The sequence below is a fragment of the Streptomyces sp. NPDC055140 genome, from assembly GCF_053607285.1.
Genome location: NZ_JBSGTG010000014.1, coordinates 163,240 through 254,228, shown reverse-complemented (window position 1 = coordinate 254,228; position 90,989 = coordinate 163,240). Strand labels below are relative to the sequence as shown.

General features: G+C 70.6%; 70 protein-coding genes (1 of these 70 running past the window's edge). 25 read left to right on the top strand and 45 right to left on the bottom strand.

What is annotated here, in order from left to right; genetic code table 11:
• Positions 1-61: 61 nt before the first annotated feature.
• Entirely contained in the window at positions 62-1,429 is a 1,368-nt protein-coding gene (locus ACWFR4_RS26150) for an FAD-dependent oxidoreductase (protein ID WP_453654798.1), read from the top strand.
• A 19-nt stretch (positions 1,430-1,448) separates the two neighbouring features.
• On the opposite strand, the gene ACWFR4_RS26145 is transcribed toward ACWFR4_RS26150, so the two are convergent.
• Entirely contained in the window at positions 1,449-1,802 is a 354-nt protein-coding gene (locus ACWFR4_RS26145; RefSeq protein ID WP_453469667.1) for a hypothetical protein, read from the bottom strand.
• 129 nt (positions 1,803-1,931) lie between these two features.
• On the bottom strand, positions 1,932-2,999 hold the full coding sequence (gene hemE, locus ACWFR4_RS26140) for a uroporphyrinogen decarboxylase (RefSeq protein ID WP_453654796.1): 1,068 nt from the start codon (positions 2,997-2,999) through the stop codon (positions 1,932-1,934).
• Between the two features lie 111 nt (positions 3,000-3,110).
• On the opposite strand from hemE, the gene ACWFR4_RS26135 reads away from it, so the two are divergent.
• The 6 genes from ACWFR4_RS26135 (at position 3,111) to ACWFR4_RS26110 (ending at position 10,457) form a co-directional block, all read left to right on the top strand.
• Positions 3,111-3,788 (top strand): DUF3000 domain-containing protein, encoded by a 678-nt coding sequence (locus ACWFR4_RS26135; protein ID WP_453654794.1) that lies wholly within the window; start codon positions 3,111-3,113, stop codon positions 3,786-3,788.
• 337 nt (positions 3,789-4,125) lie between these two features.
• Entirely contained in the window at positions 4,126-4,788 is a 663-nt protein-coding gene (locus ACWFR4_RS26130) for a response regulator transcription factor (protein ID WP_100591261.1), read from the top strand.
• Positions 4,789-4,872: 84 nt separating this feature from the next.
• A complete protein-coding gene (locus ACWFR4_RS26125; RefSeq protein ID WP_453461720.1) occupies positions 4,873-6,156 on the top strand; it encodes an HRDC domain-containing protein in 1,284 nt (427 codons plus the stop codon).
• A gap of 100 nt (positions 6,157-6,256) precedes the next feature.
• Positions 6,257-6,967: a ferritin-like domain-containing protein gene (locus tag ACWFR4_RS26120; protein ID WP_453654792.1), complete on the top strand. Its 711-nt coding sequence runs from the start codon at positions 6,257-6,259 to the stop codon at positions 6,965-6,967.
• Between the two features lie 134 nt (positions 6,968-7,101).
• Entirely contained in the window at positions 7,102-8,328 is a 1,227-nt protein-coding gene (locus ACWFR4_RS26115; RefSeq protein ID WP_266558788.1) for a thiolase family protein, read from the top strand.
• Positions 8,325-10,457 carry a 3-hydroxyacyl-CoA dehydrogenase NAD-binding domain-containing protein gene (locus ACWFR4_RS26110; protein WP_453654790.1) on the top strand — a complete coding sequence of 711 codons (2,133 nt, stop codon included), beginning with the start codon at positions 8,325-8,327 and terminating at the stop codon, positions 10,455-10,457. The genes ACWFR4_RS26115 and ACWFR4_RS26110 overlap by 4 nt, the downstream gene beginning before the upstream one ends.
• 68 nt (positions 10,458-10,525) lie before the next feature.
• On the opposite strand, the gene ACWFR4_RS26105 is transcribed toward ACWFR4_RS26110, so the two are convergent.
• The 5 genes from ACWFR4_RS26105 to ACWFR4_RS26085 all read right to left on the bottom strand — a co-directional run bounded on the left by ACWFR4_RS26105 (position 10,526) and on the right by ACWFR4_RS26085 (position 17,354).
• Positions 10,526-11,596 carry an NlpC/P60 family protein gene (locus tag ACWFR4_RS26105; RefSeq protein ID WP_453654788.1) on the bottom strand — a complete coding sequence of 357 codons (1,071 nt, stop codon included), beginning with the start codon at positions 11,594-11,596 and terminating at the stop codon, positions 10,526-10,528.
• Between the two features lie 22 nt (positions 11,597-11,618).
• Positions 11,619-12,101: a poly-gamma-glutamate biosynthesis protein PgsC/CapC gene (locus ACWFR4_RS26100; RefSeq protein ID WP_100591255.1), complete on the bottom strand. Its 483-nt coding sequence runs from the start codon at positions 12,099-12,101 to the stop codon at positions 11,619-11,621.
• Positions 12,098-13,666, bottom strand: coding sequence for a poly-gamma-glutamate synthase PgsB (pgsB, locus tag ACWFR4_RS26095; protein ID WP_453654786.1), 1,569 nt, complete (start codon positions 13,664-13,666; stop codon positions 12,098-12,100). Before pgsB ends, ACWFR4_RS26100 begins: the two co-directional genes overlap by 4 nt.
• A gap of 7 nt (positions 13,667-13,673) precedes the next feature.
• Positions 13,674-15,905 carry a HAMP domain-containing protein gene (locus tag ACWFR4_RS26090; RefSeq protein ID WP_453654806.1) on the bottom strand — a complete coding sequence of 744 codons (2,232 nt, stop codon included), beginning with the start codon at positions 15,903-15,905 and terminating at the stop codon, positions 13,674-13,676.
• Positions 15,906-16,154: 249 nt separating this feature from the next.
• The gene (locus ACWFR4_RS26085; protein ID WP_453654784.1) at positions 16,155-17,354 is read right to left on the bottom strand and encodes a CapA family protein; all 1,200 of its coding nucleotides are present in this window, start codon (positions 17,352-17,354) and stop codon (positions 16,155-16,157) included.
• A 20-nt stretch (positions 17,355-17,374) separates the two neighbouring features.
• Here ACWFR4_RS26085 and ACWFR4_RS26080 point away from each other — a divergent pair, with 20 nt between their 5' ends.
• Both ACWFR4_RS26080 and ACWFR4_RS26075 read left to right on the top strand, forming a co-directional pair.
• Entirely contained in the window at positions 17,375-18,349 is a 975-nt protein-coding gene (locus ACWFR4_RS26080; protein ID WP_453654782.1) for a hypothetical protein, read from the top strand.
• Positions 18,346-18,696, top strand: coding sequence for an NYN domain-containing protein (locus ACWFR4_RS26075; protein WP_453654780.1), 351 nt, complete (start codon positions 18,346-18,348; stop codon positions 18,694-18,696). Before ACWFR4_RS26080 ends, ACWFR4_RS26075 begins: the two co-directional genes overlap by 4 nt.
• Before the next feature lie 22 nt (positions 18,697-18,718).
• Here the strand turns inward: ACWFR4_RS26075 and ACWFR4_RS26070 are convergent, their stop codons facing one another.
• The 5 genes from ACWFR4_RS26070 to ACWFR4_RS26050 all read right to left on the bottom strand — a co-directional run bounded on the left by ACWFR4_RS26070 (position 18,719) and on the right by ACWFR4_RS26050 (position 28,968).
• Positions 18,719-21,466, bottom strand: coding sequence for a bifunctional glycosyltransferase/CDP-glycerol:glycerophosphate glycerophosphotransferase (locus ACWFR4_RS26070; RefSeq protein WP_453654778.1), 2,748 nt, complete (start codon positions 21,464-21,466; stop codon positions 18,719-18,721).
• Positions 21,467-21,516: 50 nt separating this feature from the next.
• Complete coding sequence (locus tag ACWFR4_RS26065) at positions 21,517-22,992, bottom strand: glycosyltransferase family 2 protein (protein ID WP_453654776.1); 1,476 nt, start codon at positions 22,990-22,992, stop codon at positions 21,517-21,519.
• A 21-nt stretch (positions 22,993-23,013) separates the two neighbouring features.
• Entirely contained in the window at positions 23,014-25,755 is a 2,742-nt protein-coding gene (locus ACWFR4_RS26060) for a bifunctional glycosyltransferase/CDP-glycerol:glycerophosphate glycerophosphotransferase (RefSeq protein WP_453654774.1), read from the bottom strand.
• A gap of 46 nt (positions 25,756-25,801) precedes the next feature.
• Positions 25,802-27,655 (bottom strand): stealth family protein, encoded by a 1,854-nt coding sequence (locus ACWFR4_RS26055; RefSeq protein ID WP_453654772.1) that lies wholly within the window; start codon positions 27,653-27,655, stop codon positions 25,802-25,804.
• 182 nt (positions 27,656-27,837) lie between these two features.
• Complete coding sequence (locus ACWFR4_RS26050; RefSeq protein ID WP_453654770.1) at positions 27,838-28,968, bottom strand: hypothetical protein; 1,131 nt, start codon at positions 28,966-28,968, stop codon at positions 27,838-27,840.
• A 331-nt stretch (positions 28,969-29,299) separates the two neighbouring features.
• Here ACWFR4_RS26050 and ACWFR4_RS26045 point away from each other — a divergent pair, with 331 nt between their 5' ends.
• Positions 29,300-30,388, top strand: coding sequence for an LCP family protein (locus ACWFR4_RS26045; protein ID WP_453461753.1), 1,089 nt, complete (start codon positions 29,300-29,302; stop codon positions 30,386-30,388).
• Positions 30,389-30,422: 34 nt separating this feature from the next.
• Here the strand turns inward: ACWFR4_RS26045 and ACWFR4_RS26040 are convergent, their stop codons facing one another.
• The 9 genes from ACWFR4_RS26040 to ngcE all read right to left on the bottom strand — a co-directional run bounded on the left by ACWFR4_RS26040 (position 30,423) and on the right by ngcE (position 42,606).
• A complete protein-coding gene (locus ACWFR4_RS26040) occupies positions 30,423-31,916 on the bottom strand; it encodes an amino acid permease (protein ID WP_453654768.1) in 1,494 nt (497 codons plus the stop codon).
• 147 nt (positions 31,917-32,063) lie between these two features.
• Positions 32,064-33,989, bottom strand: coding sequence for a 1-deoxy-D-xylulose-5-phosphate synthase (dxs, locus tag ACWFR4_RS26035; RefSeq protein WP_453461757.1), 1,926 nt, complete (start codon positions 33,987-33,989; stop codon positions 32,064-32,066).
• A 224-nt stretch (positions 33,990-34,213) separates the two neighbouring features.
• Positions 34,214-35,500: a sugar ABC transporter permease gene (locus ACWFR4_RS26030; protein ID WP_453461759.1), complete on the bottom strand. Its 1,287-nt coding sequence runs from the start codon at positions 35,498-35,500 to the stop codon at positions 34,214-34,216.
• The gene (locus ACWFR4_RS26025; protein ID WP_453461762.1) at positions 35,497-36,288 is read right to left on the bottom strand and encodes an ATP-binding cassette domain-containing protein; all 792 of its coding nucleotides are present in this window, start codon (positions 36,286-36,288) and stop codon (positions 35,497-35,499) included. Before ACWFR4_RS26025 ends, ACWFR4_RS26030 begins: the two co-directional genes overlap by 4 nt.
• A gap of 234 nt (positions 36,289-36,522) precedes the next feature.
• Positions 36,523-37,635, bottom strand: a complete 1,113-nt coding sequence (locus tag ACWFR4_RS26020) for a sugar ABC transporter substrate-binding protein (protein ID WP_453461770.1) — start codon at positions 37,633-37,635, stop codon at positions 36,523-36,525.
• 133 nt (positions 37,636-37,768) lie between these two features.
• Positions 37,769-38,968 carry an ROK family transcriptional regulator gene (locus ACWFR4_RS26015; RefSeq protein WP_453654766.1) on the bottom strand — a complete coding sequence of 400 codons (1,200 nt, stop codon included), beginning with the start codon at positions 38,966-38,968 and terminating at the stop codon, positions 37,769-37,771.
• 251 nt (positions 38,969-39,219) lie between these two features.
• Complete coding sequence (locus tag ACWFR4_RS26010; RefSeq protein ID WP_453468281.1) at positions 39,220-40,128, bottom strand: carbohydrate ABC transporter permease; 909 nt, start codon at positions 40,126-40,128, stop codon at positions 39,220-39,222.
• A complete protein-coding gene (locus ACWFR4_RS26005; RefSeq protein WP_227297901.1) occupies positions 40,125-41,186 on the bottom strand; it encodes a carbohydrate ABC transporter permease in 1,062 nt (353 codons plus the stop codon). The genes ACWFR4_RS26010 and ACWFR4_RS26005 overlap by 4 nt, the downstream gene beginning before the upstream one ends.
• Positions 41,187-41,193: 7 nt before the next feature.
• Positions 41,194-42,606 carry an N-acetylglucosamine/diacetylchitobiose ABC transporter substrate-binding protein gene (gene ngcE, locus ACWFR4_RS26000; protein ID WP_453468282.1) on the bottom strand — a complete coding sequence of 471 codons (1,413 nt, stop codon included), beginning with the start codon at positions 42,604-42,606 and terminating at the stop codon, positions 41,194-41,196.
• Between the two features lie 873 nt (positions 42,607-43,479).
• Between ngcE and ACWFR4_RS25995 the strand changes: the two genes are divergently transcribed.
• From ACWFR4_RS25995 to infA, 3 genes are all read left to right on the top strand, one after another.
• Positions 43,480-47,292, top strand: coding sequence for a GH92 family glycosyl hydrolase (locus ACWFR4_RS25995; protein WP_453654764.1), 3,813 nt, complete (start codon positions 43,480-43,482; stop codon positions 47,290-47,292).
• Between the two features lie 236 nt (positions 47,293-47,528).
• The gene (locus tag ACWFR4_RS25990; RefSeq protein ID WP_453468284.1) at positions 47,529-48,293 is read left to right on the top strand and encodes a GNAT family N-acetyltransferase; all 765 of its coding nucleotides are present in this window, start codon (positions 47,529-47,531) and stop codon (positions 48,291-48,293) included.
• Positions 48,293-48,517, top strand: coding sequence for a translation initiation factor IF-1 (gene infA, locus ACWFR4_RS25985; RefSeq protein WP_453468285.1), 225 nt, complete (start codon positions 48,293-48,295; stop codon positions 48,515-48,517). Before ACWFR4_RS25990 ends, infA begins: the two co-directional genes overlap by 1 nt.
• Before the next feature lie 73 nt (positions 48,518-48,590).
• Here infA and ACWFR4_RS25980 read toward each other — a convergent pair whose 3' ends face one another.
• Both ACWFR4_RS25980 and acnA read right to left on the bottom strand, forming a co-directional pair.
• Positions 48,591-49,238 carry a dihydrofolate reductase family protein gene (locus ACWFR4_RS25980; RefSeq protein WP_453654762.1) on the bottom strand — a complete coding sequence of 216 codons (648 nt, stop codon included), beginning with the start codon at positions 49,236-49,238 and terminating at the stop codon, positions 48,591-48,593.
• Positions 49,239-49,380: 142 nt separating this feature from the next.
• Positions 49,381-52,107, bottom strand: a complete 2,727-nt coding sequence (acnA, locus tag ACWFR4_RS25975; RefSeq protein WP_453468637.1) for an aconitate hydratase AcnA — start codon at positions 52,105-52,107, stop codon at positions 49,381-49,383.
• Positions 52,108-52,440: 333 nt separating this feature from the next.
• Here acnA and ACWFR4_RS25970 point away from each other — a divergent pair, with 333 nt between their 5' ends.
• Positions 52,441-53,970, top strand: coding sequence for a helix-turn-helix domain-containing protein (locus ACWFR4_RS25970; RefSeq protein WP_453468636.1), 1,530 nt, complete (start codon positions 52,441-52,443; stop codon positions 53,968-53,970).
• Between the two features lie 15 nt (positions 53,971-53,985).
• Here the strand turns inward: ACWFR4_RS25970 and ACWFR4_RS25965 are convergent, their stop codons facing one another.
• Positions 53,986-54,918: a 2-hydroxyacid dehydrogenase gene (locus ACWFR4_RS25965; RefSeq protein WP_453468635.1), complete on the bottom strand. Its 933-nt coding sequence runs from the start codon at positions 54,916-54,918 to the stop codon at positions 53,986-53,988.
• 130 nt (positions 54,919-55,048) lie between these two features.
• Between ACWFR4_RS25965 and ACWFR4_RS25960 the strand changes: the two genes are divergently transcribed.
• From ACWFR4_RS25960 to ACWFR4_RS25950, 3 genes are all read left to right on the top strand, one after another.
• Entirely contained in the window at positions 55,049-56,377 is a 1,329-nt protein-coding gene (locus tag ACWFR4_RS25960; RefSeq protein WP_453654760.1) for an MFS transporter, read from the top strand.
• Positions 56,378-56,431: 54 nt separating this feature from the next.
• Positions 56,432-57,193 (top strand): IclR family transcriptional regulator, encoded by a 762-nt coding sequence (locus ACWFR4_RS25955; protein ID WP_453654758.1) that lies wholly within the window; start codon positions 56,432-56,434, stop codon positions 57,191-57,193.
• A 108-nt stretch (positions 57,194-57,301) separates the two neighbouring features.
• Positions 57,302-58,342 (top strand): NAD(P)-dependent alcohol dehydrogenase, encoded by a 1,041-nt coding sequence (locus ACWFR4_RS25950; protein ID WP_453654804.1) that lies wholly within the window; start codon positions 57,302-57,304, stop codon positions 58,340-58,342.
• Between the two features lie 81 nt (positions 58,343-58,423).
• On the opposite strand, the gene ACWFR4_RS25945 is transcribed toward ACWFR4_RS25950, so the two are convergent.
• Positions 58,424-58,828 carry a RidA family protein gene (locus tag ACWFR4_RS25945; RefSeq protein ID WP_266558861.1) on the bottom strand — a complete coding sequence of 135 codons (405 nt, stop codon included), beginning with the start codon at positions 58,826-58,828 and terminating at the stop codon, positions 58,424-58,426.
• A complete protein-coding gene (locus tag ACWFR4_RS25940) occupies positions 58,825-59,955 on the bottom strand; it encodes an acyl-CoA dehydrogenase family protein (RefSeq protein ID WP_453458954.1) in 1,131 nt (376 codons plus the stop codon). Before ACWFR4_RS25940 ends, ACWFR4_RS25945 begins: the two co-directional genes overlap by 4 nt.
• 143 nt (positions 59,956-60,098) lie before the next feature.
• Here ACWFR4_RS25940 and ACWFR4_RS25935 point away from each other — a divergent pair, with 143 nt between their 5' ends.
• Positions 60,099-61,724, top strand: coding sequence for an AMP-binding protein (locus tag ACWFR4_RS25935; protein ID WP_453654756.1), 1,626 nt, complete (start codon positions 60,099-60,101; stop codon positions 61,722-61,724).
• A gap of 4 nt (positions 61,725-61,728) precedes the next feature.
• A complete protein-coding gene (locus tag ACWFR4_RS25930) occupies positions 61,729-62,550 on the top strand; it encodes a PaaX family transcriptional regulator (RefSeq protein WP_453654754.1) in 822 nt (273 codons plus the stop codon).
• Here the strand turns inward: ACWFR4_RS25930 and ACWFR4_RS25925 are convergent.
• Positions 62,534-64,810 (bottom strand): bifunctional salicylyl-CoA 5-hydroxylase/oxidoreductase, encoded by a 2,277-nt coding sequence (locus ACWFR4_RS25925; protein WP_453654752.1) that lies wholly within the window; start codon positions 64,808-64,810, stop codon positions 62,534-62,536. The two genes, ACWFR4_RS25930 and ACWFR4_RS25925, sit on opposite strands and share 17 nt — an antisense overlap.
• A 2-nt stretch (positions 64,811-64,812) precedes the next feature.
• Positions 64,813-65,640, bottom strand: coding sequence for an enoyl-CoA hydratase family protein (locus tag ACWFR4_RS25920; protein WP_453458941.1), 828 nt, complete (start codon positions 65,638-65,640; stop codon positions 64,813-64,815).
• A gap of 226 nt (positions 65,641-65,866) precedes the next feature.
• On the opposite strand from ACWFR4_RS25920, the gene ACWFR4_RS25915 reads away from it, so the two are divergent.
• The gene (locus ACWFR4_RS25915; protein WP_116508785.1) at positions 65,867-66,391 is read left to right on the top strand and encodes an ATP-binding protein; all 525 of its coding nucleotides are present in this window, start codon (positions 65,867-65,869) and stop codon (positions 66,389-66,391) included.
• 27 nt (positions 66,392-66,418) lie between these two features.
• Here ACWFR4_RS25915 and argF read toward each other — a convergent pair whose 3' ends face one another.
• The 4 genes from argF to ACWFR4_RS25895 all read right to left on the bottom strand — a co-directional run bounded on the left by argF (position 66,419) and on the right by ACWFR4_RS25895 (position 72,881).
• Positions 66,419-67,426 carry an ornithine carbamoyltransferase gene (gene argF / locus ACWFR4_RS25910; protein WP_453458939.1) on the bottom strand — a complete coding sequence of 336 codons (1,008 nt, stop codon included), beginning with the start codon at positions 67,424-67,426 and terminating at the stop codon, positions 66,419-66,421.
• Positions 67,427-67,530: 104 nt separating this feature from the next.
• On the bottom strand, positions 67,531-68,754 hold the full coding sequence (locus ACWFR4_RS25905; RefSeq protein WP_405477726.1) for an arginine deiminase: 1,224 nt from the start codon (positions 68,752-68,754) through the stop codon (positions 67,531-67,533).
• Positions 68,755-68,829: 75 nt separating this feature from the next.
• Positions 68,830-71,400 carry a polynucleotide kinase-phosphatase gene (locus ACWFR4_RS25900; protein WP_453654750.1) on the bottom strand — a complete coding sequence of 857 codons (2,571 nt, stop codon included), beginning with the start codon at positions 71,398-71,400 and terminating at the stop codon, positions 68,830-68,832.
• Entirely contained in the window at positions 71,397-72,881 is a 1,485-nt protein-coding gene (locus ACWFR4_RS25895; RefSeq protein WP_453458933.1) for a 3' terminal RNA ribose 2'-O-methyltransferase Hen1, read from the bottom strand. Before ACWFR4_RS25895 ends, ACWFR4_RS25900 begins: the two co-directional genes overlap by 4 nt.
• A 103-nt stretch (positions 72,882-72,984) precedes the next feature.
• Here ACWFR4_RS25895 and ACWFR4_RS25890 point away from each other — a divergent pair, with 103 nt between their 5' ends.
• Both ACWFR4_RS25890 and ACWFR4_RS25885 read left to right on the top strand, forming a co-directional pair.
• Positions 72,985-73,908: an LLM class F420-dependent oxidoreductase gene (locus tag ACWFR4_RS25890; RefSeq protein ID WP_453458931.1), complete on the top strand. Its 924-nt coding sequence runs from the start codon at positions 72,985-72,987 to the stop codon at positions 73,906-73,908.
• A 265-nt stretch (positions 73,909-74,173) separates the two neighbouring features.
• Positions 74,174-74,371: a hypothetical protein gene (locus ACWFR4_RS25885; RefSeq protein WP_453654748.1), complete on the top strand. Its 198-nt coding sequence runs from the start codon at positions 74,174-74,176 to the stop codon at positions 74,369-74,371.
• 85 nt (positions 74,372-74,456) lie between these two features.
• Here ACWFR4_RS25885 and ACWFR4_RS25880 read toward each other — a convergent pair whose 3' ends face one another.
• The 8 genes from ACWFR4_RS25880 to ACWFR4_RS25845 all read right to left on the bottom strand — a co-directional run bounded on the left by ACWFR4_RS25880 (position 74,457) and on the right by ACWFR4_RS25845 (position 81,248).
• Positions 74,457-74,930, bottom strand: coding sequence for a DUF6099 family protein (locus ACWFR4_RS25880; RefSeq protein WP_453458926.1), 474 nt, complete (start codon positions 74,928-74,930; stop codon positions 74,457-74,459).
• Between the two features lie 162 nt (positions 74,931-75,092).
• Positions 75,093-75,425, bottom strand: coding sequence for a nucleotide pyrophosphohydrolase (locus tag ACWFR4_RS25875; protein WP_453458924.1), 333 nt, complete (start codon positions 75,423-75,425; stop codon positions 75,093-75,095).
• Positions 75,422-76,576, bottom strand: a complete 1,155-nt coding sequence (locus ACWFR4_RS25870; RefSeq protein WP_453458921.1) for an AAA family ATPase — start codon at positions 76,574-76,576, stop codon at positions 75,422-75,424. Before ACWFR4_RS25870 ends, ACWFR4_RS25875 begins: the two co-directional genes overlap by 4 nt.
• Before the next feature lie 173 nt (positions 76,577-76,749).
• Entirely contained in the window at positions 76,750-77,136 is a 387-nt protein-coding gene (locus tag ACWFR4_RS25865) for a cell division protein SepF (protein ID WP_405477739.1), read from the bottom strand.
• A 138-nt stretch (positions 77,137-77,274) separates the two neighbouring features.
• Positions 77,275-78,612: an FtsX-like permease family protein gene (locus tag ACWFR4_RS25860; protein WP_453458918.1), complete on the bottom strand. Its 1,338-nt coding sequence runs from the start codon at positions 78,610-78,612 to the stop codon at positions 77,275-77,277.
• 3 nt (positions 78,613-78,615) lie between these two features.
• Positions 78,616-79,416, bottom strand: coding sequence for an ABC transporter ATP-binding protein (locus tag ACWFR4_RS25855; RefSeq protein ID WP_453654746.1), 801 nt, complete (start codon positions 79,414-79,416; stop codon positions 78,616-78,618).
• Between the two features lie 151 nt (positions 79,417-79,567).
• Positions 79,568-79,963 carry a TOBE domain-containing protein gene (locus ACWFR4_RS25850; protein WP_405477745.1) on the bottom strand — a complete coding sequence of 132 codons (396 nt, stop codon included), beginning with the start codon at positions 79,961-79,963 and terminating at the stop codon, positions 79,568-79,570.
• A gap of 73 nt (positions 79,964-80,036) precedes the next feature.
• Complete coding sequence (locus ACWFR4_RS25845) at positions 80,037-81,248, bottom strand: FAD-dependent monooxygenase (protein ID WP_453458912.1); 1,212 nt, start codon at positions 81,246-81,248, stop codon at positions 80,037-80,039.
• 288 nt (positions 81,249-81,536) lie between these two features.
• Between ACWFR4_RS25845 and ACWFR4_RS25840 the strand changes: the two genes are divergently transcribed.
• From ACWFR4_RS25840 to ACWFR4_RS25830, 3 genes are all read left to right on the top strand, one after another.
• The gene (locus ACWFR4_RS25840; protein ID WP_453654744.1) at positions 81,537-82,523 is read left to right on the top strand and encodes an ABC transporter ATP-binding protein; all 987 of its coding nucleotides are present in this window, start codon (positions 81,537-81,539) and stop codon (positions 82,521-82,523) included.
• Positions 82,520-83,332 (top strand): ABC transporter permease, encoded by an 813-nt coding sequence (locus ACWFR4_RS25835; RefSeq protein ID WP_266935552.1) that lies wholly within the window; start codon positions 82,520-82,522, stop codon positions 83,330-83,332. The genes ACWFR4_RS25840 and ACWFR4_RS25835 overlap by 4 nt, the downstream gene beginning before the upstream one ends.
• A 96-nt stretch (positions 83,333-83,428) precedes the next feature.
• Positions 83,429-83,956 (top strand): YceI family protein, encoded by a 528-nt coding sequence (locus ACWFR4_RS25830; RefSeq protein WP_453654742.1) that lies wholly within the window; start codon positions 83,429-83,431, stop codon positions 83,954-83,956.
• A 71-nt stretch (positions 83,957-84,027) separates the two neighbouring features.
• Here the strand turns inward: ACWFR4_RS25830 and ACWFR4_RS25825 are convergent, their stop codons facing one another.
• The 5 genes in view from ACWFR4_RS25825 to ACWFR4_RS25805 are tightly spaced (at most 32 nt apart) and all read right to left on the bottom strand, a layout consistent with a single transcriptional unit that may run on beyond the window.
• Entirely contained in the window at positions 84,028-84,918 is an 891-nt protein-coding gene (locus ACWFR4_RS25825) for a thiopeptide-type bacteriocin biosynthesis protein (protein ID WP_453654740.1), read from the bottom strand.
• A gap of 32 nt (positions 84,919-84,950) precedes the next feature.
• Positions 84,951-86,453 carry a nitroreductase family protein gene (locus ACWFR4_RS25820; RefSeq protein WP_453654738.1) on the bottom strand — a complete coding sequence of 501 codons (1,503 nt, stop codon included), beginning with the start codon at positions 86,451-86,453 and terminating at the stop codon, positions 84,951-84,953.
• Entirely contained in the window at positions 86,450-88,378 is a 1,929-nt protein-coding gene (locus ACWFR4_RS25815; protein WP_453654736.1) for a TOMM precursor leader peptide-binding protein, read from the bottom strand. Before ACWFR4_RS25815 ends, ACWFR4_RS25820 begins: the two co-directional genes overlap by 4 nt.
• Positions 88,368-90,026 (bottom strand): hypothetical protein, encoded by a 1,659-nt coding sequence (locus ACWFR4_RS25810; RefSeq protein WP_453458899.1) that lies wholly within the window; start codon positions 90,024-90,026, stop codon positions 88,368-88,370. Before ACWFR4_RS25810 ends, ACWFR4_RS25815 begins: the two co-directional genes overlap by 11 nt.
• On the bottom strand, positions 90,023-90,989 hold the 3' portion of the coding sequence (locus ACWFR4_RS25805) for a lantibiotic dehydratase (RefSeq protein ID WP_453458897.1). 1,595 nt of this gene lie beyond the right edge of the window; the window shows 967 of its 2,562 coding nt (coding positions 1,596-2,562); its start codon lies off the right edge, out of view; its stop codon occupies positions 90,023-90,025. Before ACWFR4_RS25805 ends, ACWFR4_RS25810 begins: the two co-directional genes overlap by 4 nt.

The window sequence follows — 90,989 nt, the reverse complement described above, 5'->3', positions numbered from 1 at the left end:
TTTGGTGTGGTGGTGGTTGGGGGGGGGGGGGGTGTTTTTTGGGGGGGCCACGCCCCAACCTGTGGGGGGTGGGGGTGAGGGGGGGGGGGCGGGGGGGGGCTGGCCCCCGGCGCCCCAGGCCCGCAGGATGCGCGGCCCCGACGAGCTGGAGATCGTGGCCTTCGAGCGGGGGCACTTCTCCTCGTACTCGGCGTGCGGCATCCCCTACTGGGTCGGCGGCGAGGTGGCCGGGCCCGACGAGCTGGTCGCGCGCACGCCCGAGGAGCACCGGGAGCGGTCCATCGACCTGCGCATGCGCACGGAGGTGACAGAACTCGACGTCGTGGGCGGGCGGGTGAGGTCACGCGCGCTCGACACGGGGACGGAGGCCTGGACCTCGTACGACAAACTCGTGATCGCTACGGGTGCCCGGCCGGTGCGGCCGCGGATTCCCGGGATCGACGCGCCGGGCGTGCACGGCGTGCAGACCCTCGACGACGGCCAGGCGCTGCTCGACTCGCTCGCCGCGACACAGGGGCGGCGGGCCGTCGTCGTCGGCGCGGGCTACATCGGCGTCGAGATGGCGGAGGCGCTGATCCGCCGCGGATACGAGGTCACGGTCGTCAACCGCGGGCCGGAGCCGATGTCGACGCTCGACCCGGACATGGGCCGCCTGGTGCACGAGTCGATGACCGGCTTGGGCATCACCATGGTCGACGACGCCGAGGTCACCAAGATCCTCACGGGCGACGACGGGCGGGCACGGGCGGTCGCGACGACGTCCGACGAGTATCCGGCGGACGTCGTCGTCCTCGGCATCGGCGTCCGCCCGGAGACCTCGCTGGCGCGCGCCGCGGGGCTCCCCCTGGGCGAGCACGGCGGGCTCCGCACCGACCTCGCCATGCGGGTGCGCGGCCACGAGAACATCTGGGCGGGCGGCGACTGCGTGGAGGTCCTGGACCTGGTCTCGGGACGCGAGCGCCACATCGCGCTCGGCACGCACGCCAACAAGCACGGGCAGGTCATCGGCACGAACGCGGGCGGCGGTTACGCGACGTTCCCGGGCGTCGTCGGGACAGCCGTGAGCAAGGTGTGCGACCTGGAGATCGCGCGCACCGGCCTGCGCGAGAAGGACGCACGGCGGGCCGGCCTGCAGTTCGTGTCCGCCACGATCGAGTCGACGAGCCGTGCGGGCTACTACCCGGGCGCGGCCCCGATGACGGTGAAGATGATCGCCGAGCGCCGCACGGGCCGCCTGCTCGGTGTGCAGATCGTCGGCCGCGAGGGCGCCGCGAAGCGGGTCGACATCGCGGCGGTCGCGCTGACCGCGGGCATGACGGTGGACCAGATGACGGCCCTCGACCTCGGCTACGCACCGCCGTTCTCACCGGTGTGGGACCCGGTCCTGGTGGCGGCCCGCAAGTCGAGCGCGGCGGTGCGCAGGGGCTAGGGGATCCGCCGGACACCCCCTAGGGCGTGTCCGGGCCCGAGGTGGGCGGCATCGGGGTGGACGTGCCGTTGATCTGCTCTATGGCCTGGCGCGCCTGGTCGCCGGGGGTGCGGGGCGTGGCCGCGCTCAGGGCGGAAGCGGCCGTGGGCTGCGGGGGTTTGGCGTGGGCCGCGGGCAGGCGGGTGCGCAGGCGGTGGCTGACGGCCTCGTCGAGCGTGACCGGGCGGTGCGTGCGGGCGGCGATACGGCCCGCCTCCTGACCGAGCGCGGCCAGGTCCTCCCAGGTGAGGCGCAGCACGACGGCGAGCTGGGCCTCACCGTCCGGCAGGGCGGTGAGGGGAGGGACGGGGGCACCCGGCTGATGGTCGGTCATGGGCTGGTCTCCTCGCTTGGGGCGGCGGGACACTGCTCGGCATGACGTACGCGCGGCGGGCGGCTTTCGTTCAGCGGGCGCTGTTCGTCCAGCGGGGTGGGGGCGGGCACGCGCCCGCCCTCACCACCCCTAGCGGGCGGTCTGCGTGTGGACGTACTCGACGAGACGCGTCAGGGAGTCCGGGTCGGTGGTGGGCAGCACGCCGTGACCGAGGTTGAAGACGTGGCCCTCCAGGTCGGCCGCCGCGTCGAGCACCTCGCGGGCCTTGGCCTCCACCGCGTCCGGCGTGGAGAAGAGGACCGCCGGGTCGAGGTTGCCCTGGAGCGCCTTGCCGGGGCCGACGCGGCGGGCGGCCTCGTCGAGCGGGACGCGCCAGTCGACGCCGACCACGTCGGCGCCGGCCTCGCCCATGAGACCGAGGAGCTCACCGGTGCCGACGCCGAAGTGGATGCGCGGCACGCCGTACTCCTCGACGGCCTTGAACACCTTGGACGACGCGGGCATCACGGAGCGCCGGTAGTCGGCGGGGGCGAGCGCGCCGACCCACGAGTCGAAGAGCTGGACGGCGGAGGCGCCGGCCTCGATCTGGACCTTGAGGAACGCAGAGGTGATCTCGGCGAGGCGGTCGAGCAGGTCGGCCCACAGCTGCGGGTCGCCGTACATGAGCGCCTTGGTGTGCTCGTGGTTCTTGGACGGGCCGCCCTCCACGAGGTAGCTCGCGAGGGTGAAAGGCGCGCCGGCGAAACCGATGAGCGGGGTGGAGCCGAGCTCGGCCGTCAGGAGGCCGATCGCCTCGGTGACGTACCAGACGTCCTCGGGCGTGAGGTCGCGCAGCCGCGCGAGGTCGGCGCGCGAGCGGAACGGCTGCTCGACGACGGGACCGACGCCCGGCTTGATGTCGAGGTCGATGCCGATGGCCTTGAGCGGTACGACGATGTCGCTGAAGTAGACGGCCGCGTCGACGTGGTGGCGGCGCACGGGCTGCATCGTGATCTCGGCGGCGAGCTCGGGCATCATGCAGGACTCGAGCATCGGAATGCCCTCGCGCACCTTGAGGTACTCGGGCAGCGAGCGACCGGCCTGCCGCATGAACCACACCGGGGTGTGCGGCACCGGCTCACGCCGGCACGCCTTGAGGAAGGCGGATTCGTACGTCGCTGTCGGCTGCTGGCCCGTGGGGCGGAGGTTGGCGCTCACGTCGGAAAGTCTCGCACGGGTGCGTACCCCGCCTGGCGCCGGGACATCGAGGTGAGGGGTGCCGGGTGTCTCTCCCTGCGCGAAGGCCGCGTTCCCCTTAATCTTCCCCGCATGGCTGCGGCTGAGGGACGACTGTCGGACGGCGCTGAGGGAATGAGTGAATCGGAGCGGGAGGGGCGTAAGACGAAGGATCCGGTGGACTCGGCTCCGCCGCCGTTCCGGGCGGCGGTCGAGGCCTTGCGGGGGGCGCGGCTGCGTCCGGAGATCGAGGTGGACCCGACCAAGCCGCCGCAGCGCCTCGCGCCTTACGCGTACGCGCTGGAGGCCGCGGTGGTGGACGGCGACGACGACCTCGCGGACGGCCGCCTCGTTCTGCTGCACGACCCGGCGGGGCACGACGCGTGGCACGGGACGTTCCGCCTGGTGACGCTGGTGCGGGCGGAGCTGGAGCCTGAGATGGCGGCGGACCCGCTGCTCCCCGAGGTCTGCTGGTCGTGGCTCACGGGCGCGCTCCAGGCGCGGGGCCTCGCGTACGGGGAGGCGAGCGGCACGGTGACGCGGGCGAGTTCGCACTACTTCGGCGGGCTCGGTGAGCGTGCGCCGGCGTCGCAGATCGAGATCCGCGCCTCGTGGACGCCGCGTGAAGGGCTCGGCGGGGTGCCGGACACGGCCTCTCACCTGGTGGCCTGGTGCGATCTGCTCAGCCAGATCGCGGGCCTGCCGCCTGCCGGTCCCGGGGACGCGTCCGTGGTGACGCTGCCTCAGCGCCGGGGCCCGCAGAAGTCCTGAACAGCGACGCGAGAGCCATGAACGGCGACGCGGAAGTCCTGGCGGGCGACGAGGAACAGCCATCGGCAGGCGATTTTCGGCCTTCCGCCGCCGGTGACGAGGGGCAGCGACAGCACCGATCGGGACCGGACCTCGAAGAGTTCCGGTCCCGATGTGATTCGTTTCGATCTTCGGATGATCGATCGCGTGTCCGAATTGCACGAATTGTTACTCACTAAATCGTGATCTTTCTCTAAAGGCGAGCGGGTTTATTGCCGAAGAGGTCTGTGACCTTGAAAGCACGGTTCGCCCCGGCTTCATCCCCGAGCCGGTCCCGTCCCGCACCCCAGGAGGCCTGGTGTCCGTTCTCCTCGAGCAGCCCGCAAGCCTGGTCGCCTACCGCCCGAACAAGCCGACCGCCATGGTGGTCGTGGCCGACCCCCGCGTCCGTTCCACCGTCACCCGCCACCTGTGGGCGCTCGGTGTACGTGACGTCATCGAGGCCTCGTCCGTCGCGGAGGCTCGTCCCCGCATCGGCAACCCCCGCGACATCTGCGTCGCCGACGTCCACCTTCCCGACGGCTCCGGCCTGACCCTTCTGTCCGAAACCCGTGCCGCGGGCTGGCCCAACGGGCTCGCCCTCTCCGCAGCCGACGACATCGGTGCCGTACGCAACGCCCTCGCGGGCGGCGTCAAGGGCTACGTCGTCACCGGCACCCGTACCAACGTCGGGCTGCCCTCCCGCCCCGGCGCCGCCCCCATCGGGTCCGCCGCGGCCCGTATGCACCGCCGCCCCCCGGGTGCTCCGAGCCACCCGGGCGGCTACCGCGAACTGTCAGGCCGTGAGGTCGAGGTGCTCCGGCTCGTCGCCGAGGGCCAGTCGAACAAGGCCATCGGAGTCTCGATGGGCCTGTCCGCACTGACCGTCAAGAGCCACCTCGCCCGCATCGCGCGCAAGCTCGGCACGGGAGACCGCGCCGGAATGGTGGCCGTGGCCCTGCGCACCGGAATCATCCACTGACCCTGACTGGTTTACGTACCTTCATCGCCCGTCGACGGAACGTTCCGTCGACGGGCGCTGTACATACACAGATACCCTTGACAGGTGACCGACGCCCAAGAGACCGCAGCAGACAGTTCACTGCGAACCACCGGGGGCGCACCTCCGGACGACGGCGGCTCTGTTGCGGAGGTGCCGATCCCCCTGCTCGAGCCGCGCGAGGGCATCCCGCCGGTGATCGCCGACGAGGCCTCCCTGGCCGAGGTGGTCGCGGCCTTCGCCGCGGGCACCGGGCCCGTGGCCGTCGACGCCGAGCGCGCCTCCGGCTACCGCTACGGGCAGCGCGCCTACCTGGTGCAGCTGCGCCGCGAGGGCGCGGGCTCCGCGCTCATCGACCCCGTCGCGTGTCCCGACCTGTCCGCCCTCGGCGACGCGATCGCCGACGCCGAGTGGGTGCTGCACGCCGCGACGCAGGACCTGCCGTGTCTTCGCGAGATAGGTATGGTCCCCAGCCGCCTCTTCGACACCGAGCTCGCCGGGCGCCTAGCCGGTTTCCCGCGCGTGGGGCTCGGCGCGATGGTGGAGAACGTCCTCGGCTACGTACTGGAGAAGGGCCACTCCGCCGTCGACTGGTCGACGCGGCCCCTGCCCGACCCGTGGCTGCGCTACGCCGCGCTGGACGTGGAGCTCCTCGTGGACCTGAGGGACGCGCTGGAGAAGGAGCTCGACCGGCAGGGCAAGCTCGACTGGGCGCACCAGGAGTTCGACGCCATCGCCTCGGCGCCGCCCGCGCCGCCCCGCAAGGACCCGTGGCGGCGCACGTCCGGGATGCACAAGGTGCGGCGCCGCCGGCAGATGGCCGTCGTCCGGGAGCTGTGGACCGCGCGGGACCGGATCGCGCAGCGGCGTGACGTGTCGCCGGGCAAGGTGCTCGGGGACGGCGCGATCGTCGAGGCGGCGCTCTCACTTCCCGCGAATGTGCACGCGCTGGCCGCTCTGCCCGGTTTCGGGCACCGTACGGGCCGGCGTCAGCTGGAGCAGTGGCAGGCGGCCGTGGACCGGGCGAAGGAGCTGCCCGACGCGGAGCTGCCGCAGCCCGGGGCCCCGCTCGCCGGGCCTCCTCCCCCGCGGGCCTGGGCCGACAAGGACCCGGTCGCAGCAGCGCGGCTCTCCGCCGCGCGGGCCGCGGTGTCGGCGCTGGCCGAGACGCTGAACATGCCGCAGGAGAACCTGATCACGCCGGACACGGTCCGCCGGGTGTGCTGGGAGCCCCCGGGCGACCGCTCCGAGGCGGCCGTGGCCGAGGCGCTGCGCGGGTACGGGGCGCGGCCCTGGCAGATCGAGCAGGTCACGCCGCTGCTCGCCGAGGCCCTGAAGCAGACCGCCTGACCCGCGGGGCGCCGCGCGGCGCCCCGCGTTCGTAGCGGTTTCGTACCGGTGGCCCCTCCTCGCTCGTCGCGGCGGGGAGGGCCTGCCTACGGTCACTCCCATGATCACCAGGGGGTACGAGGCATGGGTGCGGGACTTCGAGGACGAGCGGGAGCGCCGGGCCGCGACACCGGAGCCCGCCTGGGAGCGGGGCGCGCGGGTGCATCCCGCGGTGTGGCGGAGCGTGCGGCGCTTCCAGGTCGGCGAGAGCGGTGACGGGGCGAACCTGATCGCCAAGGCCGACCGGGCGGGCGACGTCCCGTACGCGCGCGCCGTGCGGCTCTTCGTGGCCGAGGAGCAGAACCACGCCCGGCAGCTCGGGCTGCTGCTCGGCGCCGGCGGGGTGCCGCCGCTCACCTCGCACTGGAGCGACACCGTCTTCGTCCGGCTGCGCCGGCTTCTCGGGCTGCGGCTCGAACTCCTGGTCCTGATGGTCGCCGAGGTCGTGGCGCTGCGTTACTACCGCGCGCTGCGCGACGGCACCGACGACGCGCTCACGACGCGGGTGGCCGGGGCGATCCTCGCCGACGAGGAGCGGCATGTGCCGTTCCACTGCGAGCGGCTGCGCGAGGCCTTCGCGCGGATGCCACGCCCGGTGGGGTGCCTGGTGCTCCTGGGGTGGCGGGCGCTGCTCATCGCCGCGGTACTCGTCGTCGCCTGCGACCACGGCCCGGCGCTGCGCGGGTTCGGGGTGGGACGGGTGCGGTTCGTCCGTGACGTGGTGGCTTCGGCGGGGCCCGTGGTGCGCTCGATCCTCGATCGCGCGGTGTGACCTTCACCGCTCCGGCCGGGGGGACTACACGTCTTGGTTACCCGCAAGTAGCATGACGGTATTCGCAGCGCGCTTCCCGCATCCCGGGTGCGTGCCGCGCGGCAGTGCCATCCCGCATCTGGAGGAGAGCCATCGTGCCTCGTACCGTCAGGGACGTCGTCTTCGTCGACGGCGTCCGCACCCCGTTCGGCAAGGCGGGCCCGAAGGGCATCTACCACGAGACCCGCGCCGACGATCTCGTCGTGAAGGCCATCCGGGAGCTGCTGCGCCGCAACCCGGCCCTCGACCCGGCGAAGATCGACGAGGTCGCCATCGCCGCGACCACGCAGATCGGCGACCAGGGCCTGACCCTCGGCCGCACCGCCGGCATCCTCGCGGGCCTCCCGCAGTCCGTGCCCGGCTACTCCATCGACCGCATGTGCGCCGGCGCGCTGACCGCCGTCACCGCCACCGCGGGCTCCATCGCCTTCGGCGCGTACGACGCCGTCATCGCCGGCGGTGTCGAGCACATGGGCCGCCACCCGATGGGCGAGGGCGTCGACCCGAACCCGCGCTTCGTGTCGGAGAAGCTCGTCGACGAGTCCGCCCTGTTCATGGGCATGACCGCCGAGAACCTGCACGACCGCTACCCGCAGATCACCAAGCAGCGCGCCGACGAGTACGCCGTGCGCTCGCAGGAGAAGGCGGCGAAGGCGTACGCGAACGGGAAGATCCAGCAGGACCTGGTCCCGATCTCCGTGCGCAACACCAACCCGGACGTCGGCGAGACCGGCTGGGGCCTGGTCACCGCCGACGAGCCGATGCGCCCGGGCACCACGCTGGAGAACCTGTCCGGCCTCAAGACGCCGTTCCGCGTGCACGGCCGCGTCACCGCGGGCAACGCCGCCGGTCTGAACGACGGTGCGACCGCGTCGATCATCGCGTCCGAGGACTTCGCCCGCGAGAACAACCTCCCGGTGAAGATGCGCCTCGTCTCCTACGCCTTCGTGGGCGTCGAGCCCGAGGTCATGGGCTACGGCCCGATCCCGGCGACGGAGAAGGCGCTCGCCAAGGCCGGTCTGTCGATCGAGGACATCAACCTCTTCGAGATCAACGAGGCCTTCGCCGTCCAGGTCCTCGCCTTCCTGGACCACTACGGCATCGCCGACGACGACGCGCGCGTCAACCAGTACGGCGGCGCCATCGCGTTCGGTCACCCGCTGGCCTCCTCCGGCGTGCGCCTGATGACGCAGCTTGCCCGCCAGTTCGAGGAGCAGCCCGAGGTCCGCTACGGCCTGACGACGATGTGCGTCGGCTTCGGCATGGGCGCCACGGTCATCTGGGAGAACCCGCACCACAAGGACGCCGGAGGCGACAAGTGAGTACCACCACCCCTGAGCTCCTGAAGGGCGCCGCCGAGCTGTTCCCGGACGAGGTCGTCACGTCGGCGAACGTACGCCACCTCGACCTGCCGTTCGGCGCGGGCCGGTTCGCGCTGATCACGCTCGACAACGGCTTCGACCACACCAAGCCGACCACCTTCGGCCCGGCCTCGCTCGCGAACCTGAACGCCGCGATCGACCAGGTCGAGAAGGAGGCGGCCGACGGCACGATCGTCGGCGCCGGCATCACCGGCAAGCCGTTCATCTTCGCCGTCGGCGCCGACCTCAAGGGCGTCGAGCTCCTCAAGAAGCACGACGACGCGCTGGCCATCGGCAAGGGCGGCCACGAGGTCTTCAAGCGCCTCTCGGGCCTCGCCGTGCCGACCTTCGCGTACTACAACGGCGCGGCCATGGGCGGCGGTGTCGAGGTCGGTCTGCACTGCACCTACCGCACCGTCTCCAAGGCGCTGCCCGCGTTCTCGCTCCCCGAGGTCTTCCTCGGTCTGGTCCCGGGCTGGGGCGGCTGCGCGCTGCTCCCGAACCTGATCGGCGCCGACAAGGCCGTCTCGGTCATCATCGAGAACTCGCTCAACCAGAACCGCCAGCTCAAGGGCAAGCAGGTCTTCGAACTCGGCATCGCCGACGCGATCTTCGAGGGCGCCGACTTCCTGGAGCAGTCGCTGATCTGGACGGCGAACGTCCTCAAGGGCGACGTGGCCGTCGAGCGCGCCGAGGTCGACCGCGGCGACGCGTGGGACGAGGCCGTCGCGCGCGGCAAGTTCATCGCCGACAGCAAGGTGCACGGCGCCGCCCCGGCCGCGTACCGCGCGCTGGAGATCATTGCCGCCGCCAAGGACGGGAACCTTCAGGCCGGGTTCGACGCCGAGGACAAGGCGCTCGCCGACCTGATCATGGGTGGCGAACTGCGCGCGGGTATCTACTCGTTCAACCTCGTCCAGAAGCGCGGCAAGCGCCCGGCGGGTGCGCCGGACAAGTCGCTCGCACGTCCGGTCACCAAGGTCGGCGTCGTGGGTGCGGGCCTGATGGCCTCGCAGCTCGCGCTGCTCTTCCTGCGCCGCCTCGAGGTGCCGGTCGTCCTGACCGACATCGACCAGGAGCGCGTCGACAAGGGTGTGGGCTACGTCCACGCCGAGATCGAGAAGCTGCTCGGCAAGGGCCGTATCAACCAGGACAAGGCCAACCGCCTCAAGGCGCTGGTGAGCGGCGTCCTGGACAAGGCCGAGGGCTTCTCCGACGCGGACTTCATCATCGAGGCCGTCTTCGAGGAGATCGGCGTCAAGCAGCAGGTGTTCGCGGAGGTCGAGGCGGTCGCCCCGGCGCACGCGATCCTCGCCACCAACACCTCGTCCCTCTCGGTCACCGAGATGGCGTCGAAGCTGAAGCACCCCGAGCGGGTCGTCGGCTTCCACTTCTTCAACCCGGTCGCGATCCTCCCGCTCCTGGAGATCGTCCGCGGCGAGCAGACCGACGACGCCTCGCTGGCCACGGCCTTCGGTGTCGCCAAGAAGCTGAAGAAGACCCCTGTTCTGGTGAAGGACGCTCCGGCGTTCGTCGTGAACCGCATCCTCACCCGCTTCATGGGCGAGATCCAGAACGTCATCGACGAGGGCACCCCGGTCGAGGTCGCCGAGAAGGCCGTCGAGCCGCTCGGCCTGCCGATGTCCCCGCTGGTGCTCCTGGAGCTGGTCGGTCCCGCGATCGGTCTGCACGTCTCGGAGACCCTGAACCGCGCCTTCCCGGAGCGCTTCACGGTGTCCCCGAACCTCGCGGCGGTCGTCAAGGCGGGCAAGCGTGGCTTCTACGTGTACGACTCCGGGAAGCCGGAGCTCGACCCCGAGGTGGCCGCGCTCCTCAAGCAGGGCGATGTCGTCCTGACGGAGGAGCAGGTCCGCGACCGCGTCCTGGACGCGGTGGCGCAGGAGATCGGCCTCATGCTCGACGAGGGTGTCGTCGCCGAGGCCCAGGACATCGACCTGTGCCTGATCACCGGCGCCGGCTGGCCCTTCCACCTGGGCGGCATCACGCCGTACCTGGACCGTGAGGGCGTCAGCGAGCGGGTGACCGGCAAGCGGTTCCTGGACGCGGGCGTGGCCAGCGTTCCGGCGTAACTCCCCCCGCACGAACGGTGCCCGGCACACCAACTGGTGTGCCGGGCACCGGCGTATCGAGCGGCCGGTCAGAGCCGCTTCGCGCTGCGCAGGGTGCTCGCGTAGTAGCCGTTGCCGTCGAGGCGGGACGTGCCGCCCTTGTCGCCGATGGTGGGGCCGTTGACCTCTTCGCGGCTCGACACGAAGATCATGTGGCCGTCGGTGTCGTGGCCCATGTACATGCCGACGTGGTCGAGGCGCTGGCCCGTGCGGGCGTCGAGCTTGAAGAAGACGAGGTCGCCGGGCTGCAGCACGTCGATGGACTTGGGCCGGTCGGCCGCGCCGACTCCCTTGAGGGGGATGATGTCGGTCCCGACGTCCGAGCGCGCGATGCCGTTGGCGGTGCGCGGCAGGCCGTCGCCGGACTTGTCCGACGACATCAGGGGGTAGCGGGCCCGGTAGCCCCACACCAGGCGCTGGAAGCCCGAGCAGTCCACGGACCGGGCGCGGCGGGCCTCGGGCTGCTGCGTGACACCGTCACGGAACGTGTACGGGATGCGCAAGTAGTCGTAGAAGTCCGAGAGTTCGTCGCGCAGGTCGTTGCCCTCGCTGCCGTTCGGGTTGATCGGACCGAAGTTGGCGTCACCGGCGTACGCGATGCCCTCGTCGTCCTTCTTGACGGGGGCGCCCTCCAGGTACTGGAAGGCGAACGCGAAGACGTCGTCCTCCTCGCTGCCGTAGAACTCCTTGAACCAGTCCTTGAACCACTTCTCGCGCTCGGCGCCCTTGCGCCAGGGTTCGGGCATCAGGCGCACCCAGTCCTCGGTGACTACCCGGGACTTGGTGTTGGCGGGCTCGGTGAAGGTGCGGCTCGGGCCCTTGAGCGTGGCGGTGCGGGCGCCGTCGGTGAAGGTCGCGAGGACCTGGCCGCCCTCGCCGCGCAGGACCGAGCGCTCGGGGTTCTTCAGGCGCTCCCAGGTCTGCTTGCCACTCTTGTGGCCCGTGCTCGACTCCAGGAGCGGGGTGTCGGTGACGGCCTGGACCGCGGGGGCCTTGGCCTGTTCGTCCTTGCGCAGTTCCACCGTCAGATAAGCGCTGCCGCCGAGCAGCGCGAGGATGACCGCGGTGTGCAGGACGGGGTGCTTCTTCTTGGCACTCATGAGGTCGGCTCCGGTGGCTGGTTCAGGCGGACGGCATGACGCCGAGGAGGATTCCGGCGGTGAGGACGACATAGGCCATCAGCGTCACCGAGCCGGTGGCGAGGATCGTGGGGCCCTTGGGCTGGCGGACCAGCTGGTACGCGATGAGGCCGGGGACGATGAAGCCCAGCGTCTGGTTCGCGTACATCAGCGGGAACTCGAGGGAGAGCACGATCATCACGGTGGCCTGGAGCGTCACTCCGAGCAGCACGACGGCGGCGAACAGGCGCTTGCCGTAGAGGATCACGTAGCGCTGCATCAGGAGCGTGCCCACATAGGTGAGGACGGTGACGCCGACGACCATGGCCGCGCGCTGGAGGTCTTCGACGAGCGTCAGCGCGATCCAGCCCGGGGTGATCATTCCGCCCGGCGAGAGGTTCGTCGTGAGATAGCAGACCAGGGAGAACAGCAGCCCGATCGCGATGCCGATCGCGGCGATCTCGGGGGTGAGGACGGTGGGGATCAACGGGGTTCTCCTGGGCTGCTGTGCCACTGCTGCGGGTCGTCGGCGGGGGGTGCGGGCGGGACGCGGGGCTCGAACAGGCCGCGGGGGCGCCCCTGTTCGGCCGGCTGAGCGGGATACACGGGCTGGGCCTGGATCACCGTGGGCCAGACCTCGCGGGGCTGCGGCTCGTCGTACTCGGGATGGGGCCGGTCCGCGTCGCGCTGCACGGGGATGTGCGGCTGGGGCGCGTACCGCGTCTCGTACGCCTGCGGGTACTGCTGGTACGGGTCGATGCGGGGCGCGTAGAGCTGCATCGTCTCCACGGGCTCGTGGGGGGCCTGTACCGCGTGCGCCGGGGCCGCGGTCCCGTAGGCGTCGGCGGTGCCGGCGGCGGTGTCCTCGGACTCGTCCGCGGGGAGTTCGGCGAGGTGCTCCAGTAGGTGCTCGCCCTGGCCGTGGATGTTGCCGATGGCGACGAGCGAGGAGTCGGAGCCGAGGCTGCCGAGCAGCTTCCCCATGAACTCCTCGGCCTCGCGCCGGTCGCCGCCGAGGTCCACGGCCCGGTCGCGGTAGGCGGCGGGGATCGCGTCGATGGCGGACTTGGCCGGGTGTCCGATGACGAAGACCTGGTCCGGGTCGAGCTCGGGGATGATCTCGCCCATCTGGCCGTTGCGTTCGACGCGGTCCGGGCGGCAGTTGATGACGACGTTCAGCGGGCGGTGGACGGCACCGAGGTCGAGGAGCTGGTTGATGTTCATCAGCGTCGACTCGGGGTCGTTGGCCGCGAAGACGTTCGCGAAGCGGAGCTTCTTGTTGTCGTGCGTGAGATAGCGCTCGACGGAGAGGACTCCGGGGTCCGGCGGGGCGTCGTACATGCCCTGGAGCGCGGTGTCCCGGTCGACGCCCACCAGCTCGGCGACGGTCAGCGCGATCGCCACGTTCTCCTTGAAGGTGAACCAGCTGAACCCGCGCAGCTCCTCGTCGCTGACCGTCTCGGGGTCGGCGTAGATCAGCTTGCAGTCCCTGGCGTCCGCCTCCTCCTGGAGGATGTGGAAGCGCTCCTGCTCGGCGGTCACGCAGATGCCTCCCTCCGGCATGGACCGGCACAGCGAGCGCGCCACGTCGTCGAGGGTGGGGCCCATCTCGGCGAGGTGGTCCTCACGGACGTTGCACAGGACACCGATGGTGGAGCGGATCAGCTTGGACTGGTTGATCTCCTGGAGCGCCGGCATGACGGCCATGCACTCGATGACGAGCGCGTCCGGGTTGTAGGCGGCGGCGCGGCGCACGATGCCGATCTGCTCGACGACGTTGGCGATACCGAACTTGCGGTAGACCGGTTCCTCGGTGGCGTCGGGGTGGATGAAGCGGGCCGCCGTGCCGGTCGTCTTGGCGACCGTGGTCAGGTCGCCGCCGCGCAGGGCGCCCGCGCACAGGCGCGTGATGGACGACTTGCCGCGAATGCCGTTGACCAGGACGCGGGTCGGTATGTGTTCGAGGTTGGCGAAGTGCCGCCGCTGTTCGACGATTCCGGCGATCAGCAGGACGGATCCGCACACCACGAGCACGGTGTAGAGGAAGAGCACGGTGGTTCTAGTTCCTTCCGGCTCCGGCGGGCGTGCGGGCACCGCCGTCGCGTTTGCGCTGCTGGCTCTGGACCTGCTGCCTGATCAGCTCCAGGCTGCGGGCGACGGCGCCGACCTCGTCGTGGTGGCGGGGGAACAGGACGGTCTTGCGGTCACCGTCCGCGAGCGACTCGGCCTGGCGGGCCAGGTCGCGCAGGGGCCGTACGACGACGATGTGCAGCCAGCCGAGGCAGGCGGCCGCCGCGGTGATGCCGAGAAGCCCGGCCAGGACCGTGCGGTTCTGGAGGCTGTACTCGGGGATGGCGAGGCTGGAGGCGGGCTGCCAGCTGACGACGGTCCAGCCGAGGGACTTGGCGGCGCCGCCACCGGCGAAGGGGGCGGCCGCGGCGAGCTGGACGCCGTCGGAGTCCCGGTACAGGACGCCGCTGGGCTTGGCCGCGAGGCCCACCTGCTGGTTGGTGGCGTCGACGAGTTCGTCGACCCGTCCCGAGGGCAGCCGCTGGAACTCGCGGTAGCCGGAGTTGCCGCCGATCACTCTGCGGTCCGCGTCGACGACGCGGACCGTGCCGAGGCCGGGGCGCTTGAGCAGCGAGTTGAGGAAGTCGAGGCGGAACTCGCCGACCACGGCGGTGCCCGCGCGGCCCGGGATCTCCGCTGTGCCGATGATCACCGGCTTCTTGCCGGAGTCGTCCAGGACGCGGATGGGCTCGGTGGAGGGGCCCTTGCCCGCGGGGTTGTGCCGGTCGCCGCCGGCCTTGGCGACGATCTTTCCGTCAGGTCCGAGGACGTACAGCGACTCGTAGCGCGGGTGCTCCGCCATGGTCCGTTCCAGGACCTCGGTGATCTGCGCGGGTCCGGTCCGGTCGCCGACCAGGGAGCCGACGGCCGCGAGGTCGGCGTGGCCCTCGTTCAGGGCCCTGCGGACGCGGTCGGCGAGGGTGTCGGTGCGCTCGCGCTGGTCGCTGACCAGCTGCTCGGGCACGGCGACGTCGTTGCCCGGCCGGTTGAAGAGCAGCACGAGCGGCGCGCACCACACGAGCAGGAGTACGCCGCTGACGGCCAGCAGGGTCCGGGCGCCGAGCCGGGCCCGGCGGCGCGGCACCTCGGTGGGATCCCCGACGAGCTGTCGCCGCAGGCGCTCGAGAGCGGTGCCGACCCTGGCACCCTCGCCGAACCGCGGGACGGAGACGGGGCGGTGCAGATCGCCGCGGGTGAGCCGGCGGCTCTCCAGGAACAGCCGGATCAGGGGGCGCTGCACCGTGCCGAGCAGCAGCGCGACCGTCAGGCCGCCGATGATCAGCAGGGCGCCCGCGGCCAAGAGACCGAAGGCGAGGCCCGCGGCGTGCGCGGGGTCCTCGGTGACGTGCACCAGCGTGACGACGGTGAGGCCGAGGCCGCTGGCGGTGGTGGGCTCGCCCGGCTCGGGTCCGGCGAGCGAGGCGTAACCGGCGACGGCCCGGTCGCCCTGGACGGTGTCGCCGAGGAGACTGCCGCTGACGCCCAGGTAGCCGCCGGAGCCGGGCTCCTTGGCCTTGATCGGGTTCTGGGCCGCCTTCTCGGCAGCCGCCCCGGCGAAGTCGTCGAGCTGCTTACGGGCCGCGGCCGACGCCTCCTTGACCGAGTCGGAAAGGATCTGCTCGGGCGCCAGGATGCCGTCACTGCTGAGGACCTCGCCGGCCGAGTCGACCACAGCGATGGCCCGGAACTTGCCGAGGCTGACACCGGGGAACTTCAGGCTGCTGGTCGTGACGAGGAGTTCCTGCGGGTGGCCCTTCCAGGAGAGCAGGGCCAGCGTCAGCAGGCGCGTCTCGCCGTTGTCGAGGCGGATGAGCCGGGGCTGCAGGCCCCCCTCGTCCGACAGTTTGGCGCGGTCGATCGCGACGACCGGGACGTTCTCGCCGCGGGCCGCGAGCAGCTTGCCCGACTTGATCTCGATGACGGACGAGCCGCGCCACTTCTGGTAGACGTTGCCGACCTTGTCGAGGACAGTGTCGGCGCTGACCGGCTGACCGGAGCTGAAGAGGTTCGCGGTGCGGTTGAGGTCCGTGATGCTCTCGTCGAGCGAGGCACGCAGGGCGACGGCGCCGTCCTCGGCGAAGTGCCGCTGCGACTGGAGCACCGCCTTGGGCACCCCCGCGTCGTCGGCGCGTCCCATGGTCAGCGCGGTGATCCCGGCCAGGGTGAGGAGCAGCGCCGAGAGCAGCGCGATGGGCGGGCGAATGCCGCCGAGCAGGGACATGTCGGCCCGTTTACGGACCTTGTGCCGTCGCTTCGCCTTCGAAGCGGCCAACGGGGGCTCCTCTCCTGCAGTCGTGCGGTGTGCCGGGACCGGGGCGCGGGGGCGCGCGCCCGTGAAACACCTGCCGGTCCGTACACACAGGCACAGAGGGCACGCATGTGCGATCCGGATGCGTTCGACCGGAGGCAGGGGTGAATGGTTGTACGGAAATGGTCAAAGGTGACGCAGAACACGGTTTGGTGCCGTGCGCTACGGAAGCGGCTCCAGGGGTTCCAGACCGTCCTCGCCCGCGCCACGGTTGAGGAGCGTGCCCTGGGTGCGCTCGAAGGCCAGGCGGTAGCGGGCCCGCTGCTGGGCACTCAGCCCCTTGCCGTCGCGCAGCGCGGCCGCGGCGTCCACGAGCCGGTGCTCCTTGACGGACCCCTCGGGCACGGCCCCGGTCGCGTCCGGGTCCGGCGGGATCTCGATGAACGTCGGCACGTACTTGGCCCGGACGTCCCACTCGCCGCCGCGCTTGGTGAACTCGAACCAGCCGGTGACGCCCTCCTCGGACAGGCCGCTGGGCACCTCGTGGCGGGCGATCTGATTTCCGAGCCCGTACGCGACCCAGGTGTCACCGATCTTCTCCATCGGCTGGACCACGTGGGCGTGGTGGCCGATCACGAGGTTGATGCCCGTCTGCTTCGCGATGCGCCGGGCCAGGTCGAGCTGGACGGCGTTGGGGGTGGGCTGGTGCTCACGGCCCCAGTGGATGCTCAGGATGACGACCTCGGCGCCGGCGTCCCTGGCCCGCCGCTCCGCCGCCTTGATCTGCCTGATCGACGTCTGGTTGACGAGCCACGGCTTGTCCTCGGGGATCTTGTTGCCGTTGAACCCGCCGGCGAAGGACAGTTGGGCCACCTTGACGCCCTTGACGTCGATGATGTTCGGCTTGTTCGCCTCGGCCGCGCTGCGGGCCGAACCCGTGTGCCGCACGCCCGCCTTGTCCAGGGCGTCGAGCGTGTTCTTCACTCCTGCCGCGCCGTGGTCGAGCGTGTGGTTGGACGCCGTGGAGCAGGTGTCGTAGCCGATCTTCTTGATCGTCGTGGTGATCTGCGGCGGCACGATGAACGCGGGGAAGCTCTCGAACGGCCCCTCGGGCTTGCCCGCCACCGGCTCGAAATGACAGATCGCCAGGTCCGCCCTGCTGATCACGGGCTTGATCCCGGCCATGATCGGGTCGAAGTCGAGGCCCTTCTCGCCCTGGCCAGTCACCTTGGCGTCCTTGCGCGCCTGTTCGGTGAGCTGCGGGTGGATGAGGATGTCTCCGGCCGCCGCGACGGTGAACGAGGGGCCGTCCGCGGCCGCCTTGCCGTCGTCCGAGCCGAAGGGGCCACAGGCCGCGGTTCCCGCGAGCAGCGCGGACAGGGCTATGCCGGACAGCGACCGGCGGGAGGGGCGTCTCTTCACCGGGCTATCTTTATACAAGCATGAGGACGAACAGGACGAAGACGGTAACGATTGCAACAATCCTGCTGATCGCAGCGGTCGTTGCGACCGCGCTCGTGGCCGGGATCACGCACCGGGACGAGCCCGCGGACGGCCGCGGCCCCGGCGCACGGCCCGTCGGCCGAACAGGCGTCGACCTGTTGACCCGGATCACGGACTACACCGCGCGCTTCACACCCGGAACCGGCTACCGGCCCCCGACACGGAATGAGCGGCGCACGGCCGCGAGCGGTCTCCGGCTGCTGCTCGCCGGCCACGCGGACCAGGCAAAGGAGCGCCTGTCCGGCATCGACCTCTCGCTGGACACCGTCACGGACAGCTCCACCGGGCGGCGGTACGCGGAGATCGCCGACCGCACCGAGCAGGGCCGCGCGCCTCGCGGCTGGGGGCGCGTATACATGGAGACCGGCTCCCCCGCACGCTGGTCCGTGCAGGTCCCGCACCCGGTCGCCGACCGCAACACCGAGCGGCTCGCGGTGGGCGTCCTGCGCGGCGGCCATGGCGGCGTCCTCGTCATTGCTGGTGCACATCGCAAAGCTGGCACGGGTGACGCTGCGGACGTCGCGCACCGCCGGGACAGCGTTTTCGACGCATTCTGCGACGAGCTCGCGGAGCACGGACTCCCCGGACTCCAGATCCATGGCTTCGCCGACGACTCGGCGCCAGGTCGCGACGTGATCGCGTCGACGGGGCGGGGCCGGGAGGGCCGCGCCGATGGCCGGCTACTCGCCGACGAACTGCGTGCGCGGGACTTCGACGTGTGCCGCGCCTGGGTACGCTCCTGTCCACTCGAGGGGCACACCAATGTGCAGGGCGCGAAGGCGGCCGCCGAGCATGTGCCGTTCCTGCACGTCGAGTTCGCCAACGCGCTGCGCACGGACGCCCCGCGCACGGCGCGCGCCGTGGAGGCGATGCGGCGGGTCACCGCCGCGTGGGAGAAGGGCGGGACCTCATGACCATGCTCCTGATCGTCGACGGCGCCAATGTCGTCGGTTCGGTCCCCGACGGCTGGTGGCGCGACCGACGGGGCGCGGCCGAACGCCTGCGGGACAGCCTGGTGACCTACGCCGAGCGCGAGGGCGTCGACATCGTGCTCGTCGTGGAGGGCGCGGCGCGCGGTGTGGAGTCGGTGCCGGGCGTACGGGTCGAATCGGCGGCGGGGAGCGGCGACGACCACATCGTGGAACTGGTCGCCGCCGCCGGAAGGCCGTGCACCGTGGTGACCGCCGACCGTGAACTGCGCCGCCGCGTGGGCGAGTCGGGCGCCACGTGCGTCGGGCCGCGGACGGTGCGGCCCGGGTGAGACACGCGCGCCGCAGCGCGCCCTACCCCTCCGACGCCGCGAGCTCCGCGATCGCGGCCGTCGCGCGGGCGCAGTTGTCGCGGTCCTCGAAGGCGAAGAACGCCCGCGCCCTGCGGTCGTACTCCGGCTCGCGCGCGCACCCGTTGCCGAGGTAGCGGATCACTTCGGTCACGACCTCGTCGACATTGCCGCACACCGGCCCGAACCCGTCGTGCTCCGCCTCGAAGTAGCCCTTCCTGGCGTGCTTCGCCCAGTACTCGTCCGGGTCGAACCGGGCGTAGACGAGCGGCGTGCCGAGGTAGGCCATGTCGAAGTGGACCGAGGACCAGTCCGTGATGAACAGGTCGCACTGGCGCAGGGCCGTCTGGACGCTGACCTTCGTCTGGTCCAGGCGCTGTACCCGGGGGTGGTCCGGCACGACTCCGTCGATCATGTTCCGCATCTCGTAGTGCGGCAGGAAGTCGAGCGTGTAGTCGTAGTACTCCAGCGCCTCCATGAGCTTCGGGTCGCGCAGCAGCCGTACCACGAAGTCCCGGTAGGCCGACTCGCGGAAGATCTCGTTGACGGCGTCCTGGTCGGCGCCCTCCTGCTGGAGGTAGGAGGGAATGGTCAGGTACTTGCGCCAGGTGGGCATGAGGAGGATGCGGCGGCCGCCGCGGTCCGGCTGGAGCGCGTCGAAGCGCGGGAAGCCGAGCGCCTTGGCCTGCTCGCCGTAGTGCATGTGCTCGGAGAAGTACTGGGCTTCCCGGTCGCTGGTGGCGAACACCAGGTCCACGCCGGTCCTGTTGCGGTGCAGGGCCTTGCTGCCGTCCTCGTCGGTGACTCCGTGCTGGAGGAAGACCCGCTTGGCGCCCACGCGCCAGTTGAGGTGCTTGAGGTACTGCCCGCGGTCCCAGCCGTCGGGGAGCATGTACGAGTCGATGTCATAGGCGTTGATCAGCAGCGACGCGTGCAGCATCAGCAGCTTGTGCTTCCACGAGCTGTGGGCCACCACGTTGCCCAGGCGCTTCAGCTTGGCCCGGTCCGCGCTTCCCTTGTCGATGACGTAGTACGCCTTGCGGCGGCGCTCGTGCGTACGCAGGTACGTGAACAGGTGCAGGCTGTTGTCCTGTGCGGTGTCCCTGCGCTCGGCGATCAGCCAGATCTCCTTGCGGCGGAAGAACCTGAGCGTGGCGCGCCGGATGGCGCGAGCCCGCCAGAAGGGCGCCTTGCGCTTCTTCTGGTCCTCGTCCATGCCCTGGAGGAACTCCTCCCAGCCCTTGTCAGCTCCCCTTCCCTTGCCCTGCACCTCCCGGACGAGCAGAACGGCGTTGTCCTTGCCCTTCGACATCGGCAGGACCCATCGGCCCCCGACGTTCATCCCTCGGGCGCTGCGCAGCATCGCGGTGGTGGTCATGCACGGGCGTGAGACGTCGCGGCCGGAGGTGCAGAACACCAACTTCAGCGGGAACTCGCCGTCCTTGATGGCCCGTACGGGGACCACCGCCTCGAATCCGCCCCATTCGAGATCGTCACGGGTCGCCTTCAGGTCGCTGCGCCACACCTGCCGCGCGGTCACCATCTGGCCGCTCGTCTCCGGCCACAGCTGCATGGGGTTGCGCATGGGCCGGTTCATCGGCAGTCCGTTGAGCACAAAGCGGCCGGCCACGACGATCCCGTCGGAGTCGGGGTCCTCCTGGATGCGTTCCACGTGCACGCTGGTGGAGGAGACCTTGGTCAGCGGGAGCAGCGCGCTCGGCACCGAGAGGTCCAGGTAGAGGTCACCGGCCCGCCCGTACACACCGGTGATCGCCTGCTCCGGTCGGGCGAACAACTCGAACCAGTTCATGTACATCGCGAGGAACGGGACCCGGTGGCGGGTGTCGTGGGTGGACGTCATGACCGCGTCGGGCGTCAGCTGGGTGTAGACGGCGCGGGCCCGCGTGAAGAGCTGGAACAGCTCCTGCTCCTCCATGACCTGCGGCGCGCGCAAGGCGAAGCCCTGGTAGCTGCGCACCAGGAACCGGTTGAGGACCTCCTGCCGGTGGCCGGAGAGGCGGGGGCGGAGCGTCATCAGGTACTCCTCCAGCAGGAGGTGGTCCCAGTAGTTCGCCTTGCGCTCCCACAGCTTGTCCATCGTGGAGTCCTCGGCGGCGCGCTTGCGGTACTGGTAGACCGTGCTGGGCACCATCGCGATGCGGTCCGCGAGCAGCATGGCGGGAACCGAGAAGAACGCGTCCTCGAAGTGCACGCCTTCGCGGAACCGGATGTTGTTCGCACGGATGAACTCGACGTCGAAGAGTTTGTGACAGGCGCTTCCGCCGTGAATCATCTCCGGAATGTTCTCGATTCCGGGATGCACCTGGACATTCGCCCCGAAATAGCGGAGCCATGGCCAGTTGGTCGCCTCCGGGAACGTCTCCATGCGACCGATGGTGAGCGGCACGCGCTCCTTCACCGCGGTCCGCCACATGACTTCGAGGGCGTCCTCGGGCAGTACGTCGTCGGAGTCGCAGAACGTGATGTACCGGGAACTGACCAGGTCCATTCCCGCGTTACGGGCGCCGCCGGCCTTCCCCGTGGGGTGGACGAACGCCCATACGTTCTGATGCTGGGCGGCGAATCCCGCGGCGATGGCAGGCGAGCTGTCGCTGCTGCCGTTGTCGACGAGAATCACCTGGCAGCGGTCGAATATCGTCTGGCGCGCCAGCGAGTCCAGGCACTCCTGGAGATATCTCTCCACATTGAAGATGGGGACGACGACGGCGACGTCGTAGACGGGATCGAACACTTATGACTCCTGTTTTCTGCCGAATACCCCATCTCTGGAGCGGATGTTGATCAGGCTTGCGTGGACTCGATGACGAGCCGGGCGTCCGAGCCCTCGGCGGCGATGCGCGTGAGGCCGTGGAAACCGGTCACCGGGGGCTGCTGGACAACGCCCGGCGACACACCGCACGGTCGCGAGACGTTCCTGCCCCGGGTGCACAGCACGAGCCGTACGGGGAAGGCGCCGGCCGGGAACTCCCGGGGGTCGAGGGTGACGCTGAAGACGGCTCCCCCCTGACCGGCCTGGTCGTGGACCTGCCCGTGGTTCACCGCCGGAAGGGTCTTGCCGCTCCGCTCGAACCAGACCTGCAGTTCGATCTTCTCCAGCAGTTCGTCGGGAATCCCGTTCACCGAGAACCGCCCGTGGACGACCGCGCTCCCGCCGTCGCCGGCGGAGATTCCCTCGATGCGGGCCGGAACCGACGTGACCTTCATGAGCGGCAGCGCCCAGGACGTGCCCGGGTAGTCGACGTAGAGGTCCGCCTCACGGCCGAAGACCGGGCCGAGGACGGCGGCCGGGCGGTGGAAGAGGTCGAAGTCCCCGAAGTGCAGCGCGAGATAGGGAATCCGGTGCCGGGTGTCGTTCGTGCTGCGGACGAAGGACTCCGAGGTGATGCCCCAGTACAGGGCGCGGCACCTTTCGAAGAGCTGCCGGCACTCGGATTCGCCGAGGACCCGCGGGGCCCTCAGCAGGAATCCCTGCATGCTGCGGATGAGGAACCGCTCCAGCGTCTCCTGCTGGTACGGCGTCAGCTGCTCACGCATCGCCGCGAGGTACTCCAGCATCACCAGCTGGTCGGCGTAGTTCTGCGGGAGATCCCAGAGGGTGTCCATGACGGACGTGCCGTCCCCGCGCCTGCGGTACTCGTAGACGGGGGCGTCGACCAGCGAGATGCGCTCGGCCAGGAGCAGCGCGGGGATCGAGACGTAGGCGTCCTCGAAGGCGGTGGCGGTGCCGAACCGGATGCCCTGGGAGCGCAGCAGGTCGAGGTCGAAGATCTTGTTCCAGCAGGACGCCGAGTGGATCAGGTCGGGGATGTCGACAACGCTGTCCACCGTCTTGACGTTCTTGCCGAAGTACTTGTGCCACGGCGCCTTGACCGGCTTCGGGACATGCTTCTCGCGGCCCACGACGACGGTGGCCCTGGTCTTGATGATGGTGTTCCGCAGAACTTCCAGGGACCGCTCGGGCACGATGTCGTCGGCGTCCCAGAAGACGATGTACGGCGTCGCAGCCATGTCCATACCCATGTTCCGCGCATCGCCGGCTCTTCCGTGCGGCTGCGCGACCAGGTCGACGTTGGGATACAGACCGGCGAACTCACTCGCGATACCTACCGAGTGATCGGTGCTGCCGTTATCGACGAGTATTACGTGTGCACGCGAGAAAGCCGTCTGCGCTGCCACCGAGGCCAGGAATTCGGAGAAGAAATTCTGGACATCGCGGAACGGCACGACGACGGTCACGTCACGGCTGGCTTGGGACATACTTCCTCCTGACACGCCACATCAATGATTCAACCCCCGAATGAGACGTTCGATCGCTTCCGACGCCCTCACGTTGTTCTGCTGGTCATGGTGCTCGAAGAACTTCTCGACCCTGCGCAGGTATTCAGGTTCTCTTTCGCATCCGCGCTGCACGTAGCGCATCACTTCTCCCACCACGTCCTCGACGGTTTCCCCGACCGGTCCGAAGCCGTCACGGTGGGCGTCGAAATACCCTTTTCGGTAATGCCCGTCCCAGTACTCCTCGGCGTCGAACTGCGCATAGACAAGGGGAGTTCCGAGGTAGGCGACGTCGAAGGCGGTGGAAGACCAGTCGGTGAGGAAGAGATCGCATCGGCGCATGGCGTCCTGCACGCTGATCTCGTTCTGGTCGATGATGCGGACCCGCTCGTGGTCCGGCGCCATCTCGCCCACCACCGCGCGCATTTCGTAGTGCGGCAGGAAGTCCAGGGTGTAGTCGTACCGTTCCAGGGCGGCCAGGAGATTCGGGTCGTTCAGGAAGCGGACCATGAAGTCCCGGTAGCTGGAGGCGAGGAACCGGTCCTGCATGGCTCGCTTCGCCTCGCCGCCACCGCCGTCACGGCTGTACGAGGGGACGGTCAGGTAGGCGCGCCATGTCGGCATGAACAGGATGCGGCGCCCGCCGCGGTCGGGTACCAGCGCGTCGAAGCGCGGGAAGCCGGTGACCGCCACCTGCCCCTCGTAGCCGAGTTCGGCCGACAGGAACTCTCCCTCGTGCCGGCTCACCGCGAGAATGAGGTCGACGCCCGTGCGGTTGCGGTGCAGGCCCTTGCTGACGTCCTTGTCCGTCACACCGTGCTGGAGGAACACCCGGCGGGCGCCCACCCGCCAGTTCAGGTGCTTGAGATAGCGGGTCCGGTCCCAGCCGTCGGGGAGCATGTAGGTGTCGATGTCGTACGCGTTGATCAGTGCGGACGCGTGCAGCATCAGCAGCTTGTGCTTCCAGGAGCTGTGCGCGACGACATGCCCGAGGCCCGCCAAGTGCGTACGGTCGGGGCTGCCGGCCCGGATGACGTAGTACGCCCCGCGGCGCTTCCCGGCGGTGCGCTCGTGGCGGAAGAGGTGCCAGCCGTTGTCCTGCGCGGTGTCTCCGCGCTCGCCGAACAGCCGGATGTCCCTGCCGAGGAACAGTGGTTTCGTGAGCAGGCGGGCCAGCCGCTGCTTCCAGAACGGCCGTCTGCGCAGCACGTGCTTGGCGTCCTTGGCGAGCAGGCCGCCGCGGATGCGCTGGGCGAGCCCGCGCGAGGAGCCGACGACCATGAGGATCGCCCGGTTGCTCCCCCGCCAGTGCGGCACCACCCTCGTCCCCCGGTGCCGTACGACGCGTGCCCCCCGCAGGAAGCCCGCGGCGACCAGGCACGGGGTGACCGTCTGGCCGCCCTCGGCGTCTAGGACGAATTCGAGATCGTGCACGCCCGGGCGCAGGGCGTCGAGGGGCAGGTCGGCGGTGAAGCCGCCCCACTCCGTGTCGGGCCGGAGGTTCTTCATGTCGCGCCGGCGGACCTGCGTGGCGGGCGCGCTGAGGCGGCTCCCCCGCACGCGCAGGCCGAGCCGACCGGGCAGCGGCCGGACCAACGGCATCCCGCAGACCTCGAACCTGCCGGAGATGCGCAGCATCCTGGTGCCGGGCAGGCGGCGGACGTGCTCCACATGGGCGGTGAAGGGCGTTGCTTCGACCAGCGACGACAGCCCGTCCGGCACCGCGTCGGCGAAGTAGGGCCGGCCGTCGCGCACCGAGAGCCTGTGCAGCCTGGCCGCCCGGTCGGCGAAGAGGCCGAAGTCCCCGGTGATGAACGCGTGGTAGGCCACCCGGTGGCGACCGTCGGCCGTGGCCGCGACGACCACGTCGGGAGTGACGTTCCAGTAGACGGCGCGGCACCGGGCGTAGATCTCCTCCAGCTCCGCCCCCTGGAAGAGGTCGGGCGCCCGCAGCGCGAAGCCCTGATAACTCCGTACGAGGAAGAGATCGAGCACGGCCCGGGACGGTGCGGGGACGGACGCTCCCAGTCCGTGCAGATACTCCACCAGCTGAAGGTGGTCCCAGTAGTTCTGCCGCCGGGTCCAGATGGCGTCCATGGTCGAGTTCCCCGCGGCGCGCTTGCGGTACTTGTAGACGCACGTGTCGACCAGGGCGAGACGGGTGGCGAGAACGAGGGCGGTGACGCCGACGTAGGCGTCCTCGAAGTGGACGCCCTCCGCGAAGCGGATGCGGTGAGTGCGCAGATAGGACAGGTCGAAGAGCTTGTTGCAGGCGCTCGCGCTGTGCACCAGTTCGGGCGCCTCGGCAACGCTCGCGAACGTCCGGTCGCCCTTTCCGAAGTGGTCCTTCCAGGCCCAGCGGGTCGGCTTGGGGAACGTCTCCATCGCGCCCACGACGACCTGCGCGCCGGTGGTGAGCGAGGCGTCCAGCATGCGTTCGAGGGAGGTGGGCGGCAGCACGTCGTCGGAGTCGCAGAACGTGATGCGCGCACCGGTCGCACGGTCCATCCCGAGGTTGCGCGCCGCTCCGGCGCCGCCCCCGTGGCGCACGAGCACCGTCACATTGGCATGCCGAAGGGCGAAGTCCGCGCAGAGCCGGTACGAACCGTCGCTGCTGCCGTTGTCGACGAGGATGACCTCGCAGCGCTCGAAGACGGTCTGCGCCGCGATGGAGTCCAGGCACTCCTGGAGGTACTGCTCCACGTTGTAGACCGGCACGACCAGCGTGACGTCATAGGAATTCATGCTCGGCAGGACCCATTCGCAGACGGTGCGACGGGGGACGGAGATCTCATCGGTCGGAGGCCTTCACGAGTTCGTCGAGATCCGCGCTCTGTTCGAGAATGTTCACGTGTTCCGGGACCTCGTAAGGGCTGGGCACCGGGAAGTACGCGTCGAGGAAACTCGCCAGCATTTCCTTCTGCCGCTCGGGATCGGCGGATTCGACCGTGTCGTTGAGGCAGAAGGTGTCCATGTTCCGGTTGGCGAGGAGCGTGTTCAGGCGCCGCTCGGCGAGGTCGGCCGAGAGGTCGATGTACCGGTACTGGATGTCACCCACGGTCGCCCGCGCGGAGTGGTAGGCGAAGTAGTGGTGCAGCGACGAGGCGATCGGGACGTCACCCGGAGAGCGGAAGCGCGACTGCTGGGTCGCGGCGTACTCCTCGGTGAAGGTCTCCTCGATCTCCTGGAGCACACTTCCGCGCAGCGCGTGCGGTGTGTGCTTCATCTTCTGGGAAATGGCGGTGCCGAATTTCTGCGCGATGAGCCAACGGCTGTTCTTCCCGGCGGCGTTGACGGGAAGATCGGTCGAGGCGATTCCGCCGCCGGGTATCAGTGCGGGCGACGTGAAGAATTTGGTGATGCCGTTCGGGTGGAAGAAATGCGCGGGCGTCACCGGCCGCCCGAAGAACACGTCGTCGTTCAGGTAGAGGAAGCACTCCGAGAGCCCGGGGATGTGGTGCAGCTGGCTCTCGATGGCATGGGAGTTGAACGTGGGCAGGGCGGCGGGGTCGGAGAAGATCTCCCGGTGGTCCACGACCCGGAGGTTCGGGTGCCGCGCGTTGAGCCAGGACGGGACCTGCCCCGCCGTCACGAGGTAGACGTTGCGCACCCAGGGCGCGTTCTGATGGAGCGACCGCAGCGAATAGCGCAACTCGTCACGGCTGGTGTACCGCGCGTCGTTCGCCGCCTGCTCGTGCAACTCGTCCCCGGAGAACCCCTGGCGCATCCGGTCACGCTGCGCCCGCCAGACGGGGTCCGAGTCGTCGACCCAGGTGTAGACGACGTCGATGGGGAACTGGTGGTCCTCGGGGAGCTGCACGGCGAACTCGGGCAGCGTGCGGGCATCGCCCGTGTGGTACGCGGGAGGGATGGGGCTGAAGAGGCGCTGGGGAGCCGACTTGCGGGGGGCGTCCACCGGGACGGCGTCGATGACCCGGTTGGGGCGGGGAGCCCTCAACTCCCCGTCACGCTCGGCCCACACTTCGAGGTCGCAGCCGGCGTCCGCGCCGAAGACGAGCTGCTGCGTCGGGTCGCACACGTACCACGCGACCCGCAGCACCTTGTTCTTGCGCAGCGCCCGCCACGACCGCTCCTCGTCGCCGGGCTCCATCCGTGCCTCGTCGCCGCCGGCCGGACCGACATAGCCAGGGGCCTGCGCAAAGGCCAGCTGGAGCACTTCCTCGGCGGCCGGGCGGGACGTGGAGGGGATGGCCACGGCGGGCAGCCCGTTGGCCGTACCCCGCACGCAGAAGTAGTCGATGCCCGCCGCGTCCAGGACCGAGACGACGATGTTCAGGTTGCGGGCCCGAGCCGCCCAGTCCGTGGCGCCGGCGACCGTCAGCGCGCGCATGTGGCGGCGCCCGACACGGACGACGCGCCGGCTGTAGGCGGCGCTGTGGCGGGGCGCCCTGCGCTTGCCCCCCATGGCCCAGACGACTGTCGCGGAACGGACGGTGTCGGCCACATTGAGCGAGGACTTCACGGCCTTGCGGACCGGGGTCGGTACACCGCGGACGATGCGCTGCCTGGCACCGACCGGCACCGTGGACCGGTACGCCGAAACCAGCGCACCGGATTCAGGGTTGTCCGACCCACCCACGAGGCAACCACCGTCCCCAGCTTGCAGCCCGTCCCCCGGGCTCATGGCACTTGCGCCACCGCGACGACCCGCTTACCGGGCATTCACCGAACTCTCACGCGGCCTTTACCTAAATTACAGGTCAAGGCTTCAACAAAGCGTGACATGGCGAGTGAGGATCATCACTTTAGGCCAGTACAACCTTTTTGAGGTCTAGCCATGCAGTGGAATTTGGTGTAAAGGAGGGCTCAATTGTCGGGCAGGCGGTCCCAGTCGGACAGGGTGAGCCCGGGCTCCGGACGCTGCCGGCTCACCAGAACGCTGCCGTCCGTCGCGACCGTCGCCATGACGACCCGCCCCCGCCCGTCCAGCGCCAGAGCGGGAGCGCCGGCACAAGTCACCCCCGTGTCGGTCCACCACAGTCCGGCGGATTCGCCACCGGTGCCGCAGACGCCGAGCACGGCCGTTCCCGTGTGCCCCTGGTGGGCCAGGACCGTGCAGTCGTAACCGTCGATGAATGCGCGGAGCGTGGAATGGGGTCCCTCTCCCGGGGCTCCGCCCACGGGGAAAGCCCACTCGCCGGGCCGCTGCGCGTAGACGCCCGTCCCGCTCTGCTCACTCCAGTACGCGGTGAAGACCCCGGGGCCGGTCTCCAGGAGCGCGGCCGAACCGGGCACCGGGGCAGGCATCAGGTCCTGCGCACGGCGCAGGTCCGCACCCTGCTCCATCTGCACCCAGCGCATCACCGACCTGCGCCCCGCCGCGAGGAGTTCGACCGGTCCGGCAGAGGTCGCCGCGGCGGCGAGCCCGCCCACGACCTCACCACCGCGCAGGTCCTGCCACGCCTCCCACGCCCCGCTCTTGGACTCCCGGCGCACCATGACGCCGCCGGCGCCACCCGAGACGAAGACATGGACCGTGCCCTGTCCGTCGACAGCGGCGGCCGGGTCGCCGAGCGTCGCCGCGTCCCTCGCTTCGCGGTACGGGTTGCCCAGGGAACGCCAGTCCCCCAGCGTCCGTCCCGACTGGTACTGCACGGCGTAGAGCAGGTCGACCTTCGCGGCGCCGCCGCTCTGCCGCTTCTCCCTGCGTCCGAGGAAGTGCACATAGCGGTTCGCGCCCTGGGCGACGGTGAGGGCGGTCAGTCCTGCGACGGGGAAGAAGTCCGGCCGGGCCCAGCGCCCGCTCCCGACGGCGGTCTCCGTCCAGCGGTTCACGCCGCCGTCGACAAGCGCGTACACCGCGAGGCGGTCGTCGTTCCCCCGCAGCAGCCACGACCCCGTGGCCGCCGCCGCCGCAGATGCCGCCCGGGGCCGCTCCTCGACGTCGACGCCGGATCGGGTCCGCCGGTCCACCGTCTGCGCACCTCTACCGCGCATGTGTGCCGTCCCCTCCCGCGCCGAGCCCGGCGTTCACAGACCATTCCAGAATTCGACACATCATATGCCTGTACGAATGGCCGTCCCCCTGTTCCGCCGGCACGGCAAAAGTCACAGGTGACAGCCATTCCGACGAGTTCGGGAGGGCTCCAGGACGGCACCGCGCGGCCCCAGCTCCCCTGACCAACCGGGCACTTCACTCATAAGAGTTTTCGAGTACATGTCTATAGTTCAGTCCCAACCAAGCGTCAGCCGCGCGGCACAGACCCGGTTCTCCGGGGTCTGTCTGCTGCCCCTGCCCATCGGGCACTAGTTGCGAGGACACCCCGCGATGAGCCATGACCTGAGCACCGCTGTGCCGCCGTCCCGCCGGAGCTCGCCCGGCAAGCGCAGCCGCAAGGCTCCGAAGAAGCGCCGCACCGGCAGGATCGTGCTCCTGTCCCTGCTCGTCCTCGCGCTCATCGCCGGCGGCACGGGTTACTGGCTGTACAGCGATCTCAACGGCAACATCAGCGGGGTCGACCTCGACAAGGCGATCGGCGACGACCGTCCCGAGAAGCTCCCGACCAGCGGTCAGAACATCCTGGTCCTCGGCTCGGACTCGCGCGCCGGGGACAACGCGGACCTGGGCACCGGCAAGGTCGCGGGCGCCCGCTCCGACACCGCGCTGGTGATGCACATACCCGAGGGCCGCACGCGGGCCACCGCCGTCAGCATCCCCCGGGACACCCTGGTGACCCGCCCCGAGTGCACCAAGTCGGACGGCTCCAAGATCCCCTCGGCGAAGCGCGTGATGTTCAACTCCGTGTACTCGCTCGCCGGTCCGGCCTGTGTGGTCAAGACCGTCGAGGACATGTCCGGAGTGCGCATGGACCACTTCATGGAGATCGACTTCTCCGGGTTCAAGGGACTCGTCGACGCGATAGGCGGCGTCACCGTGACCGTCGACAAGCCGATCCACGACAAGTCCAGCGGCCTCGAACTGGGCGCGGGCACCCACAAGTTGAACGGCACCCAGTCGCTGGCCTTCGTTCGGACCCGGCACGGCATCGGCGACGGCAGCGACCTCGGACGCATCGGCCTCCAGCAGCAGTTCATGATCGCGCTGCTCAGCGAGGTCAAGAAGCAGGATCTGCTGGGCAGCCCGACGAAGACGTTCAAGATCGCGGACAGCCTCACCTCGTCGCTGACCACCGACTCCGACCTCGCGTCGCTGAAGTCACTGGCCGAGTTCAGCCGCAGCATGCAGGGCGTCGACCCGGCCACCATGGAGACGATCATGCTGCCGGTGCGGTACGACACCGCGGACCCCAACCGCGTGGTGGCCGCCGAGCCCCAGGCCACGCAGCTGTGGAAGGCGATCCGCACGGGTGGCGAGATCCCCGAGTCCGCCAAGAAGTCCCCGGCGCAGGGCGGCTGACCGGGCGTCAGGCCGCCACGGGCGCCGTCGCCCCCTACTTCCGGCCCGCCTCCTCCTCCTGCCGCCCCAGCCGGCTGTGCGAGCGCCCGTACACGAAGTACACGATGAAGCCGAGCACCATCCAGATACCGAAACGGATCCAGGTCTCCGCAGGCAGGTTCAGCATCAGCCACAGGGACGCGAGCACCGACAGGATCGGGATGAACGGCACCAGGGGGGTGCGGAAGGCGCGGGGCAGGTCGGGGCGGGTGCGGCGCAGGATGACGACGCCGAGCGCGACGACGACGAACGCGAAGAGCGTGCCGATGTTCACCAGTTCCGCGAGCTCGCTGAGGCTGGTGAACCCGGCCAGGATCGCGATGATCACGCCGAGCAGGATGGTCGGCCGGTACGGGGTCCTGAACCTCGGGTGGACCACGGAGAAGAAGCGGGGCAGCAGCCCGTCACGGCTCATCGCGAAGAACACCCGGGTCTGGCCGAGGAGGAGGATCAGGCAGACCGTCGTCAGGCCGACCGCGGCGCCGAAGCTGATGACACCCGCGTACCAGGGGTGCCCGGTCGCCTTGAAGGCGTCGGCGAGCGGGGCGTCGATGGACAGCTCGCTGTACTTCTGCATGCCCGTGACGACGATCGACACTGCCACGTAGAGCGTCGTGCAGATGAGGAGGGAGCCCAGGATGCCGCGCGGCATGTCCCGCTGCGGGTTCTTCGTCTCCTCGGCTGCGGTGGCCACGACGTCGAAGCCGATGAAGGCGAAGAAGACGACGGAGGCGGCGGTGAAGATGCCCATGACGCCGAAGTCGGTGGGCGTGTAGCCGAACATCAGCTGCACGAGCGGGGACTGGATGCTGCTGCCCGCCTCCTGCGGCTGCGCCTTCGGGATGAAGGGCTTGTAGTTGTCGGCCGTGATGAAGAAGGCCCCCGCGATGATCACGATGAGGACGACGGCCACCTTGATGGCGACGACGACCGTGGTGACGCGGGCGGAGAGCTTCATCCCGAGGACGAGGATGACGGTGAGCACCAGGACCAGGGCGGCGGCGAGGATGTCGAAGCCGAACCCCGTGGCCCCGTCCCGCCCGCTCAGCGATTCGGGCAGATGCCAGCCGGCGTTGTCCAGCAGCGAGCGCACATAGCCCGACCAGCCGACGGCGACCACCGCCGTGCCGAGCGCGAACTCGAGCACCAGGTCCCAGCCGATGATCCAGGCGGGGAGTTCGCCGAGTGACGCGTAAGAGAAGGTGTACGCGGATCCGGCGACCGGGACGGTGGACGCGAACTCCGCGTAGCACAGCGCGGCAAGACCGCAGACGACGCCGGCCACGACGAAGGCCAGGGCCACCGAGGGGCCCGCGTTCTCCTTGGCGACCTTGCCGGTGAGGACGAAGATGCCGGTGCCGATGATGACACCCACACCGAAGACGGTGAGGTCGAGAGCGGACAGCGACTTCTTGAGTGCGTGCTCCGGCTCCTCAGTGTCCAAGATCGACTGTTCGACCTTCTTCGTCCTGAAGAGGGTGCTGCTCACGGTCGTACCTCCCACGCATTGTCGTCCTCGACATGATCGAGGGGGCTTTTGCTCCGTATGCCCCGGCGCGGGCGCGTTCACGCGAATGGGCCGGTCCCACCACCCTTGCGGGGTGGTGGGACCGGCCCATGGAGCAGCCTGTGGGGGTCAGTCCCGCGCGGGGCTGACCGCGTCGGTGGCCGTCGCGCGCTCGAAGCGGCCGTCCAGCTTGGCGACCAGACCGGTGACCTGACGCGCGATGTCGGGGGCCGTGAGACCGATCTCGGCCATGACCTCCTTGCGCGAGGCGTGGTCGAGGAAGCGCGGCGGGATGCCGAAGTCACGCAGCGGTACGTCGACACCCGCGTCGCGCAGGGCCTGCGCGATCGCCGAACCGACGCCTCCCACACGGGAGTTGTCCTCGACGGTGACGACGACGCGGTGCTGCTCGGCGAGCGGCGCGAGCGCCTCGTCGACCGGCTTGACCCAGCGCGGGTCGACGACGGTCGTGGTGATGCCCTGCTTGTCGAGGAGGCCGGCGATCTCCAGGCACATCGGGGCGAGCGCCCCGACGGAGACCAGCAGGACGTCCGGCTTGGCCGCGGACGGCCTGCGCAGCACGTCCATGGCGCCGACCTTGCCGACGGCCGGAACCGCGGGTCCGACAACGCCCTTCGAGTAGCGGACGACGGTCGGCGCGTCGTCCACCTCGACGGCCTCGCGCAGCTGGGCGCGCAGCTGCTCGGCGTCGCGCGGGGCGGCCAGGCGCAGGCCGGGGACGACCTGGAGCATGGACATGTCCCACATGCCGTTGTGCGAGGCGCCGTCGTCGCCCGTGACGCCGGCCCGGTCCAGGACGAAGGTGACACCGCACTTGTGCAGCGCGACGTCCATGAGGACCTGATCGAAGGCGCGGTTGAGGAACGTCGCGTAGACCGCGAAGACCGGGTGCACCCCGCCGGTGGCGAGACCCGCGGCCGAGGTGGCGGCGTGCTGCTCGGCGATGCCGACGTCGTAGATGCGGTCCGGGAACGCGTCGGCGAACTTCTTCAGGCCGACGGGCTGGAGCATCGCGGCGGTGATCGCGACGATGTCCTCGCGGTCGTGGCCGAGCTTGACCATCTCGTCGCCGAAGACGGACGTCCAGCTGGCGGCCGAGGCCTTGATGGGCAGGCCGGTGTCCGGGTGGATCGGGCCGATGCCGTGGAAGCGGTCGGCCTCGTCCTGCTCGGCGGGCTTGTAGCCGCGGCCCTTCTCGGTGAGGCAGTGCACGATGACCGGTCCGCCGAACCGCTTGGCGCGGGCCAGGGCCGACTCCAGGGCCTCGATGTCGTGGCCGTCGATGGGGCCGACGTACTTCAGACCGAGGTCCTCGAACATGCCCTGCGGGGCGATGAAGTCCTTGAGGCCCTTCTTCGCGCCGTGCAGGGTCTCGTAGAGCGGCCTGCCGACGACCGGCGTGCGCTCCAGGAGGTCCTTGCCGCGGGCCAGGAACCGCTCGTAGCCGTCCGTGGTGCGCAGGGTGGCCAGGTGGTTGGCGAGGCCGCCGATGGTGGGGGCGTACGAGCGCTCGTTGTCGTTGACGACGATCACGAGGGGGCGGTCCTTGGCGGCCGCGATGTTGTTCAGGGCCTCCCAGGCCATGCCGCCGGTGAGGGCTCCGTCGCCGATCACGGCGACGACGTGGTCGTCCTTGCCGCGCACCTCGTTCGCCTTGGCGAGGCCGTCGGCCCAGCCGAGGACCGTGGAGGCGTGCGAGTTCTCGATCACGTCGTGGTCGGACTCGGCGCGCGAGGGGTAGCCGGACAGGCCGCCCCTGGTGCGCAGCTTGCCGAAGTCCTGGCGGCCCGTGAGCAGCTTGTGCACGTAGGACTGGTGACCGGTGTCGAAGAGCACCCGGTCCTTCGGCGAGTCGAACACGCGGTGCAGCGCGATGGTGAGCTCGACGACGCCGAGGTTGGGGCCGAGGTGGCCGCCGGTCTTGGATACCGCGTCGACCAGGAAGGTCCGGATCTCGCCGGCCAGCTGGTCCAGCTGTTCCAGGCTGAGCCGGTCCAGATCGCGCGGTCCCGTGATGCGGGTCAGCAGCGGCACCCGTGCCTCCTTGCGATAGAGCTGTTCGAGCTTTTGCCGGGCCTGTCGAGTCTAATGTTCCGCCTTGGCGCGCTGCGCCAGGGCTGTGCGTTGTACATCACGCGATCGGCCGTACCCGAGGGGTACGCACGTTCCGTAGCGCTCTCATGACATGACTGTGCCCGGCGTCGTCATTGGCGCCGGGCACAGAATCAGGGAGGTACGGGCCGCTGGGGCGAAAGACCCTAGGCGCGGCCCGCCGACTTCTGGGTCTTGCGGGTGACCGAGTCGATAACGACCGTGGCGAGGAGCACGCCGCCGGTGATCATGTACTGGATCGGGGTGGCGATGCCCTGGAGGGCCAGGCCGTACTGGATCGACGTGATCACGAGGACACCGAGCAGGGCGTTCCAGGTGCGGCCCCGGCCGCCGAAGAGGCTGGTGCCGCCGATGACGGCCGCCGCGATGACGTTCATCAGGAGGTCGCCGGAACCGGCGCTCTGGTTGGCCGCCGCGATCTTGGAGGCCCAGAAGAGGCCGCCGACCGCCGCGAACAGACCCGCGACGGCGAAGACCGAGACACGGACCGCCGTGACGTTGATACCGGCGCGGCGCGACGCCTCGACGCTGCCGCCGAGCGCGAAGATCTTGCGGCCGTACGAGGTGCGGCGCAGCACGAAGTCGGTGCCGACCAGGACGATCGCGAACAGCAGCACGGCGAGCGGCAGGCCCTTGTACTGGTTGAACATGATCGCCACGGCGAAGGCCGCGATCGCGAGCAGCACCGTGCGCAGCACGAGCTCGCTCATCGGGCGGGACGGGATGCCGGCGGCCTCGCGGCGCCGGTTGCCGAGGAACGCCGTCAGGAAGTACGCGGCAACCGCGACGATCGCGAGCCCGTAGGCGGCCGCGACGTCCGGGAAGTAGTACGTGGTGAGCTTGCCGACCACGCCGTCGCTGTCGATGTTGATCGTGCCGTTGGAGCCGAGGATCTGGAGCATGAAGCCGTTCCAGAACAGCAGGCCGGCCAGGGTCACGGCGAACGCGGGGGCGCCGATCCGGGCGAAGAAGAAGCCGTGCAGGGCCCCGATGACGGCACCGGCGGCGAGGGCGGTGAGGACCGCGAGCCACTCGTTGACGCCGTGGGTGACGCTCATCACCGCCGTGATCGCCGCGGAGACACCCGAGACGGAGCCCACCGACAGGTCGATCTCGCCGAGCAGCAGCACGAAGATGATGCCGACCGACATCATGCCCGTCGCGACCATGGCGACGAAGATGTTGTTGAGGTTCTCGGCGCCCAGGAACGCCGAGTTGAGGCTCTGGAAGATCGCGCAGATGACGATCAGGCCGATGACGACCGGGGTGGCGCCGAGGTCACCGGCGCGCATCTTGCGCTTGAACTCGCCTATGTAGCCCGCGAATCCCTGCTCGCGCACGAGGAGGCGGGGGTCGATGGCGACACTCGCGTCGCCGGCGACCGCCGGGGCGTCCACGGGGGCCTGCGGCTTGTCGGTCTTTTCGATGCTCACTTCTGAGCCTCCGCGTTGGTGCGCGCCGCACGACGGGTCACGGCGTTGTCCGTGGCGCCGGTGATGGCGGAGATGATCTCTTCCTGCGAGGTGGTCTTGACCTCGAAAACGCCGTTGTTGCGGCCGAGCCGCAGGACGGCGACCTTGTCGGCGACGGCCTTCACATCGGCCATGTTGTGGCTGATGAGGATGACCGCGTGGCCGCGCTCGCGCAGCCGCTCGACGAGGTCGAGGACCTGCGCGGTCTGCTCGACGCCGAGGGCTGCCGTCGGCTCGTCGAGGATGACCAGCTTGGGCTCGCCGAGCATGGAGCGGGCGATGGCCACGACCTGGCGCTGACCGCCGGAGAGCGAGGCGATCGGGATGCGCACGCTCGGGATGCGGATCGACAGCGTGTCGAGCAGCTCCCTGGCACGGCGCTCCATCTCGACCTCGTCGAGGATTCCGCGGCGCTTGAGCTCACGGCCCAGGAAGAGGTTGCCGACGACGTCGATGTTGTCGCACAGCGCGAGGTCCTGGTAGACGGTCGCGATGCCCAGGTTCTGGGCGTCGTGCGGCCGGTTGACCGCGACGGCCTTGCCGTCCCACTCGATGACACCGTCATCGATGGGGTGCACGCCGGCGATCGTCTTGACAAGGGTGGACTTTCCGGCACCGTTGTCGCCGACCAGGGCGACCACCTCACCGGCGTGGACCTCAAGCTCTACATCGGTGAGCGCCTGGACGGCACCGAATCGCTTGGAGACTCCGCGCAACGCCAGCACGGGCGTAGCGGACACGTGAACCATCTCCTTCGCCGCCAAAGGCCTGACCCGGCGGGAGGTTGAACAGAAAAGACTGAGAGGGGGGTGCGTACGTGCAGGGATGGTGCTGTCGTACGTCGTTCCGTCCGGCGCCCCGCCGTTGAGCTTGCGGGGCTGTCGGCGGCGGGGCGCCGGACGTGCTCACACGGGGCGCTCCGTCAAAGTGCGCTCACGTCCCGTGCAGGACAAGGGAGTTGCCGCAAGGCGACTCCGGCCTGGTTAGTTCAGGCCGATCTTGTCGCAGGCGGCCTTGTACTTGGTCGTGCAGATCTCACCGAGGGTGTAGTAACCCTCCTTGATGACCGTGTCCTTGATGTTGTCCTGGGTCAGGGAGACGACCGGGACGATCACCGAGGGGATGCTCTTCTCGGTGCCGCTGTCGACCGTGCTGGTCTCCAGGGAGCTGTCGAGCTTGCCCGTCTTGGCGATCGAGACGGCCATCTTGGCGACGGTCTCGGCCTCCTGCGGGTACGACTTGAAGACGCTCATGTTCTGGTCGCCCGTGACGATCCGCTGCACACCCGCGAGCTCGGCGTCCTGGCCGGTGACCGGCGGGAGCTTGCTCAGGCCCGCGGCCTTCAGAGCGGTGATGATGCCGCCCGCCATGCCGTCGTTGGCGGAGTAGACGCCGGCGATCTTGTCCTTGCCGATCGCGGAGATGGCGCCTTCCATGTTCTGGTTGGCGTTCTCCGGCTTCCACTCCTTGGTGTCGTAGGACTTGGCGACGGTCACCTTGTCCTTGAGCACGGAGAGGGCGCCCTTCTTGAAGAAGGCGGCGTTCGGGTCGGTGATCGCGCCGTTCATCATGACGATCTTGCTGCTCTTGGTGGCCTTGGAGCCCATGGCCTTCAGGAGCGCCTCGCCCTGCGTCTTGCCGACCTCCTCGTTGTCGAACGAGGTGTAGGCCTCGATCGGGCCCTCGGCCAGGCGGTCGTACGCGACGACGGGGATGCCGGCGTCCTTGGCCTTCTTCACACCGCCGGCGACGGCCTTGAAGTCGACCGCGTCCAGGATCAGCACGTCGACCTTCTTGGTGATCATCGTGTCGATCTGCTGGGACTGGACGGTCGCGTCCTGCTTGGCGTTCAGGTACTCGACCTTGCCCTTGCCATGGGTCAGCGTCGAAATCTGCTTCTCAATGATCGGCTTGTCGAACTTCTCGTAGCGCGCGGTCTGGTTCTCCGGCAGCAGCAGGCCGACGGTGATGGCGTCGCCCTTCTTGGGGCTCGCCTTGTCGCCGCTGCCCTTGTCGCCGGACTCCTTGGCGCTGCCGCAAGCGGCGAGAGAGACGGCCATACCAGTGGCACAGAACGCAACGGCGGCACGACGCATACGCGTGTTCACTTCAGAAACCTCCCTGACGAGGCCGCGACGTTGCGGCCGAGGTAGCGGGAAGTCAACTCGGCCGCAACCCCGGCGTCAAGGAGTAAATCCTTAACGAGATGGCAACGGTGTCATGCGTTCTCTAAGTGAAGGCAGGTGCCGCCACGGACAGAGATCCGTCCAAAAGGGTCGAATCGCCCATCTCGCTGAGCGCCAGGGCCAGCGCCCCGAGCACCTCCGCGCGGCCGCCCAACGCCCCTGGAAGGACGGACAGTTGACGGGCGGCGCTGGGGATCGCGTAGCGCCCCACGGACTCCCTGATGGGCCCCAGGACGAGTTCTCCGGCCTCCGCCAGATCGCCTCCGAGGACGACCCGGCTGGGGTTGAGCAGGTTGCAGAGATTCGCGACCCCACTGCCGATGTGACGGCCCACGTCGGCGATCACCCGCCGGCACCCCGGGTCGCCGTCCCGCGCGCGCCGCACGACGGACTCCATGGTCAGTCCGGTGCCGTGGCTGGACTCCAGGAGCGGCAGCACGTAGCGGGCGGCGGTGAAGGTCTCCAGGCAGCCGCGGTTGCCGCAGCGGCAGACAGGGCCGGACTCGTCGAGCGTGATGTGCCCGATCTCGCCCGCGGTCCCGCCGGGCCCCCGGTAGATCTTCCCGTCGATCACGAGCCCGGCGCCGACACCGCTGGCGACCTTGATGTACGCGAGGTCCTTGACCCCGCGCCCGCTGCCCCAGACCAGCTCGCCGAGGGCGCCCAGATTGGCGTCGTTGTCGACGTGCACGGGCACGCCGAGGCGCCTGCTCATCTCCTCGGCGGGCTTGGTGCCTGTCCAGCCCGGCAGGATCGACGTGGAGCCCAGCGTGCCGCTCTCCACGTCGATGGGGCCCGGTACGCCGAGCCCGACGCCCGCCACCTTCGTACGGTCCACGCCGGTGGCCGCCACGAGCCGCTCGACGAGCTCCTCGGCCCGGTCGAAGCCCTGCGCCGCGGAGGCGTCCACATCGAGGGGCTCGGCCTCCTCGGCGAGCACCTGGTGGGCGAGGTTGCCGATCGCCACGCGCAGGTGGGTGTGGCCGAAGTCGACGCCGATGACGATGCCCGCGTCACCGCTGAGCGAGACGCTGCGGGCCCGCCGGCCGCCCGCCGAGGTGGGGGTGACCTCGACCGTGCCGCCGTCCTTGAGTTCGCGGACGATATTGGAGACCGTGGCCGCGGACAGGCCGGTCGTCCTCGCGATCTCCGCCTGCGTGAGCGAACCCGCGAGCCGCACGGCGCGCACGACCCGCTCCAGATTGGCCCGGTGCAGCGACGACTGCGACCCCGGAGTCTCCATTGACCCACACCCTCGTCCCGTTGACCGGGGAGCCCCTTCGCCCCCCTGTGGTCCGCGTCACACACGGAGAGCGACCGGACCTTGTACAAGTTATGAACCCCAAGTTCCGCTGAAGGCACCTGTGGCGTCAAGCCCTTGACGGAAATCGGTTCCACACCGTGAACGCACAGGGGTCCGGCCCCGGAGAGAGACTCTCCGGGGCCGGACCCCTGTGCACAACGGGTGAAGCAGCGGTCACGCGACGCTGGGCGTCAGCGGAAGGTGCCCTGCGACACCGAACCGGCGATCCGGCGCTGGAAGATGATGTACACGATCAGTACGGGCACCACCGTGACCACGATCGCCGCGAACAGCGCACCGTAGTCGATGCCGTAGGCCTGCGAGGACGCGTAGGCGGCCATCCCCTGGGTCAGCACCCACTTGTTCTGGTCGGTGTTGAGCGCCACCGGCAGCAGGAACTGGTTCCAAAGGCCCAGGAAATTGAAGATCGCCACCGCCGCCATGCCCGGCCGCGCCATGGGCAGCATCACCTGGAAGAACGCCCGCCAGTCACCGGCACCGTCGATCAGCGCGGCCTCGTACACGTCATGCGGCAGAGACCGGAAGAACGCGTAGAGGAAGAACATCGTGAACGGCAGCGCGAACGCGACGTAGGTGAGGATCAGTCCAGGACGCGTGTTGAGCAGCCCGAAGTTCTGCAGCTGGAAGAAGAGCGGCACGATCGCCAGGAAGACGGGGAAAGTCAGCCCGGCGAGCATCACGTAGTAGATCAGCCGGCGTCCCGGGAACTGGAACCGGGCCAGGATGTAGGCGCACATCGCGCCCAGCAGCATCACCAGGACCAGTGCGCAGACCACGACGATCACCGAGTTCAGGAAGTACTTCCCGATGCTCGCGTCGCTCCAGGCGCGTGTGTAGTTGTCGAACTGCCAGTGATCCGGCAGCGCGAACGGCGACGACAGGATCTCCTTGGTCGTCTTGAACGACGACACCAGTACCCACAGCATGGGCAGGATCACGATCACGGACCACAGGATCAGCAGGCCGTGCGCGATCACCGCGAACCTGCGGTCGCTGCCCGCGACGGCTCTCGTCAGCTTCTGGTCGCTCGACCGCTTCTGCTCACTGGCCTGCTTCCGGTCGGCGGCTATGACGCTCACTGGGCACCTCCCATGGCTCCCGCACGCCGAGCCTTGGACCCACGCGCTTTCTTACCGCCCTCGCTCTCGCCACCGCCGGTCAGGCGGTTGATGGCGAACACCAGAGCCGCGAACACCAGAGTGACGACGGCGAGGACGACCCCCATCGCGGTGGCGAGTCCGAACTGCTGCTTCGCGAAAGCGATGTTGAACAGCCGCTGGCTGATCGTCAGGGTCGAGTTGTTCGGCCCACCGTTCGGCAGCATGGCTTGTACGTAGACGAACGCGTCGAGGGCGGCGATACCCAGATAGACGTACGCCGTCTGCACGCTGTCCCGAATCGCCGGCAGAGTGACCGAGATCGTCATCCGGAACCGGCCGGCTCCGTCGATCCTGGCCGCCTCGTACAGCTCGGCGGGAACTCCCTTGATGGCGGCGATGAAGAGCACCGCGTAGAACCCGACGAGCCCCCAGACGATGACGAACATCAGGGCCGGCATCGCGGTGGCCTGCTCGCCCAGCCAGGCGAACTCCTTGAAGTGGTCCAGGCCGAGCGACGTGAGGATGCCGTTGACCAGGCCGGCGTTCGGGTCGTACATCTGCGCCCAGATCAGACCGACGATGATCGCCGGAACGACGTAGGGGAAGAACGAGACAATCCGGTAGAACGACGCGCCCTTGATCCCCCGGACGGGCCCTTTGCTCGGCCCGCCCAAGGTGATGGCCACCGCGACTCCGAGGGCGAGCGTCAACGTCACCAAGGGCACGAAGGCCGCCAGCAGGGCGACGTTGCGCAGCGCCTTCAGGAAGACGTCGTCCTGGAACATCTTGGTGAAGTTGTCGAGGCCGACAAAATCGTAGTTCGGGCTGAAACCGCGCCAGTTGGTCATCGCCCAGAAGATCGCCTGGCCGAAGGGGTACAGGACGAAGACCACGAAGATGGCCAGCGGGAGACCGAGGAACGCGAGGAAGAACGTCACCCGGTCGAAGGTGAGCTTGCGGCGTCGGGGCCGCCCGCCGCGAGCGGCCGGCGTGGGCCGGCTGCTCGCGGTGTCGGAGGTGGTGGTCTTGTCTTTCATCGCGCTGCTAGCTGACCTTGATCTTGTCGATGGAGTCGTCTTCCCTGACCTTGTCGGAGATCTTCTGCAGCGCCGAGGTCAGGCCCTTGGCGTCGAGGTCACCGGAGAGGAACGAGTTCCACGGCACCAGCTGGTCGGTGTTCATGCCGTAGGCCTCGACGAAGTTGTAGGTGAAGATGTTGGTGCCCGCGGCCTCCAGCATCTTCGTCTGCGAGACGAGGGCGGACGATCCGTAACCGTCGGCGGGCACGGTGCCCTTGACGATCGTCGGGGCCAGCTTCGTCTTGGAGAAGTTGGCGGCCGCGTCCTTGGACAGCATCGCCCGCAGCACTTCCTTGCCGCCGGCCGGGTTCTTGCCCTGCTTGGGCACGATGAACGGCTCGCCCGCGGCCGCGCGCAGCGACTCGTAGGGCATCTTCGGCTTGTCGGTGAGCGTCATCGACGGGAAGCCGTTCATCTGGAAGTCGGCCTTGGTGGCCTTCTTCATCTCGTTCTCGATCCAGCCACCGGACGGGTAGAGCAGCGCCTTCTGGTCGTTGCTCCAGATCGCCTGCGCCTTCTGGAACTGGGTGCCGGAGCCGCCGGGGACGAACATCTTCTCCTTGACCATGGTCTCCATGACCTTGATCACTCCCTGGATGGCCGGGTGCGACCAGCAGCCCTTCTCCAGGTTCTCCAGCGCGAGCCGGACCTCGTCGCCGCCCTCCTTGATCGCCGAGTCGATGAGGAGCGTGCGGTAGTAGGTCGCCGCCTCCTTGCCGTGGACGAAGAGGTACTTGCCCTTCTTCTTCGCCTTCGTGCCGAGGTCGAGCGCCTCGTTCCAGGTCTTCGGCGGGGTCCAGCCGTTCGCCTCGAACAGCGTCTTGGAGTACCAGACGCCGTACACGGTCATCACGTAGTTCAGAGCGACGAACTTGTCCTTGAACGTGCCGGGGTCCTTGACGCCGGGGTAGACGGTGTCGGCGATCTTCTTGCCCTCGTAGTTGTTGGCCTCGAGGACGTCGTCGAGCTCCTCGAGCTGGTCGAGGATGCCGAGGAAGCCGATCTGGTCCTCGCCGGAGTTGTCGATGAGGTCCGGCGGGTTGCCGCCGACGAAGCGGGGCTGGAGTTCGGGGGCGATGTCGACGACCGGCTTGACGACGACCTTGGCGCCCTTGATCTGCTTGCCCAAGACCTGGTTGACGTAGTCGACGTAGTCGGTGCCGTAGCCACCGTTGAAGATGGCCGCGTCGACCTTGGAGTTCGCGGCGACACCGAACGGGTTCTTGGCCCCCTTCGTGCCCTTCGGGCCGCCACCGCCGTCACCGTTGTCCTTGCTTGAGGGAGAGCCACACGCAACCGCGAACGAACCCATGGCTGCCGTCGCGATCGCCCCGCGCAGGAGCGTTCGCCTGTCAAGAGAGCCGGCACGAATGGTCATCTCTGCATCCTCACTGATCGATTGGATCTATTCGGGTTTGCTGCGGGTTCGGCTGCCGGGCTGGGTTGGCCCCGTGCTTGCCGCACTTCTCTTTGAGCGCGTCCTGATGCGGGTCTCCGCCTGCGATGTCGGCGGAGATGCACATCGGGTCGTTCAGCCGTCGTCTCGGAGCCGCTCGGCGGCGCCGATGGTGATCAGCTGAGCGATGTGGGAAAAGCGGTCGCCGGGGCCGCGGTTGGAGCGACAGTCGCGCTCCGCTCGATCAGATCGCGATGGCCTACGCCGGGGGTGGGTCCCATGCTTAAGTCCTCGCCTTCTCCAGGACTCAGGCGGTGAACCGGATCCTCCCCGGCACCGCGGTGATGTGCTGTGTCGTGCCGGGAACGGATCCCCGGATCCCGGTCCGGAATCGCTTCCCGGTCCATGTCCGGAAATGCGCCCGTCGCGGGGGAACAGGTTGGAGCTGGGTGTTACGGAAAAGCACCGGAAGCAATGGGGATATCCGGCGGCCGGCGCACGCCCGCCCCCTGCCGATTCCCCCTTCCCCCGGGCTCGTCCGCGGCCGGTTCGCACCGTCCGGACCAGACGCCGACAGGTATAGTCCACTTCACTCCAACTGGGCAAGATCGAATGCAGGTTTGGACGGCGTTCTTTCCCGAGTTGAGACCTCTCGGATATATGAGGCACCCATGAGCGACCCATGCATACCCGGACGGCGGATGACCTCGCTTAATGGATGGTCGCGCCACTCTTCTCGTCCCGCCCGCCGCACCCGCCGATCCCAACACCCTTGACACCACGGGCGACTTACCTCCCTACTGGACCCTGCGCTGTGAATTGACAACGTTGTCTCGCGCCGGGAGGGGCTCGCTAATGCATGGCAGATCCAGACACAGACTTAGGTCCACGGCCGCCCTGGGGGCGGCCTCACTCGCGCTCGTCGCCGCCGGCCAGGGAGCGTCCGCCGCGTCGCCCGGGCAACAGCCGCACGCCGACCGCGAGTTCAGCTCCTCGTTCGAAACGGGCGATCCCGCCCCGACCTGGCTGAACACCGTGGATACCGCCGCAGACGGGATGAAGCGGTCATCCGGGGTCGACGGCGGTGAAAGCGGCGGACTGCCGGGCAATGTCAACAGCCACGTCACGGACGTCCGCGCCAGCGACGAGAACGCGGGCGGCGGTGAGACCAAGGAGAACCTCGTCGACGGGGAGTCGAGCACCAAGTGGCTCTCCTTCGAGCCCACGGCCTGGGTCGAGTACGACCTGGACGCGCCGGCCAAGATCACGACGTACGCCCTGACGTCGGCCAACGACCACGCCGAGCGCGACCCGAAGGACTGGACCCTCAAGGGCTCCACCGACGGCAAGGAGTGGACGACGCTCGACACCCGCACCGGGGAGAGCTTCGCCGACCGCTTCCAGACCAAGAAGTACGACCTCCAGAACCCGGCCGAGTACCAGCACTTCCGGATCGAGTTCACCAAGAACAACGGCGCGGACGACGCCACGCAGCTCGCCGACCTGCAGCTGGCCACCGCCGACACCGGCTCGCCCACGACGCCCGACGACATGCTGTCCCTGGTCGACAAGGGCCCCAGCGGCTCCCCCACCGCCAAGGCGGGCGCGGGCTTCACCGGCAAGAAGGCCCTGCGCTACGCCGGCACGCACAAGGCCGACTCGCGCGCCTACTCGTACAACAAGGTCTTCGACGTCGACGTGGCCGTCGCCCGTGACACCGAGCTCTCGTACAAGATCTTCCCGTCGATGGCGGACGGCGACCGCGACTACGACGCCACGAACGTCTCCGTGGACCTCGCCTTCACCGACGGCACCTATCTGAGCGACCTGAAGGCCACCGACAGCAACGGCGGACTGCTGACGCCGCAGGGCCAGGGCGCGGCCAAGCGGCTCTACGTCAACCAGTGGAACGCCGTCGCCTCCTCCATCGGCTCGGTCGCGGCCGGCAAGACCGTCGACCGGATCCTGGTGGCGTACGACTCGCCGAAGGGCCCGGCGAAGTTCCGCGGCTGGGTCGACGACATCGCGCTGAAGGCCGCGAAGCCGGAGCCGCCGAAGGCGCATCTGTCGGACTACGCGGTCACGACGCGCGGCACGAACTCCAGCGGCGGCTTCTCGCGCGGCAACACGTTCCCGGCCACCGCGGTACCCCATGGCTTCAACTTCTGGACGCCGGTGACCAACGCCGGCTCGCTCAGCTGGCTCTATGACTACAGCCGCGACAACAACGCGGACAACCTCCCGACGATGGAGGCGTTCAGCGCCAGCCATGAGCCCAGCCCCTGGATGGGCGACCGGCAGACGTTCCAGATGATGCCGTCGGCGGCGTCCGGCACCCCGGACACCTCCCGCACCGGCCGCGCGCTGCCGTTCAAGCACGAGAACGAGACAGCCCGCCCCTACTACTACGGGGTGCGCTTCGAGAACGGCCTCAAGGCCGAGATGACGCCGACCGACCACGCGGCGATGCTGCGGTTCACCTACCCCGGTGACGACGCGAGCGTGATCTTCGACAACGTCTCCGACCAGGCGGGCCTCACGCTCGACAAGGACAAGGGCATCGTCACCGGCTACTCGGACGTGAAGTCCGGGCTCTCCGCGGGCGCGACCCGGCTCTTCGTCTACGGCGTCTTCGACACCCCGGTCACCGGCGGCGACTCCACCGGCCCCAAGGGCTACCTCCGCTTCAAGCCGGGCGCCGACAAGGCGGTCACCCTGCGCCTCGCCACGTCCCTGATCGGCATCGACCAGGCCAAGGCGAACCTCGCGCAGGAGCTGCCGTCCGGGTCGTCGTTCTCCTCCGTGCGGGACAGCGCCCGCGCGCAGTGGGACAAGCTCCTCGGCAAGGTTGAGGTGGAGGGCGCCACGGCCGACCAGCGCACCACCCTCTACTCGTCCCTGTACCGGCTGTACCTGTACCCCAACTCCGGCTTCGAGAAGGTCGGTTCGAAGTACCAGTACGCTTCGCCGTTCTCACCGATGCCGGGCCCGGACACCCCGACCCACACCGGCGCGAAGATCGTCGACGGCAAGCCGTACGTCAACAACGGATTCTGGGACACGTACCGCACGACCTGGCCCGCGTACTCGCTCCTGACGCCGAAGAAGGCGGGCGAGCTCGTCGACGGGTTCGTGCAGCAGTACAAGGACGGCGGCTGGATCTCGCGCTGGTCCTCACCGGGTTACGCGGACCTGATGACCGGCACGTCGTCGGACGTGGCGTTCGCCGACGCGTACGTCAAGGGCGTCAAGTTCGACGCGGAGGCCGCGTACAAGGCGGCTCTGAAGAACGCGAGCGTCGTGCCGCCCGCGGCCGGCGTGGGCCGCAAGGGAATGCAGACGTCACCGTTCCTCGGCTACACGAGCACGGACACCCACGAGGGCCTGTCCTGGGCGCTCGAGGGCTACCTCAACGACTACGGCATCGCGCAGATGGGCCAGGCCCTCTACAAGAAGACCGGCGAGAAGCACTACAAGGAGGAGTCGGAGTACTTCCTCAACCGGGCCCGCGACTACGTGAACATGTTCGACCCGAAGGCGGGCTTCTTCCAGGGCAAGAGCGAGAAGGGCGACTGGCGCGTCGAGTCGTCGAAGTTCGACCCGCGCATCTGGGGCTACGACTACACGGAGACCAACGCCTGGGGCTACGCCTTCACCGCCCCGCAGGACTCGCGCGGGCTCGCCAACCTTTACGGCGGCCGCGACGGTCTCGCCAAGAAGCTCGACACGTTCTTCGCCACCCCGGAGACGGCGACGAACGATGTCGCGGGCTCGTACGGCGGCGTCATCCACGAGATGACGGAGGCGCGTGACGTCCGGATGGGCATGTACGGCCACTCGAACCAGGTGGGCCACCACATCACGTACATGTACGACGCGGCGGGCCAGCCGTACAAGACGCAGGAGAAGGTCCGCGAGGTCATGTCGCGGCTGTACACCGGCAGCGAGATCGGCCAGGGCTACCACGGTGACGAGGACAACGGCGAGCAGTCGGCCTGGTACCTCTTCTCCTCGCTCGGCTTCTACCCGCTGGTCATGGGCAGCGGCGAATACGCCATCGGCTCCCCGCAGTTCACGAAGATGACGCTGCACCTGGAGAACGGCAAGGACCTGGTCGTCAAGGCCCCCAAGAACAGCGCGAAGAACATCTACGTGCAGGGGCTGAAGGTCAACGGCAAGAACTGGACGTCGACGTCGCTGCCGCACTCGGTCGTCGCGAAGGGCGGGGTCCTGGAGTTCGCGATGGGCCCGAAGCCGTCGAAGTGGGGCACGGGCAAGAACGCGGCGCCGGTCTCCATCACGCAGGACGACAAGGTGCCGTCGCCGCGCAAGGACGCCATCACGGGTTCGGGTCCGCTGTTCGACAACTCCTCGGCGACGAGCGCGAGTTCGGAGTCGGTGGAGCTGCCGGTCGGCGCGGCCGGCGCGAAGGCCGTGCAGTACACGCTGACGTCTGACGACAAGGCGAAGGCCCCGGCGGGCTGGAAGCTGGAGGCCTCGGCCGACGGCTCGTCGTGGAAGACGCTGGACCAGCGGTCCGGCGAGTCCTTCTCCTGGGACAAGCAGACGCGGGCGTTCTCGGTGAGCGAGCCGGGCACGTACAAGCACTACCGGCTGGTGTTCACCGGTGGGGCAGCGACGGTGGCGGAGGTGGAGTTGCTGGGCTAGCCCCGTACGCCTGACAGCGCCGCTGAGCCTCGCAGCTCAGCGGCGCTGCCGTTTAATCACGTGGACACGGCACCGTCAGCCCGCCTAATGTCTGGCACGAACCGTGACGCGGCCCGAGGAGGTGAGACCCATGAACGCAGTACGTATGTGGGTGCTCCTCTCGTCCCCACGGTCGGTCGGCTGACATAGGTCGCCCGGGAGCGCCTGGACAAGGCGATCCCGAAAGGCAGAGACCTATGAAGACAACAGTGATCACGCGCGTCGCCGAGAGGCAGTGGCACGCGCTGGAGGACGACCAGGTGGTCGGCCGGGGTGAGGCCTGGCCACGGCTCGACGGGCGGCTCTTCCTCAGCATCGACTCCTGGCACGACGCGGCGTTCGGCCGGCTCGCCGATGCCATGCTCGCGGACCTGCCGAGGCCGCTGTACACGATGGTCGACGAGTCCGACCTGGACCTCAGGGCCCAGTGGGAGCGCGCCGGTTTCACGACCCGGCGCCGCGAGTGGGTGTACTGCCTGCCCACCGACCCGCAGGTCACGGGACTCGGCTCGGCGCGTCCGCCGTCGGGCGTGACGATCCTTCCCTTCGGCGAGGCGGAGAAGGACCCCCTGCGCGCGCTGGACCGCGCGATCCGGGACGAGGTAGAGGCCACGGTCGGGTGGCAGGAGATGCCGGCCGAGGTGCTGCCACGCCTGGACGACGCGACCGTGGTGGACCCGACGAAGTACGCGGTGGCTGTGGAGTCCGACCGGTACGTCGGGCTGCTCCGGGTGGCGCCGGTGCCGCGGCAGCCACGGATCGGCCTCATCGCGGTCCGGGCCGACCGGCAGCGCCGCGGCATCGCGCGGGCGCTCCTCGCCGAAGTGCTCGGTCCCCTGCACCGGTCCGGGATCCGGACGGCTTCGGCCGAGGTCGGCGAACGCAACCAGGCCGCCTCGACCCTCTTCGACGCCCTCGGCGCCGAGCGCGCCGGCAGCAACCTGGAGGTCGTACTTCACTGATGACGAAGACGAACCGTGGTATCGAGATCGAGGGCACCGTCGTCGAGTGCCTGCGCAACGCCACCTTCCAGGTGGAACTGGAGAGCGGGCACAAGGTGCTCGCGCACATCAGCGGCAAGATCCGGAAGAACTACATCAAGATCCTGCCGTTCGACCGGGTGCTCGTGGAGATCAGCCCCTACGACCTGACGCGCGGCCGGATCATCTACCGGTACCGGAACTGACGCCGGGCGGGTGACGTAGCGGGCTGGTGAAGTCGCGGGCCGGCGTGAGGAGTTCACGCCGGCCCGCGTCACTTCACTTCCGCCAGAACAGGTAGTGCATCACCTTGCCGCCCGGGCTGGGCACGACGTCCACGTGGAAGCGGTCGCGCAGCTCGTCGGGCGACTCCCACAGCCGCGACCCGGATCCCAGCTTCACCGGCGAGACGGCCACGTGCAGGGTGTCGACGAGGTCTGCGTCGAGGAACTGGCGGATGACGTTCGCCCCGCCGCCGAGCCGGACGTCCTTGCCCCCGGCCGCCTCCTTCGCCTGTTCGAGGACGGTGGCCGGGTCGGCGTCCACGAAGTGGAACGTGGTGTCGGACAGGGTGAACGACGGCCGCGTGTGGTGGGTCATGACGAACACGGGAGTGTGGAAAGGCGGTTCGTCTCCCCACCAGCCCTGCCACTCCAGGTCCTGCCAGGGCCCGCGCTGCGGCCCGAACTTGCCGCGGCCCATGATCTCGGCGCCGATGTTGCGGTGGTAGTCGCGGACGAGGTAGTCGTCGAGGCCCCGGGTGCCCCCGGGATCGGTGCGGGTCGGCCAGCTCGCCGTGGCACCGCACCACGAGAACATCTCCCCCGGATCGGCATGCCCGAACGGCCGCTCCAGACTCTTCCCCTCCCCGGCACCGAACCCGTCACTGGAGACGTTGAAGTTCTGGACCCTCAGCAGCTGCGTCACGTGTTCCTCCTGGGTTACGGGTGACAGTGAGGAGACTCCCCCGGCCGGGAGAACTCATCGCCGTCAGGCCAGGCTGCCGGACGCGCAAAAGGGCCGCATCCCCGTCGCCGGGGATGCGGCCCTCAACTGCCCTGCCGACCGCTTACTTCCGGATCAGCGAGCGCAGCACGTACTGCATGATGCCGCCGTTGCGGTAGTAGTCCGCCTCACCGGGGGTGTCGATGCGGACGACCGCGTCGAACTCCACACCGGTGTCGGTGGTGACCTTGACCGTGCGCGGCGTGGTGCCGTTGTTGAGCTCCTCGACGCCGGTGAAGGAGAAGGTCTCCTCGCCGGTCAGGCCGAGGGACTCGGCCGAGGCGCCCTCCGGGAACTGGAGCGGCAGGACGCCCATGCCGATGAGGTTCGAGCGGTGGATGCGCTCGTACGACTCGGCGATGACGGCCTTGACGCCGAGGAGCGCGGTGCCCTTGGCGGCCCAGTCACGGGACGAACCGGAGCCGTACTCCTTGCCGGCCAGGATGGCCAGCGGGGTGCCCTGCTCGATGTAGTTGCGCGAGGCGTCGTAGATGAACGACACCGGAGCCGCGTCAGCAGTCGCAGCCTGCGTGAAGTCGCGGGTGTAGCCGCCCTCGGTGCCCGGCGCGATCTGGTTGCGCAGGCGGATGTTGGCGAACGTGCCGCGGATCATGACCTCGTGGTTGCCACGGCGCGAGCCGTAGGAGTTGAAGTCACGGCGCTGGACGCCGTGCTCCGTGAGGTACTGGCCGGCCGGGGTGTCGGCCTTGATCGCACCGGCCGGGGAGATGTGGTCGGTGGTGACCGAGTCGCCCAGCTTGGCAAGGACGCGCGCGCCCGTGATGTCGGAGACCGGGGTGGTCTCCATCGTCATGCCCTCGAAGTACGGGGGCTTGCGGACGTAGGTGGACTCGGAGTCCCACTCGAAGGTGTTGCCGGTCGGGATCGACAGGGCCTGCCACTGGGCGTCACCCGCGAAGACGTCCTGGTAGGACTTGTTGAACATGTCCTCGCCGATGGAGTTGGCGACGACGTCGTTGACCTCGGCCTCCGTCGGCCAGATGTCCGCGAGGTAGACCGGCTTGCCGTCCTGGTCGATGCCCAGGGCGTCCTTGGTGATGTCGACCTTCATCGAACCGGCGAGGGCGTACGCGACGACCAGCGGCGGGGACGCCAGGTAGTTCATCTTGACGTCGGGGTTGATGCGGCCCTCGAAGTTGCGGTTGCCGGAGAGAACCGACGTGACCGCCAGGTCGTGCTCGTTGACCGCCTTCGAGACCTCCTCGGGCAGCGGGCCCGAGTTGCCGATGCAGGTGGTGCAGCCGTAGCCGACGAGGTTGAAGCCGACCTTGTCCAGGTACGGCGTCAGACCGGCCTTGTCGAAGTAGTCGGTGACGACCTTCGAGCCCGGGGCGAGCGTGGTCTTGACCCACGGCTTGCGGGTCAGGCCCTTCTCGACGGCCTTCTTCGCGACGAGCGCGGCGGCGACCATCACGTACGGGTTCGACGTGTTGGTGCAGGACGTGATCGCGGCGACGGTGACGGCGCCGTGGTCGATCTCGTACGTCGAGCCGTCGGGGGCCGTGACCAGGGTCGGGCGCGACGGGACGCCGTTGGCGGCGGCCGGGGAGTCGGAGGCCGGGAAGGACTCCTTGCCCGCCTCGTCGTCGTCCTCGACGTAGTTGCGCACGTCGAGCGCGAACTGCTGCGCGGCGTTCGCGAGGACGATGCGGTCCTGCGGGCGCTTCGGGCCGGCGATGGAGGGGACGACCGTGGAGAGGTCGAGCTCCAGCTTCTCGGAGAAGTCGGGCTCGGCGGCCGGGTCGAGCCAGAGGCCCTGCTCCTTGGCGTACGCCTCGACGAGCGCGACCTGCTGCTCGTCACGGCCCGTCAGCTTCAGGTACTTCAGCGTCTCGTCGTCGATCGGGAAGATCGCGGCGGTGGAGCCGAACTCCGGCGACATGTTGCCGATGGTGGCGCGGTTCGCCAGGGAAGTGGCGGCGACGCCCTCACCGTAGAACTCGACGAACTTGCCGACGACGCCGTGCTTGCGCAGCATCTCGGTGATCGTGAGCACGAGGTCCGTGGCGGTGGTGCCGGGCTTGAGCTCACCGGTGAGCTTGAAGCCGACGACGCGCGGGATGAGCATCGAGACCGGCTGGCCGAGCATCGCGGCCTCGGCCTCGATGCCGCCGACGCCCCAGCCCAGGACGCCCAGGCCGTTGACCATCGTGGTGTGCGAGTCGGTGCCGACGAGGGTGTCGGGGTAGGCCTGGCCGTTACGGACCATGACCGTGCGAGCGAGGTGCTCGATGTTCACCTGGTGCACGATGCCGGTGCCCGGCGGGACGACCTTGAACTCGTCGAAGGCGGTCTGGCCCCAGCGCAGGAACTGGTAGCGCTCCTTGTTGCGGCCGTACTCCAGCTCGACGTTCTGGCCGAAGGCGTCGGCGGTGCCGAACTTGTCGGCGATGACGGAGTGGTCGATGACCAGCTCGGCCGGGGCCAGCGGGTTGATCTTGGCCGGGTCGCCGCCGAGCTCCTTCACGGCCTCACGCATGGTGGCGAGGTCCACGACACAGGGCACACCGGTGAAGTCCTGCATGATCACGCGGGCGGGCGTGAACTGGATCTCCTGGGACGGCTGGGCCTGGGAGTCCCAGCCGCCGAGCGCACGGATGTGGTCGGCGGTGATGTTCGCGCCGTCCTCGGTGCGGAGCAGGTTCTCAAGGAGAACCTTCAGGCTGTAAGGGAGGCGCGCGGAGCCCTCGACCTTGTCCAGCTTGAAGATCTCGTACGACTCGTCGCCCACGCGCAGCGTGCTGCGGGCGTCGAAGCTGTTCGCCGACACGACAGTCTCCTTCATATATGTGCGCGTTCCACCGCATCCTGCCGCCACGACGAGTTCGCCGATCCGCTAAGGTAAAGCTAAGTTAGGTAACCCTTACCAAGCATGGCGGCTGCGGTGTGCCTCTGTAGATATCTCGATGTCGAGATAACTCTAATACATGAGGCCGGACTGGTCATGCCCGGGTTTCGCCGAGCCGTCCCGCCGCGCCACCGGCGGACCGCCCTCCCCATCGTCCCGCACGCGCGCCGGCGTGCCACCAGGGCCGATTGACGGCCCGTCACCCCAATGGACCCACCGGAATGCGGCATCTCATATCTGAGATAGCCTGCCGCCATGGCAGACGACTACCTCGTACGTATCGGCAAGCTCATCCGTGACGCCCGACAGCACCGGGGCTGGACACAGTCGCAGCTCGCCGAGGCGCTCGGTACCAGCCAGAGCGCCGTCAACCGCATCGAGCGCGGCAACCAAAACATCAGCCTTGAGATGATCGCCCGAATAGGCGAAGCGCTCGACAGTGAAATCGTCTCTCTGGGTTACTCGGGTCCGATGCACCTGCGCGTGGTCGGCGGCCGCCGCCTGTCCGGGTCGATCGACGTGAAGACGAGCAAGAACGCCTGCGTGGCGCTGCTGTGCGCCTCGCTCCTCAACAGGGGCCGCACGGTCCTGCGCCGCGTCGCCCGCATCGAGGAGGTCTACCGCCTCCTCGAGGTCCTGAACTCCATAGGTGTCCGCACCCGGTGGATCAACGACGGCGTGGACCTGGAGATCGTGCCGCCGGCCGCCCTCGACATGGACGCCATCGACGCGGCCGCCGCCCGCCGCACGCGCTCGATCATCATGTTCCTCGGCCCGCTCCTGCACCGCCTCGACCACTTCAAGCTGCCGTACGCGGGCGGCTGCGACCTCGGCACCCGCACCATCGAGCCGCACATGATCGCGCTGCGCCGGTTCGGCCTGGACATCACGGCGACCGAGGGGCTCTACCACGCGCAGGTCGAGGCGGGCGTCTCCCCCAGCCGGCCGATCGTGCTGACCGAGCGCGGCGACACCGTGACCGAGAACGCGCTGCTCGCGGCCGCCCGCCACGACGGCACCACCGTCATCCGCAACGCGTCCTCGAACTACATGGTTCAGGACCTCTGCTTCTTCCTCGAGGCCCTGGGCATTCGCGTCGAGGGCATCGGTACGACCACCCTCACCGTGCACGGCGTGCCGCAGATCGACGTCGACGTCGACTACTCGCCGTCCGAGGACCCGGTCGAGGCGATGAGCCTGCTGGCCGCCGCGGTGGTCACCGAGTCCGAACTGACGGTGAAGCGGGCGCCGATCGAGTTCCTGGAGATCGAACTCGCGGTCCTGGAGGAGATGGGCCTCGACCACGACCGCTCGGCCGAGTACTTCGCGGACAACGGCCGTACGCGCCTGGTGGACCTCACCGTCCGGCCCTCCAAACTGGAGGCGCCGATCGACAAGATCCACCCGATGCCGTTCCCCGGCCTCAACATCGACAACGTGCCCTTCTTCGCGGCCATCGCGGCGGCGGCCCAGGGCCAGACCCTCATCCACGACTGGGTCTACGACAACCGCGCGATCTATCTCACGGACCTGAACCGGCTCGGCGGGCGCCTCCAGCTGCTCGACCCGCACCGCGTCCTCGTCGAGGGCCCGACGCGCTGGCGCGCCGCCGAGATGATGTGCCCGCCCGCCCTGCGCCCCGCCGTCGTCGTGCTCCTCGCGATGATGGCCGCCGAGGGCACGTCCGTACTGCGCAACGTCTACGTGATCAACCGCGGCTATGAGGACCTGGCCGAGCGGCTCAACTCCGTTGGTGCACAGATCGAGACGTTCCGGGACATCTGACGCGATTGGCGTCGTTCAGGGCCGCGGGAAGAGGTTGAGCAGTTCCTCTTCCGCGGCCCATCGGCGTATCTGCTCCACGATCAGGCGCTCGGCGCGTGGGCGGAAGGCCGCCGAGCCGCCGGCCACGTGCGGGGTGATGAGGACGCCGGGGGCGTGGCGCAGGGCGTGGTCCGCGGGGAGGGGCTCCGGGTCGGTGACGTCGAGGGCGGCGCGCAGCCGGCCCGTGACGGTCTCGGCGAGCAGGGCCCCGGTGTCGAGGGTGCGGCCGCGGCCGACGTTGACGACGAGGGCTCCGTCCGGCAGTGCGGCCATTTCCTTCGGGCCGAACAGGCCGACCGTGGCCGGGTTCTCGGGCAGGACCAGGACCACGATGTCGAGGCCGGGGAGCAGTTCGGGCAGATCGGCGATCGCGTGGACCCCTTCGTCGGGGCGGGCGCGCCGGGCGACGCGGACGACCTCGGCCTCGCAGGCGAGGAGCCGGGTCTCCAGGGCCGAGCCGATCGAGCCGTAGCCGACGATCGCGACGCGGCTGTCGGCGAGCGAGCGCGTGAAGTGCGGGTCCCAGCGGCCGGCCACCTGGTCGGCGGCCCAGCGGGGCAGTTCGCGCTGGGCCGCGAGGATGAGGCCCAGCGCGTGCTCCGCGGTGGAGGCGTCGTGCAGGCCGCGGCCGTTGTGCAGGGTGACGCCCTCGGGGAGCTGCGGCTGGAGCTTCTCGACTCCGGCGCTGAGGGACTGGACGGCGCGCAGGCGCGGGAGCCGGGGCAGCAGCCGGTCCGCGTCGTGGACCGCGTAGGGCATCACCCAGAACTCCACGGCGTCCAGGACGTCTTGCGGGAGTTCGGACGCGGGCGTCACGCCGTCCCACACGTGAACGCGGACGCCGTCGGGCCAGGGGCCGTGGCGCTGGTCGAGCTGCGGCCAGGGGACGAGCACGTCGGTATCGGTCATCGCGGGTTTCTCCTTCGGCTGCTTGCCGTCGCGGCATGCGGGCGACCCATTGACCCGGCCGCCACTCCCTCGTAACGTCTTCCCGCCCAGTGAAACACTTTCCATCTCACGGAAAACAGGGGGTCAAGGGATGACAGCGCCGTCGCCCTCCCGGCCGTCCACCGGCGGCTTCTGGAGCTCGACCCGCGCCCGGCACCTGATACCGGTCGCGTTCATCGCGTACTCGCTCGCCTATCTCGACAAGTCGAACTACGCGATCGCCTCCGCCGGCGGCATGGCCGACGAGCTGCATCTGTCCGCGGGCCTCGACTCGCTGATCGCCGCGTCGTTCTTCCTCGGCTACTTCTTCTTCCAGATCCCCGGCACGATCTACGCCGAGCAGCGCAGCGCGCGCCGGCTCGTCGCCTGGTCGACGGTGCTGTGGGGTCTGCTCGCCGTGGTCCAGGGCCTGCTGAGCAGCCCGGGGCAGCTGATCGCCGTGCGGTTCGCGCTCGGTGTCGTCGAGGGCGCGGTGCTGCCGTCGATGGTGATGCTGCTCAGCCGCTGGTTCACGCACGGCGAGCGCGGCCGCGCCAACACCCTGCTCATCCTGGGCAATCCGGTCACCGTGATGTGGCTCTCCGCCCTGTCGGGCTGGCTGGTGTCGGTGACGGACTGGCGCGTGATGTTCATCGTCGAGGGTGTGCCCTCGGTCATCTGGGGCCTGTTCTGCCTGCGGCTCATCAAGGACCGCCCCGAGGACGCCAAGTGGGTCGCCCCGGACGAGCTGGAAGTCCTGCGCAGGGACCGCGCCTCCGTGCCCGCCGCCTCCGGGAACCTGCGCGAGGAGTACGGCAAGATCCTGCGCTCGCGCCCCGTGCTGCTGATGGCGGTGCAGTACTTCTTCTGGTCGTTCGGCATGTACGGCTTCATCTTCTGGCTGCCGTCGATCGTGAAGAAGGGCTCGGGCGAGGGCATCGGCGCCACCGGTCTGCTGACCGCCGTGCCGTACGCCTTCGCGGTCGTCGCGATGCTGCTCAACTCGCGCCTGTCCGACCGCAGCGGGCGGCGCAAGGCGGCCGTGTGGCCCTGGCTCGCCGGCGGCGGCCTCGCCCTGTTCGGCTCGTACGCGGCCGGGTCCCACTTCCCCGTGGCGCTCGCGCTGCTCGTGGTGGCGGGCCTGTGCCTGTACGCGCCCTACGGCCCGTACTTCGCGCTCGTCTCCACGCTCGCCCCGGCGGGGGTCTCGGGCGCGGCGGTGGCGATGGTCAACTCGTTCGGCGCGCTCGGCTCGTTCGCCGGCACGTACCTCGTGGGCTGGGTGCGCGGCACGTCGCTCGGGGACGCGGGGGCCTTCGCGTTCATGGCGGCGGGCGCGCTGGTCTCGGCCGCGCTGATGCTGGCGGTGCACGAGCCCCGTCCGTCCGGTCCCCGCCCGGGTACGGTGAACCGGCAGCCCACCGCTGCCACCACCACCTGAGTGCGCCGGGGACCGGTCCCGGCGTTCGGGCGCAGCACACGGGAGACGAGCAGCGTGACCACGACGTCCGGCGACGACATGCTCGGCCGGGGCCTGCGACTCCTCACCGTGCTGGCCGACCATCCCGCGGGCCTGGGGGTGAGCGCCGCGGCCCGGGCCGCGGCGCTCCCGGTCAGCAGCGCCCACCGGCTCCTCGGCCGGCTCGCCGCCGAACGGTTCGTGGCGTACGACGAGGACACCCGGCGCTACGCGCTGGGCGCCCGGGTGCTCGAACTGTCGCGGGGATTCCAGCGCTCACCGGCCGGCTACTCCGCGGCGGCGGCGCCGATGCGCCGGCTCGCCGACCGCACGGGCCTGCCCGCCATCGCGGGCATCCTCTACGACACGGACGTGCTGCTCGTCCTCACCGCGCAGGGCACGCAGCACCTTCAGCTGCGCAGCGCGGAGGGCACCCGTAACGCCTGGCACGCGACCTCGCTCGGCAAGGTCCTCGTCGCGGGCCTGCCCGAGCGCGAGCGCGACGAGCTGCTCGCGGCCGACCTGAGCGCGGTCACCGCCCGCACGGTGACCGACCCGGCGGCGGTCCGCGAGGAGCTCGACGCCGTGCGCGAGCGTGGCTGGGCCGAGGTCGACGAGGAGAACGAGGTAGGCGTCCGGTCGATCGCCGTCGCCGTGCCCCCGCCGCACGGACAGGCGCCGCGCCTCGCCGTCTCGCTCGGCGCGGCCGTCGCCCTGACCGGCGCCGACGAACTGCGCGCGCACGTCCCGGCCCTGCGCGCGTGCGCGGAGGACATCGCGGCGCACATGGACCACTGAGCGGGTCCGCGGGTGTGACGGCCGCCGCCCGGTGACATGGATCCCGGGGAGGGTGGCCACCGGGCCCCTCCACACCGCTCCCGGGAGGAACGCACGATGACCGAGCTGATGAAGGCCGTCCAGTACCGCACGGTGGGTGCCGCTCCCGAAGTCGTGCAGATCCCCGTGCCCGCCCCCGGTCCCGGCGAGGTGCTGCTGCGGATGACGGCGGCCGGTGTCTGCCACTCCGACATCGCCGTGATGAGCCGGCCCGCCGAGCAGCTGGGCTTCCCGCTGCCGCTCACGCTCGGCCACGAGGGCGTCGGCACGGTCGCGGCGGTGGGTGACGGGGTGGTGGCCGTCGAGGTCGGCGACGCGGTCGCCGTCTACGGGCCGTGGGGCTGCGGCACCTGCGCCAAGTGCGCGGAGGGCAAGGAGAACTACTGTCTGCGCGCCAAGGAACTCGGCATCTACCCGCCCGGCCTCGGCGCGCCCGGCGCCATGGCCGAGTACCTGGTCGTGGACAGTCCCCGGCATCTCGTGCCGCTCGGCGGCCTCGACCCGGTGCAGGCGGTGCCGCTGACCGACGCCGGCCTGACGCCGTACCACGCGATCAAGCGTTCGCTGCCGAAGCTGGTGCCGGGGTCGACGGCTGTCGTGATCGGCACGGGCGGGCTCGGGCACGTCGCGATCCAGCTCCTGCGCGCGCTGTCCCCGGCCTGGGTGATCGCGCTCGACGTGAACGAGGAGAAGCTGGCGCTCGCCCGCGAGGTGGGCGCCCATGAGGCGATCCTGTCGGACGCCGAATCCGTGGCTGTCGTCAGGGAGTTGACCGGCGGCAAGGGCGCCGAGGCAGTCTTCGACTTCGTCGGCGCCACGCCCACGGTGGCCACGGCGGGCGGCTGTGTGGCGGTCGAGGGCGATGTCACCATCGTCGGCCTCGGCGGCGGCAGCCTCGCGGTCGGCTTCGGCACCACACCGTACGAGGCATCGGTGACGGCGCCGTACTGGGGCAGCCGCAGCGAACTGATGGAGGTGCTCGACCTGGCGCGGGCCGGGGTCATCTCCGTGCACGTGGAGACGTACGGCATCGACGACGCGCCCACCGCCTACCAGCGGCTGCACGACGGGACCGTGCGCGGACGCGCGGTGATCCTGCCGCAGGAGTAGCCGGCCCGTCGCATCGGGGTGCGGGCGTGCCCTTCGGGCTCGACGCCGGGGGTCCGTCGGCCTGGATGGACGGACTCCGCCCTAGTGGGGCAGGACCGCCAGGCCGTCCAGTTCCACCAGAGCTTGCTCGTCCCACAGCCGGGTCGTGCCGATCACCGCCATCGCCGGGTAGTCCCGGCCCGCCGACTCGCGCCAGATTCGGCCGAGTTCGCGGGCGTGGGTGCGGTAGTCGGCGATGTCGGTGGCGTAGACGGTGACGCGGGCGAGGGTGTCGGGGGTGCCTCCCGCGTGGCGCAGGGCGGTGAGGAGGTTGGTCAGTGCCCGCTCGAACTGCTCCGGGAGCGTGTCGCCGGTGATCTTGCCGTCCGCGTCGAGGGCGGTCTGGCCGGCGAGGAAGACGAGGCGGCCGCCGGTGGCGGTGACGGCGTGCGAGAAGCCGGTGGGCGGAGAGAGTTCGGGTGGGTTGATCCGCTCGATGCCGCTCACGCGTACAACTCCTTTGCGATGATGGCGCGTTGGACCTCGCTCGCCCCTTCGTAGATGCGGGGGGCCCGCACCTCGCGGTAGAGGTGTTCGAGGAGGTGGCCGCGTTGCAGGGCGCGGGCGCCGTGCAGCTGGACGGCGGTGTCGACGACGTGCTGGGCGGTCTCGGTGGCGAGGAGCTTCGCCATCGCGGCGCGCTGCGGCACGTCGGGGGCTCCCGCGTCGTAGGCCGCCGCGGCCGCGTAGACCATGAGGCGGGCCGCCTCGGTGCGCAGGGCGAGATCGGCCACCTGGTGCGCGACCGTCTGGAGGTCCTTCAGCTTGCCGCCGAACGCGTCGCGCCGGGCGGTGTGGGCGAGCGTCGCGTCGAGCGCGGCCTGCGCCATGCCGACGGCGAAGGCGCCGACGCTCGGGCGGAAGAGGTTCAGGGTGGTCATGGCGACGCGGAAGCCGCGGTCCGGTTCGCCGAGCACGTCGTCGGCGGTGACCGGGACCGCGTCGAAGTCGAGGGAGCCGATGGGGTGCGGCGACAGCATGTCGAGGGGGGTGCCGGTGAGTCCGGGGCGGTCGGCGGGGACCAGGAAGGCGGTGACTCCGCGCGCTCCGGCGTCCGGGGCCGTACGGGCGAAGACGGTGTAGAAGTCGGCCTCGGGGGCGTTCGAGATCCAGGTCTTCTCGCCGATGAGGCACCAGCCTCCGGTGCCGTCGGGCTCGGCGCGCAGTGCGAGGGCCGCGGCGTCGGAGCCCGCGCCCGGCTCGCTCAGCGCGAAGGCCGCGACGGCGGTGCCTTCGCTGACGCGCGGCAGCCAGTGTGCGCGCTGGGCGTCGGTGCCGTACGCGTGCACGGGGTGCGCGCCGAGCCCCTGGAGGGCGAGCGCTGTCTCGGCCTCCGTGCAGGCGCGGGCGAGGGACTCGCGCATCAGGCACAGGTCGAGGGCGCCGGAGCGGAACAGCCGCTCCAGGAGGCCGAGCCGGCCGAGCTCGGCGACGAGCGGCCGGTTCACCTTCCCCGGCTCGCCCTTCTCGGCGAGGGGTGCGAGCCGCTCGGCGGCGAGCGCGCGCAGTTCGGCACACCAGGCGGTCTGCGCTGGATCAAGCGAGAATGACGGAGCTGCGGACTTTGCGGTCATCTGTCGGCGCCTCCCGGTTCGCCGGCGGCTCAGGCCGGCCCCGTCACGGTATCGCGGACCGTTGACTGTCGTCACCATCACGATACGCTCGTTCCGCGAGCCCACCACAAGCAGGGTCATTCGTTCCTAGGGGGCGCACGGCCATGACAGACGCTCCGCCACAGCACACGTCGGCCCACGTCGACACCTTCGCGCGCGACCATCTCCCGCCGCCCGAACTCTGGCCCGACCTCGTCTTCGACCTCCCCGAACTGCGCTATCCGCAGCAACTGAACTGCGGGGCCGAGCTGCTCGACCGCACCGTCGAACGGTTCGGCCCCGACCGTCCCGCGTTCCGCACGGGCGACGGGGAGGTGTGGACATACGGGGAGCTGCTGCGCCGCGTCGACCGGATCGCGCATCTGCTCAGCGGCGAGCTGGGCGTGCGGCCGGGGAACCGGGTGCTGCTGCGCGGCCCCACCACGCCCTGGCTCGCGGCCTGTTGGCTGGCCGTGATGAAGGCGGGCGCGGTCGCCGTCACCGTGCTCGCACAGGCGCGGGCGCAGGAGCTGGCGACGGTCTGCTCCATCGCCCGGGTCACGCACGCGCTCTGCGACGCCAGGACCATGGACGACCTGGTGAAGGCCGAGGTACCCGGGCTGCGCGTCACGCCCTTCGGCGGCGAAGGGCCCGACGACCTCCTGAAGCGTGGCGCCGGGCTGCCCGAGACGTACGAGGCCGTGGCGACCGCCGCCGACGACGTCGCCCTGATCGCGTTCACGTCGGGCACGACCGGGCGCCCCAAGGGCTGCATGCACTTCCACCGGGACGTCCTCGCCATCGCGGACACCTTCGCGCGCCATGTCCTGCGGCCGACGCCGGACGACGTGTTCGCGGGGAGCCCGCCGCTCGGCTTCACGTTCGGGCTCGGCGGGCTCGTCATCTTCCCGCTGCGGGCCGGCGCCTCGTCGCTGCTGCTCGAACAGGCGGGGCCGAGGCAGCTTCTGCCCGCGATCGCCGAACACGGGGTGTCCGTCCTGTTCACCGCGCCGACCGCGTACCGAGCGCTCCTCGACGGCACCGACAGGCACGCTCTCTCGTCGCTGCGCCGGTGCGTATCCGCGGGCGAGAACCTGCCGGCCTCGACCTGGAGGGCCTGGCACGAGGCGACGGGGATCCGCATCATCAACGGCATCGGCGCCACGGAACTCCTGCACATCTTCATCTCCGCCGCCGACGACGCGATCCGCCCTGGGACGACGGGTGTGCCCGTGCCCGGGTGGCAGGCGCGCGTGGTCGACGCCGCGGGGTCCGAAGTGCCGGACGGGGAACCGGGGTTGCTCGCCGTGCGCGGCCCGGTCGGCTGCCGCTATCTCGCCGACGAGCGGCAGACGACGTACGTCCGCGACGGCTGGAACGTCACCGGGGACACGTATGTCCGCGAGCCCGACGGCTACTTCCGGTACGTCGCCCGCGCCGACGACATGATCATTTCGGCGGGGTACAACATCGCGGGGCCCGAGGTCGAGGACGCGCTGCTGCGCCACCCGGACGTCGCGGAGACCGCGGTGGTGGGCCGCCCCGACGACGAGCGCGGGCAGATAGCGGTCGCCTATGTCGTACTGCGCGAGGGCGCCCGCCGGGACCCGGACGCGCTGCGGGCGTTCGTGAGGGCCGAGCTGGTGCCGTACAAGTGCCCGCGCGAGATCGTCTTCCTGGATGCCCTGCCGCGCACGGCGACCGGGAAGCTCCAGCGGTTCCGGCTGCGCTCCGCCGGCGATCTAGAGTGACCACGTGTCCGAGCTGCACACTCCCCGGTCCCTGATCGTCACCCTCTACGGCGCCTACGGGCGCGGCTTCCCCGGCCCCGTGCCCGTCGCCGAGCTGATCCGCCTCCTCGGCGCGGTCGGCGTCGACGCGCCCGCCGTGCGGTCCTGCGTGTCCCGCCTCAAGCGGCGCGGGCTGCTCCTGCCGGAGCGCACGGGGTCGGGCGCCGCCGGGTACGCGCTGTCGCCGGCCGCGCGTCAGCTCCTTGACGACGGCGACCGGCGCATCTACGGGGCGCCGGCCGGCGACGCGGACGGCTGGGTGCTCGCGGTGTTCTCCGTGCCGGAGGCCGAGCGCGCCAAGCGGCACGTCCTGCGCTCAAGGCTGGCCGGGCTCGGCTTCGGCTCGGCGGCGCCCGGCGTGTGGATCGCCCCGGCGGGCCTGCACGAGGAGACCCGGCACACCCTGGAACGCCTCGGGCTCTCCCCGTACGTCGATCTGTTCCGCGGCGAGCACCTGGGATTCGCGGCGACGGCCGACGCGGTCGCGCGCTGGTGGGACCTGGACCGTCTCGCCGCGCTGCACGAGGCGTTCCTCGACGAGCACGCGCCGGTGCTCGCCGCCTGGCAGGCCCGCTCCCCAGGCGACGCCGCGCCGGACCAGGCGTACCGGGACTACCTCCTCGCCCTCGACTCCTGGCGCCATCTGCCGTATGCCGACCCGGGACTGCCCGTCGGGCTGCTGCCGGCGCGGTGGCCGGGCACGCGGTCGGCGAGCGTGTTCCGGGCGCTGCACGAGCGGCTGCGGGACGCGGGGGCGGCGTTCACCACCCTCAACCACCCAGCGTGAGGCGGGGCTTGGGAGCGTCGAGCCGTCCGGTCTGGGGCGGCCGGCTGCCCGCCTCGTAAGGCTTCGGCCAGGCGACACCGGGACCCGCGTAGCTCTGTTCGGCCGCCGCATGCAGGGTCCAGTGCGGGTCGTAGAGGTGGGGACGGGCCAGGGCGCACAGGTCGGTGCGCCCGGCCAGGATCAGCGAGTTGACGTCGTCCCACGAGGAGATCGCACCGACCGAGATCACCGGTATGCCGGTCTCGTTGCGGATCCGGTCCGCGAACGGCACTTGGTAGGAGCGTCCGTACGCGGGTTTCTCGTCGGCGACGACCTGTCCGGTCGACACGTCGATCGCGTCGGCGCCGTGCGCCGCGAAGGCGCGGGCGATCTCCACGGCGTCGTCCGCGTCCGTGCCGCCGTCCGCCCAGTCGGTGGCGGAGATCCGGACGGTCATGGGGCGGTCGCCGGGCCACACTTCGCGTACGGCGTCGAAGACTTCGAGGGGGAAGCGCAGCCGGTTCTTGAGTGAGCCGCCGTACGCGTCCGTCCGGTGATTGCTCAGCGGCGAGAGGAAGCCGGACAGCAGATAGCCGTGGGCGCAGTGCAGTTCGAGGAGGTCGAAGCCGACGTCGGCGGCGCGCAGGGCGGCGGACATGAACTGCTCGCGGACATCGGCGAGTTCGCCGGTCGTCAGCTCGTGCGGAGTCTGGTTGCCCGGCTTGTAGGGGAGGGGGGACGCGGCGACCAGCGGCCAGTTCCCCTCCGGGAGCGGTTCGTCGATGCCTTCCCACATCAGCTTCGTGGAGCCCTTGCGTCCGGAGTGCCCGAGCTGGACGCCGACCGCCGTGCCGGGGGCCTGGGTGTGCGCGAACTCGGTGATGCGGCGCCAGGCCGTGGCCTGTTCCGGCGTGTAGAGACCGGCGCAGCCCGGGGTGATGCGGCCCTCGGGGCTGACGCACACCATCTCGGTCATGACGAGTCCGGCGCCGCCGAGGGCCCGCGCGCCGAGGTGGACGAGGTGGAAGTCGCCCGGGACGCCTGCCTGGGCCGAGTACATGTCCATGGGCGAGACGACGACGCGGTTGCGCAGGGTCAGATCGCGCAGGCGCAGCGGCGTGAACATGGGGGGTGTACCGGGCGGGCAGCCGAAGTCGCGTTCGACGGCCTCGGTGAAGCGGGGGTCGCGCAGTCGCAGGTTGTCGTGCGTGACGCGGCGGCTGCGGGTGAGGAGGTTGAACGCGAACTGGCGTGCCGGCTGGTCGAGATAGAGGCCGATGTTCTCGAACCACTCCAGGCTGGCGCGGGCCGCGCGCTGGGTGGAGGCGACGACGGGCCGCCGCTCCGCCTCGTACGCGGCGAGCGCCTCGGCCGTGGTGGGCTGCTCCTGGAGGCAGGCGGCGAGCGCGAGGGCGTCCTCGACGGCGAGCTTGGTGCCGGAGCCGATGGAGAAGTGCGCGGTGTGCGCGGAGTCGCCGACGAGAACGATGTTCCCGTGCGACCACTTCTCGTTCACGACCGTGCGGAAGGCCGTCCAGGCGGATTTGTTCGACCTCAGGCCACGGCCGCCGAGTGCCTCGGCGAAGATCTTGGCGCAGCGCTCGACGGACTCGCGCACGTCGGGCTCGTCGAACCCGGCCGCCCGCCAGACCTCCTCGCGCATCTCGACGATGACGGTGCTGTCGCCCCCCGTATAGGGGTATCCGTGCAGCTGCATGACGCCGTGCTCGGTCTCGGCGATCTCGAAGCGGAACGCGTCGAAGGCGAAGTCGGCGGCGAGCCAGATGTAGCGGCAGCGGTGCTCCTCGACGCGCGGCCGGAACACGTCGGCGTGGGCCTCACGGGTCGCGCTGCGCACTCCGTCGGCGGCGACTACGAGGTCGTGGTCGCGGGCGAGGTCGGCTGCCGACGGGGCTTCCGAGCGGAAGCGGAGGTTCACGCCGAGCTGCCGGCAGCGCTCGTGGAGGATTTCGAGGAGCCTGCGGCGGCCGAGCGCGGCGAAGCCGTGGCCGCCCGAGGTGTAGCGGGTGCCGCGGTGCACGACGTCGATGTCGTCCCAGCGCACGAACTCCTCCTGGAGCGCGGCGTGGACGACGGGGTCGGCGTGCTCGATGCCGCCGAGCGTCTCGTCGGACAGGACGACGCCGAACCCGAAGGTGTCGTCGGGGGCGTTGCGCTCCCAGACGGTGATGTCGCGGCGCGGGTCGAGCCGCTTGAGGAGGGCGGCGGCGTACAGGCCGCCGGGTCCGCCGCCGATGACCGCCACTCGCAGGGGTTCCATGGTCACCGCCCCTGCCACTTGGGCGCGCGTTTCTCCGTGAAGGCCGCGTGGAACTCGGCGTAGTCCTCGCCGTTCATGAGGAGGGCCTGGGTCGCGGCGTCCATTTCGACGGCGGCGGCCAGCGGCATGTCGAGTTCGGCGGTGAGCAGGGCCTTGGTCTGGGCGTACGCGAGGGCGGGACCCTCGGCGAGGCGGCGGGCCAGAGCCTGCGCGGCCTCGTCGACCTGGCCCTCGTCGGTCAGCTCGCTGATCAGGCCGATGCGCTCGGCCTCGGGGGCGCGCACCGGCTCGCCCAGCATGAGCAGGCGCGTCGCGTGGCCGAGGCCGACGACGCGGGGCAGCAGATACGCGGCGCCCATGTCGCCGCCGGACAGGCCGACGCGGGTGAAGAGGAACGCGAAGCGGGCGCTCGGGTCTGCGATGCGGAAGTCGGCGGCGAGTGCGAGGACGGCGCCCGCTCCCGCAGCGACCCCGTGCACGGCGGCGATCACCGGGAAGGGGCACTCGCGCACGGCCCGTACGACCTGGCCGGTCATCCGGTTGAAGTCGAGGAGCTGGGCCGTGTCCATGGCGAGGGTGGCGCCGATGATCTCGTCCACGTCACCGCCGGAGCAGAATCCGCGGCCCTCGCCGGCCAGGACGAGGGCGCGTACGGAGCGCTCGCGGGACAACTCGGCGAGCAGGTCGCGCAGGTCGGCGTAGGCGCCGAAGGTGAGCGCGTTGAGCTTGTCGGGGCGGGCCAGGGTGACGGTGGCGACCCCGTCGTCGACGGCGTACCTCAGATGCCGCCAGTCGTCGGTGCGGGGCGCGGAGCCGGTGAAGGGACTCATGGCGGTGCGGCCTCCTCGGGCGGGGGCGGCGGACGGTTCGGCGCGCCTGCGTCAGGCACGTCACTCCATGAAGTTATCACCGCTTCGTGACTTCCGTCACGAGTACGCGATACGCGATCCTGGTGGCAGGCGTTCAGCCCGGGTAGGGAGCGCGTATGAGACAAGTGACGAACGTCCCGAAGAAAGGGCGTCGGGCGGCTCTGTCCAGCGACGCCTTACCATTCGTATGGTTGAAAGCAGGACAGCTCCCCCGCTGTCAGCCCCTGTCACCCCCTGTCAGGACACCTGCACCCTGAACGGACCCGCCGTGCCCACACCGCCTGCCCCCACCTCCTGGCGTATCGCACTGCCGCACACCGCGGCCGCGGTGCCGGTCGCGCGTGCCCTGGTGCGCACGGCCCTGGCGGAGATCGAGTCACCCGTCGCCGACAGCGACACGGCGGAGCTGCTCACGGCCGAGCTGGTGGCGAACGCCGTCGAGCACACGGCGGGGGCGGGCCCCATCGAGCTGGTGGTGGAGCTGCTGGCGTCGGGCTGTCAGGTCGAGGTGCACGACGGGGACCCGGCGCCGCCCGGCGATCTGACCCTGCCCGGTCCGGCCGAGGAGCCGGACCCATGGCAGGAGCACGGGCGCGGCCTCCTGCTCATCCGCACCCTGAGCTCGTCCTGCGGACATCGCCCCACCGCGTCCGGCAAGGCGGTCTGGTTCACCCTTCCCGCGGTGCCGGCGCAGCGGAGGAGCCCGGAGTAGTACGCGCCTCCCCTGCCGGGGCGGACCTCAGGCCAGCGTGGCGACCATGATCGCCTTGATGGTGTGCAGCCGGTTCTCGGCCTCGTCGAAGACGACCGAGTGCGCCGACTCGAAGACCTCGTCCGTGACCTCCAGCGAGTCCAGGCCGTACGTCTCGTGGATCTCGCGCCCGACCTTGGTGCCCAGGTCGTGGAAGGCCGGCAGGCAGTGCAGGAACTTGACGTCCGCGTTCCCCGTGGCACGCAGGACGTCCATCGTCACGGCGTACGGCGCGAGAGCGGCTATGCGCTCGGCCCACACGTCCTTGGGCTCCCCCATGGAGACCCAGACGTCGGTGACCACGAAGTCGGCGCCCGAGACGCCCTCGGGGACGTCCTCGGTGAGCGTGATGCGGGCGCCGCTCGTCTCGGCGAGCTTGCGGGCCTGCGCCACGACCTCCTCGGCCGGCCAGTACTCACGCGGCGCCACGATGCGGACGTCCATGCCGAGCAGCGCGCCGGTCACCAGGTACGAGTTGCCCATGTTGAAGCGGGCGTCACCGAGATAGGCGAAGGCGATCCGGTCGAGCGGCCTGCTGCAGTGCTCGACCATCGTGAGCACGTCGGCGAGCATCTGCGTGGGGTGCCAGTCGTCGGTCAGGCCGTTGTAGACCGGCACGCCCGCGTATGCGGCGAGCTCCTCGACACCGGACTGGCTGTCCCCGCGGTACTCGATGGCGTCGAACATCCGGCCGAGGACGCGGGCGGTGTCCCGCACGGACTCCTTGTGGCCGATCTGCGAGCCGGACGGGTCCAGGTAGGTCGTGGAAGCGCCCTGGTCGGCCGCGGCGACCTCGAAGGCGCAGCGCGTACGGGTGGAGGTCTTCTCGAAGATCAGCGCGATGTTCCGGCCCGCGAGGTGACGCGTCTCCGTCCCCGCCTTCTTGGCCGCCTTCAGCTCGGCGGCGAGGTCGATCAGGCCGCGGAACTCCTCGGCGGTGAAGTCCACCTCTTTGAGGAAGTGGCGGCCGGTGAGGTCAGGACGGACTGTCGCCATGGGGCGCTCCTGGGGTACGCGTAAGGGCTAGGACATCAGAGATGCTGGAAGTCTATACGATGCTCCACATTTCTATACAGTGCCAGGTTTCGGGGTCCACCGCTCTATACAGGGTCCCTCTCGACCGGGCAGCTCATGCAGCGCGGGCCACCCCTCCCCCGCCCCAGCTCACTGCCCAGGATCTCTATGACCTCGATGCCCTGCTTGCGGAGATAGGTGTTCGTCGTCGCGTTGCGCTCGTAGGCGACGACCACGCCCGGCTCCACGGCCAGCACGTTGCACCCGTCGTCCCACTGCTCCCGCTCGGCCGCGTGCACGTCCTGCGTGGCGGTCAGGACCCGGATCTCACTGAGGCCGAGTGCCGCCGCGATGGCCCGGTGCATGTGCTCCGGCGGATGGTCGGTGACCTTCAACTCCCGCTCCCCCACGCCCGGTTCGATGGTGTACGAGCGCAGCATGCCGAGCCCCGCGTACTGCGTGAACGTGTCGCCGTCGACCATCGTCATCACGGTGTCGAGGTGCATGAACGCCCGCCGCTTCGGCATGTCGAGCGCCACGATCGTCTGCGCGGAGCCGGCCGCGAACAGCTTGTGCGCCAGCATCTCGACGGCCTGCGGAGTAGTGCGCTCGCTCATCCCGATGAGGACGGCGCCCTGCCCGATCACCAGGACGTCGCCGCCCTCGATCGTGGACGGGTAGTCGGCCTGCCCCTCCGACCACAGGTGGAAGCCCGAGTCCCGGAACAGCGGATGGTGCCGGTAGATCGCCTCGAAGTGGACGGTCTCGCGCTGCCGGGCGGGCCAGCGCATCGCGTTGATGGAGACGCCGTCGTAGATCCAGGCCGAGGTGTCGCGGGTGAACAGGTGGTTGGGCAGCGGGCCGAGCAGGAAGTCGTCGAGGTCCATCGCGTGGAAGCGGACCGACGTCGGCTCGGGGTGCCGGTCGAGGAACTCCCGCTTGGTCATGCCGCCGACCAGCGCCTCGGCCAGGTCCGTGGCCGGCATCGTCTCGAAGGCGGCCCTGAGGTGGTCGGTGGCGAGCGGCCCGTACTCCTTCTCGTCGAAGACCCGGTCGAGGACGAGGGACCTGGCGTCCCCGATGGCGAGCGCCTCGGTGAGCAGGTCGCCGAAGAGGTGCACGGTCACGCCGCGGTCGCGCAGCACGTCGGCGAACCCGTCGTGCTCCTGCCGCGCGCGGCGCACCCACAGCACGTCGTCGAAGAGCAACGCGTCCTTGTTGCTCGGCGTGAGCCGTTTGAGCTCCAGATCGGGGCGGTGCAGGATGACGCGGCGCAGCCGCCCGGCCTCGGAGTCGACGTGGAATCCCATGGATCCATCTTTCCCCGGCCAAAGGGCCCGCGCCCGTGCAATCAAGGAGCTGGGTGGCGGCTCACATCAGCGCTCTCACAGCCTCGGGTCGACCGGCTCCGACTCGAGCGCGAGGACCGCGAACACCGCCTCGTGGACCCGCCACAGCGGCTCCCCGTCCGCGAGCCGGTCCAGCGCCTCGAGACCGAGCGCGTACTCGCGGATCGCGAGCGAGCGCTTGTGCCCGAGGAAGCGGCCGCGCAGGCGTTCCAGGTGGTCGGGGCGCGTGTACTCGGGACCGTAGATGATCCGCAGGTACTCGCGGCCGCGGCACTTGATGCCGGGCTGTACGAGCCGGCCCTTGCCGTCGCGTGTGAGCGCCTCGACCGGCTTGACGACCATGCCCTCACCGCCGCGCCCGGTCATCTCCAGCCACCAGTCGACACCGGCGCTCACGGACGCCTCGTCACCGGTGTCCACGAAGAGCCGCCGGGTGGTCTGCAGGAGCCCCGAGCCGTCGTGCTCGACCATCCGGTCGATGAGCGCGAGCTGCTCGTCGTGCGGCAGCGCGGCCAGCGACCTGCCCTGCACGGCCAGGATCTGGAACGGCGCGAGCCGCACCCCGTCGAGCCCGTCCGTCGTCCAGCAGTAGCGCCGGTAGGCGTCCGTGAACGCGGCCGCGTCGGCGGCCCGTTCACGCTGCCTGCCGAGCAGTTCGCCCACCTCGACACCCCGCGCCGCCGCCGCTTCCAGACCGGCGATGGCGTCCGGGAACACGGCACCGGACGCGGCGCCCACGGCGGCGTACTGCGAGCGCAGCAGGCCCGACGCCTTGAGCGACCAGGGCATGAGCTCGGTGTCGAGCAGCAGCCAGTCCGTGTCGAGCTCGTCCCACAGCCCCGCGTCCGTGACGGCGGCGCGCACCCGGCCGAGGATCTCCTCGGTGACCTGCTCGTCGGCGAAGAAGGACCGTCCGGTACGGGTGTAGAGAGCGCCGGTGGGCCCTTCCGGGACGCCGAAGCGCTCGCGCGCCACGTCCGCGTCCCGGCACACCAGGGCCACGGCCCGCGAGCCCATGTGCTTCTCCTCGCACACGACGCGCCCGACTCCGTCGGCGGCGTACTGGGCGAAGGCCTCGGCGGGGTGCTCCAGGAAGTGTTCATCGGCGGCTCCGCCACGGGCGCCCGCGCCGGAGGCCGCCGTGGGCGCCATGGTCGGCGGCAGGTACGGGACCAGGCGCGGGTCGACGGCGAAGCGGCTCATGACCTCGAGGGCCGCCGCCGCGTTCTCCTCGCGCACGGCGACGCGTCCGGCGTGCCGCGTCTCGACGGACCGCCGTCCGTGCACGTCGGCGAGGTCGAGCGGCCGCCCGTCCTGGCCGCCGGGCGCCTCGGTCCGCAGCGGCCTCGACGGCTCGTACCAGACCTTCTCGGCGGGTACGTCGACCAGTTCACGCTCCGGCCAGCGCAGCGCGGTCAGCTTGCCGCCGAACACGGCGCCGGTGTCGAGGCAGATGGTGTTGTTGAGCCAGGTGGCCTGCGGGACCGGTGTGTGGCCGTAGACGACGGCCGCGCTGCCGCGGTACTCCTCGGCCCACGGGTAACGCACCGGCAGGCCGAACTCGTCGGTCTCGCCGGTCGTGTCCCCGTACAGCGCGTGCGAGCGCACCCGCCCGGACGTGCGCCCGTGGTACTTCTCGGGCAGGCCCGCGTGGCACACGACGAGCTTGCCCCCGTCGAGGACGTAGTGGCTGACGAGGCCGTCGACGAACTCGGCGACCTCCTGCGTGAACTCCTCGCTCTCGCCCGAGAACTGCTCGACGGTCTCGGCGAGGCCGTGCGTGTGCTGGACCTTTCTGCCCTTGAGGTAACGGCCGAACTTGTTCTCGTGGTTCCCGGGCACGCACAGCGCGTGGCCCGACTTGACCATCGCCATGACGCGGCGCAGGACGCCCGGGGAGTCGGGCCCCCGGTCGACGAGGTCGCCGACGAAGACCGCCGTACGGCCCTCGGGGTGCACACCGTCCACGTAGCCGAGCCTGGTGAGCAGCGTCTCCAGCTCAAAGGCGCAGCCGTGGATGTCGCCGATGATGTCGAAGGGACCCGTGAGGTGCGTGAGGTCGTTGAAGCGCTTCTCGCGTACGACCTCGGCGCTGTCGGCCTCCTCGACGCCGCGCAGGATGTGCACCTTGCGGAAGCCCTCGCGCTCCAAGTGGCGCAGGGAACGCCGCAGTTCGCGGGTGTGCCGGGAGATGACGCGGCGGGCCATGCCGGCGCGGTCGGCGCGCTCCGCGTTGCGCGCGGCGCAGACCTCCTCGGGGATGTCGAGGACGATGGCGATGGGCAGCACGTCGTACTGCCGCGCCAGGTCGACCAGCTGCTTGCGGCTCTCCTGCTGGACGTTGGTCGCGTCGACGACGGTGAGCCGCCCGGCCGCGAGGCGCTTGCCCGCGATGTAGTGGAGCACGTCGAAGGCGTCGCGGCTGGCGCTCTGGTCGTTCTCGTCGTCGGCGACGAGCCCTCGGCAGAAGTCGCTGGAGATGATCTCGGTGGGCTTGAAGTGCCGGCGCGCGAACGTCGACTTGCCGGACCCAGAGGCGCCGACGAGGACGACGAGGGACAGGTCGGTGACGGGGAGCGTACGAGCGTGGGAACCGGTGGTGGTCATGCGGCCTTCGCCTCCTTCGGGCTCGGGTCGGTCAGGGTCTGGTCGGTGAGGGTGAAGACGGCCATCTGCGTGGGCGGGCCGACCTCCGGGTCGTCGGGCCCCACGGGCTCGAACTCGACGCCGTAGCCGTGCCGTTCGGCCACCGCGCGCGACCAGGTACGGAACTCCTCGCGGGTCCACTCGAAGCGGTGGTCGCCGTGCCGGACGTGTCCGGCGGGCAGGGTCTCCCAGCGGACGTTGTACTCGACATTCGGCGTCGTCACGAGGACCGTCCTCGGCCGCGCGGAGCCGAACACCGCGTACTCCAGTGCGGGCAGCCGCGGCAGGTCGAGGTGCTCGATGACCTCACTGAGTACCGCCGCGTCGTATCCCTTGAGCCGCTTGTCGGTGTACGCGAGCGAGCCCTGGAGGAGCGTGACGCGGGAGGCCTGGCGCTCCCCCATCCGGTCGATCTTGAGGCGCCGGGCGGCGATCGTCAGGGCCCGCATCGACACGTCGACACCCACGACCTCGGTGAACCGGGTGTCCTTGAGCAGCTCGTGCACCAACTGGCCCTGTCCGCATCCCAGGTCGAGCACCCGCCCGGCCCCGGCGGTCCTGAGCGCGGCGGTGATGGCGTCGCGCCGCTGAACGGCCAGCGGTACGGGCTGCTCCTCGGTGTCCGTCGCCTCGTCGACCGCGTTGTCGATGTCCTCCACGTCGGTGTCGTCCGCGTCGGCGAGCCGCACCAGCTCCAGGCGTTCCATGGCGCTGCGGGTGAGTGCCCGGCGTCGCGAGAGGTAACGGCTGGTGATCAACATCTGCTCGGGGTGCGTGGGCAGCCAGCCCTCACCCGCCCGGAGGAGCTTGTCGACCTCGTCGGCCGAGACCCAGTAGTGCTTGGCGTCGTCGAGCACGGGCAGCAGCACGTACAGATGCCGCAGCGCTTCGGCGAGGCGCAGGTCGCCCTCCAGGACGAGACGCACATAGCGGGAGTCGCCCCACTCGGGGAACCGCTCGTCGAGCGCGACCGGGTCGGCCGTCACTGTGGCCCAGCCGAGCGGCTCGAAGAGCCGGCGCACCAGCGCCACCCCGCCGCGCGCGGGCGCCGCGGGCACCTCGATACGCAGCGGCATCGGCTGCTCTGCCCGCTCGGGCATGGCCTTGCACTGTCCGCGCAGGGCGCTGGAGAACACATTGCCGATCGCCACGGCGAGCAGGGACGAGGCGGCGTACGGCCGGTCGTTCACATACTGCGCGAGCGCCGCGTCGGGGGCGCCGCCGCGGCCCTTGCCCTTGCCGCGGCGCACGAGCGCGACCGGATCCACCTCCAGGAGCAGCGCCGCGGTGCAACGCTCCGCGGACGCCTCCGGGTAGAGGACGTGCGCGGTTCCGTGCGACGTGGAGAACGCCTGCGCGTTGCCGGGATGCTTGTGCAGCAGAAACCCGAGGTCGGTCGCGGGGCGTTCAGGGGTGCCGGTCGTGCTGATCGTCAGGAACACGCGTCCGAGTATGGTCCGCCAGTACCGCCCCGACCACGCATTTCTTCCCGGGGACGCTGCGGTTCTAAAAGGTCACCAGAAGTGACCGGTGCATGATGGCTGAATGGATCTTCGAGTCTTCACAGAACCGCAGCAAGGCGCCACCTACGAGACGCTTCTCCGCGTGGCGAAGGCCGCTGAAGACCTCAGTTATGGAGCGTTTTTCCGGTCTGACCATTACTTGCACATGGGCTCCGCCGACGGGCTCCCCGGCCCCACCGATGCCTGGATCACGCTGGCCGGCCTCGCCCGCGAGACGAAACGGATCCGCCTGGGCACACTGATGACCGCCGGCACCTTCCGCCTCCCCGGCGTCCTCGCGATCCAGGTCGCGCAGGTCGACCAGATGTCGGGCGGACGCGTGGAGTTGGGCCTCGGCTCCGGCTGGTACGGAGCGGAGCACGAGGCTTACGGCATCCCCTTCCCGAAGGAGAAGTTCGGCCGCCTCGAGGAGCAACTCGCCATCGTCACGGGCCTGTGGAGCACGCCCGTCGGCGAACGCTTCGACTTCAACGGCACGTACTACCAGCTGAAGGACTCCCCCGCGCTGCCGAAGCCGGCGCAGAACAAGGTGCCGGTCCTGATCGGCGGGCACGGCGCCAAGCGGACCCCGGCGCTCGCCGCGCAGTACGCCGACGAGTTCAACATCCCGTTCGCGTCGCTCACCGACACGAAGCAGCAGTTCAAGCGGGTCCGTGCGGTGGCGGAGGACCACGGCCGGAGCGCCGGCAGCCTCGTCTACTCCAACGCCCTGGTGGCGTGCGTCGGGAAGACCGACGCCGACGTCAGGCGTCGCGCCGCCATCATCGGCCGCGATGTGGACGAGCTGAAGGCGAACGGGCTCGCCGGCTCGCCGGCCGAGGTCGTCGAGCGGATCGCCGCGTACCAGGCCGTCGGCTCGCAGCGGATGTATCTCCAGATGCTCGACCTGGACGACCTGGACCACTTGGAGCTGATCGCCACCGAGGTGATGCCCCAGCTTTCCTAGACCACGCACCTCCTGGCTTCCTGAGCGGCTTCACGGCTGAGCGTCAACTCCGCTGGTCCCGCCACTCCGGCCCCGCCCCTGTCGGGTGAATATCCGTCAACCGGGCACGTGGCCGGGGCGCACGCCAGTGACCCGTCCACGCGAGTGATCGTTGGCTCGGGCGGAGCCGGACCGCCCGGCACCCGCACCGGCGGCTGGCGCTGCCGGGCGAGGCTTGCGTCAACTGCCCTCCCCCGCGGGGAGGGCGAGGGCCGAGGAGGCCGTCATGTCCCAGAAAGCCATGTCCGAGCAGGTCGTGCACGAACCGGCCGTACTGGATCAGATGGGCGCACCCAAGGGTCTGATCCAGCAGATGGAAGAGCTGATGGCCGCGCTCAACGCGGATCTGTCGCAACTCGACACCGACCTTCAGCAGTCCACCGGACTCGACACCCCGTCCGCCGACGGGGGCCACCGCCTCTGACCTCGCCGGGGGCGCGTCGCACCGATGCCGGTGCGCCCCCGAAGCCCGCTGCCGTCGCAGCCGCAGCCGTACCAAGTGGCGGCCCCTACGCCGCCGAGTCCGGCTCCGACATGGTGTCGTGACGCAGCCCGAGTCGGCGGATTATCTCGAGGACCCTGTCCCGTGATTCGTCGGCGGCGTCGATGGCGTCCATGCAGTGCCAGTAGGCCCCCTCCTCCTCCGCCTCGCTGGCTATGCCCACCAGGGCGATCCCCACTTCCCCGAGCAGCGCGGCCAGACCGATCAGTGCCTTGTGCGCCTCCGGCAGCTCCGTGAGCTGCGCCGCCCGTATGCCGCCCGACCCGATGACCGGGATCGCCGAGCCCGAACAGCCTCTGCCGCCCGCCTCGCTCAGTCCGAGCGCCTCGCCCCTCAGCTCCGGCGGGCCCTCTCTCGCCAGCCTGTTCCCCATGGCCTGTGCGAGGGCCTGGGCCTGCCATGCCTCCCGCGTGATGGCCGGCGCGTCCTGGCTCTCCGCCAGGGCCCGTCGGCTCGCCCTGATGAGTCGCACCGCGTCCATGCGCCGCCCCCGTCCCGAACTCCCTTGTCCACTACCCAGAGTGAGGGTCCGAGTGGCGAAAAGCCAGAGGACGACCGAAATCTGTGGACACGGAGTCCAATGTTGATAATTCCGTGACTCCATAGAGTGACAAGACCGGTCATGCGGCCCAACCAGCCGGCCTCAGCCCTCCCCAGGCACCGGAAACCGGTGCTCGTTGCGGTCGATCTTCGCCGACAGGGCCGCCAGCGCGTCGATCCCGAGCACCTCGCACAGTTGCAGCAGATACGCGAGGACGTCCGCGACCTCATCGCGCACCCGGTGCGCCGTGTCCGGGTCCGTCATCACGCCGGCCGACTCCTCCGGGGTCAACCACTGGAAGATCTCGACCAGTTCGGACGCCTCCACGCTCAGCGCGGCCACCAGGTTCTTCGGCGTGTGGTACTGCTCCCAGTTCCTGGCCGCCGCGAATCGGGCCAGCCGGCGCTGCAGCCCCGCCACATCAAGTTCTGTCACGGCCCCAGGTCTACCACCGCCGCGCCGTGCTCCCGTGCCGCCCACGTCCCGTCGCCGACCGCCCCCGCGAGCCGGATGTGCCCGCGCCCGCACATCCGCACCGCGAGCGCCGTCAGCTCCCGCAGCTGCCGCGGGTCGAGGCTGCGGTCGAGGCCGTCGGCGAGGACGGTGAGCGTCTGGTACGCCTCGGGGACCTCTGCCGCCGGGTCCACCGCGAGCACCCGGGGGCCGGTGAGCAGGACCAGGGCGAGCGCCAGGTACCTCAACTCGCCGTCCCCGAGCCGGTCGACGGGGGTGCGCAGCCCGTCGCCGCGGTCGAGCACGGCCCGTACCGTGCCGTTGCCGAGGTCCTCCGACAGGACGTCGACGACGGGTCCCGCGCAGCCGGCGCGGGCTGCGGCGACGAGCAGCGCGTGCCGGGTGCCGCACTCGGAGCGTGTGCGCCACAGGACGGCGGCGAGGTTGTCGCAGCCGCTCACGAGGCGGTCGGCGGTGACCGGGGCGGGGCGGCGCATGCGGTCGGGCCGGGGGTCGCAGGAGAAGACGGAGCGCAGGGCGACCACGACTTGTTCGGCGGCGGCGATGACGAGCCGCTGGCCTTCCGTCTTGCCCGCGACGCGCAGCGGCAGGAGCGCCGTGCCGAGCAGGTCGTCCGGCAGGGGCGCGCGGGTCACGGGGGTTGCCCCCGCCGTGTGCCAGGCGGCCTGGACGACGCGGCGTCCGGGGTCGCGCAGGGCGGTCTCCAGGAGAGTGCGGCCGTCGCAGGTCAACCGCTCGCCGACGATGCGCAGTTCGGGCTCCGCCTGGATCGCGAGGTCGAGGCGGACCGGGCCGACGGGCCCGGTGACGGTGCAGCCGATGCGGAAGCCGCGGCGTCGTTGCGCGTCGGGGCGGGCCCGGTCGGGGACATAGGCGGACGGGTCGGGGAACACCTCGTCGAGGGCCGCGCCGCCGCCGAGCCGGGCCAGACCCTCGTAGGCCTTCAGGGCACTGGACTTGCCGCTGCCGCTCGGTCCGGCGAAGAGGGTCAGCGGGCCGAGCGGGAAGCCGGCGCCTCGGTGCGCGGCGAAGGCCGAGAGCCGCAGTTCGGTGAGGTTCGGCCGGTCCTGGGGGGCCGGGGGTGCGCCGCCGTCCCGCGCGAGCAAGGTCATGTCCCGGACGGTAGGCGGCGCTCCGCCCGGAGAACCGTTCTTCCGGGCGAGCCTTCCTTCGATCGGGGGACCGGAGGGCCTGGGCCGGGTGACCAGGGCCGCTCGTTCGGATCACGCCGGGCTCGCGGGGCCCGGCACCGCGCCCTGATCCGACCTGATCCGAACGAAAGGCCCTAGGCCCGGGGAACGGCCCCCGCCACGAAGTCCTGCACCTCGGTGCCGGGAGGGGCGAGCAGGAAGACATTGCGGTCGACCCGGTGCATTCCGCAGCCGAGGCCGAGGACCACTCCGCTGCTGAAGTCCAGGACGCGCTTGGCGACATCGGACTCGGCGCCGCTCAGGTCGAGCAGCACGGGGATGCCCGTCATCACGGTCTCGGCGACCTCGCGGGCGTCCGCGAACACGTTGACCCGCAGCACGACGAACCGTCGCCGCGCCTCCGTCTCCGCTTCGGGAACGGCCCTGTGGTCGACCGCCGACGGCCATGCGTTACGGCCGCGCAGAGGTACGACCTGGGCGAGCCCTTCCCACTGTTCGTCAGTGACGTCGTGGCTGTTCACTGCCCCACCCCGTCCGGGCTCGTACTTTTGTCTGCACCCGCCATTCTTACGCCAAGTCACCCGTTCAGCCCAACAGCGACACGGTCCGCATCCGCCGTGGTGGCGGGCGCGGACCGTGCCGGGCGGACGGATCCGGTGTCAGGCGGCGATCGCCACGGCGTCCACGGCCTTGACACGCAGGGTGCTGCGGGCCGTGCCCAGACTGGTCACGAACGTGGCCGTGGCCGCCAACGCCACGACCGTGAGCCAGATCCCGAGGCCCTGGTCGGGCAGGAGCGAGTCGGTGCGGACGGTGGTGAAGGGCACGATTCCCGCGAGGCCCGCGACCGTGCCGAAGAACACACCCGTCACCGTGAGGACGAGGCTCTCGACCGCGACCGTCCCGAGGACCTGTCCCGGCGTGGCACCGGCCAGGCGCTGCTGCCCGAACTCGCGGACCCGGTAGGAGGTCGCCGCGTACAGGGTGTTGACGAGCATCACGCAGGCGAAGACGACGATGATGCCGACGACCACGAAGTTGAGGGTCTCCAGGTTCTTGTCCTCGACGGACTTGGCGAGACCGGACGCCTTGATCGCGTCGTTCTCGACGGCCTGCATGTAGAGGGTGGCCGTGGCCATGCCGGTGAAGAGGATCAGCGGCATCAGGACGCCGGAGAGCTGCTCGGCGCGCTGTCGCATGTTCCGTACCGTCAGATAGCCGCTCGCGCCGGTGAGTGCGGTGAGCAGGGGTTCGACGCGGCCGAGGAGGGCGCGCAGCAGGGCCGGGGACAGGAGCGCGAAGCCTACGGAGAGCAGGATCGCGCCGTAGGCGGGGGCCGCCATGAGAGCCGCGTCGGTGGCCTTCATGGCGAAGGTACTCAGGACACCGGCGGCGCCGACGGCGAGCACGCCCCATGCCGCGAACTTCCGGGCCCTGCCACGCCCTTGACGCATCCCGGCGGCCGCCCTCGTGGCGCGCCGCACCGCGAGGAACGCGGCGCCCGCGGAGGCGAGCAGAGTGACGGCGAGGCCGGACATGAGGGCGACGGGACCGAATACGTAGCTCACGCCGTCGGCGACCTGGCCGCTGTCCTTGAACACGTCGAGCAGGGCGTGGCCGCCGAGCACCGCGGGCCCGACGGCGAGCACCGAACCGGCGAGGGCGACGATCACGGACTCGCCGACGATCATGCGCTTGATCTGGGCGGGGGTGGCGCCGGTGTGACGCAGGAGGGCGATCTCGTCCGTGCGTTGGCGGACGTTGACGGTCAGGGTGGAGGCGACGGCGAAGAACACGAGGAGGGTTCCGTAGCCGCCGACGACGCTCGCCGCGGTGGTCAGGGTCTCCGCGCTGACGTGATCGACGCCGGGGGCGCCCGCCGTGTCGTGCAGCGAGTTGAACGTCATGATGATCGCCGCACCGAGGAAGGCGGACAGGAGCGTCGCGACGAGGCGGCCGGGGCGCAGCCGGACGGAGCGCAGGGCGAGTGCGAACACGGCTCACACCCCCGCCGGCGTGCTGTCGCCGAGGTGCGCGAGGCGTTCGGCCACGGCGTCGGCGGTGGGCGCGGTCATCTCGCCCGCGAGGCGGCCGTCCGCGAGGAAGAGCACGGAGTCCGCGTACGAGGCGGCGACCGGGTCGTGCGTCACCATGACGACGGTCCTGCCGTGCAGGCGCACGGCTTCCTGGAGGAGGCGCAGGACGTCGCGCGCGCTGCGGGTGTCGAGGGCGCCGGTCGGTTCGTCCGCGAAGATCACGCTCGGTTGGGTGACGAGGGCGCGGGCGATGGCCACGCGCTGGCGCTGACCGCCGGAGAGCTGGTCGGGGCGATGGCCGAGCCGGTCGCCGAGGCCGACCTGGGTGAGGATCTCCTGGGCACGGGCCCGGTTCACGCGCCGCCCTGCGAGCCTGAGCGGCAGGGTGGCGTTCTGGGCGACGGTCAGCGTCGGCAGCAGGTTGTACTGCTGGAAGACGAAGCCGATCCGGCGGCGGCGGAACTTGGTGAGGGCCGCCTCGGTACCGCCCGTCATCTCCTCGCCGTCGACCATCACGATGCCGCTGTCGGGCCGGTCCAGTCCGGCCGCGCACTGCAGGAGCGTGGACTTGCCGGAGCCGGAGGGACCCATCACGGTGGTGAACGTCCCGGTCCGCAGGCTCAGGGTCACGTCGTCGAGTGCGGTCACGGCGCTCTCGGCGCCCTCCCCGGCCCCGTACGTCTTGCTGACCTTGACGAGACGCAGGGCCTCGCCTCCGTGCCCTGCCGGTCCGCTGCCGCCTGCTCGGCCCGTACGTCGGAACATGGTCTCTCCCCGTCCACCGTCGTCGTCACGGCGCTGTCCGCGCCATGACCACGACGTTAGGGACGGCGGCTTTCCGGCACATGGGGCGTACGGCCCGGACCTCGGGTGTTGCTACGTACACCCCGCGCATCCAGCTGTCCGGTGGACCGGGTCAGGTGAGGTCGATGTGCACGTTGGTCGACTTCACGCGGGCGATGGCCTGCATGCCCACCTCCAGGCCGAGCTCCTCGACGGCCTCGCGGGTCAGGAGCGAGACGAGCCGGTGCGGGCCCGCCTGGATCTCGACCTGGGCCGCCACGTCGCCGAGTTTCACACCGGTGACGATGCCGGGGAAGGCGTTGCGCGCGGAGGTGTACGAGGCGTCCTCGTCGTCGGGTCCCGACTGGCCGACCTCGACGGAGAAGGCGGCCAGGTCCTGCCCGCGGATCAGACGGCGGCCGCCCTCGTCGCGGTGGGTGGCGACGCGGCCCGCGTCGGCCCAGCGGCGTGCCGTGTCGGGGCTGACGCCGAGCAGCCGCGCCGCCTGCCCGATGGTGTAGGACTGCATGCGCCGAACAGTAGACGGCGGCCGACGCCCCGTCACATCGCCCGTGGCACCTCGAAAAGGCACGCCACCCAAGTCACACCCCCGAAGGCACCACACTGCGTCCCGTCTCGTGGGCGTACAGCGTCGTCCGGTCGCGCAGGGCGGCGTGCACCGCCATCTGTGCGTCGCGGCGGCGCTGGGCCGGACCGTCGGGCAGGTGCAGCACGCCGGCGTTGCCGCGGGAGCCGCGCTGGATCTCGGCCGTGCGCGGGATGCGCAGGGACTCGTAGCGGGCGAGGCGGGTGCCGGTGGGCTCGTCGGTCGGGGCGGCGAGGCAGGCCGCCAGGTCCATCGCGTCCTCGATGGCCTGGTTGGCGCCCTGTGCCATGAACGGCAGCATCGGGTGCGCCGCGTCGCCGAGGAGCGTGATGTGGCGGCTCGACCACTGCCGCAGCGGCGGCCGGTCGTGGAGCGCCCACTGATGCGTCACGTCGACGGCCTCGACGATGTCCGCGACCAGGCCGGTCCAGGAGCCGAACGCGCGGCGCAGCTCCTCCGGGTCGCCGGGCGCCGACCACGACTCGGGCGGCGCGTCCGTCATGGGCACGGTCGCGGCGAAGCTGAGGTGGCGGCCGCCGGAGACCGGGTAGCAGACGAAGTGCCCGCCGGGCCCGAGCCAGAGGCGCACGAGGGCGGCGCGCGCCTCGTCGGGGAGCCGGTCCACGGGGACCAGGCCCCGGTAGATGCCGAGTCCCGCGAAGACCGGCTCGTCGCGCAGGAACGTCTCGCGGACGGTCGAGTGGATGCCGTCGGCCCCGACGACGACCTCCGCGTCGCGGACGGTGCCGTCCTCGAAGGTGAGCCGGGCGCCGTCGTCACCCAACTCATCTGCGCCGCGCAGGCGTTGGCCGAGCCGGAGGCTGTCCCGGTCGACCAGCGAGAGCAGCGCCTCGTGCAGATGCGCGCGGTGGATCGCGTAGTACGGCGCCCCGAACATCCGCTCGCAGTCCTCGCCGAGCGGTGTACGGGCGATGGGGCGGCCGGTCCAGCCGCGTACCTCCATCGCCTCGATGCGCACGGCGTGCTCGCGCAGCGCCGGGCCGAGGCCGAGGCGCAGCAGCGGCCTGATCGCGTTCGGCGAGAGCTGGACGCCCGCCCCCACCTCCGCGAGGCGCCGGGTCTGCTCGAAGACCACGTACGGCATGTCGTGCGCGGCCAGCGCGCCGGCCAGTGCCAGGCCTCCGATGCCCGCGCCGACCACAGTGATCCGCGGCCGTTCCCCTTCGCCCACTTCCCCGAACCGCACGTCTGGGACCGCCTTCCGCGTCGCTGTCTACCGGCCATGTGCGCGGCGCTGCGAGGAGCCCGGTGGCCCGGGGTCCCGCCCTTCGCCGCTCCCAGAGCATCGGCGGATCCCGGCCCGCGCGGCAACGGCCGTCACCCCCTGACCTGACAACTGTCGCCGCTTGCGTGACGTCCGTCATCGGAACCGGGCCACGGCGGCTCAAGGGCCCCTGGCCGGGCCTAACTTCCAGGTGACAGCGAGATCTGACGACGCCGGGAGGCACACAGTGACGGAAGCGGAGGGACCGCGGTGACCGCGGTGGCCGTGGAGGGCCTGCGCAAGCGCTACGGGGACCACGAGGCCGTACGCGGCGTCGACTTCACCGTCTCGGACGGGGAGATCTTCGCCCTGCTCGGACCGAACGGCGCGGGCAAGACCACCACACTGGAGATCCTCGAGGGCTTCCGCGGCCGGGACGGCGGGAGCGTCGAGGTGCTCGGGCGCGACCCGGGCAAGAAGGCGGACGGCAAGTGGCTGCGCGGGCAGATCGGGCTCGTGCTCCAGGACATCGCCGTCGAGCCGTATCTGTCGGTGCGCGAGACGATCGCGCGCAACGCCGGCTACTACCCCGCGCCCCGCGGCATCGACGAGGTCATCGACCTGGTCGGGCTCGACGAGAAGCGCGGCGCGAAGGTGAAGGACCTGTCCGGCGGGCAGAAGCGGCGGCTCGACCTGGCGCTCGGCGTCGTCGGCAACCCGCAGCTCCTCTTCCTCGACGAGCCGACGACGGGCTTCGACCCGAACGCGCGTCGCGGCGCCTGGGAGGTCGTCAAGAACCTGCGGGACGCGGGCACCACCATCGTCCTGACCACGCACTACATGGACGAGGCGCAGGCGCTCGCCGACTCGGTCGCCGTGATCGCGGGCGGCGAGATCGTCGCCGCGGGCACGCCCGACACGCTGGGCGGCCGGGACAGCGCGCTGGCCCGGATCCGCTTCCTGCTGCCGCACGGCGCGACCCTCACCGATGTGCCGCTGCAGGTGAGCGATGTGCAGGAGGGCCTGGTCACGGCGGAGTCGGACGAGCCGACGGCCGCGTTGCACCGGCTCACCGGGTGGGCGCTGCGGCGCGGCACCCCACTGGAGCGCCTGACCGTGGAGCAGCCCACGCTCGAGGACATCTATCTGGACCTGACCAGCAAATACGCGGAACAGGAAGCATCCTCACCGTCCTCCGAACGCGGGCGCGGGCCGTCCTCGCGGCGAGGGCGCCGACCCGGACGGAGCCGCTCATGACCACCCTGACCCCGACCACGGCCGCCGGCGCCGGGCGCACCGCCCGCACCGAGCGGAGCCCGCTGGCGCTGCTCGGCCACCAGATCCGCTACGAGCAGCTGTCGTTCTGGCGCAACCCGCAGTCGATGGTGTTCACGTTCGTGCTGCCGATCGTGATCATCGCGATCTTCGGCGCGGTGTTCAGCGGCAGCGCCGACGACAAGTTCTTCTTCGGCCTGTCCGGCATGCAGTACTACACACCGACGATCGCCGCGGTGTCCGTACTGGGCGCCTGTTACGGGCAGTTGGCGATCGTCCTCGCGATGCGCCGGCAGACCGGAGTGCTCAAGCGGCTGCACGCGACGCCGCTGCCGGCCTGGGTCTACTTCACGGGCCTGCTCGTGCACTGCATCGTCGTGAGCGTCGTCGACGTGGCGCTCGTCATCGGCATCGGCTCGCTGTACGACGTGCCGCTGCCGACGCACTGGGGCGCGATCATGCTCACCCTCGTGCTCGGCGCGGCGAGTTTCTGCGCGCTGGGCGTGGGCGTCGCCTCGCTCATCAAGAACTCGGAAGCGGCGCCCGCCGTGGTGCAGTTCATCCAGTTCCCGCTGGTGTTCATCTCGGGCAGCTACTTCCCGATCCACTCCGAGGTCCTCAACAACATCGCCGGGCTGCTCCCGGTGAAGCCCTTCAACGACGCGATGCTGGCACCGTTCGCGCAGAACTCCGGCTACCAGTGGCGCGACCTCGCCGTCCTCGCGGCCTGGGGTGTCATCGGCGCTCTGATCGCGGTGCGCAGCTTCCGCTGGGACCCGCGGCCGGAGTAGTCCACGCGCCGTATCCCGCGCACGGCCTGGGGGCCTCCTCGGAGGCCCCCTCGGCACCCCGCCCCACCCCCCACTCCCCGAAGGGAACCCCCTCGCATGTCCCTCACCGAACGGCACACGCACCCCGGGCCGTCCGACCTCGCCGGCGCCTGGACCCTCGAACCCTCCGCAAGTTCCGTCGAGTTCACCGGCCGGCACTTTCTCCTCCTCCCGGTGACCGGGTCGATGCCGGTGCGCTCCGGCGCCGCGGAACTCGACGGGGACGGCCGGCTCGGGCACCTCGACGTCGCGCTCGACGCGGCCGGCTTCACGACCGGGAACCCGCGCCGGGACGACGCCGTCCGTGGCCCCGCCTTCCTCGACACGGAGCGCCACCCGCTCCTGCGCTTCGACGGTGAGTCCCTCGCCACGGGCGAGCCCTGGACCGTCTCCGGCCTGCTGTCCGTCAAGGGCCGTGCGGTGCCGCTGGTCCTCACGGTCGACGAGGCCGTCCCGGAGGGCGCCCGCACGGTCGTCCGCGCGTCGGCGACGGTCGACCGGCACGCGTGCGGCGTGAGCGCGATGCGGGCGATGGTGGGTCCCCGGCTGCGGGTGCGGGTGACGGCGGTGTTCGTACGCGCCTGATCCGCGTGCGGCACAACACGAAGGCCCGGTCGGTGATTCACCGGCCGGGCCTCGTGGTGCGTGCTCCCGGGTCAGGCGAGGGCGCCCTCCGCGACCGGGAAGACATGCGCCAGCCAGGCGTAGTTGCGCAGCTCCTCCAGAAGGCTCAGGCCCAGGCGGTTGTGGAGCATGTGGGCGTGCGAGAAGAGGATCATGCCGGGGTGGGTCGGGGACTTCTCCCGGATGTCGCCGGTGAGGGCCGCGAGTCCGTCGTGCCAGTGGGCGAACGGGCCGTGGGCGAGCGGGTCCACGGGCTTGGCCCCGGCGTCCCGGGTGATCGTCGTCAGCGAGTCGAGGAGCTCGTCCGGGTAGCCGGCCTCCCCCGCCCAGGCCCGCCAGGCGCCCAGGCCGTGCGCGTAGAAGTAGCCACGTTCGGCGGTGTCACCGAGGGCGGCGGCGGCCGCCATGGTGCCGCGCAGGGCGAGCAGGGATCGCTGCGCCTGCGCAGGAGCCTTCGGCGCGAGGCGCAGGACGAGCTCGCTGGAGAGCCGGAACAGGTCCTCGGTGGCGGGCATCAGGGCGGGGCCGCCGTAGCGGTCGAACTCGGGGTCGTAGTCGGCGCGGTGGACGCCGGGCGCCAGCATGGCCCGTACATGCCGGTCGTCGCCCTGCTCGCCCGCGGAGGCGAGCGCTCCCGCGCCTTCGAGGTAGGCGTCGGGGTCCAGCGGATCCTCGCCGGGCCCGAGCGTGCCGGCGTCGGCGAGCCGGACGCGCAGCGCCTCCTCGACGCGGTCATACGTATCCGGCTCCAAGTCCCTTATCCGCAACCGCAGATGGGGTCCTGCCTGCCAGTAGCGGATGAAGAACCAGGGCGTGCCGGGGGCGAGTTCGCCGATCGTGGGGCCGATCACGTCGGTGAGGACGCGGTCGTGCGCGGTCCGGGCGGTGGTGGCGAGGTGGAGGTGCCACGAGCTCCATGTCATGAGGTCTCCCTGAGTGGTCGGGGCGTGGACGGTCACAGCCGCAGGTCCAGGAGTGCGCCGCCCGAGTCCTGCGGGGCGCCGACGACGACGGAGAGGACGATCGTCTCGTCCGGGTCGAGGCCGAGGACGCGCTGGGTGGGGATCTCCTTGAACGCGCGGACGGGCCGGGCGAAGAGGCCGGAGGCCGCCGCCGAGAGGCACAGGCCATGGGCGGCCCAGCCGACGGCGTGCTGTGCGGCGCCCCACCCGGCCGGGCCCGAGCGGGCGAACAGGTCGCGGGGGCGCACGGAGAAGAACACGGTCATGGGCGCGTGCCGGATGCGGCAGCCGTTGACGGGCGAGACGCCGTACCCGTAGTGCTCCTCCAGGCGGGCGGGCGCTTCCGGGTCGGCGCGCAGCAGGCGGGCGCCGCCCGGTACCACGCGGTGGACCCCGTCCTCGTGCCCGTCGACGCCCTGGACGACGGCGGTGATGTTCACCGCGTCGAAGGCCGCCGCGAGGTCGGGCCCCGGGGGCGGGACGGCGAGCCACCGCAGGGCGGTGTCGAACGCCTCGGCGGGGAGCCGGGCGCGGCGGCCGCTCATGCCGTGCAGGGCGCGGGGCATGCGCCCGGAGTGCCGCTGCCACAGAAGCTCCGCCCAGTTCGGGACGGTGCGCGAGAGAGGCAGGTCCCGCGGGATCGCGCGCCCGACCGGTACGGGTGAACTGTCGTACGTCTGCTGCCGGTTGACGCGCACGAGGTCGGCGAGGGACGGGTCGCGCAGGTCGGGGACGGCGGCGCGACGCCGTACGGGCAGGACCGGGGCCGGGTCGCCGACGTCGAGGGTGAGCGGCAGCGACCACTCCCACGCCGGGTCGAGCCCGAGGTCCCCGAGGAGTTCATGCCCGTCGGGCCCGGGCAGCGAAAGCCGCGCGGGTACGTCGAACAGTTCGAAGCCCACGCCCAACGCCCGCAGCACGATGCCGAGTTCGAGCGCGACCAGCGAGCCCCTGAACCACTTGTAGGCGGCGGGGATCGACGTGTAGCGGCCGGTGAGGGCGATCCGGCGCGGCGCGCCTCCGCCCGGCTCACCGGTCAGCGCGTGCCGGCCGGGATCGAGGACACGCCAGGGCGCCCCGCCACTGCCCCCGGCCACGAAGGCGTGCACGGGGAAGAGGCAGCGCGGGGAGGCGTAGGGGCGGTGGTCGTTGTACGGGTTCTCGGGCTCGCGGCGCTGCGGGCCGAACGCGGTGATCAGCGCGCGGGCCAGGCGGTCCGGCACGTCGCGCGGCGGCGGGAGCGCGGGGTAGGGCATGGCCTCCAGCAGGTCGACGGTGCCGAGGGGGAGGGTCTCGCGCGGGGCGCCCTCGCGCGGAGGCTCGGGCGGGACGTGCGTGTCCGGAGGCGGTTCCGGGGTCCAGGTCCACGGGGGCGGCTCGGGCCGGTCGGCGCCGGCGCCGTACGCGTACCAGAGGGGTTCGCGCGCGATGCTGTTGTCGCCTTCGGGGCCCGGCAGTTCCACGGGGGAACGCCGGGCCGGCGCGGGCGCCGTCACGGGAACGGGTGGGGGTCGTAGGGGGACGTCCGGTGCTCCTGGGCCGTGCCGCGCAGGGCCGCGTCCAGGCGGGGCAGGCCCGCGAGGCGCTGTTGTGCATGGCCGAAGCACATCGGCAGGATGCCGGGGACGACCGCGCGCGCTACGTGGATGCCCGCGTCGGCGTGCTCGCGGCTCGTCTGGTCGACGAGGACGATCCGGTCGAGGCCCGCGTCGGCGAACAGGGAGCGCACGAAGTCCAGGGCGCCCCGCACATCGCTGCCCGACGCGTCGGCGAGGCGTCGCGGCCAGTCGGGGAACGCCTCGTCCAGGGTGACGCTCGGGCCGCCGAGCGCGGCCGTGGCCCGCTCGCGCGTCTCGGGGATCGAGGAGAACCGGACGTGGTCCTCCAACTCCTGGACCAGCCAGGGGTCTTCGGCCATGGCCTCGACCTGTTCCCTGGTCCAGTCGACCGGGTTGGTGACGAGCTGGGCGACCTCGCGCAGGGCGCCGCGGATCGCGGACTGCGGGTCCGCCCCGGATCCGGCCGAGGAGAACGTCGCGGGGAACGGGTCGAGGCGGTTGACGGCGAGGACCCAGACCACGGGCAGCGCGATGTCCCGCGTGGCGACCAGGAGATGGATGTCGAAGCCGCGCGCCTGGATCAGTTCGATCATGGCACGGCTCGTCGGGTCGGTGATCGAGCTCTCCGGGATGTGGGGCAGCGGCGCGGCCCGGTACCAGGAGGTCAGGAACGCGTCGCGTTCGGCCAGCTCGAACAGCGAGTGCAGCGCCGCCTCTTCGAGGTTCGCGCCGACGGCGCAGCCGCTGGACGACTCGTAGAAGTAGTGCTTGCGCTCGTGCGGCCCGACGGCTCTCGCGGCGCGCCGGTCCCTGCGGAACGCGTACTCGTACTGGTAGAAGGCGTGGTCGGCGGGGACGAGCAGGGCCCGCCCGTCGTCGAGGTCGTGGCCCCACACCCAGTCCATCGGGGTGTCGGCCGTGTGCGGGGTCACCCGGCTCGTCGGGTGGGCCAGCTGCTCGTCCGTGTACCGGCCGAGGGTCGCCGGGTCCACGGCGTGCTCGGCGACGTCCGTGTACGCGCGATCCGTGAGGACCGGGGTGTCGTACGGGAATCCGCCGAGCCGCTCGTACGCCTCCAGGACGGCGACCGGCTCGGTCTCGGCGAACGTCCTGGCGCGGCCGTGTCCCATCGCCGGCGCGTCCGGCACGACGGCCATGCTCATCGCGAACGGGGTGCGGGACTCGCGCAGGATGGCGCGGACCGGGCCGAAGCGGTCGTCGACGAGGCGCTCGCGCAGCAGGCCACGCTCGACGAGACGGCTGTCGCCGGATCGGGTCGGGTCGCCCGGGGAAGCCGGCCGGTTCCGCAGCGCAAGCGGCAACGGTTGTTCCGCGGCGGCGAGTTCACCCTTCTCCGGGCCGCACAGCGGGCAGTGGAAACTGCGGGCGACGCGGTGGCGGCGCAGGCCGCGCGCCGAGACGGCGTAGAGCTCGCCGGGGCCGAGGGGCCGCCGCGCCAGATGCTCCAGGGACGCCCGGAGCAGTTCGGGCAGCAGCGCCTCGGACGGCGCGGGGCCGACGGCCGCGCGGGTGAGGTCGCCGACCAGGGGGTGGTCGACGACGGTGCGCTCGCGCACCTCGGCGCAGCCCGCGCACCCGGCATCGGTGCCCGGCGCCCACAGCGGTCCGACGAGGACCTCGTCGCCGTGGACGCGCACGGACAGATGCGGTCGGCCCGACTCCCGTGCGGTGTCGAGGTGTTGACGTTCCCAGCCGAGGTCCCAGCCGCGCCGGACGGAGACGCTCGCGCCGTCCGCGACGGCCGGGGCGCTCAGCCCGGCGCAGACGTCCCGCCAGATCTCGTCGTCGTACGCGTCGGGGGCGCCCCGCGCGATGATCGTGTCCGCCGTGTCACTGTGCATGGTGGGTCTCCCGCGTGCGTTCTGCGGCCTCGACCGGCCCGTACCAGAAGGTGATTTCACCGAGCACCGGGTCCGCGGCGACGGCGTGGCCGATGAAGGCGACGCCGAGGGTGTCGGCGTGGGCGACGAGCTGTGCGCGCAGGGCGCCGACGGCGGCCGGATCGGCGAACAGCAGGGCGTCCGTGGAGAGTTGGCCGTGCCGGGTCGTCTGCGCGTGCGCGACGGCCTCGCGCAGGGCGGTGCGCAGCGCCTCCTCGGGGGTGGATCCCCAGCCTGCGCCGAGGAGTTCACCGGCCGCCGTGGCGACCTCGGCGAGACGCCAGTCGACGCCGGGGACGTGACGCAGCGCGAGCCGGGGCTCGCCCTCCACGAGCTGCCGGAGGGCGGACAGGATGCGCTCACCTTCGGCGTCGGGCGTCGCGTCGGCCCCGGCAAGCTCCACCGCGCGCGGGGCCAGCAGCCGCAACGCCCCGTCGAGCAGCCAGTGTTCCTCGGTCAGCCCGGCTGCTGCCCCCGCGACGCGGTCCCGCAGGGCGAGCAGCGCGGCGGCGACGGTCGCGGCCTCCTGATGCGGTCCCCAGGCGACGACCGTGCCCGCACGCTCCCCGCGCTGTTCCACGGCGCGCAGCGCGAGCGGCATCTGCGGCAGGTCCTCGTCGGCGGTGTAGGCGAACAGGCCGGTCCAGCGTCCGGCGAGGGCCACGGCCGACTCGCGCGCGTCCTCGGGTTCGGGCAGCGGTGTCGAGGGGACGCCGGCGAGGAGGGAGCCCGGCCGGCCGGTCGCGGCCGCCATGCGGGCTCCCCCGACGGTCACCCGGTCGGAGACCAGGTCCGCCCCGTGCACGACGTGGGCCTCGCCCGCGTCCGCCGTCCCTGTCAGCGTGTCGATGAGCAGCTGCCCCGCGAGGGCCCCGGCGACGGCGTCGGCGACCGGGCGCGGCACGGGCCCGTCGCCTTCGTCCGTCCAGGACAGGGCCCGGTCACGGAAGGCGACGTGCGCCTCGGCGCCCTCGGGACCGCCCGCGAGAACGGGTCCGACGACATGGGCCGTGTCACCGAGGAACACCGCCAAGTGGTGCCTCACAGAAGGGAGTTCAACCCGTACGTCACCGGCTGCGGTCCGGATCTCCAGCACCGCGTCAGCGCCCTCGCACACGTGGTCAGACGCATCGGACGCCTCGATGACCGTCACCTCCCCCACCCCGGCCCGGCGCAGCCCGCGCGCCGCCGGGCCCGTCGCCTCGGGCGGACCCGTGACGAGGACCCGGGCGGCGCGCAGCCGCGCGAACGCGGCGTACGGGTCGTCGAGGCGGGCTTCGAGACGGGCGACGGACTCCGCGTGCGGCGCGCGCTCCTCGGCGGACGGCTCGGGGGCGGTGAACGCGTCGGGGTCGAGCAGGAGTCCCGCGTCGCGCAGCTTGCCGACGAGGTGGCGTACGGCGGGCCGGGAACGCTCGGTGCCGAGTTCGGCCACGAGTTCGTCCTCGGTCGCGCCGTTCTCCAGGAGAGGGACGCAGCCCTCGGCCACGGCGTGCAGGACGTCGGAGCCACGCAGGACGACCTGCCCGCGCGTGCCGCTGAGGTAGACGCCGCCGGGCACGGGCGCGAAGTGCAGGTCCGGGCGGGCCTTGAGCTTGGCGTCGGTCATGCCTGTCCCCCTCGGTAGGTGAAGCGGCCGCCGGCGTCGCGGCCGACCTCGACGACCCACTCGGTGGCGTGCGTGCCGTCGACGACGGACGGCAGCGCCTCCTCCAGGTAGCAGCCGTCGGCGCCGCGCCGGTCGAGCATGCGCGGCAGGACGCGGGCGCTCAGGGCGCTGGTCAGGTCGACGTACTGCGGCTTCTGCTGGAGCCGCTTGGACTGCACGTCGGGGGCGCCCACCGAGAGGGGTCCCTCGTCCTCGGGCGCGTTCTTGATGACGACCTCTTCGGCGACGCCGTGCCGGGCGCGCCACGCGTTGAGCGCGAGCAGTCGGTCGTGCTCGTCGGGTCCCGCGGCGACGGCGGTGGTGAGTTCGTCGCCGCCGTACCAGCGGCGGCGTCCGATGAGGACGTCGCCGACGGCCATGCGGGGCGCGGTCCTGGTGGTGGCGCGGTCCCACGGCGTCGCTGCGTGCCAGCTGTTGGGCAGGCTGTTGAAGAGGCGGCCGCTGATGGCGAGGCCCGAGGCGACGGACAGGGGCGGCGGGAACAGGCCGGGGTGGCCCGTACCGAGCGGCAGGACGCGCAGGGGCGCGCCGTCTGCGTCCTCGACGCGCAGCGTGTCGGTGTCCGGGTCGTGCGCGAGGCGCAGCGTGAACCAGTCCTCGGGGGTGAGGCCGCCGGGCAGGATCGGCGCGTGCGCGTTGACGTTGAGGCGGTGCAGGCCCAGGTCCTCGGTGACGCGGGCGCCGTCGAAGCCGTACTCCCTCTGGAGGTGTCCGGCGAGACGGGGCAGGGCTCGGCCGCCCATGCGGCGGTCGGCGTCGAGGAAGCGGGCGTAGAGCATGCCGTGGCCCGGCAGTCCGTCGTTGAGGACGAGCCTGCCGTCGCCCTCCTGGAGGAGGACGCCGTAGATGAGGGGGTCCTGGCGGAAGCGGTCGGGCAGGGACGCGGTCAGGCCCGCCACGTCG

Coding starts and splice junctions, on each gene's coding strand:
- ACWFR4_RS26145 (WP_453469667.1), bottom strand. CDS start 1,802: ATGACCGACCATCAGCCGGGTGCCCCCGTCCCTCCCCTCACCGCCCTG.
- ACWFR4_RS26135 (WP_453654794.1), top strand. CDS start 3,111: ATGGCTGCGGCTGAGGGACGACTGTCGGACGGCGCTGAGGGAATGAGT.
- ACWFR4_RS26120 (WP_453654792.1), top strand. CDS start 6,257: ATGATCACCAGGGGGTACGAGGCATGGGTGCGGGACTTCGAGGACGAG.
- ACWFR4_RS26105 (WP_453654788.1), bottom strand. CDS start 11,596: ATGAGTGCCAAGAAGAAGCACCCCGTCCTGCACACCGCGGTCATCCTC.
- ACWFR4_RS26090 (WP_453654806.1), bottom strand. CDS start 15,905: ATGTCCCTGCTCGGCGGCATTCGCCCGCCCATCGCGCTGCTCTCGGCG.
- ACWFR4_RS26080 (WP_453654782.1), top strand. CDS start 17,375: ATGAGGACGAACAGGACGAAGACGGTAACGATTGCAACAATCCTGCTG.
- ACWFR4_RS26075 (WP_453654780.1), top strand. CDS start 18,346: ATGACCATGCTCCTGATCGTCGACGGCGCCAATGTCGTCGGTTCGGTC.
- ACWFR4_RS26065 (WP_453654776.1), bottom strand. CDS start 22,992: ATGTCCCAAGCCAGCCGTGACGTGACCGTCGTCGTGCCGTTCCGCGAT.
- ACWFR4_RS26060 (WP_453654774.1), bottom strand. CDS start 25,755: ATGAATTCCTATGACGTCACGCTGGTCGTGCCGGTCTACAACGTGGAG.
- ACWFR4_RS26055 (WP_453654772.1), bottom strand. CDS start 27,655: ATGAGCCCGGGGGACGGGCTGCAAGCTGGGGACGGTGGTTGCCTCGTG.
- ACWFR4_RS26050 (WP_453654770.1), bottom strand. CDS start 28,968: ATGCGCGGTAGAGGTGCGCAGACGGTGGACCGGCGGACCCGATCCGGC.
- ACWFR4_RS26045 (WP_453461753.1), top strand. CDS start 29,300: ATGAGCCATGACCTGAGCACCGCTGTGCCGCCGTCCCGCCGGAGCTCG.
- ACWFR4_RS26025 (WP_453461762.1), bottom strand. CDS start 36,288: ATGGTTCACGTGTCCGCTACGCCCGTGCTGGCGTTGCGCGGAGTCTCC.
- ACWFR4_RS26020 (WP_453461770.1), bottom strand. CDS start 37,635: ATGCGTCGTGCCGCCGTTGCGTTCTGTGCCACTGGTATGGCCGTCTCT.
- ACWFR4_RS26015 (WP_453654766.1), bottom strand. CDS start 38,968: ATGGAGACTCCGGGGTCGCAGTCGTCGCTGCACCGGGCCAATCTGGAG.
- ACWFR4_RS26005 (WP_227297901.1), bottom strand. CDS start 41,186: ATGAAAGACAAGACCACCACCTCCGACACCGCGAGCAGCCGGCCCACG.
- ngcE (WP_453468282.1), bottom strand. CDS start 42,606: ATGACCATTCGTGCCGGCTCTCTTGACAGGCGAACGCTCCTGCGCGGG.
- ACWFR4_RS25995 (WP_453654764.1), top strand. CDS start 43,480: ATGCATGGCAGATCCAGACACAGACTTAGGTCCACGGCCGCCCTGGGG.
- ACWFR4_RS25990 (WP_453468284.1), top strand. CDS start 47,529: ATGAAGACAACAGTGATCACGCGCGTCGCCGAGAGGCAGTGGCACGCG.
- infA (WP_453468285.1), top strand. CDS start 48,293: ATGACGAAGACGAACCGTGGTATCGAGATCGAGGGCACCGTCGTCGAG.
- ACWFR4_RS25970 (WP_453468636.1), top strand. CDS start 52,441: ATGGCAGACGACTACCTCGTACGTATCGGCAAGCTCATCCGTGACGCC.
- ACWFR4_RS25965 (WP_453468635.1), bottom strand. CDS start 54,918: ATGACCGATACCGACGTGCTCGTCCCCTGGCCGCAGCTCGACCAGCGC.
- ACWFR4_RS25960 (WP_453654760.1), top strand. CDS start 55,049: ATGACAGCGCCGTCGCCCTCCCGGCCGTCCACCGGCGGCTTCTGGAGC.
- ACWFR4_RS25950 (WP_453654804.1), top strand. CDS start 57,302: ATGAAGGCCGTCCAGTACCGCACGGTGGGTGCCGCTCCCGAAGTCGTG.
- ACWFR4_RS25940 (WP_453458954.1), bottom strand. CDS start 59,955: ATGACCGCAAAGTCCGCAGCTCCGTCATTCTCGCTTGATCCAGCGCAG.
- ACWFR4_RS25935 (WP_453654756.1), top strand. CDS start 60,099: ATGACAGACGCTCCGCCACAGCACACGTCGGCCCACGTCGACACCTTC.
- ACWFR4_RS25925 (WP_453654752.1), bottom strand. CDS start 64,810: ATGGAACCCCTGCGAGTGGCGGTCATCGGCGGCGGACCCGGCGGCCTG.
- ACWFR4_RS25920 (WP_453458941.1), bottom strand. CDS start 65,640: ATGAGTCCCTTCACCGGCTCCGCGCCCCGCACCGACGACTGGCGGCAT.
- ACWFR4_RS25915 (WP_116508785.1), top strand. CDS start 65,867: ATGGTTGAAAGCAGGACAGCTCCCCCGCTGTCAGCCCCTGTCACCCCC.
- argF (WP_453458939.1), bottom strand. CDS start 67,426: ATGGCGACAGTCCGTCCTGACCTCACCGGCCGCCACTTCCTCAAAGAG.
- ACWFR4_RS25905 (WP_405477726.1), bottom strand. CDS start 68,754: ATGGGATTCCACGTCGACTCCGAGGCCGGGCGGCTGCGCCGCGTCATC.
- ACWFR4_RS25900 (WP_453654750.1), bottom strand. CDS start 71,400: ATGACCACCACCGGTTCCCACGCTCGTACGCTCCCCGTCACCGACCTG.
- ACWFR4_RS25890 (WP_453458931.1), top strand. CDS start 72,985: ATGGATCTTCGAGTCTTCACAGAACCGCAGCAAGGCGCCACCTACGAG.
- ACWFR4_RS25885 (WP_453654748.1), top strand. CDS start 74,174: ATGTCCCAGAAAGCCATGTCCGAGCAGGTCGTGCACGAACCGGCCGTA.
- ACWFR4_RS25880 (WP_453458926.1), bottom strand. CDS start 74,930: ATGGACGCGGTGCGACTCATCAGGGCGAGCCGACGGGCCCTGGCGGAG.
- ACWFR4_RS25870 (WP_453458921.1), bottom strand. CDS start 76,576: ATGACCTTGCTCGCGCGGGACGGCGGCGCACCCCCGGCCCCCCAGGAC.
- ACWFR4_RS25855 (WP_453654746.1), bottom strand. CDS start 79,416: ATGTTCCGACGTACGGGCCGAGCAGGCGGCAGCGGACCGGCAGGGCAC.
- ACWFR4_RS25850 (WP_405477745.1), bottom strand. CDS start 79,963: ATGCAGTCCTACACCATCGGGCAGGCGGCGCGGCTGCTCGGCGTCAGC.
- ACWFR4_RS25835 (WP_266935552.1), top strand. CDS start 82,520: ATGACCACCCTGACCCCGACCACGGCCGCCGGCGCCGGGCGCACCGCC.
- ACWFR4_RS25830 (WP_453654742.1), top strand. CDS start 83,429: ATGTCCCTCACCGAACGGCACACGCACCCCGGGCCGTCCGACCTCGCC.
- ACWFR4_RS25825 (WP_453654740.1), bottom strand. CDS start 84,918: ATGACATGGAGCTCGTGGCACCTCCACCTCGCCACCACCGCCCGGACC.
- ACWFR4_RS25815 (WP_453654736.1), bottom strand. CDS start 88,378: ATGCACAGTGACACGGCGGACACGATCATCGCGCGGGGCGCCCCCGAC.
- ACWFR4_RS25810 (WP_453458899.1), bottom strand. CDS start 90,026: ATGACCGACGCCAAGCTCAAGGCCCGCCCGGACCTGCACTTCGCGCCC.